Consider the following 112973-nt stretch of genomic DNA (forward strand, 5'->3'; position numbering starts at 1 on the left):
GACGGGCAGGACGTCTCTGACGACCAGGAACGGGAAGAGCGGCGACGAATCCGGCGCCGGCGCAAGCTCCGGCTGAAAGCCGCCCTGCTCGGACGCTCCAGAGGCGGACAGACCAGCAAGATCCATTGTGCCGGCGACCGGAAGTGCCGCCCGCTGGCGTTCATCCTGACCGAGGGACAAGCCGCCGACAGCCCGCAGTTCATCCCCGTGCTGAAGAAGGTCCGGGTTCGGGTGCCGGTCGGGCGTCCCCGCACCCGGCCCGACGCTGTCGCCGGCGACAAGGCCTACTCGTCCCGCGGCAACCGCGCACACCTGCGGAATCGGCGAATCAAGGCGGTCATCCCGGAGAAGAAGGACCAGGCTGCCAACCGGAAGAAGAAGGGCAGCAAGGGCGGTCGGCCCGTCGGCCACGACGCCGAGCTCTACAAGCAACGGAACACCGTCGAGCGCCTGATAAACAAGCTGAAGGCCTGGCGCGGCATCGCCACCCGGTTCGACAAGACCCCCGAGAGCTACCTCGCCGGCCTCAACCTTCGAGCCTCGATGATCTGGATCGACGATCTCCTGCCGACCATTGACTGATCACGACATCACACAGGCCCTAAGAGTGGCTAACACATTACTTGGACGCGCCTGTAGGTGATCACGCAGCAGGCGAGCGCCTCCAGGCCGCATACGATCAGGCCGCCGCCGACCAGCTCGCGTTCCTCGCCCAACGCCAGCCCAAGCAGCAAGCCCGTAACACCTGCACGCTGCGGGCGGCCACCAGTTGGTGGTCGCCCGCAGCGTGTTCTCTCAGTCCTTGAGCGCGGTGTCCAGGTATGCCTGCACTGGCTCGAAGACCCCGTACGGGACGTATTCAGGGATCTCTGCAAGCGCCACCCACGCCAGTGCGTCCAGCTCTCGTGGGTCACCGACAGCAGCGGTGCCGCTGACGATCTTGCAGACCGTGTACGACATCCACCGGCCAGTCTCCGGGTGGACGCGCTCGCCGAGGATCTTGATGGCGGCCACGTTCAGCCCCGCCTCCTCCGCGGTCTCGCGGACAGCCGCTTCCTCGGGAGACTCGCCGGGCTCGATCTTGCCTGCCGGGAACTGCCACGAGAGCTGGCCCTCGCTGACCCGGCGCCGGACCATCAGCACCCGACCCTCTCGGGTCACGATCGCGGCAGCGACACCTGGCCGTCCGTCTGAAGCCGGGAGCATCGGCTACTTTCTCTCCGCCGCTGAGGCCGCCACGGGGCGGAGCAGGTCGAGGACGTGAGTCCAGTTGTACTTGTCGCGGCCCCCGCCGGCCTTGGGCTTGTGGGGGACGTAGTCACCGATCAAGACGCCCATCGACCGGAGCCGGGCCAGGCTCTCCGCGTACGCGGGGTGGGCGGCCTGGGCGGAGTTGACGTAGGGCTGGACGGCCACGGGGATGCCGAGACCGTAGGCGTCGCAAAGGATGCCGAGTGCGAGGGTGTCGGAGATGCCGGCGGCCCACTTGTTGATGGTGTTGAACGTAGCCGGGGCGACCGCGATGGCGTCGGCCGGCGGCAGCGGTTGGGGGATGCTGGGGGTGCGCCAGGCGGAGCGGATCGGGTAGCCGGTCTGGGCTTCGATGGCTTCCTGATCTATGAATCCGAGCCCGCTCGGGGTCGCGATCACGCCGACTCCCCAGCCCTCGACATGGGCAGCGGTGATCAGCTCGCCCACTCCGTCGGCGATGCCCGACGCGCAGACGACGACGTAGAGGAACGGCTCGCGGTGCTCGGTCAAACCTGGACTCCCAACTCCTGGCAGAAACGGCGAAGTTCCGGGACGGCGCCGCGCCGGTCGCGAGCAGCCATGTCACCGGCCAGCTCAAGCACGCTGGGCCGTCGGCGGATGTCCTCCGAGGCACAGCTCTCCGCGATCCTGAGCGCTTTGTATCCCTCGGCCAGTCTGCCCTGCTGGCTGTAGGCCCGTGCAGCCTCCACCCACAGTGCCGCCCGGCGCTCGGGGACCGGGATACGCCTGCGCATCAGCGGCTGGGCGGCTTCTAACGCCGCTCCGGCGTCGCCCAGAACGACCGAGGCGCTCACCGAGTGGAGCGCGACGTTGGTCGGACTGAAGTTTGCCCAGGCTTCGGGGCTGTCGAGGTCGACGTAGCGCGCGACCTCCTGGGCCTCGGTGAGGAACTCGGCGGTCGTGGCGCGGTCGCCGCCGGCGCTTGCGGCCGTCACCCCGCGAAGGAGCATGAGCCCCAGCGCGGCGAGGTACTCGGGCGGGCGCCGGTCGTAGCTGCGGAGAGCTGGTCGGCGGTGTGCCGGATGAGGGTTACGGCGGGCGCGGTGTGCCGGTCGCGCGCGAGGACGTGCGCCTGGACGCGGACGCTGGAGGCCGTCACGACGGGGTCGGCGCTCCGTTCGGCCTCGGCCATGGCACGGCCGACCGCCAGCCAGGCGTTGCCGTGGTCGCCGAGCTTGAGCAGCAGGCTCACCGCGGTCTGGTAGGCCGTCGCGAGGAGGCCGGACAGGACCTGGTCGCCGCCACGGACGGCGTCCTGAGCCTGGCGAAGGTCGGCGATCAACGACGGCAGCGCGCCTTCGAGTTCGGCGTACCGGCAGGTGTAGAAGAGCCTCCGGGCCTGGGAGAGCCGGGCCGCGAGTGCGGCCTGGGGTTGTGGCGCGTGCTCGGCTGGAACAGGTCCAGGCAGCAGCGCCTGGACCAGCTCTATCCCCACGCGGGGACGGGGCGTCGGGGTCGCGAGCGCGGCGACGCTCGCGGCCAGGAAGTTGCGACGGTGCATGTCGTCCGTCCTGCTGTCCGCACTGGCCAGGCGGTCGGCGCCGACGAGGTGGTCCATGCCCTCCGATCAGAAGGCCGCCATCGTCCTGTCCATTCCGGCGGGCGAGATCACCGCTGCCGAGGCCGCCAGGTCCGCGGGAGTCACCGGGCAGGCCATCAGCAACTGGAAGCGCCGCTTCATCGAGGCCGGTTGCGGCGGACTTGAGGCGACCTCGGACCCGCAGGCCAGTCGAGAGGCCGAACTCCGTGAGGAGATCGCCCGGTTGAAGGGTGCTCTGGGCGACTCCTACCTGCAGCTGCAGGCCATCCGCCAGTCGATGCGCCTGCGGCCGGGCCCGCCCGCGCCCCCCTCGGCGGGCGCGGCAGGGGCGAGGCGCACGCGCTCGGCCAGGCGCGTCTCAACGGCGTGGTGCCGGCGCAGCGTTCCGCCTCCGGGGCCTGACGGCCCGGTCCCGGCGCTCCGGTGCCCCCGATGCGGCGCCGGAGCGGTGGCGTTTCCGGCCCGCGCGTCCGGGGTTGCGCCCGAGGTGGGTCCTGGCGGGTCCTGGCGAGTCCTGGCCGACCGGGTTGCTCATCCGATCATCAAAGGTATCTGCTCGGATTCCGCGCCATTCTGGCCGATATTTTTCCTCTTTATTATCCGACAAACCTTGACGCTTGTGAATCTTTTCCAAAATTCCTCGCTTCGCCTTCCAGGCGCCGTTAGTATCGGAACGATTGCTTTCGGTGACCGTTCGGTACCGGACCGCGAAGGGGGTAGCCGTGAGTGGGAAGCTGCGTGCCGTGCTGCGTCGTGTCGCCTACCCGACCCTGCTGGTCACCGTCGTGTCGATATCGGTCGCCGCCCTGCGCTGGCGCTGGGACCTCGGGCGGACCAGCCTGCTCTTCCTGCTCGGCACCATCGGCTGTCTGACGGCCCTGGAACAGTTGATTCCGTACGAACCTGAGTGGCAGCCGACCATCGGCGAATGGGGCTGGTACGGCGTCTACTTCGTCCTGACGATGATCGGCGGGGCGCTGGCGCAGCTGCCGGTGACGGCCGCTGTCGGGTGGTTGGCGCCGCCGCATCCGACGCTGCCGCTCTGGGCGGAGATCCCGGCGGCGCTGCTGCTGGGCTCGCTGGCCAACTACCTGGTGCACCGCTGGAGCCACTCCAACCCGTGGCTCTGGCGGCTGCACGGGGTGCACCACGTGCCCGGGAAGGTCAACGTCGCCAACAACGGCGTCAACCACGTCGTCGACGTGCTGGTCACCCAGGGAACGGTCCAACTCTCCCTCGCGCTGGCGGGTTTCTCGGCGGAGTCGGTGTTCGTGGTCGGTCTCTTCGTGGTCGCCCAGGGCTATTTCGTGCACGCCAACGTCGACGTCCGGCTCGGCGTGCTCAACCATGTCTTCGCCGGCCCGGAGCAGCACCGGCTCCACCACAGCGCCGACCTGGCGGAGGCCGGCCACTTCGGCTCCGACCTCTCCGTCTGGGACCACGCCTTCGGCAGCTTCACCTGGCGGCCCGGCCGCCGGCCGGCCGTGGTGGGGCTGCAGCACCCGTCCGAGTTCCCGCGGACGGCCGAGGTGATCACCAGTCATCTCCAGCCCTGGCGGCGACCGGTGCGCCCGGTCCGGGTCGACGACTCCCCGGTCTGACGGCCCGCCGGTCCTCCCCGCCGGTCCTCCCCGTTGTGCCGGCCCGGGCGGGCTGCCCCGCCGAAGTCCATCCGTCCGTGCTCTCCCCGTTCCCTCGGCCTGCCCGCCCCGGCCCGCCCTCCCCGGCCTGCCCGGAGCCGGGCCACGGCCGCCGTCCCCATGCCCGCGCGGCCCTCCCTCGCCCGTGCCGCGCGCGCGAACGCAGCGACACAAGGACTCGACCATGACGGATTCATGCCTCGCCGCAGCCTCCGGCCCTTCTGATTCCCCGGCCCCCTCCGACACCGCCCGTCCCGCCCGCCCCGGCCGACCCGCTTCCACCGCCCGGAGTGCCCCGGCCGCCCCCGCCGCCCCGGCCGCCGACGGCCCCGAGCGGATCGCGATCATCGGCATCGGCTGCCGGCTGCCGGGCGGGGCCAACGACCACCGGTCCTTCTGGCAGAACCTGGTCGACGGCAAGGACTGCATCACCCCGACCCCACGCAGCCGGTACGACGTGGCCACCCTGGGCAGCCGGGACAAGGCCAGGCCGGGCCGGCTGGTCGGCGGCCGGGGCGGCTACATCGACGGCTTCGACGAGTTCGACCCGGCGTTCTTCGGGATCAGCGGCCGCGAGGCCGACCACATGGACCCGCAGCAGCGCAAGCTGCTGGAGGTGGCCTGGGAGGCGCTGGAGGACGGCGGGCAGAAGCCGGCCGAGCTGGCGGGCCGCGAGGTCGGCGTCTACGTCGGCGCGTTCACGCTGGACTACAAGATCGTGCAGTTCTCGGACCTCTCCTTCGAGACCCTGGCCGCGCACACCGCCACCGGCACGATGATGACGATGGTGTCGAACCGGATCTCGCACTGCTTCGACTTCCGCGGCCCCAGCGTCTCCCTCGACACCGCGTGCAGCTCCTCCCTGGTCGCCGTCCACCTGGCCGCCCAGAGCCTGCTGCGCGGCGAGACCGACCTCGCGCTGGCCGGCGGCACCCTGTTGCACATCGCGCCGCAGTACACGATCGCCGAGACCAAGGGCGGCTTCCTCTCCCCGGAGGGCCGCTCACGCACCTTCGACGCCTCGGCCGACGGCTACGTCCGCGCCGAGGGCGTCGCCGTGGTGGCGCTCAAGCGGCTCTCCGACGCCCTGCGCGACGGTGACCCGGTCCATGCCGTCGTCATCGGGAGCGGGGTCAACCAGGACGGCCGGACCAACGGCATCACCGTGCCCAACCCGGACGCCCAGGTCACTCTGATCGAGCGGGTCTGCGCCGAGGCCGGGATCGCACCCGGCAGCCTCCAGTACGTCGAGGCGCACGGCACCTCCACCCCGGTCGGCGACCCGATCGAGGCGAACGCCCTGGCCCGGGCGCTGGCGATCGGCCGCCGCCCCGGCGACGCCTGCTACGTCGGATCGGTCAAGACCAACATCGGGCACACCGAGTCCGCCTCCGGCCTGGCCGGGCTGATCAAGTCCGCGCTGGCGCTCAAGCACCGGCTGATCCCGCCGCACATCAACCTGGAGACGCTCAACCCGGCGATCGACGCGGCCGCGCTGCCGTACCGGATCCCGACCGAGCCGACCCCGTGGCCCGCGCACCAGGGCCCGGCCAGGGCGGGCGTGAACTCCTTCGGCTTCGGCGGCACCAACGCCCACGTGCTGCTGGAGGCCGCCCCCGAGCCCGAGCCCGAGCCCGCGCCCGAGCCGGAGCCCGTCCCGGCGGGGCGTCGGCCGCCCGGGTACACCGTGCTGCCGCTCACCGCCCGGGACGCCGCCGCCCTGCCCGAGCTGGCCGCCGGCATCCGGGGCGAGCTGGCCGGTGTCCGCGGCGGCGTCCCGGCCCGGCTGGCCGACCTCGGCCACACCCTGGCCCACCGCCGCCAGCACCTCGACGCCCGGCTCTCCGTGGTGCACGACTCCCGCGAGTCGCTGGACGAGGCGCTCTCCGCCTACCTGCGCGGCGAGCCGCACCCCCGGGTGCTGACCGGCCGGCGCCGCGAGGCCCGGCACCGCCGGCTGGCCTGGGTCTTCACCGGCACGGGCCCGCAGTGGTGGGCGATGGGCCGGCAGCTGTTCGAGGCCGAGCCGGTCTACCGGGAGGCCGTCGAGGCCTGCGCCGGGCACCTCGCCGAGCTGACCGGCTGGTCCCTCGTCGAGGAGCTGGCCGCCGACGAGACACACTCCCGGATGGCCGAGACCTGGCTCGCCCAGCCCGCCAACTTCGCCGTCCAGGTCGGCCTGGCGGCGCTCTGGCGCAGCCGCGGCGTCCACCCGGACGCGGTCGTCGGCCACTCCACCGGCGAGGTCGCCGCCTTCTACGAGGCGGGCGTCTACGACCTGGCCGACGCGGTCAGGGTGGTGGTGCACCGGAGCCGCCTCCAGCAGAAGCTGGCGGGCACCGGCGGCATGCTGGCCGTCGCGCTCCCCGAGGCCGAGGCGGTCCGCCGGCTCCGCCCGTACGGCGGCGCGGTCTCGGTGGCCGCGGTCAACAGCCCCGCCTCGCTCACCCTCGCCGGGGATACGACGGTGCTCGCGGAGCTGGCCGCGGCGCTCACCGCCGAGCAGGTCTTCGCCCGCCCGCTGGCCGTCGAAGTGCCGTACCACAGCGCCCGGATGGATCTGATCAAGGACGAGCTGCTGGAGTCGCTGGCCGACCTCAGGGCCCGCCCCGCCCGGGTGCCGCTCTACCTGACCGGCCGGGAGGGCATCGCACACGGCACCGAGCTGGACGCCGCCTACTGGTGGCGCAACGTGCGCGACGGCGTCCGCTTCCAGCAGGCGGTGGAGCGGCTCGACGACGACGGGTTCAGCCTCTTCCTGGAGATCGGGCCGCACCCGGTGCTGGGGCGCGCGATCCAGGAGACGGTGGCGGCCCGGCCCGCCGACGCCGACCGCCCCGAGGTCTGCACGCTGGCCTCGATCCGCCGCCAGGAGGACGAGCAGGCGGCCTTCGCCACCTCGCTGGCCGCCCTGCACAACCTCGGGGTCGAGCTCGACTGGTCGGTGCTCCAGCCCGCCGGGCGGCCCGTCCCGCTGCCGCGCTACCCGTTCAGGCGGGACCGGCACTGGGTCGAACCCCGGTCGGTCGAGCAGGTCCGGCAGGGCCGGCTGGACCACCCGCTGCTCGGCCGCCGCCTCGCCGGTGCCGAGCCGGCCTGGGAGGCCCGCCCGGACGCCGAGGCACTGCCCTACCTGGAGGACCACCGCATCCAGGGCCAGGTGCTCTTCCCTGCCGCCGGCTACCTGGAGATGGCCGTCCAGGCGGTCCGCGCGCTGACCGGCGGCGCCGATGCCGCGCTGGCCGGCATCGAGCTGCGCAAGGCGCTGTTCCTGCCGGACGACGAGAGCCGTGCCGTCCGGTTCACGCTCTCCGCCGAGAACGGCGCCTTCACCGTCACCACCACCGGCCCCGGCGAGGGGCAGGAGCGCACCGTCCACGCCGCCGGCACCGTCCGCCCCGGCCAGCGCCGGCGCCGCCCCGGCCACCGGCTGGACGCCGGCGCCGTCCGCGACCGTGCCGTCCGGCACCTGGCCGGCCCCGACTGCTACACCGCGCTGGCCGGGCTCGGCTACCACTACGGCCCGGCCTTCCAGGGCATCCACGAGGTCTGGATCGGCCCGGGCGAGGCGCTGGCGGCCGTCCGGCCGACGGCGGCGATCGCCGGGCAGGGCGCCGGCCACCAGGTGCACCCGGTGCTGATGGACGCCTTCTTCCAGACCCTGCTGACACCCCAGCTGCTGGTGGAGGCCCAGGCCGGCACCGGGATCAGGCTGCCGTTGGCCATCGACGAGGTCCGGCTGGACGCCGTGGGCGAGCGCCCGCTCTGGGTGCACGCCACCGTCACCCGCGACGGCGGGGACGAGCTGGTCGGCGACATCGCGGTCTACGACGAGGACGGCGTGCCGCTCGGCGGGATCACCGGTTTCCGGGCCGCCGACGTGGAGAAGGCCTCCACCGCCGTCGGCCTCGCCACCATCGACGGCTGGCTCGCCGAGCCCGTCTGGACGGCGCTGCCGGACGGGCCGGACACCTCCGAGCCGCTGTCCGGACACCCCGACCACTGGCTGCTCCTCGCCGACGCCCAGGGCGTCGCCGAGGAGCTCGCCGCCCGGATCGCGGCCCGCGGCGGCGACTGCACCCTCGTCCGCCCGGGCAGCGACTACCGGCCCGCCGGCGACGGACGGCCGGCCACCGTCGACCCCGGCTCCGGTGAGGACCTCCGCCGGCTGCTGTCCGACCGGCGGGCCGCGGGCGCCGCCGACCCGGCCGTCGTCGTCCACCTCTGGAACCTCGACCGGCCCGCGCTGGCCGGGGCGGACCACGCCACCGTGGCCGGGCACACCGGCGCCGGCGCGTACAGCCTGATCGCGCTGGCCGCCCTGCTGCCCGCCGAACTGCCCGACGCCCGGCTGCACATCGTCACCCGCACCGCCCAGGCCACCACGCCCGGCGAGCCGGTCGAGCCGCTCGGCGCCCCCGCCTGGGGCATCGGCCGGGTACTGCGCCACCAGGAGCTGCCCGGCCACCCCGGCAAGCTGGTCGACCTCGGCCCGGCCGGCGACCCCGCCGAGGAGGCGGCCGCGCTGCTGTGCGAGTTCGGGCTCGCCGACGAGGACGAGATCGCCCTGCGGGCCGGTCGACGGCTGACCAGCCGGCTGCGCCCCGCCGAGGGCCTGACCGGGCCGCTGCCGCCCAGCCTGCGCCCGGACGGCGCCTACCTGGTGACGGGCGCCTTCGGGGCGCTCGGCCGGCTGCTCTGCCGCACCCTCGTCCGCCGGGGCGCCCGCCGGCTGATCCTGGTCGGCCGCAGCCCGCTGCCGCCGCGCGAGCAGTGGCGCGGCCTCGACCCGGCGAGCCCGGCCGGCCGCAACACCGCCTTCCTGCGCGAACTGGAGGCGCTCGGCGCCCAGCCCGTCCCGGTGCCGCTGGACGTCACCGACGAGGCGGCGCTGGGCGCCTGGCTCGCCGGGTACCGGGCGCTGGAGTCGCCGCCGATCCGGGGCGTCTTCCACCTGGCCGGGCAGGTCCGCGACACCCTGGTGCCGGACCTGGGCCGCGAGGTGTTCGACGCCGTCCACGGACCCAAGGTGCTGGGCGCCTTCGCCCTGCACCGGCAGCTCGCCGACGAGCCGCTCGACCACTTCGTGCTGTTCGCCTCGATCGCCTCGCTGCTGACCACCGCCGGCCAGACCAACTACGCGGCGGGGAACGCCTTCCTGGACGCGCTGGCGCACCACCGCCGGGCCCTGGGCCTGCCCGCGCTCAGCCTTGACTGGGGCCCGTGGGCCACCGGGATGATCGAGGAGCTCGGCCTGATCGACCACTACCGCAACAGCCGCGGCATGAGCTCGCTCGCGCCCGAGGCCGGGATGGCCGTGCTGGAGCGGGTGCTCGGCCAGGACCGCGCGCAGCTGCTGGTCGCCACCGTGGTCGACTGGCCGGTCTTCCTCTCCTGGTACCCGGCCCCGCCGCCGCTGGTCGCCGAGCTGGCGGCCGCGGCCCGGGCGAGCGCCCCGGCGCCGCAGCACGGCAGCCTGCTGGAGGCGCTGCGGGCGGCCGGGGAGGAGGAGCGCCGGGCGCTGCTCACCGAGCGGTTCACCGCACTGGCCGCCGCCGTGCTGCGGGTGCCCGCCGAGCAGGTCGGACCGGCCACCGGCCTGAGCGGCCTCGGCCTGGACTCGCTGCTCGCGATGGAGCTGCGGGCCCGGCTCAACACCGAGCTCGGCACCGCCCCGCCGGTGGTGGCGCTGCTCTCCAACGCGCCGGTCGCCGAGCTGGTCGACCGGCTGCACGCGGGCCTCGCCGAGCTGATCGAGGAGGACGGCACGGGCGCCGCCGGCGCCGGGGTCGTCCGGTACGAGGACGAGTCGAGCCATCCGCTGACGCAGAACCAGAAGGCGCTCTGGTTCCTCAAGCAGCTCAACCCGGACGGCTTCGCCTACAACATCGGCGGGGCGGTCGAGGTCCGGGTGGAGCTGGAGCCGGAGCTGATGGCCGCCGCCTTCCGGGCGATGGTCGAGCGCCACCCCAGCCTGCGGGCCAACTTCGTGCTCGACGGCGGCCGGGCCGTCCAGCGGGTCGCCGCCGCGGCCGAGCCGGACTTCGGGGTTTTCGACGTCGAGGGACTGGACTGGCCGGAGGTCCACGACCTGATCGTCCGCGAGTACCGCGAGCCGTACGACCTGGAGCGGGACCCGCTGGTGCGGTTCCGGCTGTTCCGGCGCGGCCCGGCCCGCTGGGTGATCATGAAGGCCGTCCACCACATCATCTCGGACGCGATCTCCACCTTCACCTTCATCGAGGAGCTGCTCGCCGTCTACGAGGGGCTGCGGCGGGGCCGGGCGCCCGAGCTGCCCCCGGTCGGCGCCCGCTACCTCGACTTCCTCAACCGGCAGAACGCGTTCCTGGCCGGCCGCGAGGCGCCGCGGATGCTCGACTACTGGCGCTCGCACCTGCCCGCCGAGGTGCCGGTCCTCAGCCTGCCCACCGACAAGCCGCGCCCGGCGGTGCAGACGCACAACGGCGCCTCCGAGTTCTTCGTCCTGGACGAGGAGCTGAGCGCCCGGGTGCACGCGCTGGCCCGCGAGCACAACGTCACCGTCTTCATGGTGCTGCTCAGCGCCTACTACCTCCTGCTGCACGCCTACTCGGGCCAGGACGACATCGTCGTCGGCAGCCCGGTGACCGGCCGCACCGACGAGGAGTTCGCCGGCGTCTACGGCTACTTCGTCAACCCGCTGCCGCTGCACGTCTCGCTGGCCGGCGCGCCGACGGTGGCCGAGCTGCTCGCGCAGGTCCGCACCACCGTGCTGGGCGGCCTGGACAACCAGGAGTACCCGTTCGTGCTGCTGGTGGAGAAGCTCGGGCTCCAGCACGACCCGAGCCGTTCCGCGGTCTTCCAGGCGATGTTCATCCTGCTCCACCACAAGGTGGCCACCGAGAAGTACGGATACCGCCTGGAGTACATCGAACTCCCGGAGGAGGAAGGGCAGTTCGACCTCACGCTGTCCGCCTACGAGGACGAGGCCGAGCGCCGCTTCCACTGCGTCCTCAAGTACAACACCGACCTCTTCCTGCCGGAGACCACGGCCCGCCTCGCCCGGCACTACGTCAACCTGCTGGACGGCCTGACGGCGGCCGCCGCCGACCACCCGGCCACCGGGCTGGAGCTGCTCGGCCGGGAGGAGCGCGCCCTGGTGCTCCGGCGGTGGAGCGGGGCCGAACGGCGGGTCGCGCACGAGGAGCCGGTGCACGAGCTGATCCTGCGGGCCGCCGCCGAGGACCCGTCCGCACCCGCGGTCGCCGCCCCGGCCGAGTCCGGGCCGACCGCGCGGATGGACTACGGCGAGCTGGCCGGGCGCTCCCGGCGGGCGGCCGCCCGGCTGCGGGCGCTCGGGGCGGGGCCGGGCTCGGTGGTGGGGCTCTGCCTGGAGAAGTCGCCGGAGCTGATCACCGCCCTGCTGGCCGTGCTCCGCACCGGTGCGGCCTACCTGCCGCTCGACCCGGGCCACCCCGCCGACCGGCTGGCCTACATGGTGGAGCACGCCGGGGCCGGGCTGCTGATCGGCGACCCGGAGCGGCTCGCCGGGCTGCCCGCGCGGGTCGTCGCACCCTCCGAACTCGACCGGCCGTCCGCGGGGTCCGAGGCGTTCGAGGCGTTCGAGGACGCGCCGGCCGACCTCGACGCCCCCGCGTACGTCATCTACACCTCCGGCTCCACCGGCCGCCCCAAGGCGGTGCGGGTCTCCCACCGCAACCTCGCCTCGGCCTACCAGGCCTGGCGCGGCGAGTACCGGCTGGAGACCGACGCCCGGGTCCACCTCCAGATGGCCGGCACCTCCTTCGACGTCTTCACCGGGGACGTGGTCCGTGCGCTCTGCTCGGGCGCCACCCTGGTGCTGGTCGGCCGGGAGCTGCTGTTCGACACCGCCCGCCTGTACGAGGTGATGCGCACCGAGCGGGTGGACGCCGCGGAGTTCGTCCCGGCGGTGGTCCGCACGGTCGTCGGCCACTGCGAGCGGTCCGGCCTGCGGCTGGACTTCATGCGGCTGCTGGTCGTCGGCTCGGACGTCTGGAAGGTCGAGGAGTACCAGCGGCTGCAGGCGCTCTGCGGCCCGCGGACCAGGCTGGTCAACTCCTACGGCCTGACCGAGGCCACCATCGACAGCGCCTACTTCGAGGGCCCGGCCGACGGGCTGGAGCCCGGCCGGATGGTCCCGATCGGGCGGCCGTTCCCCAACAGCGCCTTCTACCTGCTGGACGAGCAGGGCCGGCCCGTCCCGCCCGGCGTGCCGGGGGAGCTGTGGATCGGCGGCTCCGGGGTGGCGCTCGGCTACGTCGGCGACGAGGAGCAGACCGCCCGGCGCTTCGTCACCCTGCCGGTCGGCGGGGAGGACGGCACCGAGCCGGTCCGGCTCTACCGCACCGGGGACCTCGCCCGCTGGGACACCGGGGGCGGGGTGCACCTGCTCGGCCGGGCGGACTCCCAGATCAAGGTGCGCGGCCACCGGATCGAGCTCGGCGAGATCGAGACCCGGCTCGCCGAATGGCCCGGGGTGGAGCGGGCGGTGGTCACCGTCCGGCCGGACGGGAGCGGCGACAGCGTGCTCTGCGCCTACTGCGTGCCGGCCCCCGGCGAGGCGCTGGACCGCCGGGAGCTCCGCCACCACCTGGCCGGCCACCTGCCGACCTTCATGATCCCCGCCCACTTCACCGAGCTGCCCGCGCTGCCGCTCACCCCCAACGGCAAGGTGGACGTCGCCGCGCTCCCCGCCCCCCGGGCGGACGCCGCCGGGCAGGCCGCCGAACCGCCGGTCACCCTCTACGAGGTCCGGATGGCCGAGCACTGGCGGGCGCTGCTGGGGATCGGGGAGCCCGGCCTCCAGCACGACTTCTTCGAGTGCGGCGGCAGCTCGATCAAGCTGATCGAGCTGATCCACGGGCTGCAGGGAGAGTTCAACATCAGCATCCCGGTGAGCCAACTGTTCAGGGTGACCACCCTGCACGGGATGGCGAAGACGCTGGAGCACATCATCACCGGCCGGATCGAGGGCGCCCAGCCGTACCTCTGGTTCAACCGTGAGCAGCAGCAGACCCTCTTCTGCTTCCCGCCGGCCGGCGGCCACGGCCTGGTCTACCGGCAGTTCGCGGCCCACCTGCCGGAGTACCGGCTGGTCGCCTTCAACTACGTCGCGGGCGACGACAAGGTCGGCCGCTACGCCGACCTGATCGGGACCATCCAGCCGGACGGGCCCTGTGCCCTGCTCGGCTACTCGCTCGGCGGCAACCTCGCCTTCGAGGTGGCCAAGGAGCTGGAGCGGCGCGGCCGGGCGGTGCCCAACGTCGTGATCATGGACTCGCACCGGATCCCGGAGTCCTTCACCCTCGGCGACGAGCACGTCCGGGCCTTCGAGCACGAGCTCGCCGAGCACCTCCAGCGGCACACCGGCTCGGACATCCTCGCCCAGGAGACCCGCGAACAGGCCCGGGACTACCTGCGGTTCTGCAGCCGGACGCCCAACCTCGGGGTGATCACCGCGCTGGTCAGCGTGATCTCCGACGACGCCAAGGTGGCCCTCCACGCGGCCGGGCAGCACGGCGCCTGGCACGGCAGCTCGGCCACCGGGACGGCGGTGTTCCGGGGCTTCGGCACCCATGCCGAGATGCTCGACCACGGGTACATCGAGCGCAACGCCGGGCTGGCCAGGGACATCCTCGCCGGGGGTGCCGTCCATGCGTCCTGAAACCACGGACCCCCGGGCCGCGCAGGCCCCGGCCGGCCGTCCCGAGGCCGCCGGCACCCGGCTGCCGCCCCCCGGCAGCCCCCCACGAGAGGCGGACCTCCCCATGCTCCGGCAGCACCGGCCGCTGGCCTACCCCTTCGAGCCACTCGGCCTCGAACTCCACCCCCGGTACGCCGAGTTGCGTGATCAGCCGCTGGCCAGGATCCGGCTGCCCTACGGCGACGGCGCCTGGCTGGTCACCCGGTACGAGGACGTCCGCACGGTGCTCGCCGACCCGCGCTTCAGCCTCGCCGAGGCGATGGGCCAGGACCAGCCCCGGATGCGGCCGGTCGCCCGCACCGGCGCCGGCCTCTTCTCCACCGAGCCGCCCGAGCACACCCGGCTGCGCTCGCTGGTGGCGCGGGAGTTCAGCGCCCGCCGGGTCGAGCGGCTGCGCGCCCGGGCCGGGGAGCTGGCCGGGGAGCTGGTCGACGCCATGGTCGCGGCCGGTCCGCCGGCCGACCTGGTCGAGGACTTCGCCATCCCGATGCCGACCACCATCATCTGCGAGGTGCTCGGCATCCCCGCCGAGGACCACCGGATGCTCTGGCACTGGGCCGAGACGGTGCTCTCCGCCGTCACCCCCGGCGAGGTGCTCGCCGAGGAGGGCCGGGCGTTCATCGCGTACATGGCCGGGGTGCTGGACCTGCGCGGCCGCGAGCCCGGCGAGGACCTGCTGACGGTGCTCGTCCGGGCCTGCCGCGAGCAGGGCCTGATCACGGAGGAGGAACTGCTCTCGATCGCCTGCGACCTGCTGATCGCCGGCTTCGTCTCCACCACCAACCAGATCGGCAACTTCTTCCACCAACTCCTGGTCAACCCCGAGGAGTTGCACCGCCTCCGGGAGAAGCCCGAGCTGATCCCGAAGGCCGTCGAGGAGCTGATGCGGTACGTCCCGCTGCTCACCGGCTTCAGCCTGCCCCGGTACGCCACGGCCGACGTCGAGCTGGGCGGGGTCGTCGTCCGGGCCGGTGACGCGGTGATGATCGCCACCGCCGCGGCCAACCGCGACCCGGACGTCTTCGAGGAGCCGGAGCGCCTCGTGCTGGACCGGCCGGGCAACCCGCACGTCGGCTTCGGCCACGGCGTGCACTACTGCATCGGCGCCCACCTGGCCCGGCTGGAGCTCCAGGTGGCCATCGGGACGGTGCTGGACCGGCTGCCCGGCCTGCGGCCGGCCGTCCCCGAGGACGAACTGAACTGGAAGGCGGACGCCATGGTCAACGGCCTGCAGGCGCTCCCGGTGGCGTGGTGACGGACCGTCAGGAAATGCCAAGGACGACGAGGAAGGCCAGGGAATTGGCACGGGAAACACCGAAGGGGCGCCGGGAGTCGATGATCATCGTCGGCGGCGGCCTCGGCGGCCTCTCCACCGGCTGCTACGCCCGGATGAACGGGTACCGCACCCAGATCTTCGAGATGCACGAGATCCCCGGGGGCTCCTGCACCGGCTGGGACCGCAGCGACTTCACCTTCGACTGGTGCATCAGCTGGCTGCTCGGCAACGGCCCGGGCAACGAGATGTACCAGATCTGGCTGGAGCTCGGAGCCCTCCAGGGCAAGGAGATGCGGCACTTCGACGCGTTCAACATCGTCCGCGGCCGGGACGGCAGGGCGGTCTACTTCTACTCCGACCCCGACCGGCTGGAGGCCCACCTGCTGGGCATCTCCCCGGCCGACGCGGCCCCGATCCGGGAGTTCTGCAACGGCATCCGCACCTTCCGCAAGGCGCTGGCCGTCTACCCGTTCCTCAAGCCGGTCGGGCTGATGGGCCGGGTCGAGCGCTGGCGGATGCTGGCCTCGTTCCTCCCGTACTTCAGCACCATCCGCAAGTCGATCACCGTGCTGATGACCGACTACGCGCAGCGGTTCCGGGAGCCGCTGCTGCGCGAGGCGTTCAACTTCATCCTCTACGAGAAGCACCCGGCCTTCCCGGTGCTGCCGTTCTACTTCCAGCTCGCCTCGCACGCCAACCGGGCGGCCGGGGTGCCCGAAGGGGGCTCGCTCGCCCTGGCCCGGTCGATCGAGGAGCGCTACCGCAGGCTCGGCGGTGAGATCACCTACAACGCCAAGGCCGAGGAGATCCTGGTCGAGAACGACCGGGCGGTGGGCGTGCGGCTCAGCGACGGCCGGGAGTACCGCGCCGACATCGTGGTCTCCGCCGCCGACGGCCACACCACGGTGATGAAGCTGCTCAAGGGCCGCTACCTGAACGACACCTACCGCAGGCTGTACACCTCGCTGATCGACGAGCCGGGCCAGCTGTCGCCCGGGTACGTCTCCCTCTTCCTGGGCCTGCGCCGGCCCTTCCCGGAGGGGGACCCGTGCACCACCTACCTGCTGGGCGAGCGGGAGACGGACGGGCTGACCGGCATCCGCTGCCCCAGCATGAACGTGCAGTTCCGCACCCGGCACTACCCGGAGCTCGCGCCCCGGGAGTCCACCGTGGTGTTCGCCACCTACTTCTCCGACATCGGCCCCTGGCGGGAGCTGCGCGAGGGCCCCGAGCAGTCCTCCCGGGTGCGGCGCGGCGAGGAACTGCACACCCTGCCGGTCAAGCACGGCCGGGAGTACACCGCGGCCAAGCGGAAGGTCCGGGGCACCATCGTCTCCTTCCTGGACGAGCGTTTCCCCGGCTTCAAGGACGCGGTGGCCGTGGCGGACGTCTCCACCCCGCTCACCCAGGTCCGCTACACCGGCGTCTACGACGGCACCTTCCCGGGCTGGAACCCGTTCGTGGAGGGCAGCGAGACCGTCGAGCAGGAGATCAAGAAGAACGGCCCGGTGCTGCCCGGGCTGGAGAACTTCTACCTCTCAGGGGTCTGGGCCACCATCGGCGGCCTGATCCGGGCGGCCGCCGCAGGCCGGCACGTCATGCAGTTCATCTGCCGGGACGACGGCGTGGAGTTCCACGCGGAGATCGACCCGAGCGCGCCGCCGCCCACCCACCTGATCCTCCCGGTCGGCCGGCCGCCGCAGCAGGCCGGCCCGGTCGGGGAGATCCCGTCCACCAGCACCGCACCGACAGGGGCCCTGGCATGAAGATCGAGAAATGGGTGGTCCGCGAGCACCTCGACGGGGTGCCGGACGTCAACCGGGTCTACCGGAAGGTGGTCGAGGACGTCACGGTCGGCCTGCGACCGGACGAGATGCTCTTCCGGACCAGGTACGTCTCGGTCGACCCGTACCAGAACGGCCTCGCGCTGGAGACGCCGATCGGCCACCACATGGGCGGCGACTCGGTCATGGAGGTCCTGGAGGCCGGGCCCGAGGCCGCCTTCCGGGTCGGCGACCTCGTCCAGGGCTTCGGCGGCTGGCGCAGCCACGTCGTCCACAACGGCGCCGAGGAGGTGTGGAAGACCGGTACCTTCCCGATGGTCTTCCCGGCCTACCGGCGGCTCGACCCGGCCTGGTACGACGAGAAGCTGCCGCTCTCCACGGCGCTCGGCATCATGGGCGCCCCGGGGATGACGGCCTGGGGCACGCTGACCAGGTTCATGACCGTCCGCCCCGGCGACACCGTGGTGATCAGCGGTGCCTCCGGCTCGGTCGGCACCCTGGTGGGCCAGCTGGCCAGGCGTGCGGGCGCCGGCCGGGTGGTCGGCACCACCGCCTCACCCGGCAAGGCCGAGTACCTCAAGGAGCTCGGCTTCGACGAGGTGGTGCTGTACGACCAGGCGGACGACGCCGGGAAGGCCCGCGAGGCGCTGCTGCACGCCGCCCCCGACGGCGTCGACCGCTACTTCGACAACCTGGGCGGGACGGTCACCGACGCGGTGTTCACCATGCTCAACGTGAACAGCCAGGTCGCCGTCTGCTGGCAGTGGGCGACGACGGTGAACGGCGAGCTGACCGGGCCCAGGCTGCTGCCGTACATCATGTTCCCGCGCACCACGATCCGCGGGATCTTCGCCCAGGAGTGGTTCAACGAGCCGGAGCTGGCCGAGATGCACCAGGACCTCGGCGCACTGGTCCGCAGCGGCGAGATCCGCTACCACCAGACCGTGCACAAGGGCTTCGACGCGATCCCGCAGGCCTACCGCAGCCTCTACGTGGACCGGGAGGCGAACCGGGGCAAGGTGCTGGTCGAGGTCTGAACCCGGAAACGAAACGTGGGAGGGGCCCGCAGGCCCCTCCCACCTTCACGTACCCGGCCGGACCGCCCCGCAGGGCTACTCGTCGTCGAGGTCCAGGCCGCCGGCGTCGCTGCCGTCCGGGGTACCGCTGATCGCGTACCCCTGGCGGCGCGCCTCGTAGCAGGCCACCGTCGCGGCGGCCGAGACGTTCAGCGAGCCGACCCGGCCGAGCTGCGGCACGAAGACCACCTGGTCGCAGAGGGCCAGCGCGTCGGGGGTGATCCCGCGGTCCTCGTGGCCCAGCACGAAGGCGACCGCCGGGGTCAGCTCGGCGGCGAACATCGGCACCGCCTCGTCGGCCAGCTCCAGGCCGACCACCTTGTAGCCGTCCGCCTTCGCGGAGGCCACCGCCTCGGCGACGGTGGGGAAGTGCTCCACCTTGAGGTACTTGTCGGTGCCCATCGCGGCCTTCTGCGCACCGGACGAGCGCACCGACGGGGTGTCGCCGGTCAGGTACAGCTTCTCGGCGCCCATCGCGGCGGCGGTCCGGACCACCGAGCCGACGTTGAACGGCGACTGGAGGTTCTCCAGGATCAGCGCGAGCCGGAACTCGTTGCTGCGCCGCCACTGGCGGTGCAGCCGCTTCAGTTCGGTCCCGCGGAGCTGCTTCACGACGTCGTACCTCGTCCACTCTCGGGGCCCGCACCCTCGGGGCGGGGCCGCGCTTCCAGAATCCGGAACCCGTTGACCGAGGTGACCCGGCTGGTCGGGTAGCCCTGGTCGTTCAGCCACTTCTGCAGCGAGTCCGAGCCCAGGTTCTTCTGCACCACCAGGAAGGCCGAGCCGTCCGGGGTGAGCCGGCCGAGCCACTGGTGCAGCAGCCGGCGCAGGGCGGCCTTGCCGACCCGGATCGGCGGGTTGGAGTAGATCGCCGCGAACCGCAGGTCCTCGGGGACGTCCTCCGGAAGGGCCGCCTGCACGTTGCCCAGCCCGAGCGACTCCGCGTTCAGCCGGACCAGCTCCAGCGCGCGGGTGTTCACGTCGACGCCCCAGACCGGGAGCCGCTTGCGCCGGCTCGCCCAGGTCAGGGTGATCGGGCCGTAGCCGCAGCCGACGTCCAGGATCGGGCCGCGGACCCGCGGCGGCGGGGCGTGCTCCAGCAGGACCCGGGTGCCCGGGTCCAGCCGGCTGCGGGAGAAGACCCCGGCGTCGGTGGTCAGTTCCAGGGTGAGGTCCGGCAGGGTCACCGTGATCGGACGGCGCTCGCTGGCGACCTCGGGTGCACCGGTGAAGTAGTGCGAGCCGGACATCATTTCCCCGTCGTTCGTAAGGGCTTCGGGGCCACCGGGTGGGTGTGGGTAAGCCCTGCTGGTACGGCACTGATGGTACCCCTGGCGGCCCGGGCCCCGGATCCCGTGCCGCCGGGGACCGGCCGGGCCGCCGGACCCCGGCAACACGCCGGGAGGCGGGCGGCGCATCGCGTCCGGGCGGCAGCCGACGGATACTTCCAGTACCCGGGGCGGGACCGTGGGAGCCTCCGAGCAGCGAGGACGGATGCCATGCCGCAGAATCACGAGGACTACCTGGACGAGGTCTCCGAGACGGTGGAGCCGGACGACGCGGCCGAGGAGGGCGACGAGTACGACGAGCTGGCCGAGCGCCGCGCCCTCGGCGCCGACCCGGCCACCGAGGTCGCCGACGTCGCGGAGCAGAGCCGGATCGTCCAGCTCGACGAGGACGAGTACCGGGAGTAGCGGCCCGCTGCGCTCGTCCGGGCCGTGCCCGGTTTCGCCCGGACCCGCCGCGCCCGGACCCGCCGCGCCCGGACCCGCCGCGCCCGGACCAGGCTCAGAGGGCGCCGCGCCGCTGGAGCCAGGTGAACGCCGCCCAGCCCGGCAGCACCGGGAGGACCAGGGTCAGCAGGCGGAAGAGCGCGACGGAGGCCAGCGCACCGCCCTCCTCCATCGACGCGGTGTGCTCCATCAGTGTCACCAGCGCGCTGTCCACGGCGCCGGCCCCGCCCGGGGTCGGCGCCGCGTTGCCGACCGCGTTGCCGATCAGGAAGACCACCGCCACCGAGGCGAAGGCCGGCTCCCGCCCGACCGCCCGGGCGCAGCAGTACAGGCACGCCACCAGGCAGAGCGAGACCAGCAGCTGGCCGGCGATGCCCACGGCCAGCCGCTGCGGGCTGCGCAGCAGCTCCAGCAGCCGGGGCAGCACCTCGGAGGTCAGCGGCCGCAGCCGGGCGGTCAGCCAGCGCCGGGCCGGCGGCACGGCCGAGACCCCGGCTAGCAGTACCGCGGCCCCGGCCAGGCCGCCCACGACGGCCGGCAGGGCGTCCAGCTCGGAGCCGCCGGGTTCCAGTCCCAGCAGGTAGACGAAGGCGCCCAGCTGCAACAGGTGCAGCACCAGGCTGAACAGCTGGCCGACGCCGACGCTGGACAGCGCCTGGGCGGTCGGGAGGCCGGCCCGCTGGAGGAAGCGGGTGTTCAGGGCCACCCCGCCGACGCCGCCGGGCGAGACCAGCTTCACGAAGGCGCCGGCGACCTGGGCGAGGACGGCGTGGCGGAAGTCGAGCCGCTCGGGGACGAAGCCGACGAAGCCCATCGCGGCCGTGAAGTGGCTGGCGGTCGCGGCGAGCAGGGCGAGCACCAGCCAGAGCGGGTCGGCGTCGGCGATGGTGGCGACCGGGTTCTGCTCGCTCGCGAACAGCTGGGGCAGCAGCAGCCACCCGGCCGCCACGCCGCCGCAGACGGCCATCAGGGTGCGGGGGCGCAGCCGCTCCAGCTTGACCGCCCGCACCGGCGCCTGCGGCCGGGTCCGGAGGACCTCGGCGCGGATGGCGTCGAGCAGTTCGACGGGCGGCGGCGGGGGAGCGGCGGCCCGGGCCGCCTTGGCTTTGGACGAGGCCTTGGCCAGCGCCCCGGCAGGCGTCCCGGCCGGGGGCGCGGCCGGGGTCGCGGCGGCCCGCTGGGCGGCCGCGGCGCGCCTGAGGGCGGTGCGGGTGGTACGGGCGAGGGCGATGGGCTGGAGCAGCGGGAGGGCCGCGCCGACGGCGTCCGGCCCGAGGACGGTCACCGCGCTGCGTACCGCCCGTTCGGCGCCGGTGCGCAGCGCGAGGGTGGTGAGCAGCTGGGCGATGTCGCACTGCAGGACCAGTTCGCTCGCCGCGATGTCGCCGTCCGCGAGGTCGACCAGGTGCACCGCGCCGGCCTCGTCCACCAGCAGGGCGGAGGGGACCAGCGCGCGGTGCGAGATCTCCCGGCGCTGGAGCAGCGAGAGTTGGGTCCAGGCGTCGGTGAGGAGCGCGTCGGTCAGTTCGTCGTCGGCCAGCTGGTCCAGGGTGCGGCCGGGCAGGCGCTCGTAGGCGACCAGGGCGGTGTCGCGGCCGAGCTCGACGGTGGCGGCGATCCGGCGGGTGCGGACGCCGGCGGCGACGGCCGCGTACGAGACCAGGGCCTCGTGTTCCAGCCCGGTGCGCAGGGAGCGCAGGGCCCGGGGGTGCGGCGCGGTGCGCAGTCGCAGCCGGCGCCAGGCGCGCTGGACCAGCGCGGCGGTGACCGCCTGCCGGTCGAGCAGCTGCACGTCGAGGTCGGGGCGGTCGGCCTCCTGGCGGACCAGGTAGCGGTCGGGGCCGTCCGGGGCGGCGGCGACCGGGCGCAGGCCCGCCTCGCGCAGGCTGTGCAGGAGCAGGGCCGGCCGGGGCCGCGGGTCGGGGGTGCCGACGGCGTAGCGGGTGCCGTGGGCGGCGGTCCAGCCGATCAGCAGGCCGAGCAGCAGCGCGGTCGGGGTGGCGTACCCGGCGGCGAGTCCGGCGAGGCCGGAGACGGTGAGGACGATCCGGGGCATCCGGCGTTCGCGGGCGCCGGAGGCGGTGAGGAAGGCGAGGACGGGGGCGAGGTAGCCGTAGACGGGTTCGGTGTGGGCGGGGCCGCCGCCGGGCAGCCGCTGGGTGAGTGCGTGGAGCAGCGAGGCGGGGGCGGCGCCGTCGACCCAGAGGTCGAGGGCGAGCGAGAGCCCGTAGGCGACGACGGCGGCGAGCAGCCCGTCGGAGAGGTGCTGGAGGGTGCGCCGGCGGTCGGGTGCGGACCCGAGCAGCCGGCGGGCCGCCGAGTACGCCGGGACGAGCAGCAGGGCCGCGGTGGAGAGTCCGCCGGCGATGCCGGCCAGCGGGCGCGGGACCAGCCGGGCGGCCGCGGCGACGTCGGCGGCGATTCCGCCGATGGTGGCGCGGGCGTAGTCGGCGAGCAGCAGGCAGAGGGCGATCGCGGCCAGGCCGGCGAGGCACCGGATCAGCGCGACCGGCTGGCGGATCCGGCCGGTGCCGGCCGCGCCGCGGGCGTCCGCGGTGCCTTCGGTGCCTTCAGTGCCGCGGGGGTCCCTGGCGTCCGCGGTGCCCTCGGCGTGTTCGGGGGCCGCGGTGTCCTCGGTGCCGGAGGCTTCGGCCGGAGCCGGGATGTCCGGTATGTCCGGCGATATGCCAGGGTCGGTCTGCCCGGATATACCGCCCGCCCGGGCACCGCCGGTGTCGCTGTCTGTTCTCCCCGTTACAACCGCCACGGTTGGCATGCTCCCATGGCGCCCGCCCGGCCCGCCGGGGAACCGGGCGGGCGCGCCCGCCCGGCGTCAGGCCTGCCGGGTCGGCAGGGCGACCAGGTGGCGCAGGTTGACGTGCCGCGGGCGGGTGACGGTGTAGCCGATCAGGTCGGCGATGTCGTCGGCGGTCAGCGCGGGGATCGCGGCGAACATCCCGCCGAGCTGCTCGCGCAGCACCGGGTTGTCGATGTGCCCGCCCAGCTCGGTGTCGGTCAGCCCGGGCTCGATCGCGCTGACCCGGACGTCGCGCGGGCCCAGCTCGGTGCGGAGCGCGGCGGAGAGCTGGGTGAGCGCGGCCTTGGTGGCGCCGTAGACGGCGTAGTCGGGGAAGACCACGTGCGAGGCGATCGAGGAGACGTTGACCAGGTCGGCGGTGCGGCCCTCGGCGGCGGCCGCGGTGAGGTCGGGGCTGAAGGCGCGGACGATCCGCAGCGCGCCGGTGAGGTTGGTGTCGATCATCCGGGTCCACTCGTCGACCCGGCCGTCGGCGAGGGGGTTGGGCAGCATCACGCCCGCGTTGTTGACCACGAGGTCGACCGGACCGTACGCGTCGTGGACGGCCTTGGCCGCGGCGTCCACCGAGGCCTGGTCGGTGATGTCGGCGGTGACGGCGAGCGCCCGGCCGCCGGCGGCGGTGATCTCGGCGGCCAGCGCGTCCAGCCGCCCGGTGCGGCGGGCCAGCAGGGCGACGCGGGCGCCGCCGGCAGCGAGCAGGCGGGCGGTGGCCTCGCCCATGCCGCTGGCGGCTCCGGTGACGACGGCGGTGCGGGTGGCGAGGGCGGGGTAGCTCATCGGGTGCTCCTGAGGGGTCCGGGCGGGGCTGACGGGGCTGACAGGGACAACCCTGCGCGCCCGGCGGCCGGCTACCCAGGGCTGCGCCCTTCCTGGGAAAGCGGAGCCTGGGAAAGCGGAGCCTGGGAAAACCGGTACCACCTTGGCGCCGCCGCTCCCGGTCTACGCTGCCGGGCATGGAGAACACCGTGGGGGACTTCCTGCGATCGCGCCGCGCCCGCATCCGGCCCGAGGAGGTGGGCCTGCCCTCGCACGGCCGCCGCCGGGTGCAGGGGCTGCGCCGCGAGGAGGTGGCCCAGCTCGCCGGGGTCAGCGTGGACTACTACATCCGCCTTGAGCAGGGCCGCGGCGGCAGTGCCTCGGACGCGGTGCTGGACGCGGTGGCGCGGGTGCTGGGGCTGGACGACGTGGAGGCCGCGCACCTGCGCTCGCTGACCCGCCCGTCCAGGACGGCCGCCGTGCCGCGCGGCCGGCAGCAGGTGCGGGAGGGCACCCGGCTGCTGCTGGACCTGATGCCCGGCGTGCCGGCCTTCGTGCTCGGCCGCCGGATGGACGTGCTCGCCTGGAACGCCCTCGGCGACGCGGTGCACGGTTTCTCCGCGCGCCCCTCCGGCGAGGCCAACGCGGCCCGGCACGCCTTCCTCGACCCGGCCGCCCGGGAGTTCTACCCGCAGTGGGAGGCGGTGGCCGCCGAGACCGTCGCCTATCTGCGGCTGGACGCCGGCCGGCACCCGGACGACGCCCGGCTCGCCGCGCTGGTCGGCGAACTGTCGGTGCGCAGCGAGGAGTTCCGGCGCCTGTGGGCGGACCACCAGGTGAGGCAGAAGACCCACGGGGTCAAGCTGATCCGCCACCCGCTGGTCGGCGAACTCGACTTCGGTTACGAGACGCTGGCCGTCAACGGCTCCGCCGACCAGCTGCTCGTCGTCTTCACCGCCCGGCCGGGCTCGCCCACCGCGCAGAAGCTGGCCCTGCTGGCGAGCTGGACGGCCGAGGGTGCTCCGGCCGAGAGTGCTCCGGCCGAGGGCGCTCCGGAGCGGGAAGCCCCGGCCGCCGCGGACTGACCCGGGGGCATGTCCGACCTGCGGGGCGTGTCTTGGCAGGTGGGCCCGGGCGGCCGTCACTACCCTGCGTGCATGAGCGCCTGCGAAGACCTCACCGCGGCACCCCTGGACATCGAGCCCCTCCCGCCGACGGACGGCTGCGCCGACTGCGTGGCCCAGGGGCGCCGGGACTGGGTGCACCTGCGGGTCTGCCTGGACTGCGGCCACATCGGCTGCTGCGACTTCTCGCCGCAGCGGCACGCCACCGCGCACTTCCACAACAGTTCCCACCCGGTGATCCGCTCGTACGAGCCGGGGGAGGACTGGCGCTGGTGCTACGTCCACGAGGTCATGGGCTGAGCGGCGTTGCGGGCCGCGTTCTGCGGTGCAGGAACGGGCGAGGTGGCAGGGCGGGCGAGGTGTAGGGCGGCTAAAATCCGGACATAACGCCCGTGCGGCCCTCCCGGCCGACGCCTGTGCGGCCGGTGACCGCCGAAGGGAGGCCGACGATGACCAAGTTGATGCCGAGCAGCACGGCCAAGCTCCGCCGGGGCACCCAGGAGCTGCTGGAGCGCCGGGGCATGGCGATGAACCCCGGGCCGATGCCACCACGCCTGCGCACCAACGCCCCACCCGCGGGCGGCGCCGCGGCCGGCGGCGTCACCTTCCGGCACGGCGGCCGCGACGCCGACGTGGCGGCCATGCACTCCGCCCCGGCGATGCACGCCGAACTGAAGGGCCACCGGCACCGCGGCGCGGAGAAGCACTCCGCGCACTGAACCACTCCGCGCACCGAACCACTGCGCGCCGGAGCACTCCGCGCACCGGGCGGGACGCGGCCGTCGGGGGCGGGGAGCCGAGCACGGGCTCCCCGCCCCCGACGGCTGCCCGGGTGGCGGCCCCGGGATCTCTCGGGGTCGGCTCCGGGCCGCCTGGGGGGCCGTCCCGGATGGCCGCCGCGTCGTACTCCAACAGACTCGTTCCCGGAAAGAGCACGAGCCGCCGGACGAGCCACAGTTGGAGACCAGCCCGATGAACACCACTCAGCGCCACCGTCGTTGGACCACCCTCGCCGTCTCCGGCGCCTTGCTGGCCGGCGTCGCCGCCGGTGCCGCGACACCGGCCCTGGCCGCCGACCGGACGGCGGGCAGCGCGAGTTCGGCCGACGCCGCCGCCCGCCCGGCCGGTCCGCTCGACCGCGAGGCGATGGCGAAGACGCTGGCCGGTCTGCCGGACGACGGCATCACCGGCGCGCTGGTCCGGGTCGACGGCAGGGGCGGCCGGTGGGCCGGTACGGCGGGTGACGTCCCGGCGGACGCCCGGTTCCGGATCGGCAGCATCTCCAAGGTCTTCACCGCCACCGTGGTGCTCCAGCTCGCCGCCGAGCGGAAGCTCGACCTGGACGGCAGCGTCCAGCAGTACCTGCCCGGGCTCCTCCCGGCGTCCTACCCGCCGGTCACCGTCGGCCAGTTGCTCGACCACACCAGTGGTCTGCCGGGCGGCGGCGGTCTCACCTCCGGGGACGGCACCGAGAGTTGGTTCGCCGCGCACAAGGCCGACTCCTGGACGCCCGCCCAGGTGGTCGCGGACGCCGTCAAGCAGCCGATGGGCTTCGCGCCGGGCACCGCGCAGCAGTACAACGGCATCAACACGTTCGTCGCCGGGATGGTGGTCGAGAAGGTCACCGGCCATACCTTCGCCCGGGAGGTACAGACCCGGATCGCCCGCCCGCTCGGCCTGCGTGACACCGTCGTCCCGGACCGCGACGACCTCACCCTGACCGGTCCGCACGCGAAGGTCTCCGTGGACGTCGGCGGCCAGGCGGGCCCCCGGCAGCTGGTGGACGTCACCGAGCAGAGTCCCTGGCCGTGGGCGGAGGGCGGCATGATCTCCTCCGCCGCCGACCTGGACCGGTTCATGACCGCGCTGTTCCGCGGCCGGCTGCTGCCGCCCGCCCAGCAGGCCGAACTGTTCGACGTCCCGGACGTGCCCAACCACCGCAACAAGAACTGCGAGATCGGCCCGACCGCCGGTCACGCCTGCTTCTCCAAGGGCCTGATGAGCGCCACCCTGCCCAACGGCGTCGTGGTCTGGGGCAAGACCGGCTCCCGCCCCGGCTACACCAGCGGTGTCTTCGCCACCAAGGACCTCAGCCGCAAGGTGGTCTACTCGATCAACCCGACCGGCATCTCCGGCGCCGAGTTCCCCCGGATGTGGCAGATCGTGACCACCTCCTTCGGCTCCGGCCAGAAGTACGGCGACCAGCCGGAGTAGGGCCGCTGATGTCGGTGGGCTGCGGTACGTTCGTGCCGATCACTGGTGGGTGCGGCGGACATGGGGGCGTGCGATGGCCGACCTGATGACGGAGGAGCCGGTCGAGCTCCAGCTGGAGCGGTACCGGACGGAGCTGACGGGCTACTGCTACCGCATGCTCGGCTCGGTCTTCGAGGCCGAGGACGCGGTGCAGGAGACGATGATCCGCGCCTGGCGCGGCCACCGGGGCTTCGAGGGCCGGGCCGCGCTGCGGTCCTGGCTGTACCGGATCGCCACCAACGTCTGCCTGGACGCGCTGAACGGCCGCAACGGCCGGGCCCGGCCGATGGACCTGGCCGGGCCGTCCACCGTGGCCACCGCGACCGACGCCCGACTGCCCGAGGTGACGTGGATCGGCCCGGCGCCGGACGGCCGGGTGGTGTCCGAGACGGGGGACCCGGCCGAGGTGGCCGCCCAGCGCGAGTCGGTGCGGCTGGCGTTCGTCGCCGCGCTCCAGCGGCTGGCGCCCCGGCAGCGGGCGGTGCTGATCCTGCGTGAGGTGCTGGGCTGGAAGGCGGCCGAGGTCGCCGAACTGCTGGGCGTCACCGTGGCGTCCGTGAACAGCGCGCTCCAGCGGGCGCGGTCGGTGCTCTCCACGGACGCCGCGGCGGTCCGCCCGGCGTCCGCGCTGGACGAGGACCACCAGGCACTGCTCTCCCGCTACGTCTCGGCCTTCGAGGCGTACGACATGGACGGGCTGGCGGCGCTGCTGCACGAGGACGTCACGCTCAACATGCCGCCGTTCGAGCTGTGGCTGACCGGGCACGCCGACATCCGCGAGTGGATGCTCGGCCCGGGCCACGGCTGCCGGGGCTCGCGGCTGGTCCCGGTGGAGGCCAACGGCAGCCCGGCCTTCGGGCAGTACCGGCCGAGCCCGGCGGGCGGCCACGAGCCGTGGGCGCTGATCGTGCTGGAGGTGTCAGAGGGCCGGATCACCGGGCTCACCAACTTCCTCGACACCGACGTGCTCTTCCCGCTCTTCGGCCTTCCGCCGAGGCTGGACGCCGAGTAGGTCCGGCAGGCCGTCCTGCGCCACCGGCGGCAGGACACCGGCCAGCCCGCTGAACGCGAGCAGCTCCCGCAGGGGGCCGCTCACGTTCTTCAGTTCCACCCGGACGCCGTGCCGGGCGGCGGCGAGCCGCAGCCGGGCGAGGGCGTCCACGACGGCCAGGTCGGCGCCGGGAAGTGCGGCGAGGTCGCAGGTCAGCCGTTGGTCCTGCGACAGGGTCAGGGGTGTCTCCAGGTTGGTGTTCACGGAGGTTGGACCGGAGCGTCGGGTGTGGCTCATCGGTCCGTCGGAAGAATTCGGCGGAGAGCCGTCCGAGCAGCTCGCCGTGTCGAAGAGGACCCCCGGGCGGGTGTGCCGCGTACGGTGCCGGCCCGTGCCGGCCGGCACCGGCACCTACTGCACCGGACCGCGCCGCGCCGTGCTCCGGCATGGGTGGCAGAGTGGGCGGCAGTTGCCCCTGCGCCGGAGGAGGACCGCCCGTGTCGGCAGAGCCGTCGAAGCCCGAGCCGTCGAAGCCCGAGTCGTTGAAGTCCGAGCCGTTGAAGTCCGAGCCGTCGGGGCCCGAGCCGTTGAAGTCCAGGGAGGAGTGGCTGGCGTCCCTGCCGCGGGTCTACGCGGCCGCCGGGTGCGTGCTGCGGGACGCGTCGGGCCGGATCCTGATCGTGAAGGCCGGCTACCGGGAGCACTGGCAGTTCCCGGGCGGCACGATCGACCTCGGGGAGGGGCCCGCCGAGTGCGCCGCGCGGGAGCTGACCGAGGAGACCGGGCTGGTCCGGCCGGCCGGCGACCTGCTGGCGGTCTCCTGGACCCACCCCTCCGCCGAACTCGACCACCCGGCCGGGCACTTCCTCTTCGACTTCGGCACCGTCCCGGACGGCACCCCCGTGACCGTCCCGGCCGGTGAGCTGGACGACTACCGCTGGGCCGGCGACGAGGAGGCGCTCGAACTCCTCGGTCCGGCAAGGTCCCTGCGGCTGCGGGCGGCGATGGAGGCGGCCGCCGACGGGCGGGTTCGGATCGTCACCACCCACGTGTCCGGCTTCTGACGCCGCCCGGGCCCCCGGGGTGCCGGGGGCCCGGGTGATGCGCTCATTCCTGCGTGTCGGCGCGTGCCGCGATGTACGCCGCGACGGCCTCCGCGGTGAAGGTCTCCGCCTCGGCCTTGTCCACGCCGAGGTCGGTGAGCGGGCCCGCACCGTTCGCCTGCTCCAGCAGTGCGAGCAGGATGTGTTCGGTGCCGACGTAGTTGTGCCCGAGCTTGAGCGCCTCGCGGAAGGTCAGCTCCAGCACCTTCTTGCCCTCGGCGTCGTACGGGATCAGCCCGGGCGTCTCGTCGGCCGCGGCGGGCAGCGTGGCGGTGACCGCCTCCCGGACGGCCTCCGGGGTGATGCCCTGGGCGGCCAGGGCCTTGACGGCCAGGCCCTCCGGTTCGGCGAGCAGGCCGAGCAGGATGTGCCCGGTGCCGATCTCGGCGTTGCCGGCCCGTCGGGCCTCCTCCTGCGACTCCATCACCACGTGCCGTGCCCGGGGGGTGAAGCGGCTGAAGCCCTGGCTGGGGTCGAGGTCGGCGGGCGTGCCCGGGTCCTTGGGGACGAACCGCTTCTGGGCGGCCTGCTTGCTGACGCCCATGCTGCGGCCGATGTCGGTCCAGGACGCGCCGGAACGGCGGGCCTGGTCGACGAAGTGGCCGATCAGGTGGTCGGCGAGCTCGCCGAGGTGGTCGGCGGCGATGACCGCGTCGGAGAGCTGGTCGAGCGCGTCGCTGTGGACCTTCTTGATCGCGTCGATCAGGTCGTCGAGGCGCAGCGGAGTGGTCTTGGGAACAACGGGATTCTCCATGCGTCAACCGTAGGTTGTCGACCCGAGGATCGTCAACCATCGGTTGACGATGTTCCGAGTTGTGGCGATCGGTTGTCCGGGCGCCCGGCGGGCCTGTCGTTCAGATGGTCAGCTTGAACCCGTCGTGACTGCGCGCGAAGCCGAGCGAGGCGTAGAAGCGGTGAGCCTCGGTGCGGCGCTTGTTGCTGGTCAGCTGGACCAGCGTGCAGCCGCGGTCACGGGCCCGCCCGACGGCCCGGGTCAGCAGCTCGCGCCCGAGGCCGGCGCCCCGGCGGTCGGCGCGCACCCGGACGGCCTCGATCAGCGCGCGCTCCTCGCCGTGCCGGCCGAGCCCGGGGATGTAGGTGAGCTGGAGGCAGCCGAGCACCGTGCCGTCGCCCTCGTCCAGGACCATCAGCTCGTTGCGGGAGTCCGCGTCCACGTCGGCGAAGGCGCGGGCGTAGGCTTCGTCGACCCGTACGGTGGCGGGGTCGGTCACCCGGTCCTCGTCGGCGAGCAGGGCGATGACGGCGGGCAGGTCCTGGCGGGTGGCGGTACGGAAGATCACGCCCGGAGTCTGCCAGAGGCGGTCCGGCAGGGGTGGTCCGGCAGGGGTGCCGGCGGGGTTGCGAGGAGGGACGTGCGGATACTCACCGCGCCGGAGGCCGAGGTGCCCGGCGAACTCAAGCTCCAGGTGGCCGCGTTGCAGGACCAGGCCTGGCCCGGCCCGCCGGTGCCGTCCACCGCGCTGGTGCACGACCCGGCGCTGCGGCCGGTGTCGATGCTGCTGCTGGACGGCGACCGTGTGGTGGCCGCGCTCGACGTGCTCTCCAAGGAACTGGACCACGCCGGGCGGACGTTCGCGGCGAGCGGGCTGAGCGCCGTGGTCACCGACCGGGCGCGGCGTGGCCGCGGGTACGGGCGGAGGCTGGTGGCGGCCGCCCGCGCCGCCGTCGTGCAGGGCGGCGCGGACCTCGGCCTGTTCACCTGCGACCGCGGCCTCCGCGGCTTCTACGAGGGTGCGGGCTGGGAGCTGCTGCCGGGCGCGGTGCTGGTCGGGGGGACGGCCGAGGAGCCGTTCCCCAGTGATCAGGACGGCTTCGACAAGGTCACCATGGCCGGCTTCTTCACCGACCGTGCCGCCCGGCACCGGCCGGACTTCGAGGGCCGACGGATAGCGCTGCACCCGGGTGACATCGACCGGCTCTGGTGATCGGCGCGCGGCCCGTGATCGGCGTGCGGCCCGTGATCGGCGTGCGGCCCGTGATCGGCGCGCGGCCCGTGGCCCGTGGCCGGCGGTTCGTCCGGCGATCGGCGGTGCGTCCGGCGACCGGCCGCGTACCGGGCGGTCCGCTACGCGCCGGGTGGCCCGCTACGCGTCCAGCAGCCGGGCGCGGACGGCGGCGAGGTCGGCCGGGTCGACACCGGCGGCGAGCAGGTAGCCGGCCGGGTCGAAGCCGTCGAGCGTGGCGTACAGGGCGGCCTCGGCGGTGGTGCCGGCCTCGGAGAGCACCGCGTCGATCCGCAGGTGCTGGTCGGGCAGGCCGAGCATCCCGTACAGCGGGCGGACGTTGGGGGCACTGAGCAGGTAGTCGGCGACGATCTCGGACGGCTCGGCACCCGCGAGGGCGAGCAGCAGCAGGGCGGCGAGGCCGGTGCGGTCACGGCCGGCGCCGCAGTGCACGACCAGTCCGCCGGGCCGGGCGCCGGCGATCGTGGTGACCAGTTCGGCGGCGGCGTGCGCGCAGTGGTCCAGGTAGGGGCGGAGGGCGAGCGGGGTGCCGTCCAGCCTTCCGTACGTCTCCCACCAGGCGGGGCCGGCCAGTTCGTCCAGCGGGACGCGGATCAGCTCGACGCCCTCGGGGAGGGGGAGGAGGGGCTTGTACTCCTCGATGTTGCGCAGGTCGACGACGGTGCGTATGCCGTGGTCGAGGAGGGTGTCCCAGCCCTCGGCGGTGAGGCGGTCCAGGTTGTCGGCCCGGACGATCGCGCGGTGGGCGGTCCGGCCGCCGTCGGTGGTGCGGATTCCGCCGAGGTCGCGGACGTTGAGGCAGCCGTCCCAGACCAGCGTGCGGTCGTCGGTGGTGGTCAGCGCGTGCGTCCGGCTCATCAGGTCCCCGTCTCTCACCGGGGGTCCGTTACCCCCTCGTTATCAGAGGACTATCGGGGCGGTCGGATGGTTCCTCGGTTGTGTGACCTGGCGTCAGCAGCGCTCCGGCCGGCGATCAGCAGACGGTCGGCTCGGCGGCCTCGGCGCGCACCAGCTTCTCCATCGGCTCGGCGGCGGTCTGACCGAGCACCGAGCCGACGACGATCGCGCCCACCAGGAGGACGGTGGAGAGCCAGGCCATCGTCGACACCGGGAGGGTGAAGGCGCCGACCACGCGGGCCGTGCACTCGGCCAGCAGGGCGACGCCCCAGATCCCCGAGAGGAGGCGCTCGTAGCGGCGGAACGAGGCGGAGCGGGCCGCCCGGCCCTCGGCCAGCCGCTGCCAGGCGGCGGAACGGGCCCGGTCGCCCCTGGTCAGGAAGGGCATCACCATCGGCGACATCAGCGGCCGGCCGATCAGCGCGGAGACGAGGATCGCCAGCGCGAGGCTGCCGCTGAGCGCGCCGTCCTTGGCGAGCATCAGCCGGGCGTCGCCGGTGACGGTGGTGAGTGCCAGGCCGACGACGTTGACGCCGAGCATCATCGACGCCCACAGGTTGAGCCTGCGCTCGCGGAGCAGGCCGGCGACGGTCCGGACGGCCGGGATCGCGCCGCTCCAGGCGAGGGCGGCGAACTCGCTCATGCCGAACGCGGAGTGCAGCAGGTAGTAGCCGGCCAGTGGGGCGGCGACGTCCAGGGCGAGCGGGCGGAGGCCGGCGGCGAGCGGGTTCCGGGCCTTGGCGGTGGCCGTGTCGTCCGTGGCCGTGCCGTCGGTGCTCTTGGCGACGGCGACGGCGACGGCGACGGTGGCGGTGACGGTGGCGGGGGCGCTGAGGGTCTGGCTCACGGTGGGTTCCTCCCCGGACTGGCTGCTCGGCCTGCGGGCCGTTGCCCGCGTCGTGCCTCCATTTTTCCGGGCCGACCCTCCGTCAGAGCAGTGTCGTCCGTGGCGGGATCCGCATGACAGTTGTCACAGTGCGCGCCATGACGGGCCCGCCGACCTGCACCTTCACCCGTCGGCCCGCGCCTTCATTCGTCGGGTCCGCGTCTACACCCGCCGTCCCGCGTCTTCACCCGCCGGCCGGGGTGTGACCAGCCGGTGCGGGCTGGGCGGCACCTCCCCCCCCGGACGTCCTCGCCGACGGGCAGCGCCTCCCGCCGGCTTCCGGGGACGACTCCCGCCCGCTCCCCGGAACCGGCCCGCCTCGCTCCCCGGGACGGTGCCGCCCGGGCCGCCGGGCCCCGCGCCGGGCCTCCCGCGACCCGGGCGACGCGTAACCGCTCGCCCGGATGGCGCATGATGTGGCGGGTGCAGAGTGCAGAGCGCCCCGGAGCGGGCACCGACAGCCCCGTCGGCCGGCCCGGACCGCCACCGACGTCGGGCCCCCCGGCCGGTCCCCCGTCCGTCCCACCCCCGGGGGCCGCCCCCGCCGACCTGTCGGCCGCGGTCCGGGCCGCGCAGGACGGGGACGAGGAGGCGTTCCGGCTGCTGTTCCGGAGTGTGCAGCCGGGCCTGCTCCGCTACCTCCGGGTGCTGGTCGGCGGCCGCCCCGAGGACGCCCAGGACGCCGAGGACATCGCCTCCGAGGCCTGGCTGCAGATCGCCCGCGACCTGCGCACCTTCTCCGGGGACGGGGACGGCTTCCGCGGCTGGGCGGCCACCATCGCCCGTAACCGCGCGCTCGACCACCTGCGGGCCCGCCGCCGCCGCCCGGTCGCCGACCTGCCGTTCGAGTACCTGTCCGAGCTGGCCGCCGGGGACGACACGGCCGGCGCGGCGCTGGCCTCCGTCGGTACGGCGGACGCGCTGGCCCTGATCTCCCGGCTGCCCCGCGACCAGGCCGAGGCGGTGCTGCTGCGGGTGGTGATGGAGCTGGACGCGGAGAGCGCCGCGCGGGTGCTCGGCAAGAAGTCGGGCAGCGTGCGGATGGCCGCGCACCGGGGACTGCGCCGACTGGCCAAGGTGCTGGAGCAGTCCTTCACGGCGGGTGCGGGGATCCCGGCCCAGTCGCTTGCCGGGCCGTCCGGGCAGCCGGTCCGGCAGGCGGCTGGGCGCGGGGCGGGGCCGGTGGCCGGGCCCGCCGCCGGGCCGGTCGAGAGGGGCGGGAAAAAAAATTCTGCGCAGGGTGTGACAGAACGCCGGGCCGCGACGCTGAAGGACATGAGATGAGCACCAACCGATCCCGTCGGATCGACCGCGACACGGCCGAGCAGCTGCTCGGCGGTGCTGTGGGCGGACCGTCGGCCGGGCAGGACGCCTCGCTCACCGGACCGGAGGCCGGCACCGGGGCACTCGCCCACGTGCTGGCCGCCGCAGCCGCCCCGGCGGTGGCGGGCGAACTGGCCGGGGAGGAGGCCGCCCTGGCCGCGTTCCGGGAGGCCCGTCTCGCGCCTGCTCCCGCTGTACCCGCCGCACCCGCACCCGTCCGGAGACGATCGATGGCAACCGCCGCCCTGGCCAGGGCCTTCAGCACGAAGGCCGTTGCCGTCGTGCTCGGGGCCACGGCGCTCGGTGGTGTGGCGGTCGCGGCCGGCACGGGCAACCTGCCGTCCGCGCTCGGCGGCTCCGGCGGGCCGGACCGCCCGCCGGTGGGCCCGGCCGTCGTCGACACGTCCTCCGTTCCGGGGACGGGGTCCGGCACGGGCGGCGCCTCGAAGGGCCGGCACCCCGCCGACGGCTCGTCGGCCTCCGGCCCGTCCACCGGTGGTCCCGCCTCCGGTGCCCCTTCCGCCGGCGGCGCGTCCGCCGGGGCGGGGAAGCCGTCGGTGCCCGGCGCCTCGCCCTCCGGGGACACCCGGGGCGGGCAGGCCGAGGCGGCGATGGTCGCCCTCTGCCGGGGGTTCGCCGACCGGGCGGGCAAGGGCGAGCGCCCGCGCCTGCTGGTCGCGGACCCGCAGTTCGGCGCGCTGGTCGCGGCGGCCGGCGGTCCGGACAAGGTGGAGGACTACTGCGGGGAGGCACTCCGGCGGGCGGGCGACGACGACCGCAAGGGCGCCACCCCGCAGCCCCGCAGCAGCAACGACGGCGACAACACCGGTGGTAACACCGGCGGCGGTGCCGACAACACCGGCGGCAACGACGGCGGCAACGGGAAGGGCGCCGGTACCGGCGGAAAGGGCGGTGCAAGCACCCCGGCACTGCCCGCCGTACCGACGCTCCCCGGCGTCAGCCCGAAGCCGGACCGCACCGACAAGCCGGCCGACGCCTCACCCAAGAGGTAACCCCAGAACTCCGGATGGGCGGCGAGCGAATCCCCCCGGGCCCGTCGCCCATCCGGACCGAACCACCCGCTCCGCCCGGCAGTACCCGCTCCACCCGGCAGTACCGCAGTACCAGCACCACCCGCAGACTCCGGGTGGCCGGTCGGCTCCCCCGTGCCCACCGTCCGCCCGGCCGGCCCCGGCCGGACCGGCAGGCGCACCCCGGACGCGCCACCGGCCCGGCCAGGACCGGGATCCGTGCGGCCCGCCCGCCCGCAGTCGGGCGGGCCGCACCCCGCACGACCAGACCAGACCTGGACCCGACCGTGACCGTCACCTGGTACGACCACGAGCCGGCGGCCGGGGATCCGCTGCCCGGTTCCCCGGCCGCCTTTCCTTCCGAAGAGGCCGCCGACGCCACCGTCCCTCCGGTGTTCGTGGACTCCTCCGGCCGCCGCCAGCGGCGGGTACGCAGGCTCGGCCTGCTGCTCGCCGTGCCGGCCGCCGGCTACCTGGCGCTGCTGGCCAGCACCCTGCTCGGCGGCCCGACCGTCAGCGCGCCGTTCCTGCCGCTGCCGCCCGGGCCGAGCGCCGCCGCGCCCGCACCGGCCGACCCGGAGCCCACCGTGGGACCGACGATCACCGGCTCGCCCGGGCCGGACAGTGTGCAGCCCGGGACGGCGCGGCCGGCGGCGGCCGACCACCGCGCCGGTGCCCCGGCCTCGGCCACCCCGCGGCCGTCCGCGCCCGCGTCGGCCCCGTCGGCCGGACCGTCCGCGCCGCCGGCCGCCCCGTCGGCCAACGCCGGGGGCAACGGGAACGGGAACGGCAACGGCAACGGCGGGTCCAATGCGACCGCCACCCCCGGCCACGGCCGCCCGACCGACGCACCCGGCAACTCCGGCAACGGGGGCGGCAAGCCCGGCAAGGCCACCCCGACGCCCTGACACCGACGCCCTGACGCCGACGCCCTGACGCCGACGCGCCGGACCCTACGCGCCGGACCCTACGCGCCGGAACCCGCCGTCCCCCGGCCCCGATGCCCGTGCCACCCGCCGTCCCCCGCCCCCGGCCCTCCCGAAAGCGCCCCCGTGAGCACCTCCCGCCGCCGAAGAACCGCCCGCCCGGCCCCGCGCGCCCGCCGCGGCCGCCGCGGCGTCGTCCGCCAGGGACCGCTGCGCACCCACTGGCTGCTGCTGACCGCCCTGCTGCTCACCCTCGCCGCCGCCCTGCTGATCCAGGGCTACACCCAGCACCTCTTCGACCACCGCCCCGACCAGGACGCCCGCCCGGCCGGCGCGGCGACCGTCCCCGAGGCGGTCCGCACCGGCGGCCCGGTGATCGACGCGGCCGGCCCGCAGCCCCGCAGCGCGGGTCCGAAGCCCGGCACGGTCGCGCTGACCTTCGACGACGGCCCGGACCCGCGTTGGACCCCGGAGGTCCTGGACACCCTGCGCCGCAACGGCGTGCACGCCACCTTCTTCGTGGTCGGCACCCAGGCCGCCGCCCACCCCGACCTGGTCCGCCGGATCGTCGCCGAGGGCCACCAGCTCGGCGTGCACACCTTCACCCACACCGACCTCGGCACCCAGCCCGCGTGGCGCCGCTCGCTGGAGCTGCGCGAGACCCAGCTGACGCTGGCCGGAGCGGCCGGGGTGACCACCTCGCTGCTGCGCCCGCCCTACTCGTCCACCGCCGACGCCCTGGACGACCCGGCCTGGTCCGCCGTCCAGCAGGCCGGCCGCGAGGGCTACCTCACCGTGCTCACCACCCGGGACAGCGAGGACTGGCGCCGCCCGGGCATCGAGTCCATCGTGAACACGGTCATCGGCGAGCCCGGCAACCGGCAGGGCCAGATCGTGCTGATGCACGACGCGGGCGGCGACCGCATGCAGACCGTCGCCGCCCTGGACGGCCTGCTGCCCCAGATGAAGGGGATCGGCTTCCGCTTCACCACCGTCAGCGAGGCGGTCGGCCTGCCCGACCCGGTCCGCCCGGCCACCGGGACCGAGCACTGGCAGGGCCTCGCCCTGATCCAGGTGCTGCGGACCGGCGACGGGACGCTGACCGTGCTGGGCTGGCTGCTCTACGCGGCGGGCGCGGTCAGCGTGGTGCGCGCGGTCGTCGTCCTGGTCGCCGCCCGCCGGCACCGGAAGCTGCGCCGGCGCCGGTCGTGGGGCCCGCCGGTCACCGAGCCGGTCAGCGTGATCGTGCCCGCGTACAACGAGTCGGCCGGCATCGAGGCCGCCGTCCGCTCGCTGCTCGCCTCCGACCACCCGGTCGAGGTCATCGTGGTGGACGACGGCTCCACCGACGGCACCGCCGACCTGGTCGAGTTCCTGCACCTGCCCTACGTCCGGGTGATCCGGCAGGCCAACGCGGGCAAGCCGGCCGCCCTCAACACCGGCATCGCCGCCGCCCGCGCCGAGCTGCTGGTGATGGTCGACGGCGACACCGTCTTCGAGCCGGACGCCGTCCGGATGCTCGTGCAGCCCTTCGCCGACCCGGCGGTGGGCGCCGTCTCCGGCAACGCCAAGGTGGTGAACCGCGGCGGGCTGCTCGGCCGCTGGCAGCACATCGAGTACGTGGTCGGCTTCAACCTGGACCGCCGGCTCTTCGACCTGGGCGAGTGCATGCCCACCGTCCCGGGCGCGGTCGGTGCCTTCCGCCGTTCGGCCGTGCTCGCGGCCGGCGGCGTCGGCGACGAGACCCTCGCCGAGGACACCGACCTCACGATGGCCCTCTGCCGGGACGGCTGGCGGGTCGTGTACGAGGAACGCGCGAAGGCCTGGACGGAGGCGCCGGCCTCGCTCTCGGCCCTGTGGCGGCAGCGCTACCGCTGGTGCTACGGCACCCTCCAGGCGATGTGGAAGCACCGCGGCGCGCTGCGCCAGGGCGGGCAGGCGGGCAAGCTGGGCCGGCGCGGCCTCGGGTACCTGCTGCTGTTCCAGGTGCTGCTGCCGCTGCTCGCCCCGGTGGTGGACGTCTTCGCGCTCTACGGGCTGGCCTTCCTCGACCCGGTGCGGGTCCTCGGTCTCTGGCTGGCGTTCCTGCTGGTCCAGCTGCTGATGGGCGTCTACGCGTTCCGGCTGGACGGCGAGCGGCTCGGTCCGCTGTGGAGCCTGCCCCTGCAGCAGTTCGTGTACCGGCAGTTGATGTACCTGGTGGTGATCCAGGCGGTGTTCACCGCGCTGGCCGGGTCCCGGCTGCGCTGGCAGCGGATGCAGCGGTACGGCAGCCTGCGGGTGCCGGTCCAGGACGACCCGGCGGCCGTACGTCCGGAACCGGTGGGGGTCGGCGGCTATCGTGCACAGGTGCACGAGGCGGTCCGGGACCCCGGGCAGGGCACGTGAGGGGAGCTCCAGATGATCGGACGGGCGCTTAACGGGCGTTACGAACTCGTCGAGATGCTCGGCGTCGGCGGCATGGCCACCGTCTGGCGGGGCGTGGACCACGTGCTGGGCCGCCAGGTGGCCGTCAAGGTCCTCAACGGGGGCCTCGCCGACGACCCGCGCTTCGCCGAGCGGTTCAGCCGTGAGGCGCAGCACGCCGCGATGCTGGTGCACCCGAGGATCGTCATGGTCTTCGACTCCGGTGTGGACCAGGGGTCGCCGTACATCGTCATGGAGCTGGTGAACGGGCGCTCGCTGGCCGCCCTGCTCGCCCAGCAGCCGGGCCTGCCGGTGGAGCGGGCGGTCGGCATCGCGGCGGCCGTGTGCGAGGCGCTGGCCGTCGCGCACGGCGCCGGCCTGGTGCACCGCGACATCAAGCCCGGCAACATCATGATCACGGACGACGGCGGGGTGAAGGTCGTCGACTTCGGCATCGCCCGGGCCGGCTCCTCCAGCAACCTCACCCAGACCGCCTCGGTGCTCGGCACGGCGGCGTACCTCTCGCCGGAGCAGGCCACGGCGTCCGCGCTGGACGGGCGCACCGACCTGTACGCGGTCGGCTGCGTGCTGACCGAGATGCTCACCGGCGCCACCCCGTTCACCGCCGAGTCGCCGGTGGCGATCGCGTACAAGCACGTCGGCGAGCAGCCGCTGCCGCCGTCGGCGAGACGGGCCGGGGTGCCGGCCGCGCTGGACGCGGTGGTGCTGCGGCTGCTCGCCAAGAACCCGGCCGACCGGCCGGCGGACGCGGCGGCGGCGCGGGCCGAGCTGCTCTCCTGCATCCCGGGACTGGTCGTCGGCGACCCGACGGGCGAGCTCCTCGGCGTCGCCTCGGCCGGTCAGGCCACCCAGGTGCTGCCGCCCGTGCCCGTCCAGGCGGCGCACGTCCATGCCTCGCCCGCCACCTCGGTGATGGCGCCCGTCCCGCCCGCGCCGCCCGGCTACGACGCGCCCGGCTACGCCCCGCAGGCTTTCGACGAGCCCGTCCGGGAGAGCCGCCGCAAGCCGCTGGTCTTCGGCGCGCTCGGCCTGGTGGGGGTCGCGGGCGCCGCGATGTTGGCGCTCACCGCCTTCGACGACCCGGCCACCCCGGCCGCCGCCCCCTCCGTCACCAAGCCCGCCCAGACCACCCCGGCGGCCCCGGCGCCCACCCCCACCGCGACCACCGCCGCGCCCACCGGCCCGGCCGCGATCCCCACGCCGTCGGCCACCGTGGCCCCGCCGCGCGGCCAGGTCGGGGCCGTGGCCATCCAGCTTCTCGCCCTCCGCCAGTCCGTCGCCCAGGCCCAGGTCACCAAGGAGCGCGACCGTCAGCTCGACCTGCTGCGCACCCTCGACGACGCGTCCGCCCGCCTCAACGAGGGTCGGCCGGACGACGCCGCACAGGAGTTGAAGAACGCTCAGAAGACCGTCCGGGACATGGCCAAGAAGCACGCCGTCGACGCCGCGACGTCCGCGAACTGGAACACCCGCCTCAGCATCATGATCGTGTCCCTCAACGCCTCGGACCACGACCAGAACGACTGAGCGGCCCCGCCCGCCCTCGCCGGGGAGCAGGAGGCCGGCCGGTCCGGCTTCCTGCTCCCCGGCCAGGTGCGGCCCGCCCCCGGCCGTGCGCACCGCCCGCTCAGCCGGCGGCCCGGCTGGTGGCCTCCCAGGCGGCCCAGTCGGCCTTGCGCCGGTCGGCGGACTGCTGGGCGACGTCGTACATGGCGCTGCCGAGGACGAGCCGCAGGGGCGGCTGCTCGCTCTCGACGAGGGCGAGGACGGCCTTGGCGGCGTCGGCCGGGTCGGCGTCCTCGGCGTCGCCCCACATCTCGGCGAGGGCGGTGTGCAGCGGCTCGTACGCCTCGTGGCGGGGCTGGACGCGCATGGTGGTGTAGAGGTCGGTGGTGTAGCCGCCGGGCTCGACGATGGTGACCTTGATGCCGAACGGCGCGACCTCCTGCGCGAGCGCCTCGGTCATGCCCTCCAGCGCCCACTTGCTCGCGCTGTACAGCCCGGTGGTGGCGAAGCCGATGACGCCGCCGACGCTGGAGATCTGGATGATGTGGCCGCTCCGCCGGGCGCGCAGGTGGGGGAGGACCGCCTGGGTGACCCAGAGCGCCCCGAAGAAGTTGGTTTCGAGTTGGGCCCGGGCGTCCTCCTCGGTGAACTCCTCGACGGTGCCGCTGGTCATGAGGCCGGCGTTGTTGACGACGACGTCGATGCGGCCGAAGGCGGCGGCGGCCTTGTCGACGGTGGCCGCGACGGCTTCGCGGTCGGTGACGTCGAGGGGGAGGACGACGATCCGGCCGGGGTGTTCGGCGGCGGTCGGGTCGAGGAGTGCGGTGCGGCGGGCGGTGGCCACGACCCGGTCGCCCGCGGCGAGCGCGGCGCGGGTGAAGGCGAGGCCGAGGCCGCTGGACGCGCCGGTGACGAACCAGACGCGGTCGTTGGTGTTTCGGGTCATCGCGATGGCCTCTCGGTCTCTGCCCACTAACTGAACGAGACGGTTCGTCTCGCGAGCTCCACTATGAACCTTGCGGGAGCGATCGTCAAGACGAGACGGTTCGTCTCGTTCGATCCTCTCGTTCGGCCCCCTGTTAGCGTCGTGACCGGCTCTGACGATCACGGGAGGGGAGCGGACGTGCAGGAAGTGACGCGTCACCAGGTGGGCGAGGAGCGCATCGCCGCGGCTCTGGAGGACATCAGGCGCCGGGCCTTCGGCCGCTGGCACGGGCTGCGCTACGACAGCCTGTCCCTGAAGCGGATGCGGGAGATGGGCGCGGAACTCCTCGACCACGCCGCCGCGTGCACCCTGGAGGACCCCGCGCTCGACGCCGCCCCCGCGCGGCTGGCCCTGCGGACCGCGGCGGAGTGCAGCCTCGGGGTGCTGAGTCTCGGGGCCTTCCCCGAGGGCGACTTCGAGGTCGTCCTCCCGCTCGTCGACCAGCGGCTCTCCAGCGAGAACTTCGCCTTCGGGGACGCCGTGGACGAGGCGCCCACCGCACGGACCTGGGTGGACGCGTTCGCGATGGCCGTGATCACCGGCCTGCTCCGGGAGCCGGCGCGGCTGGTCGGCCCGCTGCTCAAGGAGGACTACGCGCCCGCGATCCGCGACGGGGTGCCGTACTCGCGCCTGGAGTCGGTCTCCGAAGCGGCCGACCTCGCCGAGATGGACGCCCTCTGTGCGTACCTGCCCGACCTGGCGGACACCTGGCCCCGGTCGCGGATCGCGTCCGACCCCCTGGTCAGGCCGGACGCCGACGCGCGTGCGGAGGCGGCCCGGCGGCTGGACGCGGCCGGTGCGCTCACCCCCGACCAGCGGCTGCTGCGCGTCCTCCTCGACGACGACCGGCCTGCCTTCGAGCAGGCCCTGGCCGACCGCCTCCGCCGGCACCGCGAGGAGGCGGGCCCCGACCCGGAGCCGCGGAGCCTGCTGCCGGTCGGCGCGATCGCGCTGGCCGCCGTCGCCGTCCAGGCGTGCGGCTGGCAGCCGGGCCTGCGCTCCGGCTACCTCCCGGAGGGGCTCCTGCGGCCCTGACGGCCGCCGCGGGCGACGACCCGGTCGAGATCATCCTGTGGCCCGGCGGCTCGGGCCGGGGTTCGTCGTTCAGCAGGCCGGTCCGCCGCCCGCCGCGGGCCCGGTGAGGATGCGCCGGAGCCAGCGGGAACGGGCGTCACGGGCGTCCCGGCTGAGCGCCGCCTGCGGTGCGAAGGAGTCGAAGCCGTGGAACGCACCGGGCCACACGTGCAGTTCGGCCTGGCCGCCGGCCCGCCAGATCGCGTCGGCGTACGCCACGTCCTCGTCCCGGAAGGTCTCCGCCGACCCGACCTCGATGTAGGCCGGGGGTAGCCCGGACAGGTCCGTGGCGCGGGCGGGGGCCGCGTAGGGCGGCAGGTCGGCGGCGCCGTACCGGTCGCCCAGCAGTGCCTGCCACGCGGTGGCGTTGGAGGTGCGGTCCCAGGTGTCGACGCCGGCCATCTGGTGGCTGGAGAAGGTGGTGTTGCGGTCGTCGAGCATCGGGAAGAGGAGCAGCTGCCCGACCGGCGTGGGCCCGCCCCGGTCACGGGTGAGCAGCGCCAGGGCCGCGGCGAGCCCGCCGCCGGCACTCTTGCCGCCGATGACGATGCGGTCCGCGTCGATGCCGAGTTCGGCCGCGTGCTCGGACACCCAGACGAGGCCGGCGTAGCAGTCCTCCAGCGGCCCGGGGTACCGCGTCTGCGGCGCCAGCCGGTACTCCACCGAGACGACCGCCACCTCCAGGGTGAGGGCCACGTCCTGGAGCAGCGGAAGCACGGACCACGCGTTGCCCACGACCATGCCGCCGCCGTGCAGGTAGTACAGCAGCGGCAGCGGCCCGCCGATCCCGGCGGGGCGCGCACTCACGAGCGTCACGTCCGGATCGCCCGCCGCCCCCGGCACCCGCAGCTCCTCCACTTCGAAGCGGCCACCGTCCCGGAGTTCGGAAACCGTCGGCCTGGGCCGGTCGGCGGCGTCCTGCGCCTGCCGGGCTTCGAGGTTCTCGGGTGTGAGCGGCTCCCCGGCCGCGCCGCCCGATGCCGCGAGGATCGCGGCCAGTTCGGGGTCGAAGGGCGGCGTCGCACAGGCCGCCGGGACAGACCCGGACTCCGCCGGTATGTCACTGATACTCATGACAGTCCATCATGCCGCGCACGACGACCGGCCGACCATGGCTGTGCCCGGCTGGTCCGGTCCGCCCTCGCGCCGGTCTATGCGGGAACGTGAATGATCCTTGCCCGGCGGTCGGCTGCTCTCTAGGGTCCTGACCACGAGTCCGCAGCGTGTGTGGAGGAAGAGCAATGGAGCTCACGAGGATCGCGGGCGGTGACCCGGACTGCCGGAACGACGACTGCCCGACCGTCTACACGACCGACCGGGGGACCATCGCGGTGCAGGGCTACACCGTGGACCGGCCGACCCCGGACGGCGAGGCCGTGGTCGAGATCCCCGAGGCTGTTCTGCGGGAGGCGTTCCGTGCTCTTGGCTGGTGAGGCCTGGCGCGCGTTCTTCGATTCGTTCGAGCATGAGGCGTTCCGGCTGGAGGTCCGGAGTTCCTATGCCATGCCGGGCGAGGACGAGGAGTACCGGGACTTCCTGGCCACAGGTGAACTGCGCATCCCCGCTGACGATCCGTGGCTCACACGTGTGCGGCAGTACCGCTCCACGGGGCGTCGGATCGGCCGAGTGCATGTTCTCACCCGACCGTTGTCGGACTACCTGCGGTACGAGTTCGCGGCTTACGCCCACAACGTCGAGGCCGGGGAGGACGTCAGGATTCTCGATCTGACCGGGAAGGAGAACCCAGGCCTTCCGGATCAGGATTTCTGGATGTTCGACGGATCGAAGGTCGTCGGGATGATGTACGGGCCGGATGGTGCGCAGACCGGCCGGGAGCTTCTGGCGAACCCGAACCTCGGCCAGTACCGGTACTGGCGTGATCTGGCCGTCTCGTTGTCGGTTCCGTTCGCGGAGTACAGCGCAGATTGACTCATGATCCCGGTAGAGCCGGAGAGCAGCGTCGAGACCTTGCGTCAGCGCTCAAGGATCTCCGGCGCGCCTCCGGCCTTTCCGGGGAACGTCTGGCCGTCCGGTGCGGGATGAGTCAGAGCAAGATCTCCCGGATCGAGAACGGGAGGGTGCTGCCCTCGGTTGTCGACGTGCAGCAGATTCTCAGTGGTCTCGGCGTCGATGACGACTTGGCGCGCGAGCTCCTGGCGCTGGCCAGTGTGGCGAACGCCGAGTACGAGGACGTCAGGTCATCGGTGCGGCGCGGTCTGCACCTGCGACAGCGTGAGCTCGCCGCTCTTGAGGCCGGCGCCACGCACATCCGCTACTTCCTGCCCGCGATGCCGTCCGGGCTCCTTCAGACGCCCGAGTACATGCGTACGGCGATGAGTCCGCCTGTCGACCCCGCCGACGGGGACGTGTCTCAAGCCATCTCGCTCAAACTCGGACGGCAGGCTGTTCTGTACGACCAGGACAAGAATTTCGACTTCCTGCTGACGGAGTCGGCCGTTCGCTGGCGGTTGTGCGAACCGCTGGTCATGGCGACGCAGCTTGACCGCCTCGTGTCCCTCTCCCACCTGCCGAATGTCACGATCGGGATTGTGCCGCTGTCGGCCCAGGTGGCGGATGCCCCGTTCCACACATTTACGGTTTACGGTGCCAAATTGGTGACCATCGAGCTGTTCACCGGAAGACTGGTGCTCCGCGATCCCAAGGATATTGACCACTACCGGGCCCTCTTCGATTTCTTTCGCGTCGAGTCGGTCGATGGTGATCCCGCCAGGTCCATGCTCGGCCGATGGGCCGACGAATTCCGACGGGCCGCGTAGCGAGATATGCAGTGACGTGAATTCCTCGTGCCATTGCCCGTGTGGTGCCCCTACCTTGGTGCCCGGCCACCAGAGGCGCAGCGACGAGGAGGCACACAGATGAGGCAGGCGTCCGTACCGCCGTGGGGCACGAGCAGGATGCAGCCGTTCGCGGCGGCCGTCGCCGTTCCGGTGTTCACGCCGGTGATCGATCCGCGGACGCAGGTCGTCGTGATCGTGGACGGGGAGGGCCGTACGGTCGAGTTGGGGGGTCACGGCACCAGTACCAGCGGGTTGACGCCCACCATGACCAGTCCCGGTGACGGGTCCGGGCCGGGTGGGGCGACCGATGCCGACTCCACGGAGTCCTACGACCAGGACCAGAGCTCCGGCTGATGGCCGACGGTGGCGGGTCGGTGCTGGTGCTGACCAACTCCCTTGATGTGACTGCGGATGTGGTGCTGCGCGTGCTGGCCGGGCGTGGTGTTCCGGTGGTGCGGTTCGATCCCGGCGCGGACCTCCACTCGGGTGCCTCGCTGACCGCCGCGTACGGTGCGGGCGGTCAGCGAGGCGTCCTGAGCACTCCGAGCCGGGCGCTGGACCTCAACCGGGTGCGGTCGGTCTGGGTTCGCCGGGCCTCTCCGTACGAAGGTCCTCCCCAACTGGGAGCGCAGGAACGACGGTTCGCGGCCGCCCAGTGCCTGTGGGGTGCGGGAGGAGTCCTCGCCTCGCTCCCGGGTGCGCACTACGTCAACCATCCGTGGGCCAACCGGGCGGCCGAGTACAAGCCGGCGCAGCTCGCGGTGGCCCGACGGCACGGGTTGTCGGTGCCGGACACGCTGGTCACCAACGAGCTGCGTGCCGCGCGGGAGTTCGCGGCGGGTCAGGCCGGCGGCGTGGTCTACAAGCCGTTGTGGAACACCGCGTACGAGGTGGACGGCCTGCCGCACCAGGTGTGGGTGCGGCAGGTGCGGGCCGGTGAGCTGACCGCGGGGGTGGAGGTCTGTCCGCACATGTTCCAGGCCAAGGTGGACAAGGCTTTCGACGTGCGGCTGACGGTTGTCGGCGGCCGGTTGTTCGCGATCCGGATCGACAGTCCGGATCTCGACTGGCGCCGTCGGCAGGATCTCATGGAGTGCACGCCGGTTGCGGTTCCCGGGCAGGTCGCGGGTGCTGTTGTGGGCTTCCTCGGTGAACTCGGGCTGGTGTACGGCGCGTTCGACTTCGCGGTGTCCCGGGCCGGTGAGTGGTACTTCCTGGAGTGCAATCCCAACGGGCAGTGGGCCTGGCAGCCGCCCGAGACCACCGGTGCGATCGCCCAGGCGATCGCCGACCAGTTGCAGAGAGGTCCCGACCTGTGAGCCCGTCCGCAGAACTCCGTGCCGCCCTGGTCGACCGGCTGGTTCAGGACGGCACGCTGGCCGATCCCGTGTGGCGCAGGGCGGCGCAGGCCGTCCCGCGTGAGGTGTTCGTCGGCTCCTACTTCGAGCCGGTGCCGGGGAGCGCACCGACCGCCTACCGGCCGGTGCGCCGGGGTGAACCCGGCTGGCTGGAGGGGGTTTACGAGGACCGGACGCTGATCACCCAGCTCGACGGCGTGGTCGGCCCGGGTGATGTGGGCGGGGAGCCGGTCGCGGGCTCCCCGTCCTCCTCGTCCACCCTCCCGTCGCTGGTGCTGCGGATGTGGCAGCAACTCGGCAGCGCGCCGGGTCACCGCGTGCTGGAGATCGGCACCGGGACGGGGTACTCGACGGCTCTGGGCGCTCACCGGTTCGGGGACGCCAACCTGACGAGCATCGAGTACGACCCGGTGGTGGCCGGGGCAGCCGCGGTCGCGCTCAAGGAGGCGGGCTATGCGCCTCGGCTGGTCATCGGGGACGGCCTGCGCGGGGATCCGGGCGGGGGAGTGTACGACCGGCTGATCGCCACGTGTTCGGTCCGGTACGTCCCGGTGTCCTGGCTGCACCAGGTGAGGCCGGGCGGCCGGATCCTGGTCACGCTCTGTGGCTGGAGCTACGCGTCCGGGCTCGCGCTGCTGACCGTCACCGGGCCGGGCAGCGCGACCGGCCGGTTCCTGCCGGGGTTCACCAGCTTCATGATCGCCCGCCCGCACGACCGCCCGCCCCGGCCGGCCCTCGCCCTGCTACCGGGGGAGGAGCGGGTGAGCAGGATCGATCCGGCGGTCATCGGTACGTGGACGGGTGGGTGGGTCGCCCAGCTCGCGGCGCCGTCGGCGGAGCGGATGGGGGCGGGCGGTGAGCAGGTCCTCGTGGACGTGGCCACGGGTTCGCAGGCCCGGACGACGCCCGGCCCGGACGGTGGTTGGCCCGTGAGCCAGCGCGGGCCGCTCCGGCTCTGGGACCAGGTCGAGCGGGCCGTCGAGGCGTGGCAGAAGGCCGGCGCGCCGCATCAGGAGGGGTTCGGGATCACGGTCTCGGGCGCGGGGCAGCGGGTGTGGATCGGATCCGAGGACGGCCAGGGCTGGGACCTGCCGATCTGAGGGGGAGGGCCGCGGACACGGCCCGGCGCCGGCGCGGTTGACGGCGCACGGCGTACCACGCCGGGCAGAGGCCGGGGATCAGGTCGACGCCGACGACGGCGACCGGCATGACGGTGGAGAGGGTGCGCGCGTGGTCGTAGGCCTTGTGGGAGCCCTCCGGAGCCCGGACGGCCATCCGGTGAATGCGTCAGTACGTGGCCGTGGCGGTCACGGGTCTGTCCGGGCGAAGCCGACAGGCGCGCCGCAGCGGTCATGAAGCGTCCAGCTCGAAGCTCTCCACCACCAACACCAGCTCCTCCACGGCGACCTCCGTGGCCGTGTCGCTGAGTGACGGCGCCGAGTACTGCTTGGGCCAGGCGTTGGTGAACTTCCACCGCAACGACGGGTTGCCCGCCTCGTCGTTGAGCACGATGTGGCCGGTGCGGCGGATCACGGTGCCCTCCAGTACGGATCGCCGCCAGTCCCACAGCTCACGGTTGGTGGTGAAGCCGCGCTTGAGCGTGATGTCACCGAACTTCTTCAGCCCCGGGAGCTTGATGACGGCAAAGTCCATGTTGCCCTCGCGGTACTCGATCACGTCCTGCTCGGTGTTGGCCCCGCTGCACTCGGAGAAGCCGTGCGAGCCCGACAGCCCGTCGACGATCAGAGTGAAATTGAACGCGGCGAATGGATTGACTTGCTGTCCCGTGGTCATGGCCGTTCCTCCTCCGTACCTCGCCAGTGGCCTTCCGACCATGCCACGAGCTTGAGGACTGATCGGCTCTCCCCCTGGATCTCCACCCGTACAGGTGACAGCTGCGACCGATCGCCGCATCCCTGGCACTCTCACTGGTGCTCCGCATGCGGTGTTGCCTCATCGCCGACCTCGTCCGGAGGTCCGAGGCGGACGCTCCGCCGTTTCCCGGTTGCCGGGTACCTCGCGGCCGGGGGAGTCCGTTCACAGCGGACGAGAAGTCAGAAGGCGGAGCACCCACGCCTTTCCATGCTCAACATATAGCGCACGGGGGGCCTTGCGGCAAGGCCCCCGCGGTGCCGCAGAATCTCCGACCGAGGCCGAAATCCAAGGAAAGTCGGAGTTGCTGAATGCGTGTTTTGCTGGTGGCGTACGGGTCGCGCGGGGACATCGAGCCGATGGTCGGCCTCGCGGTGCAGTTGCAGGCGCTCGGCGCCGAGGTGCAGGTGTGCGCGCCGCCGGACTTCGCGGAGCTGCTGGACGGGTTCGGCCTCCCGCTGGCCCCGATCGGCCCGTCGGTGCGCGAGATGACGAAGGGCGCGGTGACCGGGGCGAAGCCGGCGCCGCCGGCGAGCATGCCGGAGCGTGCGGCCCGGATGGTCGCCATGACGTACGACGCGGCCTCCTCGGTGGCCGAGGGGGTCGACGTGGTGGTGGCGACGGGCCTGATCCCGGCCGCGGCGGCCGCGCGGTCGGTGGCCGAGAAGCTGGGCGTCCCCTACAAGTTCGTCTCCTACTTCCCGAGTTACCTGCCGTCGCCGCACCACCCGCCGCTCGCGTGGACGAAGCCGCTCCCGGCGGACGTGACCGACAACCGGGTGCTGTGGGAGCTGAACGCGCAGGACATGGACGAGCTGTTCGGCGGAGCGGTCAACACCCACCGCGCGTCGATCGGCCTGCCCCCGGTGGAGAACGTCCGCGACCACGTCTTCACGGGGCAGCCGTGGCTGGCGGCGGACGCGCTCCTGGGCCCGTGGCTTGAGCCGGCGGAGCTCGACGTGGTGCAGACCGGCGCGTGGATCCGGGAGGACGAACGCCCGCTCCCGGCCGGGCTGGAGGCGTTCCTGGAGGCCGGCGAGGCACCGGTCTACGTGGGCTTCGGCAGCATGCCGGTGCGCGATGCGGAGGACGTCGCCGAGGCGGTCGTCGGGGCGGTCCGCGCGCAGGGCCGCCGCGTGCTCCTCGGGAGCGGCTGGGCCGGACTGGCCCTGACCGACGACCGGGACGACTGCTTCGTCGTCGGCGAGGTCAACCAGCAGGCCCTGTTCGGCCGGGTCGCCGCCGTCGTGCACCACGGCGGTGCGGGAACGACGACGACGGCCGCCCGGGCCGGCGTGCCCCAGGTGGTGGTGCCCCAGATGGCCGACCAGCCGTACTGGGCGGGCCGGGTGGCCGACCTGGGCATCGGTGCGGCCCACGACGGCCCGACGCCGACCACCGAGTCCCTCGCGGCCGCGCTGAAGACGGCGCTGGCCCCCGAGGTCCGTGACCGGGCGGTCGCCGTGGCCGGCACGATCCGCACCGACGGCGCGGTGGTGGCGGCAAAGCTGCTGCTCGACGCGGTCGGCTGAGCGGGGCGGCAGGGGGCCGCCCCAGAATCGATTTCCGCTGGTCCCCTCGGCTTCGTCGTGAGAGCCTCGCCCCGGTGGGCACTTACGACGAGGCCGAGGTGGGCGAGCTGCTCCACCGGCGCGGCTGGCGGGCGGCGTTCACCGTCGCGGAGCAGGTGGACGCCTGGGCGTGGCTGGTCGAGACGGTCGAACGCGGCTACGACGACGATGTCGACGAGTACACCAACGACCTCTACTGCCGGAACTGGCTCCACCAGGCGTGGCTGCTGCTGCCCGATCACGTCGTCCAGCTCTGGACGCCGCAGATCAGGGCGTGGGACGACCGCTTCCGAGCAGCGACGATCGCCGACGACGGCCTGGCCCTCGAACCGTTCCACGCAATGCCCCACCCGGACATGTGGTGGTGGCGGCGTCATCCGCGGGTCCTCGCCGGGAGTCTGGGCAGGTCGCTGCGTTCGGCCGGTGCTCGCGGAACCTGCGGACCGGAGGGCCCCGAGTGAGGTCCGGGGTGGCCTCAAGGTGCTCTCTCCCGAGGCGTACTGTGCGTCGAGTGAACGAACTGAGCTTCCGGGGGAAAGACCGGTATCGTCCGTCCTGGTCGCGCCTTGCGGCTGTGGCCTTGCTGTTTGTCATCGAAGGGACCGCTGCCGCCGACAAGCTCGGCCCGGCGCCGACCTGGTGGCTGATCGCCGCAACCGCGGTGCTCGGCGGCGCCGGGTTCCTTGTGACGTTCCGGAGTTGGACCACGGTCGGGGCCGAGGGAATAACCATCTGCTGGGGCATCGGGCGCGGCCGCACCTACCCGTGGAAGGAGATTCGGTGGATCGACGTGCGCGACGGCAGCAACGCGATGGAGACGTCGCGCGCGGTCCGGATGTTCCTGGCAAGCGGGCGGCGCCGCTCACTTCCGGGGCTCATGCACAGCGACACCTACCCGGCCCCCGACTTCGATGAGCAGTTCCATCGGGTCGTCAACTGGTGGGAGCTGAGCACCGACCCGGCCGACCGGGTGCAGCCGCGGAAGCAGTTCCGGGACCGGCTGACGCCGACGGTGGTCGGAATCGTCCTCACGCTCCTCATCACGGTCGTCGTCGGCCTTGTCGTGTTGGCGCAGAGCTAAAGCTTGCCCCGCATCTGCTCGGAGGGAGGTGCGGCGGCCAGATGCAGACGTTGGACACTGCCTCGTGTCAGCAGCATCCCGCTGCTGGTCACGAGGTCATGGGCGGCAGGGCCGATCCTCATGCCGGAGATTCGTCGGCCTTGCGCGTTCTCGACGATGGCCGGCCGGGTCGCCGCTCGCAGGGCCTTCCAGGCAAGGCTGGTCTCCTCGGTCAGGAGCTGGTGTCTCTCAGGCCCGACCTCCTGCTCGAACCAGCGCACCGCGAGACGGCCAGCTTCGAAGACTTCGCCTTCGCCGTCCTGCAGGCGGCGGGAGCACAGGAACTGCACGACGGCCAAGTGGCCGATGTCGGCCCGGGGGGCGACTGCGTCGTCCACCAGGACATCTTCAGGTGCCTGAGCCCCATTCGGCAGAAGCAGAAACGCTTGCCGACCGCCACAGCTCAGGGCCTCACCGAGTTGGCGATGCAGATGCACCTGGTGAAGACCCTTCGGGCCGGGGTGGCTGCACAGCCAGCCGGATCGAGGCAGGGCTTCGCTGATGCGCTGCCCGATGAGTTGCTCGTCTTCGGGCAGCGACCACACATCGGTCGTCTTCGTTCGGGAGCCAGGAGAAGCCACGTGCGCAGCATGGCAGAGGACGAGGACATTTCCTGCGGGGGCGTCCGGACCCCGGCCGCCTGCTTCTGGCCGGGAGGCCCCTGCCAGCCGATGCGAAGATCACGGGATGCCTCGTGTGAGCCGGCCGTAGCCCCGCGGTCCCCTCGCTCCGGTTGAGCGAGGAGCCGTTCGTCAGGTGGTGGGGGTGGCGTGGTGGTCGAACTCGTCGCGCTTGATGCCTTGGAGGAGTGCGGCGAACTTGGTGGGGGTGGTGCGGACGATGACGTCGGCGTCGTCGGACTCGCGGAGGTCGACCATCCCGGGGACACCGCGGACCTCGACGCAGTTGTCACTCGCGGCGGAGTAGCTGGACTTCTGCCATACGGAACCAGTCACGGTTGTTCTCCACTTCTTTCCGGCCACTGGCGCTTTCGGCTCCTCGCTCGGTTGAGCGAGGAGCCGTTCGGTCATGTGGTGGGGGTGGCGTGGCGGTCGAACTCGCCGCTCTTGATGCCTTGGAGGAGTGCGGCGAACTTGGTGGGGGTGGTGCGGACGATGACGTCGGCGTCGTCGGACTCGCGGAGGTCGACCATCCCGGCGACAGCGCGGACCTCGACGCAGTCGTCGTGTGCCGCGGAGTAGCTGGACTTCTGCCACCCGGAGCTAGGCATGTTTGCTTTCCATTTCTTTCTTTACGGATCGGAGGAAGTCGCGGGACTCCTCTTCAGAGAGAGCCGTTGACTCCATCTGAGCGAGGATGGCTCGGAACCTCGCAACATGGGCTGGAGCGTCGAGGAGCTGGCAGCCGAAGCCTGTGTCCGTCTGCACGGTGTCCAAGTCGGGAATCGGACCTTCGGCGTAGGTGAAGTTCTCGATGGGACTCGGCAGGCCGGCGATGTCGAACGGCAGGACGCGAATCGAGATGCCAGAAGACTCGGAGTCCTCGATGAGAGCATCGAGTTGCTCGGCACGGACCTGGGGGCCGCTGAACTGCATCCGCAGTGCTGCTTCATGGATGAAGGCGCAGTACGGCGTTGCTCCGGATCGGACGATACGTTGCCGCTGGATGCGAAAGGCCGTTCTGAGGTCGACCTCGTGCCGGGGCAGGGGCGGATAGGCTTGCGAGAAGACCGCGGAGGCGTAAGCGCCGGTCTGAAGCAGGCCGGGGACGAACGTGATCGTGTAGGTCGAGAGCCTTCGCGCGTGGCCCTCAAGCTCTGCGACTTCGAGGAAGTCCGCCGACAGGGTGTCGCGGTACGCCTCCCACCAGCCGGTCCTGCCTCGTTCCGTGATGATGTCGGCGAGAGCATCGATCAGCAGCTGGTTGACGCACATGCACGCTGCTGCGATCGTCCGCAGGCGCTCCACGCTGATGCCAATCCTCGCTGACTCCATCTGAGTCACCTGGGCCGGGTTCATCCCGACAATGCGGCCGAGCTGAGTGCCACCGAAGCCGGCCTGCTCTCGCATCCGCCGGAGCTCAGCACCAAGCCTGCGCTGGCGGAGTGTTGGGGTGCTGCGTGGAGGCATGGCTTCCTTCCAGAACAAGGACCGGGCCCAAGTCTGCCGCGCTGGCCGCGGGCTGGTCCATCTGGGGCGGGGTTACCACGGTAGAGGGAAAATCCCAGAAGGATGGAAATTTGGATACTGCCGTGCGTTATGGTCGTCCCAGATCGATCCGATGGGTCGTCAGTAACGCCTGTTTCCAGGGCAGTAGGCGCCTGCTGCCCGCGCACCGCAGAGCAGCCACGCGTGGCATTCCCAGCCCCGCCCTGGCCTGGCTCACGGCGACGATTCCGCCGGTGAACGCCTCACTCCACTCCACCCAGCCTCGTCCGGAGGTTCCTCATGTGTGCCTTCAACCCGCCCGACTGGTCCGCCGCCCGCGCCGAGCTGCGGGACGCGCTCGCCGCCGCGTCCTGGCCGCCGGACCTGATCCACGACGCCGAACTCGCCCTGTGCGAGCTGTACGTCAACGCCTGGCGCCACGGCGGCAGCCCGGCGCCCCTGGTCGTCGTCCTGCTGCTGAACCGCACCCTGCGGGTCTCGGTCGCCGACGACAGCCCCGACCTGCCCGAACCGAGCCGGTCCGCCGACCCCTACGCGCTGTCCGGGCGCGGTCTGCACCTCGTCCGCTCGCTCACCCACCGCTTCGGCGCCCAGGCGCGCAAGCACGGTGGCAAGGTGGTTTGGTTCGAGCTGGAGGTGGCCGCGTGACCGGCCCCCGCATCCCGATCTCCCCCGACGACCCCCGCGTGCACGACTACACCGACGCCCACGTCACCGCCCTGCTGCGCGAACTCCACGAACACGGCGCCGGGTTCGGCATCCAGTGGGGCTCCGCCACCACCCACCACAGCACCGTCGACGGCCGGATCCTCGTCAACTTCGGCCACGCCCCCGTCGCCACCCTCCTCAACCTCCTGCAGCTGCTGTCCGACACGGGGAGGGAGCAGCCGTGGAAGTCCTGATCCCGCGGACCGGCCAGGCCGTCCGCACCGGGCGCACCACCGTCCACTACCTCGCCGTCGAACGCGTCCCCGACGCCGCCCTGCAGCTGCGCGCCGCCGTCGACCTCGCCATCCACGCCGCCCCCGGCGAACAGCTCGCCCTGCCCCTCACCCGCGAGCAGGCCGAGGAGCTCCTCCACACCCTCGCCGCCCACCTCGGCCACCGCGTCATCGGCATCCGCCGATGAGAACCGGCACCGCCAGCTTCCTCGTCGGCGCGGCGTTCGCCGCCCTCCTCGCCCTCGCCCTCGCCACCGTCGCCCTCGGCGTCGTCACCGCCCTCAAGGTCAACGGCCAGGCCCACGCCGCCGGGCCGCCGGCCCCGATCACCCGCCACGGCCGCTGGGAACTGCGCCGGCTCCCCGACGGCACCCACGAATACGCCTGGATCGCCCGCCAGGCCGGCCACTACGGCCCCGAGCTCCCCCCACCGCCCACCACCCCCGGCCGCCACCGCAGCACCCCCGGCACCACCCCCGGCCCCACTCGCGGCCGGCACCGCATACCCGGCTGAGCAGCCCACGCGAAGGCCCCCGCCCCCGGGCGGGGGCCTCGCCGGTCCCCGGGCCCTGTTGCAACCCGCCGATCACCGGCCCGGCCGCCAGCACCCCCGGCACCACCCCCGGCCCCACTCGCGGCCGGCACCGCATACCCGGCTGAGCAGCCCACGCGAAGGCCCCCGCCCCCGGGCGGGGGCCTCGCCGGTCCCCGGGCCGGGTTGCAACCCGCCGATCACCGGCCCCCGCACCCCCTCGCCGGGCCGTTCGGAGGGTTCCGAAAAAAGTTCTGGAACCACCTGCAACCCCCGGCGGGGATGCACGTCTATACGGATGAAGGCACGGAGAGCGAGACCGGCAAGGCCGGGGGGCGCTTCCGCTGGACGACAGCGGGCAGCCGGCCGTCTTCACCACACCATCCGCACCATGACCCTGGGGATTCACGTCATGCGCAAGTCCGTTATGCCCTCGATCGCGAAGAACGTCCGCTCGATCTCCGGCCGCCGCCGCCTCGCCACCGTCGCCGCCACCGTCGTCCTCGCCGGCTCCGTCCAGCTGATGACCGCCGAGTCCTCCTGGGCTTGCGGCGACGGTCCGCAGTCGAAGGCCGCCGCCGAGGCCAAGCCCGTCACCCCCGCCGCCGCGCACAAGGGCAACCTTGAGGCCGGATTCCACATGACGCCGGACGGGCAGACCATCACGGCCGGCGGCGGGAAGGTCGAGATCGGCGTCGGGGTCACCAACTTCACCGGCGCGCCCTACGAGAACGTCGCCCCCATGATCGCGCTGTACAACGAGCAGGGCAGCAACCGGCTTGAGGACTTCACGGTCGAGGAGGCCATCCCGGGCGGCGGCTGGAAGAAGCTGACCCTCCGCCACGGCTGCGACCCGGTGATCCACGCGGACACCACCGGCTACAAGCAGAAGAGCCTCGCCGACGGGCGGGCCGCCAACTTCGGCTTCCGCATCTCCGTTTCCGCGAACGCCGCCGCCGACCTCAACGAGCTCCAGATCTTCATCGGCGGCAAGGCCGACGGCTTCCCCATGTCGAAGGGCGAGTCCCACACCTTCAAGGTGGTGCACCCCACCGCCCCGGCCAAGCCCACCACCACCGCCAAGCCGACCGCCACCGCGAAGCCCACGGCCAAGCCCAGCACCAAGCCCGCCCCGGCCAAGCCCGTCGAGGACAAGACCCCCGCCCCGACCGCCACCGCCACCAAGGCCCCCACCGCCACGCCGACCGCCACCCCCTCGGCCCCGTCCAGCGCCCCGGCCACCACCGCGCCGGCCGGCACCCCCGAGCTCGCCCACACCGGTTCCAGCTCCGCCAACGGCTTCCTCGCCGCCTCCGCCGCCGCCCTCGTGGCCCTCGGCGCCGGCGCCCTGATCGCCGTGCGCCGGCTGCGTCCCCAGCGCTAACCGGCACGCACGGAACCCGAAGGGGCCCTTCTTCGCACGGCGGTGCGAAGAAGGGCCCCTTCACCGTTCCCGGACGGACCCTGGGTCAGCCCCCCACCGGACTCCCGGCCGGCTCCCAGCCGTCCACCCGACCGAGCAGTCCACGCGAAGGCCCCCGCCCCGGGCGGGGGCCTCGCCGGTTTCCGAACCCCCTGCACAACCCGCCGGTCACCGGCCTCCCGCGCACCCCTCACCGGGCCTGTCGGCGTACACGGGGTTGTGCTCTCAATCGGGTACACGTGAACGTGCCCGGGTGCCCGTAGGCAGCCGGCGGCAGGGCCAACTAATTGGGGTGACAGGTCCCCGCCCGGTGGGCATGATCGGGCGGTTGTTCCGTCACGTCCGACTCCGGAGGCACGCCACGTCCATTCCACTCGCTCGGGACCTGCCGTGGCCCGCCGTAGACCCTCACCGGAACGCCTTCGACTGGGACGACGGCGAGGCGGCACGGCTGACGGCCCTGATCGTCCCGATGGTGCCGTCCGAGGCCGATCGGGCAGCCGATCCGGACGGGATGGCGGGTTGGCGCTTCGCCGACCGGGTCACCGCGCTGTTGGTGTCCCGGTACGGCCGGTGGGCCTGCGGCTGGGACTATTCGAACCACTTCGGGGGTCCCGTCGAGACCTGGTGCTGCGTCTCGCACTCGGTCGGAGGGGCGAAGGAGACCGCCGAGCGCGTCGTGACCTGCCTGCTTGAGTGGCGTGACTGGCTGGAGGACATCGCCGAGCGGTTCGGACAACTCGAACCGCATCCCCACGCGGACGCCGAGGACCGCAGCTGGCACCTGGAGCGCGCGGTGACCCGCCTGGTCACCGCGGTCGTCAACAGCACCCACGCCGAAGGGGGGTGGTACCGGCTTTGCGAGACGACGCTGACCTGGTTCCTCACCTCCACGGGCCAGGGGCTGGACGAGGCCCGGAAGGCGGTGGAGGCCGCCATCGGCGGGCGGTTCCACAGCCACGTCGCCCCCGCAACGACCCTGGTCGACGCGGTGGGAGAGGACCTGGCGACCAGCCTGACCGGCCGCGGGTTCTACCGTGAGCGATGACGCGCTGGCCACGTGGTGCAAGGTCAGGGAGCATGTCGACTGGTCCTCTGCCGCGAGCGTGAGCCCGACCTTCGTACGCCCGGCCGTGGACGGACTCACTGCATGGTTCGACGGTCCGGTTCGCCGCCGCGACCCGGCCCGCGCCGATCGGTTGCTCGCCGCGATGCGCCTGTCCCGCGCCGCGGCCTCCCAGGGAAAGCCGCTCACCCCGGCCCTGCTCGCCGGTTGGCAGAAGCTGGTCCTCGGCGTGAACGAGGTGCACCTGCGCCAGAGCGATGCCTTCGCCAAGGGCGGCCGGGAACGATACGGGCTCACGTCTCACACCTGGCAGGACTTCGCCGCCTGCCTTCACCAGAGCACCGACTCGTCGCTCCCCCTGCCCGCCCGCGCGGCCAGGGCGTACCTCGACATCGCCTTTTTCCACCCCTACCCGGACGGCAACGCTCGCCTGGCACTGCTGGTCCTCGCCCACGTCCTGGAGAGCGAAGGAGTACGACTGGACGAAGTGGGACCGCTGCAGACCACCCGCTACGCGGACGACCCGGACGGCGCCCTCGACCTGGCAGCTCTGGTCACCGTACTGATCCGCGCCACTCACCGCCGGGCCACCACACGGTGAGAGAGGGATCCTGCCGAAGCTGACAGGTGAGCACGTTCAGCACTATGCGGTTGAGCAGTTATCCGTGTACGCCGCCGGGCCGGTCGGAGGGTTCCGAAAAAAGTTTTGAATCCACCTGCAACCCCCGGCGGGGATGCACGTCTATACGGATGAAGGCACGGAGAGCGAGACCGGCAAACGCAAGGCCGGGGGGCGCTTCCGCTGGACGACAGCGGGCAGCCGGCCGTCTTCACCACACCATCCGCACCATGACCCTGGGGATTCACGTCATGCGCAAGTCCGTTATGCCCTCGATCGCGAAGAACGTCCGCTCGATCTCCGGCCGCCGCCGCCTCGCCACCCTCGCTGCCACCGTCGTCCTCGCCGGCTCCGTCCAGCTGATCACCGCCGAGAGCTCCTGGGCCTGCGGCGACTACCGCCTTGCCGGCGCGCAGGCCGCCGCCAGCGGCCCCGGCGTCACCGAGGTCAACCCCGACGCCGCCTTCGTCTCCGGCAAGTCCAGCGTCGCCGCGGACGGCAAGTGGAACGAGGTCGCCGTCAAGGTCACCAACAAGACCGGCGTCGACGCCCACGGCGTGCAGCCCACCTTCGCCATCCACACCCCCGGCAGCGGCGCCGCCCTGCGCACCTCGGACGTCCACATCCAGTGGCTCGACTACACCAACACCTGGAAGGACCTGGCCTCGGTCCCCGGCTGCTCCAACACCGTCGACGCCGACTTCACCCAGCGCCAGCGCCTGGACAACGGCTCCTCCATCACCTTCAAGTTCCGCTACTCCCTCGCCCCCAGCACCCCCAAGGGCGTCACCAAGATCCAGCTCGTCACCGACGCCTTCCGCCCCGGCGGCGAGGCCAACGGCGCCACCGACATGAAGACCGTCAACGTCACCCGCGCCCAGACCACCCCCGACACCAAGCCCACCGCGAAGCCCACCACCACCGCGAAGCCGACCACCAAGCCCGCCCCGGCCAAGCCCGTCGAGGACAAGACCCCCGCCCCGACCAGCACCGCCACCAAGGCCCCGGCCACCACGCCGACCGCCACCCCCTCGGCCCCCGCCACCACCGCGCCCGCCGGCACCCCCGAGCTCGCCCACACCGGCTCCAGCTCCACCAACGGCTTCCTCGCCGCCACCGCCGCCGCCCTCGTTGCCCTCGGCGCCGGCGCCCTCATCGCCGTGCGCCGGCTGCGTCCCCAGCGCTAACGGAACGCACGGAAACCCGAAGGGGCCCTCCTCCGCACGGCGGTGCGAAGAAGGGCCCCTTCACCGTTCCCGGACGGACTCCGGGTCGTCCACCCGACCGAGCGACTCCCCGGAGCCGCGCAAACTCCTGGCTACGCTGGGGTGATGAGCCACACGCCCACCACCCCGGGAGCCGCCGGTCCGTCCTGGCCCCCCGGCCGCCGTGGCAGCCGGGGGCCGACGCGCGGTCCGGCCCGGCCGACAGCCGCGCCGGAGGACCGGCTCATCGCGCGGTTCCGCGCCCTCCCGGCCGGGAGCGACGACAAGGTCCGGATCGTCGCCGCGCTGGCCGAGGCCGTCACCGCAACCCCCGCCGTCGCCGCCTTCCTCGCCTCCGTCCTCGCCGACCCCGCCGAGGACGGGCCCGCCCGCGTGGAGTGCGCGACCGCCCTCCGCCGCCACTCGCCGGGCGGCCCGGCAGCCCGGCGTGCGGTCGCCGCCGCGCTCCTCGCCGCGCTGGCCGACCCCGACGGCGACCTCCTCCGGCGGCACGCCGCAGCGGCGCTCGGCCCTTACGCCGACGACCCGGCCGTCGAACGGGCCCTGATCGCGGCGGTCACCTGCGACGACGACCCCCTCGTCCGGGGCAACGCGCTCGCCGCCCTCCAGGACGCCGGGCCGTCTCCGGAACGGATCGATGTGCTCACGGCGTTGACGCAGGACGCCACCCTGGGCGGCGAGGCCGCCCGCATCCTCGGAAAGTGGGGAACATGCTGACCATCGGCTCCGTCGTCCTCGGCGTCGACGACGTCCGCCGCGCCGTCGCCTTCTGGACGGCCGCGCTCGACTACGTGCCGCGCGACGCGGTCGACGACGACTGGGTGGTCCTCCTCCCCGCGAACGGGCCCGGCGTGCAGGTGGCGCTCGGCCGCAGCACGTCGCCGGTGCAGGACCACCCGCGCGTCCACCTCGACCTCTACGCGCGCGACGCCGCCGACCAGGCCGCCGAGGTCGAGCGACTGGTCGCCCTCGGCGCCCGGCGCGTCGACTGGGACAGCTACCCGGAGGACCCGGACTTCGTCGTCCTCGCCGACCCCTCCGGCAACCGCTTCTGCGTCATCGACGCCGGCCGGACCTGACGCCGGGGAGGAAGGCCGTCCGCCGGGCCCGCTAAGAGGACATCGCCCGCATCACCCGCCGCGGGATCGAGACCTCCAACCGCCTCGGCCGGCCCCGCTGGGTGATCGAGCGCACTGTCGCCTGGCTCGGCGGCTTCCGCCGGCTCCACCGCCGCTACGAACGCAAGGCCGACCGCTTCGCCGCCTTCGCCGCCTTCGCAGCAGCCATCGTCTGCACCCGCAGACTCTCCGAATGAGATGTTCTCTCAGCCCCCGTTCTGCAGCCGCTGGAGCAGGTCGGCATCGCCCTCCATCCGCAGCGAGCCGGCCGGGATGCGCATGTACATGAGCAGGGCCATCTCACTCGCCGTGCCGTAGATGGCGGCGGTGGGCTTGCTCTCGGCGGCCTCCGCCGCGGTGAGGCGGGTGAAGCGGGAACCGGCGGCGTCCACCGTCTGGCGCCAGGAGCCGGCTTCGGCTGCGTGGTAGTCCATGGTCGCGGGCTCGCCCGGCCACGGGTCCGTGACGGTGCAGACGGTGGCGAGGAACTCCTCGATGGCGTCGGCCGCCTCGGTCGTCGGCAGCTCCTGCGGGTTGCCGGAGGCCAGCTGGGCGTCGTAGGTGTGGATCAGCGACTCCGGGACGCGGCGGCGGGCCACGGCGGCCACCGTGTGCGGCGAGGCCAGCGGCTCCCACCAGGCCCAGCAGCCCCGGTCCGGGCCGGCCTCGCGCAGAGCAGTAAGCAGCTGCTCCGTCGAGTCGGCCAGCCAGGTTATGAGGGCCTCGCGCTCCCTGGGCGCCGCCAGCCCGTCCTTGCTCGGCCGCTCGTCGCCCGGCGCGGTGTTCCGCACGATGTAGGCCCAGAAGCGGTCCCCCTCACTGAGGTGGTTCGCCAGGTCGTACAGCGTCCAGCCCGGGCAGGACGGGACGTCGGCGTCGAGGCTGGGGGCCGCGGCGACGGCGTCGCGGAACGCGGCGGACCGCTCGTCAATCATCCGCAGCAGGGTGGGGAAGTAGAGGTGCTCAGTCACGCAGATCTTGTATCACCCGAACCGGAACTCCCGCACTCGATTTAGGCCCCCCAAATGAGACGTCCTCTAACTGCGCCGGCGGACCCGGCTTTCGAGGCCGCTGCGGACCTGGCGGCTCAGCGCCCCGGCCGCCGCCGCGAGGAAGACGAAGTTGTACGCGATCTGCAGCATCACCACCAGCCGGGGCGCCTGGCCGGACGGGGTGATGTCGCCGTAGCCGACCGTCGCCATCGTGACGACGGTGAAGTAGAGCGAGTCCAACCGGGTGTTGAGCCCGACGAACTCGTCGGGCTGGGCGCCGAGGACGTAGTAGGTGCTGGCGAAGACGGTCAGGACGAGGCAGATCAGGAAGATGATCCACACTCCTGGATGGTGGCCGGTGCCGACCAGGATGTCGATCATCCGGGCCATCAGGAACCAGGTCATGCCGATCAGGACGGCCGCGAAGACCAGCCAGCTGACCACCGGCCGGTCCTCGCCGAAGTACCGCAGCGGCAGGGTGAAGTACGCGATCATCAGCGCGGTGAACGACCCCAGCAGCAGGCACCAGGCCCGCAGGTCGATGCGGTCCCGGGGCGGCGGGGGCTGGTCGTCGGACATCCCGTTCAGCCTCCGGCCCCGCACCGGGCCGCGCCCGCCGGGTTGCTCCGTCCGGGGCGGGCGGCCTCAGCCAGCCAGGTCGTGCTGGATCGCCAGCACGGCCAGCCGGACCCGGTTGGGGCTGCCGGTCTTGGCCATCAGGTTGGAGACATGGGTCTTCACCGTGGTCACGCCCAGGTGCATCCGCTCGGCGATCTCGATGTTCGAGAGCCCGCCGGCGATGTGCCGCAGCACCTCGTGCTCGCGCCCGGTGATGCCGCCCACCGGCTGCCGACGGCCGTCCTCGCCGGTCCAGTCGGACGCGGCGCGGGCGACCACCCGCCGCAGCACGGCCGGGCTGTACGGGCTCTCGCCGGCCGCCGCCCGCCGGACGGCGTCGAGGACGGCGGCGGGCTCGACGTCCTTGGCGAGGAAGCCGCAGGCGCCGGCGGCGAGGGCCGGGTAGAGACGGTCGTCGTCGTCGAAAGTGGTGAGGACGACGATCCGGGCGGAGGGCAGCAGACGGTTCAGCTCCCGGGTGGCGACGATGCCGTCGGTGCCGGGCATGTGGAGGTCCATCAGGACGACGTCGGGGCGCAGCCGCAGGGCCAGCTCGACGGCCTGCGCGCCGTCCGCGGCCTCGCCGGCGACGGCCAGGTCCCCGGTGGACTCGCAGAGCATCCGCACGCCGGCCCGGACGAGCTGCTGGTCGTCGACGATCAGGACGCCGATCACGCGGCACCCCCGTACGCCTTCACGGCCGCCCCCTCGGCGCCGGCCGTCCGAGCGCCCACCGCCACCGGCCCGGCGACCTGGCTGGGAGCGCCCACTGTCCCCGGTCCTGCGGGCGAACCCGGCCCGGGGACCGCCCCCCGCACGGCGAACGCTCCCGGGACGGCCGGTGCGCCCCCGCCGGCCGTCAGCGGCCAGGACGCCGCGAGGCGCCAGCCGCCGGGCACCGGTCCGGCCTCGACCGTCCCGCCGACCAGGGCCACCCGCTCGCGCATGCCGAGCAGCCCGTGGCCGCCGCCGACACCGCCGACACCGCCGGGGGCGGCGTGGTGCTCCCGGGGCAGCTCGTTCTCCAGCTCCAGTCGCACGCGCTCCCCTTCCGTGGTGACCTCCGTCGTGGCCCGCAGCCGGACCCTCGCCCCCGCGCCCGCGTGCCGGGCGACGTTGGCCAGGCCCTCCTGCACCAGCCGCAGCACCGTCAGCCCGCCGATCGCGTCCAGCTCGCCGAGCCGCCCGCCGATGTCGGCGTCGACCCGGAGTCCGGCCCGCCGGGAGCGTTCGACCACCCCGTGGACGGCGGCGGGCAGGTCGGTGGTCTCGGCCAGCAGCGGGGCCAGGTGTTCCGCGTCGGGCTCGCGCAGGGCCGCGAGCAGCCGCCGCAGGTCGGCGAGGGCGGTGGTGGCGCCCGCGTGCACGTCGTCCAGGACGGCGGCCAGCCGCGGGTCGGTGCTGGGCAGGACGTGCCGGGCGACGCCGACCCTCAGCACCGTCGAGGCCAGGTGGTGGGCGACCATGTCGTGCAACTCTCGCGCGATCGCCGCACGTTCGCCCATCCGGGCGCCCCACTCGGCGAGGTCGCGGCTGTGCTCGGCCTCGCGGGCCCGCTCCTGGGCCGTCCTCGCGGCCTGCTCGGCCGACCGGAGGTAGCCGGCGAGCAGCACCGGGACGCCGCCGACCACCGCCGTCCGGTAGAGCGCGCCCGGGACGCGGCAGAGCAGCTCGGACCAGAGCGGCCCGGAGCCCGGCAGCCCCGACCACGGCAGTCCCGACCACGCGAGCCCCGACCAGGCGGCGGCCAGCTGGGCGGCGGCCAGGGCGGCGCCGGCGACGGCGGTCGGCGCGCCCCAGCGGCGCAGGGCCAGTTCGAAGAAGGCGGCGGCCACACCGGCCTTGACCTCGACGTGCACGTGGGCGGCGGCCGGGGCGGCGGTGAGCGCCAGCAGCGTGCACTGCCCGAGCGCGACCGCCAGCGGCCACCGGCCGCCGAACGCGGCCAGGGCCGGTGCGCCGAGGCCGATCGCCCAGCCGCCCGCGCCCAGCTCCGCCGGGTGGCCCATCAGCAGCAGGTACCCGAGCCCGGACGCCACCAGGGCGGGCCGCAGCAGCCGCAGGCCCCACCACCGTGTTCCCGTCATGCTGTCGAGACTAGGGTCGGGCCGGCCCGGGCTGATCGTCCCTCAGGGTGAGAACGGGCCTCCTCCTTCAGGCCGGTCGGCATGGGCCGGTCGGCGAGGGCCGGGCGACGACCCGGCCGGACCCGGCGTCAATGGGCCGGCTGCTGCGCCCCGTCGGGTTCGTCCAGGAACTCCACCACCGCCAGTACGACCAGGAGAACCAGCCCGATGATGAGCAGGACCAGTGGTGTGGGGTAGCTCCAGAGCACGAACGCCACCACCGCGGCCACGACCGAACCCCACATGAGCCAGGACTTCCAGCGGTGGACGAAGCGGCCGACCGCGCCGAGCCGCAGCCCTGCGCCCTCCGCGGCGTGCCGCGTCCCGCCGAGGCCCGCCCGCCACATGCCGCGGACCGCTCCGGCCCGCCGCCCGGCGCCGCTGATCCAGGCGCCGAGCGCCACCAGCAGGCCGAGCACGACCACCACCCGGACGGCCGAGCGCAGGTACCGGACCAGCGTGTCGTACAGCGCTCCGGCGGCCGCCTGGTCCACCCCGTCCGGGAGCTTGTCCAGGTAGATGGCCCGGAAGATCGTCAGTCCGATGCCCAGCACCAGGGCGCCGGCCGCCATGAGCAGCGCCGCGGTGACGGCCGCCCGGCGCCGGCGCACCGCCAGCAGCACGGCGGCGATGGCCAGGAGCACGGTGAGGACGGGCAGCCAGAAGCCGATCAGGTCGAGCAGCCGGAAGGCGGTGCGGACCTTGGGGATGGCGTCCGACTTCACCAGCGTGAAGTCGGTGTGGATCTCGGGGATCTTCGCCGCGACCGTCAGCCCGTTGTCCACCAGCCGGGTCTTCACCTGGTCGATCACCGGGGCGAGGTCGAGCACCACGGTGTTGTTCTTGATCTGGACCGCGCCGCCGCCCTCGCCGGTGAGCATCTTGTCGATCGCCGCGTGGGCCTGCCGGTTGACGGTGATCCAGATGGTGGCGAACGCGTCGCTCTGCACCAGCCGTTCGACCTGCCCGTGCACGAAGCCGGTGATCCCGCTGGTGAGCGGTCCGCTGAGCTTGGAGATCAGGGCGTCCAGCTTGGGCCGGTCCTCCGGGGCGATGTCCGACAGCAGGGACTCGACCGGGATCTGCTTCATGATCTCGTCCGTCACCCGGTTGGTGATGGCCGACTGGATGGCAGGGTCCTTGGCGAGCGGCGCCATCATGGCGACGTAGCGGTCGGTGTCGGTGATCGTGGACTTGGTCCAGGAGGCGACCAGGCTCAGCGGCGTCAGGATGAAGACGACCAGCACCAGCAGGATCGCGAAGGCGGAGCGGACCCGGTGGTGGGCGGGTGGTCGCGTCTTCAGTTCCGCTGCCAGCCGGGCGTCGTGGGCCTCCACGGCGGCGAGGCGGGCGCGCAGCTCGGCCAACTGGTCGGCGTGCGGCTGCTCGGCAGGCGGCTGTGCTGCGGGCGGCTGGCCGGCGCCGGGGGACGGCTGTGCTGCGGGCGGCTGCTCGGTGGGGGGCTGGCCGGATCCCGGGGGCGGCTGCGCGGCCGGCGGCTGCTCGGCGCCCGGGGAAGGCTGGCCGGCGCCGGAGGGAGGCTGAGTGGCCGGCGGCTGGTCGGAGGGGCCTGCTGACGGTTGGTCGTGGGGCCCGGGCCGGCCGGGCGGCCCGGCCGGTTGGTCGGGGGGCTCGGTCGGTTGGTCCGGGTCGTTGATCGGCATCCCGCACTCCGTTTCTCCGGTCGATGCAAACCAGGAGATAACGGATCAAAACCGACAGCCAGTCGAGACTGCTGCGGTCGGCCCAGGACACGACGAAGCCCCCGCCGTTCGGGGCGGGGGCTTCGTCAGGAGTGCGGGAGGCTCAGGCCGTGGTGGACCGGGGGGTCTCGGTGGCCTTGGCGATGTTGGTCGGCGTGACGGCCGGGCGGGCCTGCTCGGCGGCCGGCTGCTGCGGGGCCGCGGTGCTCTGCGCCGTGCCCTGGGCGGCCGCGTCGGCGGGGACGTCGTCCTCGCGCAGGGCCTTGGTCTCCGCCTTCAGGATGCGCATGGACTTGCCGAGGCCGCGCGCCATCTCCGGCAGCTTCTTCGAACCGAACAGCAGGACAACAACAGCCAGCACCACCAGGAGGTGCCAGGGCTCAAGACCGTTCCGCAGCATCCCTGGCCACCGGTCCCTTCTCTTCTAGAGTCACAGGAGGGCAAAGCGCCCGACCTGGCCAGTATGCCTGGCCGCGGCGGCGAACGTATACACCGGCCGGGAAACGCTGGTCAAAAACCAGATGTTGCGCGGACGACCCTCCGAAAGTGGTCTAGACCACTAAGGGTATGGATCGCCGGCCCCGGGTCGCCCGGGGTCTCAGCCGGAGTACCCGATGATCAGACCACAGAACACGGCGGCGACCACCGCCACCCCCACCGACAGCACCAGCAGGACATGCGTCCGCGGCAGCGGCGCCCCCGCCCGCATCGCCTCCTCCACCCTCGCCCATCTCCGGTACGCCGTCACCCCGAGCAGCGCGCCGCCGAGCGCGCAGACCACGGCCAGCGCGATCCGCAGCGGCCCGGGGGCGACGTCGGGGGTGAGCTGGTCCACGGCGATCCCGCCCGCGAGCAGGCCGAGCGCGGTGCGGATCCAGGCGAGGAAGGTCCGCTCGTTGGCCAGCGTGAAGCGGTAGTCCGGCTCGTCGCCGCCACCACCCTGCCCGCCCTGCCCGCCCTGCCCGTCCTGCCACCCGTCCGGGTCGGGCTCCGGGTCGGGCTCCGGTTCCAACGGCGGCATCGGCCCTCCAGCTCCGCCCGGCGTTGCCGTCGACCCTAGGCGCGGACGCCCCGCCGCGCAGCCCGGGAGCCCGCCCGGCGCCGTCGCCCGGCCCCGTCACCCGGCCCCGGCCGGAATCCGGATGCGGCGCAGGGCCTTCGTCCGCGACACTGCCGCGATGACCACCGACACGCGCCGCACCGCCCAGGAACTCGCCCTCCGGCACGTCGCCGCCCTCGCCTCCGGGCCGGCGCTCGACCCCGGCCTGCGCGTCACCCTCAACTTCCACCCCGACCGGGTCTCCGACGGCCGGCCGATCCTGGAGGCGCTCGCCGACGACGGGGTCTACCGCTCCCAGTTCGTCACCGGCACCAGCAACGGCGGCCTCACCGCCCACCCCGGCGGCGACCGCTGGCACTGGGAGAGCCGCATCTTCGGCGGCGCCTACGACACCGCACCCGCCGAGGAACGCCCGGTGTACGGGGCGCTCAACTTCCGCCGCAAGCCGCTCGGCGGGGCACCGCGCTTCGGCTCGGCCCACTTCCGGCTGGCCGGGCCGGCCCTCGCCCGCGTCACCTTCTGCTACCCCGACAGCTTCCTCGAACCGTCCGACTTCGGCGTCGCCGACCGGAACGGCCTCGTCCCGCTCGCCGAGGCCGACGACGCCGACGCCCTCGACGACTACATCGAGGCCCAGGTGCACGGCGAGGTCCGGCTCGACCGCGACGTCGAGGCGCTCGTCCTCGACCCGAGCCACCGCGGCACCGCCGTCGAGGAACAGGCCCGGCGGCTGCCCTGCCCGGTCGAGTGGCACCCCGGGGTCCGACTGAGCACGGACGAGCTGCGCCGCCACCCTGACTACCGCGGCCCCGAGTACGTCGCCCTCGGCCTCGCCGTCGCCGAGGACGGCCACCTCGACCCGCGCATCCTCGGCGACGCCGTCCGCACCGGCCGGTACGACCCGCAGGACCTCAAGAAGGTCTGGCACTGCCTCGCCCGTTTCGGCTCGGCCGCTCCGACCGGCTGACGGCCGCCGGCGGCTCCCGGCCGGCTCCGACCGGCTTCGGCCGGAGCCGGTGAGCGTCAGTCCCGGCGGGCCAGCAGGTAGCCGCGGCGGGTCTGCGCCTCCTCCGGGTACGCCTCCCGCTCCAGGCGCGCCCCGACGATGAAGCCGGCCTCCGCCAACAGGCCGGCGACGGTTTCGAGCTCCAGGAAGTGGAAGTCCACGTCCACCTGGTGCCCCCACCACTCGTCCAGCCGGCGGACCTCGGTGCCGAGGTGGAACGCGACCAGCAGGGTGCCGGACGGCTGGAGCACCCGCCGCATCTCGGCGAACGCGGGCAGCAGCTCGGCCGGTTCGAGGTGGATCACCGAGTAGAGGGCGACCGCGGCGGCGAACTCCCCGTCCGCCGCGGGCAGCCGCAGCAGGTCCCCCTCGCGGAACTCCGCCCCCGGGTGCTCGCGCCGCGCCAGCTCCACCATCACCGGTGACAGGTCGACCCCCACCACCTTCGCCCCGCGCCCCGCCAGCCACCCCGCCACGTGCCCCGGCCCGCACCCCAGATCCGCCACCACCCCGCCGGCGGCCGCCTCCTCCACCACCCCGAGCAGCGCCCGGTCCACCACCTTGAACGCCAGCTCGCCCCCCACCCGCTCCTGGTACTCCTCCGCGACGACGTCATAACTCGCCCGCACCCGGCCGTGGTCAGCACTGTTCGACATACGGGCAGCCTGCCGGACGCCGGGCCCGCCCGCAGCCTTTCTGCTCCACGGCCACCCCGGGCGTAGTCCCCGCGGACGTGCGAGAGCCCCCATCCCGGGACGGCAGGCGGCCGGGGTGGGGGCTCTTGATGACGCGCGGGGCGGGGCGGGGTCAGGCGGCGGGCTCGGCGGTGCGGGCCGGGAGGTGGGACATCAGGCGGTAGGCGAGGAGGGCGGCGCCGACCGCGAAGACCAGGCCGACCACGGCGGCGACGTGCAGGCCCTCGGTGAAGGCGGCGCGGGCGGTGTCGAGCAGTTCGGTGCCGACCCGGCCGGGCAGGCCCGCGGCGACGGTGACCGCACCGCCGAGGGTGTCCTGTGCGGTGTGGGCGGCCTCGCCGTCGAGGCCGGCCGGCAGGGCGCCGTCGAGCCGGAAGCGGTATACGGCGGCGCCGGTCGCGCCGAGCAGGGCGATGCCGAGGGAGCTGCCGAGTTCGACGGCGGTCTCGGAGGTGGCGGAGGCGGCGCCGGCCCGCTCGGCCGGGGCGGCGGAGACCACCATCTCGGCGGTGAGGGTCATGGTGCCGACGGTGCCGGCGGCCAGCACGCCCGCCGCGGTGAGGATGAGGGCGAGCGGGGAGTCCGCGCCGACCTGGGTCATCATCGCGAAGCCGGCCGCGCCGATCAGGAAGCCGCCGGCCATCATCACCGCGGGCCGGACCTTCCCGGCGAGCGCGGAGCTGAGGCCGACCGCGGCGCCGACGCCCACGCTGGGGACGAGCGACCAGAGCGAGGCGGTCAGCGGGCTCATGCCCTTGACCAGCTGGAGGTACTGCGAGGTGAAGAGGGTGAAGCCCATCATCGCGAACATGGCGATGGAGTTGACGCTGATCGCCCCGCTGAAGGCGCGGATCTTGAACAGGCTCAGGTCGAGCAGCGGGTTGGCGGCGGTGCGCTGGCGCCGGACGAAGGCGGCGGCGAACAGCAGGCCGGCCGGGACGGCCAGCGCGGGGAGCAGGCTCCAGCCGTCGACGGCGAGGGTCTTGATGCCGTAGACCAGCGGCAGGATCGAGGCCAGCGAGAGGCCGGCACCGGGCAGGTCGAAGCGGCCGCGCTGCGGGGAGCGGTACTCGGGCAGCAGCAGCGGGGCGGTGACCAGGAGCAGCGCCATGACCGGGATGGCGATCAGGAAGACCGAGCCCCACCAGAAGTGGTCCAGCAGGAGCCCGCCGACGACGGGCCCGAGGGTGGCACCGGTGGTGAGGACGCCGCCCCAGGCGCTGAGGGCGATCTGCCGCTGCCGGGCGTCGTGGAACATGTTGCGGATCAGCGCGAGCGTCGAGGGCATCACCGTCGCCCCGGCGGCGCCCAGCACGGCGCGGGCGGCTATCAGCTGGCCCGCGCCGTCGGCGTAGGCGGCCAGCAGGGAGGCGCCGATGAAGCCGGCGGCGCCGGTCATCAGCAGTCGGCGGCGGCCGATCCGGTCGCCCAGCGAGCCCATCGTGATCAGCAGGCCGGCCAGCAGGAACGAGTACATGTCCATGATCCACAGCTGCTCGGTGCCGCTCGGCGCCAGCGTGGTGGAGATGTACGGGACGGCGAAGAAGAGCACGCCCATGTCCATGGTCAGGACGAGGGTCGGGAGCAGGAGGACGGCCAGGCCGATCCATGTGCGACGGCCTGCGCGGCCGGTGGTTGCGGTCATGGGGAAGACAGTAGAGGCGCCTCGCACGTTTGTCTAGAACGAGCGTCTGACTCATGTGTCTGGCTCATGTGTCCAAATCAACGTGCAAGACGAACGTGCAAGACATGTGTCTGGATTGACCGTAACATTGGGACCATGGGAAATCGTGAAGACCTGCTCGCCGGCGCCAAGCGCTGCCTGCTGGACAAGGGTTACGGGCGGACCACCGCCCGGGACATCGCCAACGCCTCCGGCGTCAGCCTGGCCGCCATCGGCTATCACTTCGGCTCCAAGGAGTCGCTGCTCGACGCGGCGCTGATCGAGGCCATGGGGGAGTGGGGCAGCACCCTGGGTGCCGTCGTGGAGCGGGCCTACGCCCTCTCCGAGGACCCCGAGGAGCGGTTCGTCGCGGTCTGGGACGGCGTGAAGGAGACCTTCGCCGAGCACCGCGGCCTCTGGACCGCGCAGTTCGAGGCGATGCTCCAGACCGAGCGGGCACCCCAGCTCCAGGAGGCGCTCGCCAGTGCGCAGAAGGAGGGCCGGCTCGGTCTCTCGGCCCTCTTCCAAGGGCTCGAAGAGGTGCCGGACAGCGAGGAGGAGCTCGCCCGCGGCATGTTCTACCAGGCGCTGCTCGTCGGCCTGGTCGGCCAGTGGCTGGCCGCGCCCGAGCTGTCGCCGACCGGGCGGGACTTCCTGCGCGGCCTGCGGCTGGTCGACGACACCCTGGTGAAGCCGGCGGTGTCGTAACCGCCGGTGCCGTGACCGGTGCCGTGACCGCCGGTACGTAGCCACCGGTGCCGGTGCTGGTGCCGGTGCCGCCGGTGCCGGTGCCGTTCGGGCCGTGCGGTGATTCCGCACGCCCGGACCGGCGGGCGGTGGCCCGTGCGCCGGGCCCGTGCGCGGGGCCTACACGGTCACCGCGGTCAGCAGCACCACCGAGTCGACGTGGGCCAGCAGTCCGTGCCGTTCCTGCGGCACCGGGTGCAGCTGGCCCGCCGACAGCTCCTGGAGACGGCCGGCGATGGTCAGCGAGACCCGGCCGTGCAGCACCTGGAGGGAGGCGGCGACCGGCGCGTTGTGCTCGTCCAGCGAGGTGCCCGCGGTCAGCGCGATCACGGTCTGCCGCAGCACGCCGTCGTGCAGCACCAGGTGCGAGCTGCGCCCGTGCGGGCTCTCGGCCGCCCGGGCCGCGTGCTCCACGGCGACTTGTTCGAGATCGACCATCGCGCGTCCTCCAGGGCGGCCGGCCGGGGCCCTCGCGGCAGCCCCTCCGGCCCAGCGTCGCGGACGCGGTCGGCTCCCGCACCCGGAGGGGTCCCGCGTGCGGAGGAGTTCGGCGTGCGAGGGCCGCCGAGTGCACCGATGGTGGATGCATGGCGACCAACGAGAGTTTCTTCAACGGATTCCAGCTCAACCGCCCGCTGCTGGCCGGCGGCGCCGTGCTCACGGGCATCGGCGCGGTGCTCAGCGTGGCCGGGACGGTGATGGTGTGCGCGGCACTGGCCACGGCCGGCCGCAACTGGATGCGGAGCATGGACACCCCGCCGTCGGCCCTGGCCCAGAAGGCCATCCACGACGCGAAGGTGGCCTCGGCGGCGGGGTGGGAGGCATGGCGCTCCGAGCACGCCGCGTCCCCCAACTGACCGGCCGGCGGCGGGCCGCCGTGGGGGCGGCCCGCCGCCGCCGACACCCATAGACGACGCCCGGACCATCGAACGACGCCCGTACCCTCGAACGACGCCCGTACCCTCGAACGACGTCCGGGGTTGAGGGCCTGTTCGAGGACGGGCCCTCTACAGGCCGAGCGACTTGGCGATGATGCTGCGCATCACCTCGCTGGTGCCGCCGTAGATCCGGAACACCCGGTTGTCGGTGTAGAGGCGGGCGATCGGGTACTCCAGGATGTAGCCGTAGCCGCCGTGCAGCTGAAGGCACTTGTCGATCACGCCGGACGCCGACTCGGTACAGAAGAGCTTCGCCGCGGCCGCGTCCGCGACGGTCAGCCCGCCGTGCTGGTAGAGCTCCAGCGCGCGGTCGACCATCGACTGCTGGGCCACCACCTGGGCCTCGCAGTCGGCCAGCGTGAACTTGGTGTTCTGGAACTCGGCCACCGTCTTGCCGAAGACCTTGCGGTCCTTGACGTACTGGACGGCGAACCGGACCGCCGCCGCCGAGGCCGCGTACGCGCCGACCGCGATCGCCAGCCGCTCCTGCACCAGGTTGTGGGTCAGGTAGGAGAAGGCCCTGCCCTCCTCGCCCAGCAGGTTCTCCACCGGCACCCTGACGTCGCTGAACGCCAGCTCGGCCGTGTCCGAGGTGCGCAGGCCGATCTTCTGCAGCTTGCGGCCGACCGTGTAGCCCTCGGAGGCCGTGTCCACGCAGAGGATCGAGAGGCCGGCCCGGCGGTTCTCCGGGTCGTGGGGGGATGTCCGGCAGATCACCAGGACGAGGTCCGCGAGCACCCCGCCGGTGATGAAGGTCTTGGCGCCGTTGAGGACGTAGTGCGTGCCGTCCTCGGAGAGCCTGGCGGTGGTGGTGATGCCCGCGAGGTCGGAACCCGCGCCGGGCTCGGTCATCGCGATGGCCGTCATGATGTCGCCGGAGACGAAACCGGGCAGCCACCGCTGCTTCTGCTCCTCGGTGGCGTACTCCAGCAGGTACGGCAGCACCAGGCCGGTGTGCACGCCGGAGGAGCCGAAGCTGACGCCCGCGCGGGCGGTCTCCTCGGCGACGACCGCCTGGTACTTGAACCCGCTCTCGCCGGCGCCGCCGTACTCCTCCGGCACCTCGATGCCGTAGATGCCGAGCGCGCCGAGTTGGCGGTAGAAGTCGCGCGGCGGGTGGCCGTCGGCCTCCCAGCTCTCGTAGACGGGCACGACCTCGTTGGCGATGAAGTCCCGGATGGTCTCCCGGAAGGCCTCGTGGTCCTCGGTGAACACGGTGCGGCGCACGACGGCGCTCCCTTCGGTGGTACCAGGTGATCGCTCCACAAGTTATTCCCGGGTAGCTTCGGCTGTCCAGGGTGGGAAGACCGTGATTCTCCCATGATCAATGCTGGTATTGCGGGCATCGGGGCCGGTGAAGTGAATCCTTGCTAGCCTGTGTACGACGTGAACGACAGCTGGGGCGAGGGGGTGGCGGCATGGTGGTGCGACGGCCGCCCGCGCCGGCCCGGCAGGCGCAGATCCTGGCCGTGGCCGCCGAGCGCTTCCACCGCAGCGGGTACCACCAGGTGTCGATGACGGAGGTCGCCGCCGGGGTGGGCATCACCGCGCCCGCCCTCTACCGGCACTTCCGGGGCAAGCCCGAGCTGCTCGACCGGGTCGTGCGGCTGGGCCTGGGCGAGCTGACCGCGGCGCTCCACGCGGCCGGCTCCACGGAGGCCGTCGGCGCCGCGCTGGCCGCGGTCGCGGTCGGGCACCGGCCGCTCGGCACGCTGATGCAGCGCGACGCCCGGCTGCTGCCGCCGGACCGCCGGGCCGCGCTCCGTGGCGAGCTGCGCGCGGACGCCGCCCTGATGGCCGGGGTGCTCCGCGCCGAGCGGCCCGAACTGCCGCTGGTGGATGCTGAGTTCCTCTGCTGGTCGGCGCTCTCGGTCTGCTCGGGCCTGTCCTACCAGTCGGCCGTGCCGCAGCCGCGCCGGGCCGAGCGGCTGTTGCGCGAGCTGGTGGCGGCGGTGCTCGCGGTGTCGCTGGACGGCGCCGCCCCGGACCCCCGGACGGCCTCCGCCGTCGCCGGGCCGCGGCCGCAACCGCGCCGGGAGGAGCTGCTCGCGGCGGCGGTCCGGCTCTTCCACCGGCACGGGTTCGACAACGTCAGCACCGACCAACTCGGCGCCGAGGTCGGCATTTCGGGGCCCAGCGTGTACCGCCACTTCGACAGCAAGCAGCAGCTGCTGGCCGCCTCGCTGGTGCGCAGCCGGGAGCGGCTCTGGCACGAGGTGGCGGGGGCGATCGACGCGGCGGCCGGGCCGGCGGCGGCGCTGGAGGCCGGGCTGGCCGCGTACGTGGGGTTCGCCCGGCACAACGGCGACTACCTGGGCGCGATGCTGAGCGAGACCGAGCGGCTGGCCGCACCGGACCGGCGGGCCGCGGTGGACTTCCGGCGGGACTTCCTGCGGACCTGGGTCGACCTGCTCCGCCGGGTGTGCCCGGAGTGCGACGCGGCGGAGGCCCGGATCCGGGTTCACGCGCTGTTCGCCCTGGTCAACGACGGTGTGCGGAACCGCCCGTACAGCGAGCGGCCGGACCTCGGCGACTGCCTGCGGCGGCTGGGCCGGGCTGTCCTGGGCGTGCCCGCGCAGACGTGAGCGGGGGTGCCCGCCCCCGCGTACGGGGGGCGGGCACCCGGGCCCGGCCGCGCCGGGCGATGCGCGGGGGGCGTTCCGGGGGCTTCCGGGTACTCGCGCTCCCGGGTGCTCGTGCTCCCGTGAGCTCCCCGGGTGCTCCTAGGAGAAGACGTGCGGGTACACCTTGGCGGCGAGGTTGCCGTTGCCCTGCAGGGCGCCGATGTCGCCGCCGTTGCCGGTGACGGCGAGGCCGTTGTTCTGGTTGGCGGCACCCGAACCGGTGGCCGTCTGCTGGGTGTTGACCACGTTGCCGACCACGTTGCCGATCACGTTGTTGGAGCCGGTGTTGCTCACGACGCTGCTGTTGGAGTGGTGGTCGGCGCCGGCGCCGTTGTCGGCGTGCGCGGTGGCGGCACCGACGCCGACGAGGAGGAAGGCCCCGAGGGCGGTGACGGCGGCGGCTGCGCGGATACGGGACACGTTGGTCTCCCTGAAGGGTGGTGTGCGAAAAATGGCGCTTCCCGGAGTGGCCGCTCCGTGGCGCCGTTGCCTGACGTCGCACGACCAGCATTCATCAGCGCCGTGGACGAACTCCACCGAACGGGTGGCAATTCGCCCGATGGTGTCATGGAGGCGGCAGGTCCGAAGCGTCCGGAGGAGGCGCACCGGGTTACGCAAACCGGGCCAGATCCGCCCGTATGCAGCGGAGTTGGCACACCCGGAGGGAGTAGGCCGGGCCCGCCGGGCGGCCCTCGCGGTCAATGCCGGGTTGACCGGCCCCTGGTCACCAGAAAGAAATGGTCGCCGGATAGTCGCACTGGCACACTGGGGACCCATGTCTGAAGGTCTCCCGCCCGACCCCGTGCCCGCCGAGGATCTGCGTACGACCGAGGTCGATCTCGGCGGACTGGTGAACGTCCTCGCCACCCACCTCTACTCCACCCCGCTGGTCGCCCTGCGCGAACTCGTCCAGAACGCCCACGACTCGCACACCCGGCGCCTGCTGGAGGACCCGGACGGCGACCACCGGCCGCTGATCCGGGTGCGGGCCGACGCGGACCGGCGCACCGTCAGCATCGAGGACACCGGCGCCGGCCTCACCGAGCCGGAGATCCACGCCTACCTCGCCACCGTCGGCACCGGCTACACCCGGATGCTGCGCGAACTGACCGGCAACGAGGAGCTGATCGGCGCCTTCGGCCTCGGCTTCCTCTCCGCCTTCTCGGTCGCCGGCCAGGTCACCGTCACCACCACCTCGCACCGCGAGCCGCTGCTCGGCCACCGCTACCGCAGCTTCGGCGGCGAGCAGTACAGCGTCGAGCCGGCGGCCCCGCGGCCCGGTGGCGGCACCGTCGTCGAACTGTCGCTGAAGAACGAACACGCCCACCTCGCCGACGAGCACGCGCTGCGCGAGGTGCTCGGCCGGTACTGCGTGCTGCTGCCGATCCCGGTCTACGTCGGCGACGACGAGCAGCCCGTCAACGCCGTCCCGGTGCCCTGGCGCCAGCCCTCCGACGGCGACCAGCACGCCGCCCGGATGCGGTTCGCCACCGCCTTCGGCCGCCGCTTCGAACCGCTCACCGCCTTCCCCGTCCACCCCGCCGGGGGCGACAGCGACGCCGCAGGACTGCTCTGGGTCCAGGACGGCGGCACGTACGGCAGCAGCGACAACCGCGACCTCGCCGTCTACCTCCGCGGCATGCTGCTCGCCGACGACGCCCGCGACCTGCTGCCCGGCTGGGCCGGGTTCATCGGCGGCGTGGTCGAGTCCAGCCGGCTCACCCCCACCGCCAGCCGCGAGGACCTCCAGCGCGACGAGCACTACCGCGCACTCCAGCGGACCCTCACCGACGCCGTCGTCGACGGCCTCTACGAGACCGCCCGGCTGCGGCCCGCCGTCTGGCGGCGCATCCTCGCCCGCCACGGCCAGGACCTGCTCGGCGCCGCGCTCTGCGACGACCGGCTCTTCACCCTGCTCGCCGACGACGTGCCGGTGCCCACCTCGCAGGGCGACCTGACGGCCGGCGCGCTGCGGGCCGCCGGCGGCGGCGCCGTGCACGTCGCGCTCGGCAGCAGTGGCGGCTTCGAGGAGATGCTCTACCGGGCGATGCAGGTGCCGATCGCGCGCGGCGACCGCTACGCCGTGCTGCCGTTCCTGCGCCGCTACGCCCAGCTGCGGGACTGCCGGATCGTCGAACTGGGCAGCGAGCGCGGCAACCGCGAGCTGTTCCGCGACCCGGAGCGCCCGCTGCCCGCCGAGGAGGCCGCCTGGCTGGCCGGCGCCCTGGCCGACCCGGGCGAGCAGCTCGTCCCGGCCCGGTTCGAGCCGGCCGGCCTGCCGCTCGTCCTCGTCCCCGACCGGGAGGCCGAGCTGAAGGCCCGGATCGAGGACGACCAGGCGGACGCCCGGATCCCGTCCGCCGCACTGCGGCTGGCCCGGGCGTTCACCGCCCGCACCGACGGCGAGGTCAAGGCCCGGCTCTACCTCAACCTGGCCAGCCCGGCCGTCCAGGACCTGCTCACCGCCTACCGCGACGGGCACACCGGCAGCGCCACCGCCGCCGGGCTGCTCCGCTCGCTCAAGGTGATCATGGCGGCGGCCTCGGCCGGCGGGGGCGGCGGCGACCTCACCGGGGCACTGGCCGGTATCGGCACCGCGGTCTCCGCCCTGACCGCCGCCGTCCCGGCCGGCCTGCCGGGCGTCCCGGACAGCCCGGGCGGCCTCACGGACGAGGGCTGAGCGGGGCGCGGTCCGGGCCGGCCGGGACGGCCGCCGGCGGACCCGCGAACGGAATGTCAGAGGCCCCGGCCACACTGCCGACCAGCACGGCGCACGACCCGCAAGGGGGAGACGGAAGCGGCATGAGCGAGCGAATCAACGGAAGGCGCACGCCGGGCGGGGCAACCGCCGGACGAAGCGAGGTGGGCGCATGAGCACCGACATCTGGGCCTGGGTACGCGAAACCCACGAGCAACTGGCCGAGGCCGGCCACCGGCGGCTGGCCGACGCCGTCTACGAGCTCCCCGGCCACGCCAACGAGGGGCGCAACGAGCAGCTCGACGCCGTCTACCCGGAGGCCCTGGCCGCCGCCCGGTCGCTCGGCCTGCCCTGGGTCGAGGTCTACCTGCGGCACTGGCGGATGCAGAACCTGCTGAACAAGCGCCACCAGGGCGAGCAGGCCCTGCCCGAGGCGGTCGACCTGCTGGAGTTCGCCCACCGCGAGGAGACCGCCGACTGCCCGCAGTCGGTCTGCGTGGTGCAGGACTTCGCGATCTGCCACGCCCGGGTCGACGGCCCCGGCTACGTGCCCGAGCGGCTCGCCGTGCTGAGCGAGACCCTGGAACGGATCGAACCGTCCCGGGCCTGCTTCGACTGCCTCTCCCGGGAGTACTCCGACGCCCTGGAGGACGACGGCCGCCCGGGCGAGGCGCTCGGCCACCTGGACACCGCCGCCGCCCGGATGCAGGCGGCCGGCCAGCGGCTCTCGCTCCACTTCCACCACGCCCGGGCCGGCACCCTGCACCTGCTCGGCCGCCACGAGGAGGTGCTGACCCTGCTCGACACCTCCGAGCAGGCCGAACGTGCCCGCGGCCGGGAGATCGACGACAGCGACCGGCGCTGGGGCGCCCTCGCGCGGGCCCGCGCGCTCGCCTCCCTCGGCCGCACCGAGGAGGCGCTCGCGCTGCTGCCGGGCCTGGAGGAGGCCGAGCGCCACGCCGACCTGCGGTCCGCCTGGACGGAGACCGTCGAGCTGCTGGTCGCGGCCGGCGCGTGGGAGAACGACGCCGAGCTGGGCGCCGCCGTGGCCGGCTGGGCCGGCTACCTCGACGGCGCCGGATCGCACCGCCCCTGTGTCAACCTGCTGCTCGCCGCCGGGCGGCTCGCCCTGGCCCGCCACGCCCGCACCGTCGCCCTCACCCTGGCCGCCACCGGCGAACGCAAGCTCACCCAGCTGCGCCGCACGGACGGCGTCGCCGAGGAGGTCGCCGCGCTGCGGGCCGCCGCCGAGGCGCTGCCCGTCCCGGCGCTGGCCGTTCCGCCGGCCGGGCTGCTCGCGTACCTCGGCGCGGCGGGCGTGCCCGTCGAGACCGGCGCCGACCTGCTCGCCGCCGCCCTGGACCAGTGCCGGCAGGGGCGGACCGGCCGGGGGCAGGCCGACGCCACCGAGCTGGCGGTGCAGCTGGCCGGGGTGCTGGGCGGCCTCGGCCACGCCCGGGCCGCCGCCGACCTGCTCTGGGAGCAGCTGGACGCCGACCCGGCGCACGAGCAGCTGGGCGGCATGCTCGGCAGCGCCCTGATCGAGGCCCGGGACGAGGACGGCGTGCGCCGCCTGGCCGACCGGCTGGCGTCGACCGGCCCGGCCGGCGGCCACTGGGTCCGGGCCCGCTGGGCCGCCGCCGAGGGCCGCTGGGCCGAGGCGGTCGAGCTCTGCGAGGCGATCCTGGACGCCCACCCGGACCGGATCAACACCCGACGGCTGGCCGCCGCCGCGGCCACCGAGCTGGGCGACCACACGCGTGCGCAGCGGTTCCACCAGGAGATCCTGGTGCACGCGCTGCCCGCCGAGGGCACACCGGAGGAGGAGCGGCACCGCACCGTCCAGGAGCCGGACCTCTGGCACCTGATCACCGCCGCCACCGCCAACCGGGACTGGGTGGTGGTCCGTTCCACCGGCGCCCTGCTCGGCCTGGACTTCGACGAGCCCGAGGGCCCGGTGGACGAGGAGTGGCAGCTGGTGACCGTCCGGGCCACCCGGACCAACGGCGCCACCGTCGACCTCCCGGCCGTCCGGACCGGACCGGCCACCGCCCGCATCCTGCCGGTGCTCGGCGACGACGTGACGCTCAACCACGGCGACGTGGTGGTCTTCGCCCCGGCGCTGCTGGAGGAGCCGCCCGCCGAGGACGCGCCGGAGGAGGAGCGGCGGCGCTGGCGCCCGGTGTTCGCGCTGCTCACCCTGCTCGACCCGGCCGGCTACACCACCTACTGGGTGGACGGCGGCTGGCCCGGCGACGAGGCCTGGGCCGTGCTGCGCGGGGAGCTGCAGGAGGCCGGCTACGCGGTCTGGGCGTACAGCGGGGAGCAGTACAGCATCACCGACCCCGCCGACGACGGCGCCCTCCTGCCCGGTGTCTACGCCGCCGTCGGGGTGCCGCCCACGGCGCACGCCGCCGAGGCCGACGCCCTGCTGCACCGGCTCACCCGCGGCTGGCCGCACCCCCTCGCCTGGCTGGACCTGGCCAAGGCGGCGGGCGCGGACACCGGCCGGCACGAGGAGGTCATCGAGCGGTACGGGCTGTAGCGCGGAAGCGGGCCGGGCCCGGGGCAGGCCCCCTGCGCCGGGCCCGGGCAGACCTCCTGGTTTAGACGTACTTGGCGAATGCTTTACTGTTTCTTTGCCAAGAGTCGACCTCCAGGAGTGTCTGCCCCGTGACCAGCCTCGCCCTCGGCCCGTCCTGGCTCGATCCGACCCAGCTGATCTCCACGTTCGGGCCGATCGGCATCATGGCCATCGTCTTCGCCGAGTCCGGCCTGCTGATCGGCTTCTTCCTCCCCGGGGACTCGCTCCTCTTCACCACCGGCCTGCTGCTGGCCGGCGGCACCTACCTGCACCAGCCGCTCTGGCTGGTCTGCGCGCTGATCGTGGCCGCCGCGGTGGCCGGGGACCAGGTCGGCTACCTCTTCGGCCGCAAGGTCGGGCCGAGCCTGTTCCGGCGCCCCGACTCCCGGCTGTTCAAGCAGGAGAACGTGGAGAAGGCCGCCGCCTTCTTCGACCGGCACGGACCCAAGGCGATCGTGCTGGCCCGCTTCGTGCCGATCGTGCGGACCTTCACCCCGATCGTCGCCGGGGTGAGCAGGATGAACTACCGCACCTTCGTCGTCTTCAACGTCGTCGGCGGCGTCCTCTGGGGCGCCGGCGTCACCGTGCTCGGCTACTACCTCGGCCGGATCCCGTTCGTCCGGGACAACATCGAGGCGATCCTGGTCGGCATCGTGCTGGTCTCGGTGGTACCGGTGGCGGTCGAACTCCTGCGCGCCCGCCGGGCCGGCACGTCCGCCCAGGCCCACCACCGCGCCGGGTAGGCGCCCGGAGGCCCCGGCGCCCGCCGCGACGTACATGTGCGTCCGGCAGTTCGATCAGGCAAGGTGTAACCCGAGATCGAACGGCGGCCCGGTGACCCCGGCGCCACCAGGGGCGGCAAGGAGCGGAAGTGCCTAAGCGGGGCCGACCGGGCGGAGGCAGGCGGGCCAGGGGCGGCAAGGGGGCCCGGCAGGCGCGTCAGACGCGTCCGGCACCGGGATCGCAGCCGCTCCACCCCTCCGACGCGCCACCCACCGAGGGCCTGCTCGGCCACCCCGCCCCGGCCGTCGAGCCGACCACGGTGATCCCGCTCGTCCCGCCCGTCACGGAGACCAAGGGACTGCTGAGCCCGGAGTCCGCCGCCGAACCCGGGCGTGCGCCCGTCGACGCGAAGCCGGGGCCCGCCGACGCGGGGTCCGGCCCGGTGACGGTGCGCCCCGGCCCGGCGACGGTGGAGTCCGGCCCGGCGACGGTGGAGGAGCCCGAGCGACCCGCCCCCGTCCACCGCCGGCGGTCGGTCGCCGAGGACACCCTCACCCCCGAGGAATGGCAGGCGGCCGGCTACACCCCGCCCACCGGCACCGCCGTGCCGGCCCTCCAGCCCGGTGCCCCCGGCGAGGCGCCCTGGCCGGACCGGATGCGCACCCTGCTGCGCACCCCGATGACCGAGCGCCCGGCCTTCGAACGCACCGCGCGCGAGCTGCACCCCTCCGCCGCCCGGAACGTCCCGCGCATCCTCGACCTGACGCTGCGGATCGGCGAACTGCTGCTGGCCAGCGGCGAGGCCGCCGAGGACGTCGAGGCGGCCATGCTCGGCATCGTCCACGCGTACCGGCTGGACCGCTGCGAGCCGCAGGTCACCTTCACCCTGATCGGCATCTCGCACCAGCCCTCGCTGGTCGAGCCGCCGGTCACCGCGGACCGGGTGGTGCGCCGCCGCACCTCCGACTACACCCGGCTGAACGCGGTGTACGAGCTGGTCGCCGACATCACCGCGGAGAAGGTCACCGTCAACGACGCGTACCGCCGCCTCGCCCTGATCCGCCGCAACCGGCACCCGTACCCGGCCTGGCTGCTCGCGCTGAACACCGGGCTGCTGGCCGGCGCGGCGACCTTCCTGGTCGGCGGGCGGATCGACGACAAGGGGTGGCTGGTCTTCGCCAGCGCCTTCATCGCGGCCGTCCTCGGCGACCGGCTGGCCTCGATGATCGCCCGCCGCGGCCTGCCGGAGTTCTACCAGTTCGTGCTGGCCGCGATGCCCGCGGCGGCCTCCGGCATCATCCTCTCCTTCAACGACTGGGACCTGCACGGTTCGGTGGTGATCACCGGTGGGCTGTTCGCGCTGCTGCCCGGGCGGGCCCTGGTGGCCGCCGTCCAGGACGGCCTGACCGGCTTCTACATCACGGCCGCGGCCCGCCTGCTCGAAGTGATCTACCTGGTGGCGGGCATCGTCATCGGCGTCATGCTGATCCTCTACCTCGGGGTCGGCTTCGAGGCCAAGCTCCGGCCGGACGAGAGCCTGGTCGGGGTGAACTACCCGCCGGTGCAGATGATCGCCGCGCTGGTGCTGACGCTGGCCTTCGCGATGCTGCTGCAGACCGACCGCCGCCTGCTCGGCATGGTCACCCTGAACAGCGGCATCGGCTGGTCCAGCTACGGCGTGCTGGTCTACAACGCGCAGGTCTCGCCGATCGTCGCCACCGGCGTGGCGGCCGGCCTGGTCGGCCTCTTCGGCCAGCTGATGGCCCGCTACCGGTACGGCTCCGCGCTGCCGTACGTCACCGCGGCGATCGGTCCGCTGATGCCGGGTTCGGCGCTCTACCTCGGCATGCTCTCCTTCGCCCAGGGCCACTCCGCCGCCGGCATCGTCCAGATCACCCGGGCCGCCGCGATCGCCCTGGCGCTGGCGATCGGGGTGAACCTCGGGGGCGAGATCGCCCGGCTCTTCATGAAGCTGCCGGCCGGCGCCGAACTGCTGCCGGCGCAGCCCGTCGTGCCGCGCCGGGCGGCCAAGCGCACCCGCGGCTTCTGACCGGCGGCGGGCCGGCCCCGGACCCGGCCCGGGCGTACGGACCCGGCGCCCAGCCCCCGGCGTACGGACCCGGCGTGCAGTCCCCGGCGTACGGACCCGGAGTCGGCCGCGGTCACCGGACCGCACGCCGTACTCGTTGGGCACGCCGTACTCGTTGGAGGGGTGTCGGCCGGGGACGGTACGCCGCACCCGCCGGACCGGTGGCGGCCCGGGCCATGTCGCGGCCCGCATGACGCAGGACCAGGAACGAAGGTAAGACGCATGACCACACTGCTGGACGGCTACCGCGAGCACATCGTCGCCGCGCACAAGCAACCGCTGTTCCTGCTGCTGGTCGGGTTCATCACCTCCTTCGTCTTCATCCGGTTCAGCGTGCGGATGATCAGGGCCCAGGTGCGCTGGTGGCCCGGCAACGTCACCCCCGGCGGACTGCACATCCACCACATGGTGTTCGGCCTGGGCTTCCTGCTGGTCGGCGGCATCGGGGTGTTCGCGACCTACGGCGGGCACCCCTGGATCGACGTGTTCGGGCTGCTCTTCGGCATCGGCTGCGGCCTGGTGCTGGACGAGTTCGCGCTGATCCTGCACCTGGACGACGTCTACTGGGGCGAGCAGGGCCGCAAGTCGGTGGACGCGGTGATCTTCGGCATCCTCTTCACCGCACTGCTGCTGGTCGGTTACGTGCCGCTCGGTGTGGTGCCCAGCCAGGAGACCAGGTGGGGGCTGGTCACGGTGATCTCGGTGAACATGCTGGTCTCCATGGTGGCCCTGCTCAAGGGCAAGGTGTGGACCGGCCTGCTCGGCATCATGGTGCCCGGCATCTCCTGGATCGGCGCGATCCGGCTGGCCCGGCCCAGCAGCCCCTGGGCGCGCTGGCGCTACGCGACGCGCCCGCGCCGCCGGGCGCGCGCGATCCGGCGCGAGCGCCGCCTGCACCGGCGTGCGGACATCGCCCGGACCTGGCTCTTCGACCTGATCGCCGGCGCCCCGGACAAGGTCCCGGCCAGCCACCCCGCCGCCCACCGGGTCGCCGAGCGGATGGCCGCCCGGGCCACCGCCCACCTCGACGCGCACGAGGCCCGCGCGCTGGCCCGGCGCTCCGCCCGGCTGGCCGACCGCCGCTCGGCCGCCGCCGCGGGGCCCGGCCCCGACACGGGCGCCGCCGACCACGGGACCCGCGAGCCCGGCACCCGGCGCGGAGCCCAGCAGCGCCGGCGGACCGTCCGGGCGGGGCGCAGCCGCACCTACGCGGTGGGCCCGACCGGCCTGGAGCCGCGGCCCGGCCGCCACCCCCACCTGCGGCCGCACACCCGCCGGATCCACCGGTAGTTCGCATGCCCTTTGCGCCCGGCCGGAGTTGAGGCCCGGTCGGATCATCCGACGGGTCACCCGGCCGGCCGTGCGGGCTTGGAACGGGAAAGCCGCCCGGCTTGAGAACATGGCGATGCGTAAACGATTTGTCATGTGATGGGACGCTTTGCCGGGCCTGTGCAACCAACCGACCACCCGGCGGCGGCCCCTCCCGGACCCTGAGAAGGGATGTCTCGTGGTGCGCAGGCTGCTGCCGACCCTCCTGTTGTCCCTCACCGCCCTGCTCGGGCTGATCCCCGCCGCCGCGGCCCTCCCCGCCGCCGCGGCCCTCCCCGCCGACCCGGACCGGGCCCCGGGCGCCACGGCGGCCGACGAGGCGCACCCCTCCGCCGAGTCCGTCGACCGCGCCCGCGCCGAGGCCGACCGCCGGGCCGCCACGGTCACCGCCGTCGAGGCCGGGCTCACCGCCGCCAAGGCCGAACTCGACCGGACCGGCCGGGTCGCCGAACAGGCCGTGGAGGCCTACAACGGCGCCCAGCTCGCGCTCACCCGCGCCCGCGCCGAGGAGTCCGCCGCGATCGGCCGGGCCGCCTCCGCCGAGGCCGACCGGGCCGGGGCGGCCGAAGACGCCGCCGCGCTGGCCGCCGAAACGTACCGCCAGGGCGCCACCGCCGAACTCTCCGCCATCAACGCCCTGATCGGCGCCCGCGGACCGCGCGAGGCCGGCGACCAGGCCGCCGTGGTCGGCGTGGCCAGCGACCGCACCCGGCAGATCCTCGACGCGGCCACCTCCACCGCCGCCGCCGCGACCCGGGCCTCGGCCGCCGCGCGCGCCGCGACCGAGGCGGCGGAGAAGGCCGCGGCCGAGGTCGGAGCGGCCCGGGACCGGGCGGAGTCACGGCTCGCCGCCCAACAGGACCAGGTGGTCACCACCGGCCGGCGCCGCGAACAGCTCCTCACCGAGCTAGCCGCCGCCCGCCACACCACGGTCGAGCTGGAGCGGCAGCGGCGCGAGGCGCTGGAGGCGATCGCCGCCCGCGAGGCCGAGGCCGCCGCCCGGGCCGCCGCCGAGAAGGCCGCGGCCGAACAGGAGGCGGCGGAGAAGGCCGCCGCGAAGACCGCCGGGGGAGCCACGACCGTACCGCCGCCGGCCGGGCGCCCGTGGTCGGAGGAGGGCGCGGCCGCTGCCGTCGCCTTCGCCCGCTCCAAGATCGGACTGCCGTACATCTGGGGCGGTGAGGGTCCCGACGGCTACGACTGCTCGGGGCTGACCATGATGGCCTGGCGTCAGGGCGGCCGGCAGCTCAACCACTTCGCCGCCGACCAGTACGCCCAGAGCACCCCGATCGGCTACCGCCGGCTCCGCCCCGGCGACCTCGTCTTCTGGACCGACACCGGCCGCGCCGCCGACATCCACCACGTAGGCCTCTACATCGGCGACGACCAGATGATCGAGGCCCCGCGCGCGGGCATGCCGGTCAAGCAGGCCAGCCTCTGGATCATGGGCGCACCGGACTTCTACGCCCGCCCGTGACGGCGCCGGGCCGGCGCGTAGGTTCTCAGACTTTCTTGCGCTTTCTCGCGAACTCTTCGCCTTGATTGCGCGCACGAAAGATGAGCGGGACAGCGCTGTGGTACGGGCCGGTACAGAGCCAACTATCCCCCGACCAGGTCCCGGGCGGTGCCTGCGACGGCTGGGCCGATGCTCGTCGGCAGGTGGCTGATGACGAGTGCGATGGCCTGCTCTGCGGTGTCGGCTTCGCCGATCACCGTTCCCCGGTCGGGACCGCACACTCGGTATCGCCCGTCACGCAGCGGATCGACGAACGGCACTACCCAGGTGAATGGGTATCCGGTGCAGGTGGTGAAGTGAAGGGACCAGTGGCTGGTGAAGGGATAGAGCTGCCTGAGCTTCGGCTCGGCATGAGCGGCTTCCACCAGATCGCGGACCGTGGGGAACGGAATGTCCTCCCGCATCTCCTCCCGCAGGAGGCGCCACTTCACAGTGACAGCGTCAGCAGGGCCGCGTTCGTGGGCCTCGGCGAGTTCACTGAAGGTGACGAACGCGCAGAGACCGCGAAGTTCGTGCAGGGTTGCCCCCGCTCGCCAGGCCGTGGCGGCCTTCGCCACCTCCTGGAGGTCTTGTGTTGCGCCGTGGATGAGCCTGACGCCCTGGCTCCAGCCTTCGATGATGAACCATCGTTCCTGAGAGCCGAGGCGGATCGAGAGTGGCTCACGACCGCCGGCTGGGCCGGGGACTGTCCAGTTGTCATCCGAGTCGTTCCGCTGAACCGGGCCGAGGTCGAGGCCGAGGTCGGCGGCGACCTGTTCCAACGCGGCGGTGAGACCGCCTGCGGCGGCCAGGTCTGGATACAGATCGGGGTTGGGCCCCTTGGGCGGAACGGCGGCATTGTCGGAGGACTCAAGGCTCATCGGGGCAGTCTGACGGCTTCCCGCAGGTTCGGTCATCCGCGAGTTCGTGCGACAGCGGACTGCTGGACGGCGGTGCCCCAGTCGGAGTCAGCGGCAGAGATCCATGATCGTGTCGTCGAAGCCGGGGAACTCCAGGGTCGCTTGCCCGATGACGGCAGTGGGCAGCTGCTGCCGTCAGCTCCGCAAGATCAATGCGACAACCCGCAACAGCCCAGCTCACGCCGAAGCCGAATGAAGATCACGAGTGGAACCTACACCGGCGTGCAGGTTCGCGGATTTCGTGGCCACATCTCACGAGCGATGGCCAAGCGATGGCATATCTGACACGAATCTGAGACTGGCAGGTCAAGCCGCCCACTCGTATGGGTGATTGGGCTCTGATGCTGGTGCCCTGGCAGAAGCCCGCTGACACCGTGGGCTCACGGGGCATCGCTCGCGGGTTCGGGGGTGTGCGGTGGGGGAGATCGCCGCGACGGTGAGAGGAAGCGACCGTCCAAGCCGTGAGACAGCGGGAAGCTGCTCAGCGCCTCGTCTCGTACCTGGTCATGACCACGCCGCCGGGAAACGTCCGCGTCTCCACCAGGTTCAGGTTCACCCAGCTGTCCAGCGCGGTGAAGAACGGCGTGCCGCCGCCCACCAGGACCGGATGGGCGGCGATCACGTACTCGTCGATCAGCCCGGCGCGCATGGCCGCCCCGGCGAGCGTTGCGCCGCCGATGTTCATGGGGCCGCCGTCCTCGGCCTTGAGCCGGGTGATCTCGGCGATCGCGTCGCCGGTGACCAGGCGGGTGTTCCAGTCGACCTCGTCGATCGTCGAGGAGAACACCACCTTCGGCGTGTCCCGCCAGTTCCGCGCGAACTCGATCTCCGCCGGGGTGGCGTCGGGCTGCTGGTCGCCGGTCGGCCAATAGGAGCTCATCGTCTCCCACAGCTTGCGCCCGTACAGCGACAGGCCACTCGCCTGCTCCTGGTCGAGCCACCACTGGAACAGCTCGTCGCTCGGCGGACCGCTCCAGCCGATGTCGTCCCCGGCCGCGGCGATGTAGCCGTCCAGGGTCAGGTTCATGCCGTAGATCAGTTTCCGCATGGCCCAGCCTTCCGTTCGTGGGTGTCCGGTGTATGGACCAGCGTGGCGCGGGAAACTCATCGGTGCGCGATCTGGGCTCGCCGGTAGTCCTCGTGCTCGGGGCTCGGCGTGGTGTACTCGGCCCGCCCGGCGCGTTCCCCGGTCCGGGTTGCCGGAGGGGTGGAGGGGCAGGACTGTCGGAGGGGGTCGGCCGTCGGAGGGCCGGAGTGTCGGAGGCCCGTCGTACGATGGCCGCCCCTGAAAGGAGCCCGGGATGAGGCTGCGCAACGTCGAGCCGGAGGATGTCGGCGCCTACGTCAGGATGCGGTGCGACCCGGTGATGATGGCCGATCTGGGCGGTCCCCTCCCGGTGGAGGGCATCGCGGACAAGGTCCGGCGGGACGCCGAGGCCGCCGCGGCGGACCGGTCGTGGATCAAGATGATCGTCCCGGACGGGGTCGCGCCGGGCGAGGTGGCCGGGTGCGTCATGCTCTGGTCGCAGGAGGAGGACGGCACGGCCTACTCCGAGATCGGCTGGATGGTGCTGCCGGAGTTCCAGGGGCGCGGCCTCGGCAAGGCGGCCGTCCGGACCGTGCTCGACGAGGCGGTCCGGGACGGCCGCTGGGGTGCGGTGCACGCGCATCCGGCCGTCACCAACGGGCCGTCCAACGGGATCTGCCACACCCTCGGGTTCCGGCTGGCCGGCGAGCGGGAGGTCGACTTCGCGGGCCGGCTGCTGCGGGTCAACCACTGGGTGCTCGATCCCGGGCACGGCGCTCCGGGCGGGGCGCCCCGCCCGTGATCACCGGCCCGCGGCAGAGCGGAGCCCCCGGCGCGCGCACCGGCCCGTGAACCGGCCTGTGAGCCCGGTCCGAGCAGCGGCGAATAATCGGATGCCGTCGTCGGAGGCCCGCCGTACCGTGGGCTGATGGGCAACGAAGCGAACGGCGGGACCAGCGATCCTGGTAGTGGCCGAGTCGAGGAGTGGACCGACACGGTCGGTGGGATCGAGATCCGGCCGATCGCCGAAAACGAGGTCGAGGACTGGGACCGGGCGCTCGCCCGGGGGTTCCTCCGCTCGCACGTGGAGAGCGCGGCGGACTACCGCCGGCAGCAGTGGGAGCCCGGGCGGATGCTCGCGGCGGTGGCCGAGGGCCGCTTCGTCGCCACCTACCGGAGCTTCGACGTCGAGCTGACCGTGCCCGGCGGGGCCGTCGTCCAGGCGGACGCGATCACCGCCGTCACCGTGTCGGCCACCCACCGCCGGCGCGGCCTGCTCAGCCGGATGATGACGCGGGACCTCGCGGCCGCCCGCGAGCGCGGCGCGGCCGTCGCCGTCCTGATCGCCGCCGAGTACAACATCTACGGCCGGTTCGGCTTCGGCCCGGCCACCCGCGGCCACGGCTGGAACGTCGACCTCCAGCGCACCCGCGGCCTGCGCGAGGGCCTGCCCACCGTGCCCGGCGGGCGGGTCGAGTTCCTCAGCATGGACGAGCTGCGCAAGGTGGGCGCCGAGCTGCACGACCGCTGGCGGCTCACCCAGCCCGGCGCGCTCGCCCGCGACGAGCTGTGGTGGAAGCGCCACACCGGGGCGGTCTCCGTGCCGGGCTTCGACTGGAAGGAGCCCTTCGCCGCCGTCCACCGGGACGCCGAGGGCAACGTCACCGGCCTGGCCGTCTACCGGGTGGACGACACCTGGGACGGCAGCTACCCGAACTGCACGCTCACCGTCGTCGACTTCCTCGCCCTGGACCGGGGCACCGCCGCCGAGCTGTGGCGGTTCCTGTTCTCGGTCGACTGGGTGCGCAAGGTCGTGATCGAGAACATCGGCCCGGACGACCCGCTGCCGCTGCTGCTCCAGGACCCGCGCGCCGCCACTCCGTACGTGGACAACGCCGACTTCACGTGGCTGCGGGTGCTCGACGTCGAGGCCGCCTTCAACGCCCGGACGTACGGTGCGCCCGGCCGGGTCGTGCTGGAGGTCGAGGGCACCGACGGCCACGTCGCCGGCCGGTGGGCCGTCGAGGTCGCCGCCGACGGTACCGGCCGCTGCACCCGCACCACCGACGAGGCCGACCTCGCGCTGAGCGAGTCGGTGCTCGGCTCGCTCTACCTGGGCGGCGAGACGGTCCCGCGGCTGGCCGCGGCCGGCCTGGTCACCGAGGTGCGGCCGGGCGCCGCGGCCGCGGCCGACCTGCTGCTGCGCACGCCGCTGTCCTCCTGGACCCCGGACAACTTCTGAGCCGGCCCGCCCGAGGTACCGGCACCGGGCCGGCCGTCTCCCCGACGGCCGGCCCGGCTTCGACCGGTTCGGCCTCACGGTCGGGCCTGAAGGTCACATCGGGTGGCTCGATTCCCCGGAGGACCCGGTGTCGCCGCCAGGGCCGATTCCTGCTGGCGGGATCGAGCACCCGGGCGTCTTACGGCCGGGTGCTCCCAATTTCGGGAGTGCCCGGCCGTCGAATTTCCTCCACGGTTCAAGCGCCCTATTTGACGGCGGTTTTCCCGATGGTGGGCAGGATGAAGTCCTGGATGAGGCCCTTGGCGTCGCGGACGATCGGCCGGAACACCCGATAGCGCGAGAGGTTGATCACCCGGGCCGCCATGGGGGTGGACCGGCGGACGAATTCCCGGGTCCGCTCGGTGTCCTCGGTGCGGTCGAAGACCCAGTAGAGGACCACGACCATCAGGTGCAGCCAGAGCACGTCGGGCAGCAGCTCGACCAGCTCGGCGTCCAGCTTGGGGGCCAGCTCGGAGCCCTGCAACACGTCGCGGAACAGCTCCACGGCGGTGGCCCGAGCCGGGTGGGACTCGTTGGAGAACGGGCTCAGGGAGCTGGTCGGGTCGGCGGCCGTGCGGAAGAACTGCGCGGCGAACTCGTGGTACGGCGCGGCCGTGTCGAGCCAGGAGGTCAGCGCGATTTCCAGCCGCTCGGCGAAATCCCGGGTATTGGCCATGCGATTCCTGGCGTCCGTTGCATGGTCGTACGTCATTCGGTCGTAGAATCCTTGAATCAAGAATTCCTTCGCCGAAAAATAATAGTAAGCATTGCCCACCGAGACGCCCGCCTCGGTGGCAATGGCGCGCATGGTGGTCTTCTCGTAGCCGCGTTCCTGGAACAGCCGCATCGCGGTTTCCAGGATCAGGGCCCGGGTCGCCTCGCTCTTGTCCGTCTTCGGTTGGGCCCTCCCGCCGGGGAGCTCCGCCGGAGCCGGGGTGCCGGTCGCGAGGCTGTCGCTGTTGCTCGACTTCTCCACGTCGGCCGACCCTACCGGGCCACGGCCAGGGCGCCCCCGGCCGTGCCCTTGCGTACGTGAATGCTGTCGGGTCCGTTCGTCGCTGCCAGGTCGTCCACGCCCCGAGCCTAGGCCCTGTCGGGACGGTCAGTTCCAGGCGGTGTCGGTGCGGGCGGCACCGGATGCCCCCTCCGCATCCGGTGCCGCCGCCCCGCCCCCGTTCATTTCGAACGCGTTCAAAAGCACGGGCACGACTCTAGGGGCTGGGGTTGAACATGTTCAAGTCGAGGCGTGTGGGAGGCTCGTCACATGAACGCCACCATCCGCCGCGGCACCGCGCACGACGCCGAAGCCGTTGCCGACCTGCACGCCCTCAGCTGGCGCACGGCCTACGTCGGCATCGTCCCGGACCAGGCGCTCGGCGACGGGATGGCGGACGAGCGGCGCGAGCTCTGGGCGCTGCGGCTGACCGCCGACTACGGCGAACCCGCCAACACCCCCGAGCTGCTGATCGCCGATCAGGCCGGTGACGCCGTCGGCTTCGCGTACCTGGTGCCGCAGCTGGACGGGCGGATCCTGCTGGACAACCTGCACGTCCGGCCCGGCCGTACCGGAGGCGGCATCGGCCGCGCACTGCTGGACGCGGCACGGGCGCACGTCGCGCGTTGGCACCCCGGCGCCGACCTCTACCTGGAGGTGCTGCGCGACAACACCGGGGCCGTCGCGTTCTACGAGCGTGAGGGCGGCCGCCGGACGGCGGAGCAGGAGGGCGTCTTCCCGGGCGGGTACGTGCTGCCCGAGTACGAGTACACCTGGTCGTTCACGCCGGCTCCGGGGCCGGCAGGGGCCTGACCCGCCGGGCCCCCGGACTGTCGGCTGCCGACCGCCCGGCCCCGGCCGACCGGCGGGCCTCGGGCCCCTGGCCGACCGGCGGGCTGGGCCTCCGCGGGCGGGTGCTAGGGCGCGTATTCGGTCGTGATCAAGGGGTGACCATGGTGAGGTCTTTGATCCAGATCATCGCGCCCCGAAGGCGGAGGCCGGCGAGGTAGCTGGCGGGGGTCTTGTCGTACCGGGTCGCGATGCCTCGCCAGGCCTTCAGCTTGTTGATCAGGCGCTCGACGGTGTTCCGCTCCTTGTACAGGTCGGCGTCGTGGCTGACGGGTCGGCCGCCCCGGCTGCCCTTCTTCTTCCGGTTGGCGGCCTGGTCCTTCTTCTCCGGGATGACCGCCTTGATGCGGCGACCGCGCAGGTGGGCGCGGTTGCCGCGGGACGAGTAGGCCTTGTCCCCGGCGACCGCGTCGGGTCGGGTGCGGGGACGGCCGACCGGCCCGCGGACCCGTAACTTCTTGAGCACGGGGATGAACTGCGGGCTGTCGGCAGCCTGCCCCTCGGTCAGCACGAACACCAGCGGACGGCACTTCCGGTCGCCGGCGACATGGATCTTGCTCGTCTGCCCGCCCCTGGAGCGTCCGAGCAGGGCGGCCTTCAGTCGCAGCTTGCGCCGCCGCCGGGCGCGTCGTCGTTCTTCGCGTTCCGGATCGACTGCAGTGTCCTGTCCGTCTTGTTCCTCCGGGCCGCCCCTTTTTGTCGGGCCTTCTCCGCCTCGTCGGCGGCCTTTTCCAGGGCCGTCACGGCCTCGGGGGCCAGGTGCATCCCGGCGGCGTCGTGGTGGGCCCGAACGGTGGTGGAATCCACGCTGACCAGCGACAAGTCCACCTCGCCCCGCTTCGCGGCCTCCGCGATCGCGCCCTCCAGCAGGGCTTCGAAGACACCGGCATCCCTCCACTGCCGGAAACGGTTGGAGACGGTCGACCAGGCACCGAACTCCGCCGGCATCTCCCGCCACTGCCCGCCCGTCTTGAAGCGCCAGATCACGCCCTCGAACTGCTGCCGCAGCCGCTCGGGGTACGGGCCGTACTCGCCGATCGGCAGGTACGGCCCGATGAACTCCCACTCTGCATCCGTCAGTTGCACTCGCGTCACGCGACATGATCTACCGGATTAGGCCTCGCTGTGAGGGCGAATCCCGCAGATTGATCACGACCCGATACTCGCCCTAGCCGAAGTCGTAGACCGTCACCGGCACCCCCCGGTCCACCAGCCGGGCCGTCACCAGCGGCTCGACCAGCTCCCAGCGCCCGCCCGCCAGCCCGCAGCCGATCCGGGGCATGTGGACGGAGGCGCCGAGTGCGAGCGCCTGTTCGGCCAGCGCCGTCAGCGCGGTGTCGATCGCCTCGTACCGCACCGGCGCGCCCGTCGAACGACCCGTGCGGATGCCGCGCTGCCCGACCAGGTTGGCCACCCAGACGTACGGCTCGACCTGCACGAACTGCGCGGCGCCCAGGCCGAAGTCGTTCTTCGCGCGCTCCCGGTGCCAGCGCCGGAACGCCGCCTCGGGCTCCGGCCAGCGCCGCGACACCGCCAGGACGAACCCCTTGCCCCAGCCGCCGAGGTCGTTGCAGACGTGCGCGATCACCTTGACGCCCTTCGCCTGCGGTGCGGTGGCGTCGCCGCGGAGGTAGTCGATCGTTGCCATGACCGGACGCTAGCGCGCGGCACCGACAGGCTGTTCGGAATTCCCGCGCACCACGGCGGTGGCGCCCGGCACCCGCAGGTGGCGGCGGCCCGCCAGGGCGATCAGCAGGGCGAGTGCGGCGGCACCGGCGGGCAGCCAGTAGCCGGCGCCGGGCCCGGCGTGCTCGGCGACCGCCCCCGCAAGGGCCGCGCCGGCCGAGATGCCGACCACGATGCCGGACACCGCGACCGCCATGCCCTCGTTCAACTGTCGCTGCGGCAGCAGCTCCTGGATCAGCGTCATGCCGGTGACCATGGTCGGCGCGGTGCCCGTCCCGGCCGCGAACAGCGCGGCGCCGAGCAGCGGCAGCCCCGCCCCGCCCACCCCGGCGGCCAGCGGCAGGAGCAGCAGGACGGCCATCGCCGAGACGCCGAGCAGGAAGCGGGCCCCCGGCGCCCGGCGGGGCCGGAGCAGGCCGAAGACCAGCCCCGCCACGCAGGATCCGCCCGCGACCAGACCCAGCAGCCCGCCCGCCACCGGCTTCTGGCCGAGCGAGTCGGCGTAGGCCACGGTGGTCAGCTCCATCGAGCCGAAGACCACGCCGGTGGCGAGGAAGGTCAGCAGCAGCACCCGCAGCCCTGGCACCCGCAGCGGGGAGCCCTGGCGGGTGCCGGCCGGATGCGCCGCGAGCGGGGGTTCGGTCCGGCGCTGGGCGGCGAAGAGCAGGGCACCGGCCGAGCCGATCACCCCCGCGGTGATCATCCCGGCCTCCGGCGCGACCGTGGTGCAGAGCACCATCGCGAGCACCGGCGCGGTCATGAAGCAGAGTTCGTCCAGCGCCTGTTCGAAGGAGTTGGCGAGGTGCCGGGCGGCCGGGTCGGCCCGGTACAGGTGCGCCCAGCGGGCCCGCGCCATGCCGCCGAGGTTCGGTGCCGCCGCACACGCCGCCCAGCAGGCGTAGAGGGTCCAGTCGGGTGCGCCGGCGCGGACGCAGAGCAGCAGGCCGGCGAACGGCACGGCGTTGTACAGCGTGGCCGGGACGGTGACGCGCGCCTGCCCGTACCGGTCGACCAGGCGGCCGATCAGCGGCATGCCGATCGCCCCGGTGACCAGACCGGCCGCCGAGACGGTGCCCGCCAGCGCGTACGAGCCGCGCCGTTCGGAGAGCAGCACCACCAGCGAGACGCCGGTCATCGACATCGAGAGCCGGGCGAGCAGCCCGGCGAGGGTGAACGCGGCGGTGCCGGGCAGGGCGAAGAGCCGTCGGTAGGAGGCGAGCACGGTACTCCGAAACAGAGGGGGGAGGGTTGCTCCCAGCCTCACGCGACCGCCCCGCGGCGGTCCAACACCTGTTTCGCCGTACTGACAACACGATGTTGTTAATCTGCCGCCATGCCCGCCGACCTGCACCCCCGCCTGCTCCGAGGCTTCGTCGCGACCGCCGAGACCCTGCACTTCGGGCGGGCCGCCGAACGCCTGCACGTCGCGCAGCAGGCGCTCAGCCGGGACGTCCGCGCACTGGAGAGACTGCTCGGCGACGCGCTCTTCACCCGGACCACCCGCAGCGTCGAACTCACGGGGGCCGGGCTGCGGTTGCTGCCGAAGGCGCGGCAACTCCTGGCACTGCACGACGAGATCGTGACGGCCGCCGAGCACCGCCCGCTGCTGCTGGACGTCAACAGCAACGTCACCGGCCCCGATCTGACCTCGGACCGGCTGCTCGGACCGGCCCGCGCCGCCTGGCCGGAGGGCGACATCCTGGCCCGCTACCTCGGCGGTCTCGCGGCCGCGGCCGAGGAACTGCTCGCCCACCGGCTCGACGCGTCGCTCGGCCGCTTCGCCGGCCTGGACGCCCGGGTGCGGGGCCAACTCGCCCAGACGCCGGTACGACTGGAGCGGGTCTCGGTGATGATGGCGGCCGCCCATCCGCTGGCCGGCCGACCGGTGCTGCGCCTCGCGGAGCTGGCCGGGCACCCCGTGGACATCTGCGCCGGCAACCCGGCCACCACCGAATGGGCCGACCTCGGCATCCGGCTGCTGCGCGAGCACGGGCTGAAGGCGGCCGCGCCGTACGTCCCGCCGGTCGGGGTGGACGAGACCGCCCGCTACCTCACCCGGCACGGCGACCCGATGCTGACCACCACCAGCGGGCCGCTGCTCCCGGGCGTGGTGAACGTGCCGCTGGTGGACCCGGTGCCGCTCAGCCTGGTCAGCCTCGTGCACCGCCCGGGCCTGCGGCACCCCGGGCTGACGGCGCTGCGCACGGTGGCCGGCGAACTCGGCGTGCGGGAGGGGTGGTTGCGGCGCCCGGCGGGCAGCTGGCTGCCGGCGGCCGACGCGGTGCTGCTGGAGGCGGGCACGGCGCGGTCGCGGACGTAGTCCGGTCGGGTGTGGCCGGTCCTGGTCGGGGGCGGCGGGTCCGACGGCATGGCCGGTCCCCGGCCCGTCCGGCCTTGGGCGGACGAATACCGTCGGCCCCGGAATTCGGCGGCCGACGGCGGTTGTTCTGCCCGGAGACGTCCCCACCCCTGCCGCTCGGGGGTCGGCAGGGGTGGGGCGTTTGCGGGGCGGTCACCGCGGCGACCGCCGGGATGCAGGGCGGTACAGCGGCCGTGGTCGGCCGGTTCAGGCCGCCTTGACGGCGGAGATGTCGAAGCTGAGCTTGACCTTCTCGCCGATCAGTACGCCACCGGTCTCCAGCGCGGCGTTGTAGGTGAGGCCCCAGTCGGTGCGGTCCAGCACGGCCGAACCCTCGAACCCGACCCGCTCCGCGCCGTACGCGTCGGTGGCGCTGCCGGTGTAGTCGAGGTCCAGCGCGATCGGGCGGGTGGTGCCCTTGATCGTGAGCTCGCCGTTCATCCGGTACGAGTCGCCGCGCAGGCGCTCGGCGGAGATGCTGCGGAAGCGGATCTCCGGGTAGGTGTCGGCGGCGAAGAAGTCGCCGGTGCGGAGGTGCTCGTCGCGCTGGGCCTGGTTGGTGTCGATGCTCGCGACCTTGATCACCAGCTCGGCGCTGGAGTTGCCCGGAGTGTCGCCGTCCAGGTGCAGCTTGCCGTCGTACTCGGTGAAGCGGCCCTTGACGTTGGTCACCATGGCGTGGCGGACCGAGAAGCCGACCTCGCTGTGGGTGGTGTCGATGGCCCAGTCGCCGGTGAGGTGACCCAGGTCCGGGCCGGCGGGGGTTTCGACGGCGGTGGCGACGGTGGTCTTGGTGCGGTTGAAAAGGCCCATGGCTCCTCCTCGGGTTCGAAGCCAGTTGTTTAGGCTTCAACTTGTTGACTCCACTGTAGGCCGGTTTCGTTCAAAGTTCAACCAAGGCGTGCGGCGGGTTTTCGCGGGCCGGTTTTCGCGGGCCGGCCCTCGCCGGCCGGCCCTCGTCCGGTGGTCTTCGTCGGCTGGTCCCGCCGGGCGGACTCCGGGGCCCGGTACGGTCGACACCGGTCCGGCCGCGCGGCTTGACCCTCGACCTGGTCGAGGCCCCAGAGTCCGAGGCATGGAGAGCGACCTGCGCAGCATCGGCGAACTGGCCCGCGACAGCGGCCTCGGCGTCAGCGCGCTGCGCTTCTACGACGGCGCCGACGTCCTCACCCCCGCCTGGGTCGACCCGCAGACCGGCTACCGCTGGTATGCGCCCGGCCAGCTGGCCGACGCGCGGCTGCTCTGCCGGTTGCGGCGGGTGGGCCTTCCGCTGGCCGGCATCCGGGAGGTGCTCGGCGCCGCCCCCGGCGACGGCACCGCCCACCGGGTGCTCGACGCGCACCTGCGGCGGCTGGAGGACGGCCTCGCCGACGCCCGCCGGGAGCTCTCCCTGATCCGCGCGTTGATCGACCAGAGGGAGAATCCCGTGACCACCACCCCCGCCGCGTACGGCTTCACCGTCCCCGCCCGCGAGCTGGCCGCCGCCCTGGACGCGGTCCGCTTCGCGGTCGGCAGCGACCCCGAAGTGCCCGTGCTGTCGGGCGTGTTGTTCGACCTGGACGGCGGGCTGCTGCGACTGGTCGCCACCGACCGGTACCGGATGGCGCTGGCCGAACTGCCGGTGCCGTCGGCGGCCCCGCCGGCGTCGCCGGCTTCTGCGCCGGTGCCGGGCTCCTCGGCCGCGATCGTGCCGACCGCCCTGGTGGACGCCGTCCGTGCACTGCTCGGCTCGGGCGCCGAGGAGGCGGAGCTGACCCTGGGCGGCGGGCGGTTCCGGGTCTCGACCGGCGGTCACCGGATCGAGGGCGCCACCCTCGACCACGACTACCCCGACTACCGTTCGCTGGTCCGGCTCGACCCCGTCCACCGGGTCGGCCTGTCCGCCGCCGAGCTGCGCGGAGCCGTCGAGTCCGGCGACACCCGCAGCCTGCCCTCCGGTCCGCACGGCGCCGCCTGTGAGGTCACCGTGCTCGCCCTCGACGGGGACGGGCGGCTCACCGTCGCCGCCGACGGCACGGAGCCGGCCGCGGGCGACGTCCGGGTGGCGGTCAACCGCGACTTCCTCCTCGACGCCCTCCGGGCCGGCGGCCCCGAGCAGCTCGTCCTCGAAATCGCCGGTCCGATCGCCCCGTTGGCCATCCGCACGGCCGGGCGCGACGGAACGTTCTCGATCCTGATGCCGATCCGGGTCCCCGACCTCGCCTGAGCGTCCGACCGCCTGACCCCCGCGCACCCCGCGCACCACCGCGTCGAACGGCGGCCACCCGTCCGTCTCCGTCTCCGTCTCCGTCTCCGCCGCCCCGCTCCGGCCCGTCCCGCCCCAGCCCGACCCGCCCTGACCCGGCCCGGAAAGCGACCCGCAGCGTCAGCACCCCCCCGGCACCCGACCGCGCGCCGGTGCCGGCACCGACCACGGCCGGTACTCCCCGCCCACCACCTGCCGCCGCACCCACCGGTCGCCTCCCGTCCCCGGACAGTGCGCGGCGCGGGTCCGCCCGACCGGGCCGTTTGCTGCTGCTAGCACCGTGCTTGCATTTGCAAGCACGGTGGTGCAGTCTGTTCGCATGGCCTCATTGAACGTCGGCTCGCTGGGCGAGTACATCCGCGAGCAGCGGCGGAACGCGCAGTACTCGTTGCGGCAGCTGGCCGAGGCCGCCGGCGTGTCCAACCCGTACCTCAGCCAGATCGAGCGAGGGTTGCGGAAGCCGAGCGCGGAGATCCTCCAGCAGATCGCCAAGGCGCTGCGGATCTCGGCGGAGACGCTGTACGTCCAGGCCGGGATCCTGGAGGAACGGCGGGGCGAGGGCCTGGAGCTGCGGGCCTCGATCCTGGCCGATCCGCTGATCAACGAGCAGCAGAAGCAGGCGCTGCTCGCGGTCTACGACGCCTTCCTCAAGGAGAACGCCGCGCGCAAGGACACGGACGCGGTGCCCGACGACCCCGAGGCCGACGGTCCGAAGACCGCCGGCCCGGCAACCTAGACCACGGGAGGACCGGCCATGCCGATCACGGACGAGATCAAGAAGACCCTGAGCGACCCGACCCCGCTCTACGCCCTCGCCGGCGCCGGCGACCTCGCCTACGAGAAGCTGCGGGAGGTCCCGGGCAGGGTCGAGGCGCTGGCCTCGGACCGCAAGGGCACGCAGGAGAAGGCCACCGCCAGGCTCCAGGAGGCGCAGAGCCGGCTGGTGGAGGCGCAGGCGAAGGTCGCGGACACGGTGACCACGCTGCCCGCCGACCTCAAGGTGCTCCAGGACAAGGCGCAGAGCTTCGCGCTCCAGCAGGTCGGCCGCGCCGTCGAGCTGGCGGTGAAGGCCAAGGAGGCGTACGACGAGCTGGCCGAGCGCGGCAAGGGCGTCGTCGACCGGGGCCGTCCCGAAGAGGCCGCGCCGGTGACGGCCGAGCCCGCCGCCGTGAAGCCGCTGGAGGCCGAGCCCGAGTCGGTCGACGCCGAGCTGGTCGAGGACGACGAGCCGACGGCGGAGGCCGCTGCGGAGCCGGCCGGGGAGCCCGCCGCCAAGAAGTCCCCCCGGGCCCGCAAGAGCCCCGAGTAGCCCGGCCGGGTGGTCCCGGACGGGCGGCCGGCGGGCGGCCCGCGGGACGCCGGGGACGGCCGTGGTCCGGTTGAGCCCGGGCCGTCCGGGGCACATCTGGTGACCCCGGGACGTTGACACCGTGGCGGGCCGGTCGCCGTGCCACGATGAGTGGCGGCCGGGACGCCGGAGCCGAGACGCAAGAGGAGAGCGCGATGGGCGGAGTGGCTCAGATCCTGGTCCTGGACTATCTGAACCCGTTCTGGTGGCTGGCCGTCGCCATCCTGGGCTTCAAGCTGTTCGCCCTGGTCGACGCGGCCGTCCGCCCGGAGGACGCGTACCGGGCCGCCGACAAGAAGACCAAGGGGTTCTGGGTGGCGGTCCTGGGGGTCGCGTTCGGGCTGGACCTGCTGTTCGGGGCGAAGTTCCTGACCAGCTTCCTCACCCTGGGGGGCCTCGTCGCGGCGATCGTCTACATGGTCGACGTGCGCCCGGCGATCCGGGAGCTGACCGGCCGGGGCGGCGACCGGGACGACCGGCGCAACATGGGCCCGTACGGCCCCTGGTAGACGACGGGCAGGACGCGGGTGGAACGGAGAGAGCCCCGGCGCGCGGATGGATTTCCGCGCCGGGGCTCTCCGCGTTCGTCGTACCGGGGCCGCTCCGTTCGTCGTACCGGGACCTGCTCCGTTCGTCGCGACCGTGCTCAGCCCAGGATGAGCTGCACCGGATTGCGCTCCAGCAGCAGCACGGCGACGTCGTCCGTCAGCGCACCGCCGTTCAGCTCCTCGACCTCGGCGATCGCGCTGTCCACCAGGCGGCCCCTGGTCAGCCCGGCGGACTGGTGGTCGCCGATGAGGTCCGCCAGCCCGTCCTGGCCGAGGCGGCGCGACCCGGCCCCGACCCGGCCCTCGATCAGGCCGTCGGTGTAGAGCAGCAGCCGCCAGCCGGCCGGGAGCTCGACGCGGTGCGACGGCCAGACGGCCTGGCCGTCGTCGCAGGGCAGCAGGCCGAGCGCGGGGCCGGCGAGGTCGGCGGGCAGCATCACCGGTCTGTGGTCGGTACCGAGCAGCAGCGGCGAGGGGTGTCCGGCGAGGTAGAGCCGGGCGTGTTCGACGGCGCCGAGCGAGTCGAGCCGGCCGGCGGCGTCGCCGGGCTCGATGACGAGCATGCAGAGCGTCGCGAAGATCTCGTCGCTGCGCCGCTCGTGCTCCAGGACGTGCTGAAGGGTGGTCAGCAGGGCCTCGCCGGTGAGGCCGGCGAAGACGAGGGTCCGCCACGCTATACGGAGCGCCACGCCGAGGGCGGCCTCATCCGGGCCGTGGCCGCAGACGTCGCCGATCACGACGTGGACGGTGCCGTCATCGGTGCGCACCGCGTCGTAGAAGTCGCCGCCGAGCAGGGCGCGGCGGCGGCCGGGGCGGTAGCGCCGGGTGAACGAGAGCCCGGCGCCGTCCAGCAGCGGGGTGGGCAGCAGGTGGCGCTGGAGCCGTGCGTTCTCCTGGCCGCGCAGCTCGGCCTCGACCAGCCGGCGCTGGGACTCGTCGGCGCGCTTGCGCTCGACGGCGTACCGCAGGGCGCGGGCGAGCAGCGGACCGTCCGTCTCGTTCTTGATCAGGAAGTCCTGCGCGCCGGCGGCCACCGCGGCGGCGCCCAGCTCGGCGCCGGCGGCGTCGGTGAGCACCACGACGGCGGTGTGCGGGGCCCGGCGGAGCAGCTCGTGCAGGCCCTCCAAGCCGTCCGAGGCGTCCGAGGGGTGCGGCAGGTCGGCGGGGGCCGCGAGGTCGAGCAGGACGCAGCTGAAGTCGGTGCCGCGGGTACGGCCGCGCCGGGGCGAGGCCGGGGCCAGCAGCTCGGCGGCCTGGTCCAGCCCGCGGGCCCAGTGGATCTCGATCGGGGCGCCGCTGTCCGCCACCGCGGCCTTGAGCAGCTGGGCGTCGGAGGCGTCGTCCTCGATCACCAGCAGCCGGAGCAGGCCGGCCTGGAGCGTGGCGGGCGACGGCCGGGAGGCGCCGACGGCGGCGTCCGACCGGGGGTGAGGTATCGGGGGAGGCGCCGTGGCCGGGCCTGCCGACTGGTCGGCGGACAGGTTGCGGGCACGGCCGGAGCGGGCACCGTCGAGGGTGCCCGGCAGGTCGGCGGCACCAGGTGCCCGCCCGTCTCCCGTTGCGGGCATCGGCTGATCCTCCCTTTCCCCGAGTGCGTAACGGTCGGCGTCCGTCCGCAGTGCCCGCCTGGCACCCTGCGTCGGGGAACGTCTCGCGACCATAACGCGATCTCCGGGGAACTCTCTGGCCGACGGGCGGCGTTGTGGCTGGCGCCACGCCGGCGGCGGTGTGGTGAACGGAACACGGCGACGAGCAGGGCCCGTCCGGCAGGCGTCGGAGCGGTCCCGGAAGGACGGACACGGTGGTGACACGGATCACCCTGATCGAGGGTGACATCACGGAACAGCAGGTGGACGCGGTGGTGAACGCCGCCAACTCCTCCCTGCTCGGCGGCGGCGGTGTGGACGGTGCGATCCACCGCAGGGGCGGGCCGCAGATTCTGGAGGAGTGCCGCAGGCTCAGGGCCTCGCACTGGGGCCGGGGTCTGCCCACCGGGCAGGCGGTGGCGACCACGGCAGGGCGGCTGCCGGCCCGCTGGGTGGTGCACACCGTGGGGCCGGTCTACCTGGAGGAGGAGTACGACGTGCGGGCGGAGCAACTGGCCTCCTGCTATCGCGAGTCGCTCCGGGTGGCGGCGGAGCTGGGTGCGCGCACGGTGGCCTTCCCGGCGGTGTCGGCCGGGGTGTTCGGGTGGCCGCTGGAGGACGCGGCCAGGATCGCGCTCGGCACCGTCGCGGCCGAGGTGCCGGGAGTGGCGCGTGAGCTGGAGGAGGTGCGGTTCGTGCTGTTCGGGGTCGAGGCGTACGGGATGTTCGAACAGGTGTGGCGGGCGATGGCGTCGGAGGGGCCGGGGGAGTAGGGGCTGGAGGAGTTGGAGGGACTTCGAGGGACTTCGAGGGACTTCGAGGGGCTGCGAGGGACTGAGAGGGGCGTAGGCCGGGTGCCCCCATGGTGGCGTGACCGGGCGTCAACACGCCAGAGATATTCGATAACTCGTTCGAGTGAATCCCCGGGCTCGCTCAGCAGCGCGGCAGCACTGTTCCGGCAGGGCATGGCAGGGCAGGGGGAGGGCAACCGGCAGGGGACGGCGCGCGAGGCGGCAGGCAGGGCGGCGGCCGCCAGGTGACTACGGGGCGAGCGCCGTCCAGGGAACGGTGACCTCGCCCTGCCGCCACCGCCCGCGTGCGTCCACCAGCGGCCAGTTGCCCGCCAGCGCCGTGCAGGCGGCCACCCAGCGCTGCCGGGCCCCGAACGCCCCGTAGGGCGCCGCCGCCGCCCAGGCGCGGTCGAAGTCGGCGAGGAAGGCGTGCACCGGCCGGCCCGGCACGTTGTGGTGGATCAGCGCCTTGGGCAGCCGCTCGGCCAGGTCGGACGGCTGCCCGAGGCCGCCGAGCCGGGCCGCGAAGGTCACCGTCCGCGGGCCCTCCGGCCCGAGCGCGACCCAGACGTGCCGGCGCCCGATCTCGTCACAGGTCCCCTCCACCAGCAGCCCGTCCGGCGCCAGCCGGGAGCAGAGCCGCTCCCAGACGCCGGCCACCGCCGACTCCTCGTACTGCCGCAGCACGTTGGCGGCCCGGATCAGCTGGGCGGGCGCACCGCCGTCCAGCGGCACCTCGAAGCCGCCGCGCCGGAAGGTGAGCAGCGGCGCCACGGCGTACGGCAGCGCCGCGGTGACCCGCTCCGGCTCGATCTCGATCCCCACCACCCGGACGTCCGGGCGGACCTCCCGCAGCCGCCCGGACAGCTCGACCGCCGTCCAGGGGGCGGCGCCGTACCCGAGGTCGACGGCGACCGGCGGCCGGCCGACGGAGCGCAGCGCGGGGCCGAGCGTGTGGGCGATCCAGCGGTCCATCCGCCGCAGCCGGTTGGTGTTGGTGGTCCCGCGGGTGACGGTCCCCACCGGCCGCCCCGCCCGCCCGCGGGCAGGCGCGGTCACGGAGTCGAAGGAGGCGGCCATGCCCAGAAGCGTACGCGGCCGCCCCCGGGCCCCCTTCCGCCCGCCCCGGGCGAACCCGCGCGCCGCCCCCGCGCCCCGCCCCGCCGAACTGCGCCCCGCCCCGCCAGGCCGCGCTCCGTCACGTCGCACCGTGCTCCGCCCCGCCCCGCCCCGCCAGGCCGCGGCCCGCCCCGCTCCGGCGTGCCCGCGGCCGGGCGCCGCCGCCCGTCCGCCTCGTGCGCCATCTCATGTGCCGGGACGGGAATGCCCGTCGGTGACCTCGTGGTTGGCACACTGGTGGTGATGTGTGCCCGGACGGGGCAGCTCACCGGCGCGCCGCCACCGCGACGCGGCGGTGCGGCGTGGGCGGAAGCGCACACACCGCACAGCAGGCAGCGCAGCAGGCAGGGCTGCGGGAGACAGAGCAGGGCTGCAGAGGCGGGCAGCACAGAGGAGGCTTCAGCCAGGTGATGCAGAACCCCGTCCGTTCGGTACGCCGTGCCCAGCCGACCCCGCCCGTGCGGGGCCGGCTCCAGTCGCTGGTCACGGGTGGCCGGCGCCGCCCGCGCCGGATAGCCATGCTCTCCGTCCACACCTCCCCGCTGCACCAGCCCGGCACCGGGGACGCCGGCGGCATGAACGTCTACATCGTGGAGCTGGCCAAGCGGCTCGCCGCGCTGGACATCGAGGTCGAGGTCTTCACCCGGGCGATCTGCTCGGACGACGCGCCCACCGTCGAGCTGGCCCCGGGCGTCCTGGTCCGGCACGTCACCGCCGGTCCGTACGAGGGGCTGGTCAAGGAGGACCTGCCGGCCCAGCTCTGCGCCTTCACCCACGGCGTGCTCCGGACGGAGGCCGGCCACCGGCCCGGCCACTACGACCTGGTCCACTCGCACTACTGGCTCTCCGGCCAGGTCGGCTGGCTGGCCGCCCAGCGCTGGGGCGTGCCGCTGGTGCACACCATGCACACCATGGCGAAGGTGAAGAACGCCGCGCTGGCCGAGGGGGACACCCCCGAACCGGCCGCCCGCGTGATCGGCGAGACGCAGGTGGTCGAGGCCGCCGACCGGCTGATCGCCAACACCACCGAGGAGGCCGCCGAGCTGGCCCTGCACTACGCGGCCCGCCCCGACCAGCTGGCCGTCGTCCATCCGGGCGTCAACCTGGACGTCTTCCGCCCCGGGGGCCCGGAGGCGCGTGCCGCCGCGCGCGCCCGGCTCGGCCTGCCGCAGGACGCCGCGGTGCTGCTCTTCGCGGGCCGGATACAGCCGCTGAAGGCACCGGACGTGCTGCTCCGCGCGGTCGCGGCGCTGCTGGAGCGGCGGCCGCAGCTGCGCGAGCGGCTGGTGGTGCCGGTGGTCGGCGGCCCGTCCGGCACCGGGCTGGCCAAGCCGGAGAGCCTGCACAAGCTCGCCGCCCAGCTGGGCATCTGCGACGTGGTCCGGTTCCACCCGCCGGTCGGCCAGGCGCTGCTCGCCGAGTGGTACCGAGCGGCGACGGCGCTGGTGATGCCCTCGTACAGCGAGTCCTTCGGGCTGGTCGCGCTGGAGGCGCAGGCCTGCGGCACGCCGGTCGTGGCGGCCGCGGTCGGCGGCCTGCCGGTCGCGGTCCGGGACGGCGTGACCGGCACGCTGGTCCGCGGCCACGACCCGCAGGCCTGGGCCCACGCGCTGGAGCCGTACGTCACGGAGCCGGGCCTGCTCGCCCGGCAGGGGGCGGCGGCGGCCCGGCACGCGGCCGCCTTCGGCTGGGACACGGCCGCGGCGACCACCGCCGAGGTGTACGCCGGCAGCCTGTCCCGCCCGGCCGGCCGCCTCGGGGGCTCCCGCCTCCGCCTGGCCTGAGCATGCCGACGGGCCCGGGCACGCGGCTTCGCCTGGGCACGCCGGTGGGCGCGGCGTCGGTGGCGCCCCGGCCCCAGGGGTGCTGCTGCTGCGCGCCATGGGTACCGCCGAGTAACGTCACTCCCATGGCAATCCGCACCAAGGACGAGGCCCTGACCCTCCTGCGCGCCGCCCTGGACGACGCCGGGGTGGCCTGGGAGCCCGCCGCCGCCGACCCGTACACGCTGGTGGCGACCCTCCCGGGCACCCGGAAGCTGAGCACCACCTGCGCGCTCCGGGCCGGCGACCACACCCTCTCGGTGAACGCCTTCGTGATCCGCCGCCCGGACGAGAACCACGAGGCCGTCTACCGGTGGCTGCTGGAGCGCAACACCCGGCTGTACGGCGTCGCCTACGCGATCGACGCGCTCGGCGACGTCTACCTGTCGGGCCGGCTGCCGCTGGAGGCGCTCACCCCGGACGCCGTCGACCGGCTGCTCGGGACGGTGCTGGACAACGCCGACGAGCCGTTCAACACCCTGCTGGAGTTGGGCTTCGCCTCCGCGATCCGGCGTGAGTGGGAGTGGCGGACCAAGCGCGGGGAGTCCACCCGCAACCTGGCCGTCTTCGCCCACCTCGCGGGCCCGGCCGACGGGCCCGAGGCCCCCGCCGGATAGCCCGCGCCGGACGGCCCGCGCCGGACGGGCCCGACCAGCGGCCCCGTCGAGCGGTCCCGGTTCAGGACCCCGCCGGGGCCGGCTCGGCCTCGGCGTCCGCCTTCCCGAGGGCCACCGGCGCGTTCCCGTTCCCGTTCCCGGTGCGGGTCGCGGCTCCGGCCACACCTGCCGTGGCCGCGCCCGGCCGCCGTCCGAGCACCACGTACCCGGCCGCCGCGACCGTGCCGCAGACCGCGCAGGCGCCCCACATGACGCCGCTGCCGGCCCGCTCCAGCAGCACCCCGCCGACCGCCGGCCCGAGGAACGAGGCGAGTGACCAGGAGAGCGAGTACACGCCCTGGTAGCGGCCGCGGGCATGGGTCGGCGACAGCTCCGAGACCAGGCCCATCATGGTCGGCGCGTTCAGGATCTCGCCGATCGTCCAGACCGCCACGGTGAAGGCGTAGAACCACGCGGACGACCCGGCGAGCGCGGTCAGCCCGAAGCCCCAGCCGATGAACAGCGCGCTGGCGACCAGCAGGCCGGTCCGGTTGCGCCCCTCCATCCACCGGGTGAGCGGGATCTGCAGCAGGACGATCAGCAGGCCGTTGAGGCCGATCACCAGCCCGTACTCGGTGGAGGTGATGCCGGCCCGGCCCATGTCCACGGCGAGCGTGGTGCTGCCCTGCTGGGCGACCAGCGCGAGCAGCAGGTTGAGCGTCACCACCGCCATGAAGCGCGCGTCCCGGAAGACCGTGCCGAGGCCGATCGCGGGCTCGCCCGCCTGCGCGGCCGGGGCGTCCGGCTTGGTCTCGGGGATCCGGACGAAGATCACCAGTGCGCAGACCAGCGTGGAGAGCGCGTCCAGCAGGAAGAGCGTGAGGTAGCCCTGGGTGGCGATCAGGCCGGCCGCGGCTGCCGAGAGGCCGAAGCCGATGTTGATCGCCCAGTAGTTCAGCGAGTAGGCGCGGACCCGGTCCTCGGCGGGCACGATGTCCGCGATGATCGCCGAGGTGGCGGGCCGCGTCGCGTTGTTGCAGAGGCCGACCAGAAAGGCGACGACGGCGATCGCGACCTGCCCGTCGGTGAAGCCGAGGACCGCCGTGAAGAGCGCGGTGCCGAGCTGCGCGGCGACCAGCGTCGGCCGCCGCCCGATCCGGTCGGTCAGCACCCCGGCGCCGACGGCCGCGATCGCCGATCCGAGGCCGAACAGCGAGGCGACCAGGCCCGCGTACGACGCGGAGTAGCCGCGGTCGGTCGTCAGGTAGAGCGCCAGGAAGGTGACGACGAACCCGCCGAGCTTGTTGATCAGGGTGCTCGTCCAGAGCCACCAGAACTGCCGGGGCAACCCGCCCATCGTCTCGCTCGCGGCTTTTCGGACTCGGGCTGAGACGGGCAAATCGGGCATGTGGGGGCTCCCGGGCGGCAGGTGTCCCGCTGGGCGGCGCCGGCCGGCCCGGACAGCGGTCAGGTAAGTGTCACAAGTACAGAGCGCACATTACTCTGAAGGAGAGGTCCGGACCAAGGGGTTTTCGGGGCTCCATTAAGCTGGGGGCCATGGCTGACACGACGTACCGACTCATCCTCCTCCGCCACGGCGAGAGCCAGTGGAACCAGAAGAACCTGTTCACCGGTTGGGTCGACGTCGACCTCAACGAGAAGGGTGAGAAGGAGGCCGCACGTGGTGGCGAGCTCCTCGCCGCCGAGGGCTTTTTCCCCGACGTGGTCCACACCTCGCTGCTGCGCCGCGCGATCCGCACCTCGCAGATCGCCCTGGACAAGGCCGACCGCCACTGGATCCCGGTCAGCCGCAGCTGGCGCCTGAACGAGCGCCACTACGGCGCCCTCCAGGGCAAGGACAAGGCCCAGACCCTGGCCGAGTTCGGCGAGGAGCAGTTCCAGCTCTGGCGCCGCTCGTACGACACCCCGCCGCCGGTGCTGGCCGACGACGCCGAGTACTCGCAGGCCGGTGACGCCCGCTACGCGGACATCCCGAGCGAGCTGCGTCCGCGCACCGAGTGCCTGAAGGACGTCGTCGACCGGATGCTCCCGTACTGGTACGACGCGATCGTCCCGGACCTCGCCGCCGGCAAGACCGTTCTGGTCACCGCCCACGGCAACAGCCTGCGCGCGCTGGTCAAGCACCTCGACGGCATCTCCGACGAGGAGATCGCCGGCCTCAACATCCCGACCGGCATCCCCCTGGTCTACGAGCTGGACGCCGACTTCAAGCCGGTCGCCAAGGGCGGCCGCTACCTCGACGCGGAGGCCGCCGCCGCCGCCATCGAGGCGGTCAAGAACCAGGGCAAGAAGTAGGCCCGAAGGCACTACGGCCCCACTTCCCGCGATGGGCGGGAGTGGGGCCGTTGTCGTTCGGTCGCTCAACTCGGGTGCACGGAAAGGCCGTTCGCCGTCGCATGTGCGATCCGGTAAGTGGTTCAGACCATTGACGGCCGCCGTGGCGGGCTCCTACGGTGTGAGCACCGACCTGGCGCAGACATGCCAGTGATCTCCCCGGATCGCCCGGCCGCCGCACCCCCACGTGCGCACGTCCGTGCCCGGCGCACTCTCCATCCACCCCCACGGAGGAGCACCATGCGCACACGTCATCTCGTCGGAGCGGCGGTGGCCGCGCTCGCGGTACCGCTCACGCTCGTCCTGCCGGCGCAGTCGCACGGCTACATCACGACCCCGCCCAGCCGGGCCGCGCTCTGCGGGGCGGGGACGGTCACCGGTTGCGGTGAGATCGAATGGGAGCCGCAGAGCGTCGAGGGGCCGAAGGGCTTCCCGTCCCGAGGGCCGGCCGACGGCACCATCTGCGCGGGCGGCAACAGCCGGTTCGCCGAGCTGGACGACCCGCGCGGCGGCGGCTGGCCGACCACCAAGGTGACGGCGGGGCAGCAGCTCACCTTCACCTGGAAGTTCACCGCCCGGCACGCCACCACGAACTTCAAGTACTACCTGACCAAGCCCGGCTACGACGCGACCCAGAGGGTCACCCGGGCGAGCCTGGAGCTGACGCCGTTCCTGACCGTCCCGTACAACGGCGCGCAGGTGCCGAGCACGGTCAGCCACAGCACGACCCTGCCCGGAGGCCGCACCGGCCACCAGGTGGTCGTCGCGGTCTGGGAGATCGCCGACACCGGCAACGCCTTCTACTCGTGCACCGACGTCCGCTTCTGACCGGAGGCCGGCTGGCCGGACACTGACTGACCGGACACCGACTGACCCGGCGGCCCGACAGCCCGGGCCGGAGCCCGACCGGAGTGCCCGACCGGGTGCACGGTCGAGGTGCACGACCGTCTTCCACGGCGGCCGTGCACCCCGGAGCTCCGCCGTGCGGGCCTCAGTGGCCGCAGCAGCCGCCGCTGACCCCGCCGCACTGGCAGGGGGCGCCGGACTGGCAGCCGCAGCCGCAGCCCGGACCACAGCCGCAGCCGGCCGCGAGGACGGGCAGCAGCTTCGGGGCGGGCGGCTCGACGGTGTCGCGTGCCGGTGCCGGTCGAGTCGGGTTTGCCTTCATCGCGCTGGACCCTCCTTCTGACGGGCACACTTCGGTGCCCACGGCATCGAGTGAAACCGCCGATCGGAGGGAGCGTCAACGGGCGCGCAGTGGTGGGGCGACGGGGAAGCCGTGCGCCCTCACCACTCCTGCCCGAGGTTTACTCGCCCTAGGGGGTGAGCACCGGCCGGGCCGGGCCGACGGGTGGCCACCCGCCGCCGGTCACCCGCCCCACCCGCCGCCGGCCACCCCGCCGGTCACGCCCCGGCGGCCTCCGCGGCCTCGGTGGCCGCGACGAACTCGTCCACGTGCTCGCCGGTCACCAGGTACACGACGCGCTTGGCCACCGAGACCGCGTGGTCGGCGAAGCGCTCGTAGTAGCGGCCGACCAGGGTGACGTCCACGGCCGTCTCGATGCCGTGGTGCCAGCGGTCGTCGATCAGGTGCGCGAACAGGTCGCGGTGCAGCGCGTCGATCGCGTCGTCGTCCTGCTCCAGCTCCAGCGCCTTGTCGACGTCCTTGGTGGCGATCACCAGGCCCGCCTTGGCCACCAGTCGCTGGGCGAGCTGGCCCATCTCCAGGACGGTCGCGTGCAGGTCGCGCGGGACGGCCGAGTCGGGGTAGCGCAGCCGCGCGACCTTGGCCACGTGCCGGGCGAGGTCGCCGCAGCGCTCCAGGTCGGCGCTCATCCGCAGCGAGGTGACGACGATGCGCAGGTCGGTGGCGACCGGCTGCTGGCGGGCGAGCAGGTCGATCGCCCGGTTCTCCAGCTCGTGGTGCAGGTCGTTGATCTTCCCGTCGGCGGCGATCACGCTCTCCGCCAGCGCCAGGTCCGCGTCGAGGAGCGCGGTGGTGGCCCGGCCCAGGGCCGAGCCGGCCAGGCGGGCCATCTCGACCAGGCTGTCGCTGATCGAGTCGAGTTCCTCGTGGTACGCGTCGCGCATGCTCTCTCCTCAGTAGCTGTGTCGGTGGCGGTGCCGACCGGTCGTCCCGTACGACCGCCGGTACGGCGTTCGGGCGACCGCTGCTGGTGGCGCGAATGGTACGCGCGCACCGGGGCCGGCGGACGGCTGTTCGGTCCGCCACCCCTCCCACACGGGCTGCGTGGCCAACTCTCGGCCGTCCGGGCGACCACGCACGACCCGTGCGGTGAATCGGCAGCTACGTGAAGGTGAATTCTCGGCAACGCGCGGCCGATCCCTTGATCCGACCCTTGGGGAGCGCCCTGGCTGTGCGCTTAGGCTGGCCGCATGGACGTGAACGTGGCCGCCGCCGCTGCCTGCGCCATAGCCGGGCTCGGCGTCGGCCTCACGGCCTCCATCGCCTTCCGTTGGAGCGAGCGCGAACAGGCCAGGAGCAGGCACGGCGGCACCAACGGCAGGAACCGGCAGCAGGCGCTCGGCGCCACCACCCACGAACCCCCGCTTCCCCCGGGGGTCGACACCGTACTCTCCGTGCTCCGCTCCTGCGCGATCGTGCTCGGCGAGGGCGACGAGGTGGTCAAGGCCAGCTCGGCGGCGTACGCCATGGGACTGGTGCGCGGCGGCGCGGTCGCCGTCGACCCGATGCTCGCGCTGGCCCGCTCCACCCGCCGGGACGGCGAGATCCGCCAGGTCGAGCTGGAGGTCCCCCGGCCGGGCACGGCGCGCCCGGGGGAGCCCCTCGCGGTGTCCGTCCGGGTGGCCCCGCTGGGCTCCCGGCTGGTCCTGGTGCTGGTCGAGGACCAGACCGACCGCCGCCGGGTGGAGGCGGTCCGCCGCGACTTCGTCGCCAACGTCAGCCACGAGCTCAAGACCCCGGTCGGCGCGCTCTCGCTGCTCTCCGAGGCGGTCGCCGACGCGTCCGACGACCCGGAGGCGGTCCAGCGCTTCGCGGGCCGGATGCAGATCGAGGCGACCAGGCTGGCCAGCCTGGTCCAGGAGATCATCGACCTCTCCCGGGTCCAGGACGACCGGCTGATGGTCGACCCGGAGCCGGTCGCGGTGGACGAGCTGATCGCCGAGGCGATCGACCGCTGCCGCCAGCAGGCCGCCGCCAAGCAGATCCTGATCGCGGCCGGCGGCATCGCCGGCCTCTACCTGCACGGCAACCGCGGCCAGCTGGCCGCGGCGCTCGGCAACCTGGTGGAGAACGCGGTCAACTACAGCCCGCCGCGCACCCGGGTGGCGATCGCCACCCGGCGCATCTCCAGCGCAGCCGCCCTCGGCGAGGCGGACGGCGAGCTGATCGAGATCTCGGTCACCGACCAGGGCATCGGCATCTCCGAGAAGGACCGCGAGCGGGTGTTCGAACGCTTCTACCGCGTCGACCCGGCCCGCTCCCGCCAGACCGGCGGCACCGGCCTCGGCCTCTCCATCGTCAAGCACGTGGCCGCCTCGCACGGCGGCACCGTCTCGGTGTGGAGCGTCGAAGGCCAGGGCTCCACCTTCACTCTGCGCCTGCCCGCCGGGCAGGCCCCCGCGGCCCACACGCTCCCCGACGGGGAGTCCGCGCAACCCCTGTCAGAAACAACCCCCCAGCTTTCCCCGGAGGCCTGATCGTGACCCGAGTACTGGTGGTCGAGGACGAGGAGTCGTTCAGCGACGCCCTCTCGTACATGCTCCGCAAGGAGGGCTTCGAGGTGGCCATCGCCGCCACCGGCCCCGACGCGCTCGAGCAGTTCGAGCGGAACGGCGCCGACCTCGTCCTGCTCGACCTGATGCTGCCGGGCCTGCCCGGTACCGAGGTCTGCCGCCAGCTCCGGGTGCGTTCCAACGTCCCGGTGATCATGGTCACCGCCAAGGACAGCGAGATCGACAAGGTCGTCGGCCTGGAGATAGGTGCGGACGACTACGTCACCAAGCCGTACTCCACCCGCGAGCTGGTCGCCCGGATCCGCGCGGTGCTGCGCCGCCGCGGCGAGACCGAGGGCCCGGGCGAGGGCGGCGGTCCGGGTGCGCTGGAGGCGGGCCCGGTCCGGATGGACGTCGACCGTCACGTGGTCACGGTGGACGGCGCCAAGGTGGACCTGCCGCTCAAGGAGTTCGACCTGCTGGAGATGCTGCTCCGCAACGCGGGCCGGGTGCTCACCCGGATGCAGCTGATCGACCGGGTCTGGGGTGCGGACTACGTCGGCGACACCAAGACGCTGGACGTCCACGTGAAGCGCCTGCGGGCGAAGATCGAGCCGGACCCGGGCGCGCCGCGCTACCTGGTCACGGTCCGAGGCCTCGGCTACAAGTTCGAGCCGTAAACCCGGGAGCGCCCGGACGTGAGCACGCGAAACGCCCCCTCCGGCCGGAGGGGGCGTTTCCCGTTGCCGGCCCCGGACCGACGCCGGCACCGGATGCCGGTCGGTCCTGGAGGCCGCGGGGTCAGTGGGTCGCGGCGGTCGGCGTCGCGGCGGCGGTGGTGGCGGCGCCGGTCGGCGCGGTACCCGGGGCGGCCGCACCGGTGGCGGGTGCGGGGGCGGTGGCCGCGGCGGGGGCGGTCGGCGAGCCGGCAGCCTTGGACGGGACGGCCGCCGGGCTGGCGGTCGGGCCCCACCCCTTGTACAGGCCCTTGTCCGGGCTCACGGCAGCCTCGGTCTCGACCTTCTCGCCGCTCTTGAAGCCGAACGTGGTGGGCGCGTAGCCGCCGACGACCACGGAGACGGAGGCGACCTTGGCGACCGGGTTGCCCACGCCGCCGAGCAGCACGGCGCCGCCGGCCGGGATGACGATGGAGCCCACCGGGGCGCCCTTGTCGTCGGCGAAGGTGGCGGCGCTGGTGCCCACGGTGACGGACTGCAGCTCGACCGGGGTGGTCCCGGAGTTGCTGACGTTCACCGACACGTTGGCGGGGCCGGTGTAGTCGCCCGAGGCGTCGCCCGCGGTGACGACGACGATGTTGTTCAGCCGGATGTTGGTGCCCAGCGTCGCCTGGGCGTTGTCGGGCTTGATCTCCAGGGTGTCCGGTGTGTTGCCGGCCGCGCAGGACGACAGCGAGGCGATGGCGAGGGCGGCGATGGCGGCGATGCTGCCGACTCGAAGGCTGCGGCTCACGGCGGCGGCTTCTCCTAGGTCACGTGGCGGTTGGTCGGTCTCAGATTATCGACCTTGCTTATGCGCTCCTCACGGGGTGGTCCCCGTGTCGCCCCCGAAGCTGTCCCGGGCGCCCGGACGGCGGCACGTCGCCGTGTGCAGGTCAAAGCTTGACCAAGATCGGATCACGATCCGGAAACGGCCCGATAAACGGTGAAAACTCAAGATCCAATCACGGTTTCGGGAGTGTTGCCGCAGGTTTCGGCGGGCACCGGAACCGCCTCCGACCTGCGGGAAGCCCCCGT

106 protein-coding genes and 3 pseudogenes are annotated in these 112973 nt (G+C 73.5%); 65 read left to right on the forward strand and 44 right to left on the reverse strand.

Annotation, left to right across the window (positions count from 1 at the left end):
• The coding region (locus C2142_RS21115) for an IS5 family transposase (RefSeq protein WP_148644917.1) at positions 1–582 on the forward strand (582 nt) is incomplete at its 5' end.
• 213 nt (positions 583–795) lie between these two features.
• On the opposite strand, the gene C2142_RS21120 is transcribed toward C2142_RS21115, so the two are convergent.
• The 3 genes and pseudogenes from C2142_RS21120 to C2142_RS21130 all read right to left on the reverse strand — a co-directional run.
• Positions 796–1206 (reverse strand): NUDIX hydrolase, encoded by a 411-nt coding sequence (locus C2142_RS21120; RefSeq protein ID WP_148644101.1) that lies wholly within the window; start codon positions 1204–1206, stop codon positions 796–798.
• A gap of 3 nt (positions 1207–1209) precedes the next feature.
• Complete coding sequence (locus C2142_RS21125; RefSeq protein ID WP_148644102.1) at positions 1210–1761, reverse strand: flavoprotein; 552 nt, start codon at positions 1759–1761, stop codon at positions 1210–1212.
• Positions 1758–2794, reverse strand: a pseudogene (locus C2142_RS21130) (transcriptional regulator); the annotation flags it as partial. The pseudogene C2142_RS21130 and the gene C2142_RS21125, both read right to left, overlap by 4 nt.
• A 740-nt stretch (positions 2795–3534) precedes the next feature.
• Between C2142_RS21130 and C2142_RS21135 the strand changes: the two are divergent.
• From C2142_RS21135 to C2142_RS21155, 5 genes are all read left to right on the forward strand, one after another.
• Positions 3535–4413 carry a sterol desaturase family protein gene (locus C2142_RS21135; RefSeq protein ID WP_241002703.1) on the forward strand — a complete coding sequence of 293 codons (879 nt, stop codon included), beginning with the start codon at positions 3535–3537 and terminating at the stop codon, positions 4411–4413.
• Between the two features lie 223 nt (positions 4414–4636).
• Positions 4637–14137, forward strand: coding sequence for a non-ribosomal peptide synthetase/type I polyketide synthase (locus C2142_RS21140; protein WP_148644105.1), 9501 nt, complete (start codon positions 4637–4639; stop codon positions 14135–14137).
• The gene (locus C2142_RS21145) at positions 14127–15431 is read left to right on the forward strand and encodes a cytochrome P450 (protein ID WP_346766389.1); all 1305 of its coding nucleotides are present in this window, start codon (positions 14127–14129) and stop codon (positions 15429–15431) included. The genes C2142_RS21140 and C2142_RS21145 overlap by 11 nt, the downstream gene beginning before the upstream one ends.
• Positions 15432–15511: 80 nt before the next feature.
• A complete protein-coding gene (locus tag C2142_RS21150) occupies positions 15512–17218 on the forward strand; it encodes an NAD(P)/FAD-dependent oxidoreductase (protein ID WP_148644919.1) in 1707 nt (568 codons plus the stop codon).
• Positions 17215–18273 carry an NADP-dependent oxidoreductase gene (locus C2142_RS21155; RefSeq protein ID WP_148644106.1) on the forward strand — a complete coding sequence of 353 codons (1059 nt, stop codon included), beginning with the start codon at positions 17215–17217 and terminating at the stop codon, positions 18271–18273. Before C2142_RS21150 ends, C2142_RS21155 begins: the two co-directional genes overlap by 4 nt.
• 75 nt (positions 18274–18348) lie before the next feature.
• Here the strand turns inward: C2142_RS21155 and C2142_RS21160 are convergent, their stop codons facing one another.
• Positions 18349–18924, reverse strand: coding sequence for a TrmH family RNA methyltransferase (locus C2142_RS21160; protein WP_148644107.1), 576 nt, complete (start codon positions 18922–18924; stop codon positions 18349–18351).
• Positions 18921–19565 (reverse strand): methyltransferase, encoded by a 645-nt coding sequence (locus C2142_RS21165; protein ID WP_206670993.1) that lies wholly within the window; start codon positions 19563–19565, stop codon positions 18921–18923. Before C2142_RS21165 ends, C2142_RS21160 begins: the two co-directional genes overlap by 4 nt.
• 246 nt (positions 19566–19811) lie before the next feature.
• Here C2142_RS21165 and C2142_RS21170 point away from each other — a divergent pair, with 246 nt between their 5' ends.
• Positions 19812–20006 (forward strand): hypothetical protein, encoded by a 195-nt coding sequence (locus C2142_RS21170; RefSeq protein WP_148644108.1) that lies wholly within the window; start codon positions 19812–19814, stop codon positions 20004–20006.
• Between the two features lie 94 nt (positions 20007–20100).
• Here the strand turns inward: C2142_RS21170 and C2142_RS21175 are convergent, their stop codons facing one another.
• A complete protein-coding gene (locus C2142_RS21175) occupies positions 20101–22812 on the reverse strand; it encodes a lysylphosphatidylglycerol synthase transmembrane domain-containing protein (RefSeq protein WP_162002517.1) in 2712 nt (903 codons plus the stop codon).
• Between the two features lie 66 nt (positions 22813–22878).
• Complete coding sequence (locus C2142_RS21180; protein WP_148644110.1) at positions 22879–23640, reverse strand: SDR family oxidoreductase; 762 nt, start codon at positions 23638–23640, stop codon at positions 22879–22881.
• A 176-nt stretch (positions 23641–23816) separates the two neighbouring features.
• Here C2142_RS21180 and C2142_RS21185 point away from each other — a divergent pair, with 176 nt between their 5' ends.
• From C2142_RS21185 to C2142_RS21205, 5 genes are all read left to right on the forward strand, one after another.
• On the forward strand, positions 23817–24704 hold the full coding sequence (locus tag C2142_RS21185) for a helix-turn-helix transcriptional regulator (protein ID WP_148644111.1): 888 nt from the start codon (positions 23817–23819) through the stop codon (positions 24702–24704).
• 72 nt (positions 24705–24776) lie between these two features.
• On the forward strand, positions 24777–25043 hold the full coding sequence (locus C2142_RS21190) for a UBP-type zinc finger domain-containing protein (RefSeq protein WP_148644112.1): 267 nt from the start codon (positions 24777–24779) through the stop codon (positions 25041–25043).
• A 149-nt stretch (positions 25044–25192) separates the two neighbouring features.
• Entirely contained in the window at positions 25193–25462 is a 270-nt protein-coding gene (locus tag C2142_RS21195) for a hypothetical protein (RefSeq protein WP_148644113.1), read from the forward strand.
• Positions 25463–25715: 253 nt separating this feature from the next.
• Complete coding sequence (locus C2142_RS21200) at positions 25716–26957, forward strand: serine hydrolase domain-containing protein (RefSeq protein ID WP_148644114.1); 1242 nt, start codon at positions 25716–25718, stop codon at positions 26955–26957.
• 73 nt (positions 26958–27030) lie between these two features.
• Positions 27031–28008: a sigma-70 family RNA polymerase sigma factor gene (locus C2142_RS21205; protein WP_206670994.1), complete on the forward strand. Its 978-nt coding sequence runs from the start codon at positions 27031–27033 to the stop codon at positions 28006–28008.
• On the opposite strand, the gene C2142_RS21210 is transcribed toward C2142_RS21205, so the two are convergent.
• Positions 27916–28284 carry an STAS domain-containing protein gene (locus C2142_RS21210; protein WP_148644115.1) on the reverse strand — a complete coding sequence of 123 codons (369 nt, stop codon included), beginning with the start codon at positions 28282–28284 and terminating at the stop codon, positions 27916–27918. The two genes, C2142_RS21205 and C2142_RS21210, sit on opposite strands and share 93 nt — an antisense overlap.
• A 200-nt stretch (positions 28285–28484) precedes the next feature.
• Between C2142_RS21210 and C2142_RS21215 the strand changes: the two genes are divergently transcribed.
• Complete coding sequence (locus C2142_RS21215; protein WP_148644116.1) at positions 28485–29051, forward strand: NUDIX hydrolase; 567 nt, start codon at positions 28485–28487, stop codon at positions 29049–29051.
• A 43-nt stretch (positions 29052–29094) separates the two neighbouring features.
• Here the strand turns inward: C2142_RS21215 and C2142_RS21220 are convergent, their stop codons facing one another.
• Together C2142_RS21220 and C2142_RS21225 are read right to left on the reverse strand one after the other, a co-directional pair.
• Positions 29095–29844 carry a Clp protease N-terminal domain-containing protein gene (locus C2142_RS21220; RefSeq protein ID WP_148644117.1) on the reverse strand — a complete coding sequence of 250 codons (750 nt, stop codon included), beginning with the start codon at positions 29842–29844 and terminating at the stop codon, positions 29095–29097.
• A gap of 100 nt (positions 29845–29944) precedes the next feature.
• Positions 29945–30391, reverse strand: a complete 447-nt coding sequence (locus tag C2142_RS21225) for a GNAT family N-acetyltransferase (protein ID WP_148644118.1) — start codon at positions 30389–30391, stop codon at positions 29945–29947.
• A gap of 72 nt (positions 30392–30463) precedes the next feature.
• On the opposite strand from C2142_RS21225, the gene C2142_RS21230 reads away from it, so the two are divergent.
• The gene (locus C2142_RS21230; RefSeq protein ID WP_148644119.1) at positions 30464–31036 is read left to right on the forward strand and encodes a GNAT family N-acetyltransferase; all 573 of its coding nucleotides are present in this window, start codon (positions 30464–30466) and stop codon (positions 31034–31036) included.
• Between the two features lie 159 nt (positions 31037–31195).
• Here C2142_RS21230 and C2142_RS21235 read toward each other — a convergent pair whose 3' ends face one another.
• Positions 31196–31933, reverse strand: a complete 738-nt coding sequence (locus C2142_RS21235; protein WP_148644120.1) for a tyrosine-protein phosphatase — start codon at positions 31931–31933, stop codon at positions 31196–31198.
• A gap of 115 nt (positions 31934–32048) precedes the next feature.
• The gene (locus C2142_RS21240; protein WP_148644121.1) at positions 32049–32819 is read right to left on the reverse strand and encodes a VC0807 family protein; all 771 of its coding nucleotides are present in this window, start codon (positions 32817–32819) and stop codon (positions 32049–32051) included.
• Positions 32820–33272: 453 nt separating this feature from the next.
• Between C2142_RS21240 and C2142_RS21245 the strand changes: the two genes are divergently transcribed.
• The 5 genes from C2142_RS21245 to C2142_RS21265 all read left to right on the forward strand — a co-directional run bounded on the left by C2142_RS21245 (position 33273) and on the right by C2142_RS21265 (position 40092).
• The gene (locus tag C2142_RS21245) at positions 33273–34142 is read left to right on the forward strand and encodes an RNA polymerase sigma factor (protein ID WP_148644922.1); all 870 of its coding nucleotides are present in this window, start codon (positions 33273–33275) and stop codon (positions 34140–34142) included.
• A complete protein-coding gene (locus tag C2142_RS21250) occupies positions 34139–35194 on the forward strand; it encodes a hypothetical protein (RefSeq protein ID WP_148644122.1) in 1056 nt (351 codons plus the stop codon). The genes C2142_RS21245 and C2142_RS21250 overlap by 4 nt, the downstream gene beginning before the upstream one ends.
• A gap of 305 nt (positions 35195–35499) precedes the next feature.
• Complete coding sequence (locus C2142_RS21255) at positions 35500–36120, forward strand: hypothetical protein (protein WP_148644123.1); 621 nt, start codon at positions 35500–35502, stop codon at positions 36118–36120.
• Between the two features lie 144 nt (positions 36121–36264).
• Positions 36265–38526 carry a bifunctional polysaccharide deacetylase/glycosyltransferase family 2 protein gene (locus C2142_RS21260; protein WP_241002704.1) on the forward strand — a complete coding sequence of 754 codons (2262 nt, stop codon included), beginning with the start codon at positions 36265–36267 and terminating at the stop codon, positions 38524–38526.
• 12 nt (positions 38527–38538) lie between these two features.
• The gene (locus C2142_RS21265) at positions 38539–40092 is read left to right on the forward strand and encodes a protein kinase (protein ID WP_148644124.1); all 1554 of its coding nucleotides are present in this window, start codon (positions 38539–38541) and stop codon (positions 40090–40092) included.
• Positions 40093–40192: 100 nt separating this feature from the next.
• Here the strand turns inward: C2142_RS21265 and C2142_RS21270 are convergent, their stop codons facing one another.
• A complete protein-coding gene (locus tag C2142_RS21270; protein ID WP_241002705.1) occupies positions 40193–41044 on the reverse strand; it encodes an SDR family NAD(P)-dependent oxidoreductase in 852 nt (283 codons plus the stop codon).
• A 150-nt stretch (positions 41045–41194) separates the two neighbouring features.
• Between C2142_RS21270 and C2142_RS21275 the strand changes: the two genes are divergently transcribed.
• On the forward strand, positions 41195–42091 hold the full coding sequence (locus C2142_RS21275; RefSeq protein ID WP_148644125.1) for an immunity 49 family protein: 897 nt from the start codon (positions 41195–41197) through the stop codon (positions 42089–42091).
• A gap of 69 nt (positions 42092–42160) precedes the next feature.
• On the opposite strand, the gene C2142_RS21280 is transcribed toward C2142_RS21275, so the two are convergent.
• Entirely contained in the window at positions 42161–43204 is a 1044-nt protein-coding gene (locus C2142_RS21280) for an alpha/beta hydrolase (RefSeq protein ID WP_148644126.1), read from the reverse strand.
• A 167-nt stretch (positions 43205–43371) separates the two neighbouring features.
• Between C2142_RS21280 and C2142_RS21285 the strand changes: the two genes are divergently transcribed.
• The 6 genes from C2142_RS21285 (at position 43372) to tgmC (ending at position 47386) form a co-directional block, all read left to right on the forward strand.
• The gene (locus tag C2142_RS21285; RefSeq protein ID WP_148644127.1) at positions 43372–43563 is read left to right on the forward strand and encodes a hypothetical protein; all 192 of its coding nucleotides are present in this window, start codon (positions 43372–43374) and stop codon (positions 43561–43563) included.
• Positions 43547–44059: a DUF6879 family protein gene (locus C2142_RS21290; protein ID WP_148644128.1), complete on the forward strand. Its 513-nt coding sequence runs from the start codon at positions 43547–43549 to the stop codon at positions 44057–44059. Before C2142_RS21285 ends, C2142_RS21290 begins: the two co-directional genes overlap by 17 nt.
• Positions 44056–44907, forward strand: a complete 852-nt coding sequence (locus tag C2142_RS21295) for a helix-turn-helix transcriptional regulator (RefSeq protein ID WP_148644129.1) — start codon at positions 44056–44058, stop codon at positions 44905–44907. The genes C2142_RS21290 and C2142_RS21295 overlap by 4 nt, the downstream gene beginning before the upstream one ends.
• A 99-nt stretch (positions 44908–45006) precedes the next feature.
• Positions 45007–45282, forward strand: a complete 276-nt coding sequence (gene tgmA, locus C2142_RS21300) for a putative ATP-grasp-modified RiPP (protein WP_148644130.1) — start codon at positions 45007–45009, stop codon at positions 45280–45282.
• On the forward strand, positions 45282–46247 hold the full coding sequence (gene tgmB, locus C2142_RS21305; protein ID WP_148644131.1) for an ATP-grasp ribosomal peptide maturase: 966 nt from the start codon (positions 45282–45284) through the stop codon (positions 46245–46247). The genes tgmA and tgmB overlap by 1 nt, the downstream gene beginning before the upstream one ends.
• On the forward strand, positions 46244–47386 hold the full coding sequence (gene tgmC / locus C2142_RS21310; RefSeq protein ID WP_148644132.1) for an ATP-grasp peptide maturase system methyltransferase: 1143 nt from the start codon (positions 46244–46246) through the stop codon (positions 47384–47386). Before tgmB ends, tgmC begins: the two co-directional genes overlap by 4 nt.
• 250 nt (positions 47387–47636) lie before the next feature.
• Here tgmC and C2142_RS21315 read toward each other — a convergent pair whose 3' ends face one another.
• Complete coding sequence (locus C2142_RS21315) at positions 47637–48080, reverse strand: phage tail protein (protein ID WP_148644133.1); 444 nt, start codon at positions 48078–48080, stop codon at positions 47637–47639.
• 389 nt (positions 48081–48469) lie between these two features.
• On the opposite strand from C2142_RS21315, the gene C2142_RS21320 reads away from it, so the two are divergent.
• From C2142_RS21320 to C2142_RS21330, 3 genes are all read left to right on the forward strand, one after another.
• The gene (locus tag C2142_RS21320) at positions 48470–49690 is read left to right on the forward strand and encodes a glycosyltransferase (RefSeq protein WP_148644134.1); all 1221 of its coding nucleotides are present in this window, start codon (positions 48470–48472) and stop codon (positions 49688–49690) included.
• Positions 49691–49764: 74 nt separating this feature from the next.
• On the forward strand, positions 49765–50190 hold the full coding sequence (locus C2142_RS21325) for a hypothetical protein (protein WP_148644135.1): 426 nt from the start codon (positions 49765–49767) through the stop codon (positions 50188–50190).
• Positions 50191–50240: 50 nt separating this feature from the next.
• Complete coding sequence (locus C2142_RS21330) at positions 50241–50810, forward strand: PH domain-containing protein (protein WP_148644136.1); 570 nt, start codon at positions 50241–50243, stop codon at positions 50808–50810.
• Here C2142_RS21330 and C2142_RS21335 read toward each other — a convergent pair.
• The 4 genes from C2142_RS21335 to C2142_RS21350 form a co-directional block, all read right to left on the reverse strand.
• A complete protein-coding gene (locus C2142_RS21335) occupies positions 50807–51430 on the reverse strand; it encodes a hypothetical protein (protein ID WP_148644137.1) in 624 nt (207 codons plus the stop codon). The two genes, C2142_RS21330 and C2142_RS21335, sit on opposite strands and share 4 nt — an antisense overlap.
• Before the next feature lie 171 nt (positions 51431–51601).
• Positions 51602–51805, reverse strand: coding sequence for a DUF397 domain-containing protein (locus tag C2142_RS21340; protein WP_241002706.1), 204 nt, complete (start codon positions 51803–51805; stop codon positions 51602–51604).
• 71 nt (positions 51806–51876) lie between these two features.
• Positions 51877–52080, reverse strand: coding sequence for a DUF397 domain-containing protein (locus C2142_RS21345; RefSeq protein WP_148644139.1), 204 nt, complete (start codon positions 52078–52080; stop codon positions 51877–51879).
• The gene (locus C2142_RS21350) at positions 52073–52939 is read right to left on the reverse strand and encodes a helix-turn-helix transcriptional regulator (protein ID WP_277347338.1); all 867 of its coding nucleotides are present in this window, start codon (positions 52937–52939) and stop codon (positions 52073–52075) included. Before C2142_RS21350 ends, C2142_RS21345 begins: the two co-directional genes overlap by 8 nt.
• A gap of 318 nt (positions 52940–53257) precedes the next feature.
• Here C2142_RS21350 and C2142_RS21355 point away from each other — a divergent pair, with 318 nt between their 5' ends.
• From C2142_RS21355 to C2142_RS21405, 11 genes and pseudogenes are all read left to right on the forward strand, one after another.
• On the forward strand, positions 53258–53626 hold the full coding sequence (locus tag C2142_RS21355) for an ATP-binding protein (protein ID WP_148644141.1): 369 nt from the start codon (positions 53258–53260) through the stop codon (positions 53624–53626).
• Positions 53623–53880 (forward strand): hypothetical protein, encoded by a 258-nt coding sequence (locus C2142_RS21360; protein ID WP_148644142.1) that lies wholly within the window; start codon positions 53623–53625, stop codon positions 53878–53880. The genes C2142_RS21355 and C2142_RS21360 overlap by 4 nt, the downstream gene beginning before the upstream one ends.
• On the forward strand, positions 53868–54107 hold the full coding sequence (locus C2142_RS21365; protein ID WP_148644143.1) for a hypothetical protein: 240 nt from the start codon (positions 53868–53870) through the stop codon (positions 54105–54107). Before C2142_RS21360 ends, C2142_RS21365 begins: the two co-directional genes overlap by 13 nt.
• The gene (locus tag C2142_RS21370) at positions 54104–54433 is read left to right on the forward strand and encodes a hypothetical protein (protein WP_148644144.1); all 330 of its coding nucleotides are present in this window, start codon (positions 54104–54106) and stop codon (positions 54431–54433) included. Before C2142_RS21365 ends, C2142_RS21370 begins: the two co-directional genes overlap by 4 nt.
• A 409-nt stretch (positions 54434–54842) precedes the next feature.
• Positions 54843–55835, forward strand: a complete 993-nt coding sequence (locus C2142_RS41660) for an LAETG motif-containing sortase-dependent surface protein (protein ID WP_153882802.1) — start codon at positions 54843–54845, stop codon at positions 55833–55835.
• Positions 55836–56388: 553 nt separating this feature from the next.
• The gene (locus tag C2142_RS21380; protein ID WP_241002707.1) at positions 56389–56922 is read left to right on the forward strand and encodes a hypothetical protein; all 534 of its coding nucleotides are present in this window, start codon (positions 56389–56391) and stop codon (positions 56920–56922) included.
• Positions 56912–57541 carry a Fic family protein gene (locus C2142_RS21385; RefSeq protein ID WP_174315672.1) on the forward strand — a complete coding sequence of 210 codons (630 nt, stop codon included), beginning with the start codon at positions 56912–56914 and terminating at the stop codon, positions 57539–57541. The genes C2142_RS21380 and C2142_RS21385 overlap by 11 nt, the downstream gene beginning before the upstream one ends.
• A 248-nt stretch (positions 57542–57789) precedes the next feature.
• Positions 57790–58746 (forward strand): LAETG motif-containing sortase-dependent surface protein, encoded by a 957-nt coding sequence (locus C2142_RS21390; RefSeq protein ID WP_148644145.1) that lies wholly within the window; start codon positions 57790–57792, stop codon positions 58744–58746.
• A 144-nt stretch (positions 58747–58890) separates the two neighbouring features.
• Positions 58891–59502 carry a HEAT repeat domain-containing protein gene (locus C2142_RS21395; RefSeq protein ID WP_148644146.1) on the forward strand — a complete coding sequence of 204 codons (612 nt, stop codon included), beginning with the start codon at positions 58891–58893 and terminating at the stop codon, positions 59500–59502.
• Positions 59496–59864: a VOC family protein gene (locus C2142_RS21400; RefSeq protein WP_148644927.1), complete on the forward strand. Its 369-nt coding sequence runs from the start codon at positions 59496–59498 to the stop codon at positions 59862–59864. The genes C2142_RS21395 and C2142_RS21400 overlap by 7 nt, the downstream gene beginning before the upstream one ends.
• 47 nt (positions 59865–59911) lie before the next feature.
• Positions 59912–60100, forward strand: a pseudogene (locus tag C2142_RS21405) (transposase); the annotation flags it as partial.
• 9 nt (positions 60101–60109) lie between these two features.
• On the opposite strand, the gene C2142_RS21410 reads toward C2142_RS21405, so the two are convergent.
• The 7 genes from C2142_RS21410 to C2142_RS21440 form a co-directional block, all read right to left on the reverse strand.
• Positions 60110–60874, reverse strand: a complete 765-nt coding sequence (locus tag C2142_RS21410; protein ID WP_148644147.1) for a maleylpyruvate isomerase family mycothiol-dependent enzyme — start codon at positions 60872–60874, stop codon at positions 60110–60112.
• Positions 60875–60940: 66 nt separating this feature from the next.
• Positions 60941–61474 (reverse strand): potassium channel family protein, encoded by a 534-nt coding sequence (locus tag C2142_RS21415; protein ID WP_174315673.1) that lies wholly within the window; start codon positions 61472–61474, stop codon positions 60941–60943.
• Positions 61475–61540: 66 nt separating this feature from the next.
• Positions 61541–62188: a response regulator transcription factor gene (locus tag C2142_RS21420; RefSeq protein WP_148644148.1), complete on the reverse strand. Its 648-nt coding sequence runs from the start codon at positions 62186–62188 to the stop codon at positions 61541–61543.
• Positions 62185–63600 (reverse strand): histidine kinase, encoded by a 1416-nt coding sequence (locus C2142_RS21425; protein WP_148644149.1) that lies wholly within the window; start codon positions 63598–63600, stop codon positions 62185–62187. Before C2142_RS21425 ends, C2142_RS21420 begins: the two co-directional genes overlap by 4 nt.
• Positions 63601–63728: 128 nt before the next feature.
• Positions 63729–65006 (reverse strand): hypothetical protein, encoded by a 1278-nt coding sequence (locus C2142_RS21430; protein ID WP_174315718.1) that lies wholly within the window; start codon positions 65004–65006, stop codon positions 63729–63731.
• Positions 65007–65445: 439 nt separating this feature from the next.
• Positions 65446–65742, reverse strand: coding sequence for a Sec-independent protein translocase subunit TatA (gene tatA / locus C2142_RS21435; protein ID WP_148644150.1), 297 nt, complete (start codon positions 65740–65742; stop codon positions 65446–65448).
• A gap of 198 nt (positions 65743–65940) precedes the next feature.
• A complete protein-coding gene (locus tag C2142_RS21440; RefSeq protein WP_148644151.1) occupies positions 65941–66363 on the reverse strand; it encodes a DUF202 domain-containing protein in 423 nt (140 codons plus the stop codon).
• A gap of 157 nt (positions 66364–66520) precedes the next feature.
• Between C2142_RS21440 and C2142_RS21445 the strand changes: the two genes are divergently transcribed.
• Positions 66521–67369, forward strand: a complete 849-nt coding sequence (locus C2142_RS21445; RefSeq protein ID WP_148644152.1) for a DUF3626 domain-containing protein — start codon at positions 66521–66523, stop codon at positions 67367–67369.
• Between the two features lie 56 nt (positions 67370–67425).
• Here C2142_RS21445 and C2142_RS21450 read toward each other — a convergent pair whose 3' ends face one another.
• Both C2142_RS21450 and C2142_RS21455 read right to left on the reverse strand, forming a co-directional pair.
• Complete coding sequence (locus tag C2142_RS21450) at positions 67426–68064, reverse strand: class I SAM-dependent methyltransferase (protein WP_148644153.1); 639 nt, start codon at positions 68062–68064, stop codon at positions 67426–67428.
• Positions 68065–68215: 151 nt separating this feature from the next.
• Positions 68216–69748 carry an MFS transporter gene (locus C2142_RS21455; RefSeq protein ID WP_148644154.1) on the reverse strand — a complete coding sequence of 511 codons (1533 nt, stop codon included), beginning with the start codon at positions 69746–69748 and terminating at the stop codon, positions 68216–68218.
• 135 nt (positions 69749–69883) lie between these two features.
• On the opposite strand from C2142_RS21455, the gene C2142_RS21460 reads away from it, so the two are divergent.
• A complete protein-coding gene (locus C2142_RS21460; RefSeq protein WP_148644155.1) occupies positions 69884–70474 on the forward strand; it encodes a TetR/AcrR family transcriptional regulator in 591 nt (196 codons plus the stop codon).
• A 159-nt stretch (positions 70475–70633) separates the two neighbouring features.
• On the opposite strand, the gene C2142_RS21465 is transcribed toward C2142_RS21460, so the two are convergent.
• Positions 70634–70951 (reverse strand): cupin, encoded by a 318-nt coding sequence (locus tag C2142_RS21465; protein WP_148644156.1) that lies wholly within the window; start codon positions 70949–70951, stop codon positions 70634–70636.
• Positions 70952–71100: 149 nt separating this feature from the next.
• Here C2142_RS21465 and C2142_RS21470 point away from each other — a divergent pair, with 149 nt between their 5' ends.
• The gene (locus tag C2142_RS21470) at positions 71101–71370 is read left to right on the forward strand and encodes a hypothetical protein (protein ID WP_148644157.1); all 270 of its coding nucleotides are present in this window, start codon (positions 71101–71103) and stop codon (positions 71368–71370) included.
• Positions 71371–71520: 150 nt separating this feature from the next.
• Here C2142_RS21470 and C2142_RS21475 read toward each other — a convergent pair whose 3' ends face one another.
• On the reverse strand, positions 71521–72678 hold the full coding sequence (locus C2142_RS21475; protein WP_174315674.1) for an acyl-CoA dehydrogenase family protein: 1158 nt from the start codon (positions 72676–72678) through the stop codon (positions 71521–71523).
• A gap of 191 nt (positions 72679–72869) precedes the next feature.
• On the opposite strand from C2142_RS21475, the gene C2142_RS21480 reads away from it, so the two are divergent.
• Positions 72870–74036 (forward strand): TetR/AcrR family transcriptional regulator, encoded by a 1167-nt coding sequence (locus C2142_RS21480; protein WP_148644158.1) that lies wholly within the window; start codon positions 72870–72872, stop codon positions 74034–74036.
• Positions 74037–74174: 138 nt separating this feature from the next.
• Here C2142_RS21480 and C2142_RS21485 read toward each other — a convergent pair whose 3' ends face one another.
• Positions 74175–74495 (reverse strand): hypothetical protein, encoded by a 321-nt coding sequence (locus C2142_RS21485; protein WP_148644159.1) that lies wholly within the window; start codon positions 74493–74495, stop codon positions 74175–74177.
• A gap of 355 nt (positions 74496–74850) precedes the next feature.
• On the opposite strand from C2142_RS21485, the gene C2142_RS21490 reads away from it, so the two are divergent.
• From C2142_RS21490 to C2142_RS21515, 6 genes are all read left to right on the forward strand, one after another.
• Entirely contained in the window at positions 74851–76755 is a 1905-nt protein-coding gene (locus tag C2142_RS21490; protein ID WP_148644160.1) for an ATP-binding protein, read from the forward strand.
• A 190-nt stretch (positions 76756–76945) separates the two neighbouring features.
• Positions 76946–79318, forward strand: coding sequence for a hypothetical protein (locus tag C2142_RS21495; protein WP_148644161.1), 2373 nt, complete (start codon positions 76946–76948; stop codon positions 79316–79318).
• Between the two features lie 128 nt (positions 79319–79446).
• Positions 79447–80100 (forward strand): VTT domain-containing protein, encoded by a 654-nt coding sequence (locus C2142_RS21500; RefSeq protein WP_148644162.1) that lies wholly within the window; start codon positions 79447–79449, stop codon positions 80098–80100.
• A 128-nt stretch (positions 80101–80228) separates the two neighbouring features.
• Positions 80229–82130, forward strand: a complete 1902-nt coding sequence (locus tag C2142_RS21505; protein WP_241002708.1) for a threonine/serine exporter family protein — start codon at positions 80229–80231, stop codon at positions 82128–82130.
• 261 nt (positions 82131–82391) lie between these two features.
• Positions 82392–83459, forward strand: coding sequence for a hypothetical protein (locus C2142_RS21510; RefSeq protein ID WP_194235797.1), 1068 nt, complete (start codon positions 82392–82394; stop codon positions 83457–83459).
• A 217-nt stretch (positions 83460–83676) separates the two neighbouring features.
• Positions 83677–84975: a C40 family peptidase gene (locus C2142_RS21515; RefSeq protein WP_148644163.1), complete on the forward strand. Its 1299-nt coding sequence runs from the start codon at positions 83677–83679 to the stop codon at positions 84973–84975.
• A 122-nt stretch (positions 84976–85097) separates the two neighbouring features.
• Here C2142_RS21515 and C2142_RS21520 read toward each other — a convergent pair whose 3' ends face one another.
• Together C2142_RS21520 and C2142_RS21525 are read right to left on the reverse strand one after the other, a co-directional pair.
• Positions 85098–85874, reverse strand: a complete 777-nt coding sequence (locus tag C2142_RS21520) for a DUF6193 family natural product biosynthesis protein (RefSeq protein WP_174315675.1) — start codon at positions 85872–85874, stop codon at positions 85098–85100.
• A gap of 520 nt (positions 85875–86394) precedes the next feature.
• Positions 86395–86961: a dihydrofolate reductase family protein gene (locus tag C2142_RS21525; RefSeq protein WP_148644164.1), complete on the reverse strand. Its 567-nt coding sequence runs from the start codon at positions 86959–86961 to the stop codon at positions 86395–86397.
• A gap of 253 nt (positions 86962–87214) precedes the next feature.
• Here C2142_RS21525 and C2142_RS21530 point away from each other — a divergent pair, with 253 nt between their 5' ends.
• Positions 87215–87742 carry a GNAT family N-acetyltransferase gene (locus C2142_RS21530; RefSeq protein ID WP_148644165.1) on the forward strand — a complete coding sequence of 176 codons (528 nt, stop codon included), beginning with the start codon at positions 87215–87217 and terminating at the stop codon, positions 87740–87742.
• Positions 87743–87868: 126 nt separating this feature from the next.
• Complete coding sequence (locus tag C2142_RS21535; protein WP_148644166.1) at positions 87869–89182, forward strand: GNAT family N-acetyltransferase; 1314 nt, start codon at positions 87869–87871, stop codon at positions 89180–89182.
• Positions 89183–89426: 244 nt separating this feature from the next.
• Here C2142_RS21535 and C2142_RS21540 read toward each other — a convergent pair whose 3' ends face one another.
• Positions 89427–90197 (reverse strand): TetR family transcriptional regulator, encoded by a 771-nt coding sequence (locus tag C2142_RS21540; protein WP_148644167.1) that lies wholly within the window; start codon positions 90195–90197, stop codon positions 89427–89429.
• Positions 90198–90485: 288 nt separating this feature from the next.
• Here C2142_RS21540 and C2142_RS21545 point away from each other — a divergent pair, with 288 nt between their 5' ends.
• The gene (locus C2142_RS21545; RefSeq protein ID WP_148644168.1) at positions 90486–91028 is read left to right on the forward strand and encodes a GNAT family N-acetyltransferase; all 543 of its coding nucleotides are present in this window, start codon (positions 90486–90488) and stop codon (positions 91026–91028) included.
• A 127-nt stretch (positions 91029–91155) separates the two neighbouring features.
• On the opposite strand, the pseudogene C2142_RS21550 reads toward C2142_RS21545, so the two are convergent.
• The 3 genes and pseudogenes from C2142_RS21550 to C2142_RS21560 form a co-directional block, all read right to left on the reverse strand.
• Positions 91156–92159: pseudogene (locus C2142_RS21550) on the reverse strand (IS5 family transposase).
• Positions 92160–92232: 73 nt separating this feature from the next.
• Positions 92233–92712 (reverse strand): macro domain-containing protein, encoded by a 480-nt coding sequence (locus C2142_RS21555; RefSeq protein ID WP_148644170.1) that lies wholly within the window; start codon positions 92710–92712, stop codon positions 92233–92235.
• A gap of 9 nt (positions 92713–92721) precedes the next feature.
• Complete coding sequence (locus C2142_RS21560; RefSeq protein WP_241002709.1) at positions 92722–93972, reverse strand: MFS transporter; 1251 nt, start codon at positions 93970–93972, stop codon at positions 92722–92724.
• A gap of 111 nt (positions 93973–94083) precedes the next feature.
• On the opposite strand from C2142_RS21560, the gene C2142_RS21565 reads away from it, so the two are divergent.
• On the forward strand, positions 94084–95070 hold the full coding sequence (locus C2142_RS21565) for a LysR family transcriptional regulator (RefSeq protein ID WP_148644171.1): 987 nt from the start codon (positions 94084–94086) through the stop codon (positions 95068–95070).
• 246 nt (positions 95071–95316) lie between these two features.
• On the opposite strand, the gene C2142_RS21570 is transcribed toward C2142_RS21565, so the two are convergent.
• Positions 95317–95922 carry a YceI family protein gene (locus C2142_RS21570; protein WP_148644172.1) on the reverse strand — a complete coding sequence of 202 codons (606 nt, stop codon included), beginning with the start codon at positions 95920–95922 and terminating at the stop codon, positions 95317–95319.
• A gap of 262 nt (positions 95923–96184) precedes the next feature.
• Here C2142_RS21570 and C2142_RS21575 point away from each other — a divergent pair, with 262 nt between their 5' ends.
• From C2142_RS21575 to C2142_RS21590, 4 genes are all read left to right on the forward strand, one after another.
• The gene (locus C2142_RS21575; protein ID WP_148644173.1) at positions 96185–97315 is read left to right on the forward strand and encodes a MerR family transcriptional regulator; all 1131 of its coding nucleotides are present in this window, start codon (positions 96185–96187) and stop codon (positions 97313–97315) included.
• Between the two features lie 358 nt (positions 97316–97673).
• On the forward strand, positions 97674–98090 hold the full coding sequence (locus C2142_RS21580) for a helix-turn-helix transcriptional regulator (RefSeq protein WP_148644174.1): 417 nt from the start codon (positions 97674–97676) through the stop codon (positions 98088–98090).
• 18 nt (positions 98091–98108) lie between these two features.
• Complete coding sequence (locus C2142_RS21585) at positions 98109–98663, forward strand: hypothetical protein (protein ID WP_148644175.1); 555 nt, start codon at positions 98109–98111, stop codon at positions 98661–98663.
• Between the two features lie 194 nt (positions 98664–98857).
• A complete protein-coding gene (locus C2142_RS21590; protein WP_148644176.1) occupies positions 98858–99211 on the forward strand; it encodes a DUF2516 family protein in 354 nt (117 codons plus the stop codon).
• 137 nt (positions 99212–99348) lie between these two features.
• On the opposite strand, the gene C2142_RS21595 is transcribed toward C2142_RS21590, so the two are convergent.
• Positions 99349–100818: a SpoIIE family protein phosphatase gene (locus C2142_RS21595; protein WP_148644177.1), complete on the reverse strand. Its 1470-nt coding sequence runs from the start codon at positions 100816–100818 to the stop codon at positions 99349–99351.
• Positions 100819–101054: 236 nt separating this feature from the next.
• On the opposite strand from C2142_RS21595, the gene C2142_RS21600 reads away from it, so the two are divergent.
• Complete coding sequence (locus tag C2142_RS21600; protein WP_148644178.1) at positions 101055–101609, forward strand: O-acetyl-ADP-ribose deacetylase; 555 nt, start codon at positions 101055–101057, stop codon at positions 101607–101609.
• A 267-nt stretch (positions 101610–101876) separates the two neighbouring features.
• Here C2142_RS21600 and C2142_RS21605 read toward each other — a convergent pair whose 3' ends face one another.
• Positions 101877–102707, reverse strand: coding sequence for a class I SAM-dependent methyltransferase (locus C2142_RS21605; RefSeq protein WP_148644179.1), 831 nt, complete (start codon positions 102705–102707; stop codon positions 101877–101879).
• Between the two features lie 449 nt (positions 102708–103156).
• Between C2142_RS21605 and mshA the strand changes: the two genes are divergently transcribed.
• Both mshA and C2142_RS21615 read left to right on the forward strand, forming a co-directional pair.
• Positions 103157–104530 carry a D-inositol-3-phosphate glycosyltransferase gene (gene mshA / locus C2142_RS21610; RefSeq protein ID WP_148644933.1) on the forward strand — a complete coding sequence of 458 codons (1374 nt, stop codon included), beginning with the start codon at positions 103157–103159 and terminating at the stop codon, positions 104528–104530.
• Positions 104531–104655: 125 nt separating this feature from the next.
• A complete protein-coding gene (locus tag C2142_RS21615; RefSeq protein WP_148644180.1) occupies positions 104656–105186 on the forward strand; it encodes a YbjN domain-containing protein in 531 nt (176 codons plus the stop codon).
• A 61-nt stretch (positions 105187–105247) separates the two neighbouring features.
• On the opposite strand, the gene C2142_RS21620 is transcribed toward C2142_RS21615, so the two are convergent.
• Positions 105248–106522, reverse strand: a complete 1275-nt coding sequence (locus tag C2142_RS21620) for an MFS transporter (RefSeq protein ID WP_241002710.1) — start codon at positions 106520–106522, stop codon at positions 105248–105250.
• A gap of 200 nt (positions 106523–106722) precedes the next feature.
• On the opposite strand from C2142_RS21620, the gene C2142_RS21625 reads away from it, so the two are divergent.
• Both C2142_RS21625 and C2142_RS21630 read left to right on the forward strand, forming a co-directional pair.
• On the forward strand, positions 106723–107481 hold the full coding sequence (locus C2142_RS21625) for a phosphoglyceromutase (RefSeq protein ID WP_148644182.1): 759 nt from the start codon (positions 106723–106725) through the stop codon (positions 107479–107481).
• Positions 107482–107760: 279 nt separating this feature from the next.
• Positions 107761–108348, forward strand: a complete 588-nt coding sequence (locus tag C2142_RS21630; protein WP_148644183.1) for a lytic polysaccharide monooxygenase — start codon at positions 107761–107763, stop codon at positions 108346–108348.
• 163 nt (positions 108349–108511) lie between these two features.
• Here the strand turns inward: C2142_RS21630 and C2142_RS21635 are convergent, their stop codons facing one another.
• A complete protein-coding gene (locus C2142_RS21635) occupies positions 108512–108688 on the reverse strand; it encodes a hypothetical protein (protein WP_153882804.1) in 177 nt (58 codons plus the stop codon).
• A 236-nt stretch (positions 108689–108924) separates the two neighbouring features.
• On the reverse strand, positions 108925–109611 hold the full coding sequence (phoU, locus tag C2142_RS21640) for a phosphate signaling complex protein PhoU (protein WP_148644184.1): 687 nt from the start codon (positions 109609–109611) through the stop codon (positions 108925–108927).
• A gap of 306 nt (positions 109612–109917) precedes the next feature.
• Here phoU and C2142_RS21645 point away from each other — a divergent pair, with 306 nt between their 5' ends.
• Both C2142_RS21645 and C2142_RS21650 read left to right on the forward strand, forming a co-directional pair.
• Positions 109918–111204 (forward strand): ATP-binding protein, encoded by a 1287-nt coding sequence (locus C2142_RS21645; protein ID WP_241002711.1) that lies wholly within the window; start codon positions 109918–109920, stop codon positions 111202–111204.
• Positions 111205–111206: 2 nt separating this feature from the next.
• Positions 111207–111899: a response regulator transcription factor gene (locus C2142_RS21650; RefSeq protein WP_148644185.1), complete on the forward strand. Its 693-nt coding sequence runs from the start codon at positions 111207–111209 to the stop codon at positions 111897–111899.
• A gap of 121 nt (positions 111900–112020) precedes the next feature.
• Here the strand turns inward: C2142_RS21650 and C2142_RS21655 are convergent, their stop codons facing one another.
• On the reverse strand, positions 112021–112689 hold the full coding sequence (locus C2142_RS21655; RefSeq protein WP_153882805.1) for a DUF461 domain-containing protein: 669 nt from the start codon (positions 112687–112689) through the stop codon (positions 112021–112023).
• Positions 112690–112973: the final 284 nt, after the last annotated feature.

This window comes from Streptomyces sp. CB01881, assembly GCF_002953255.1.
Classification (GTDB): domain Bacteria; phylum Actinomycetota; class Actinomycetes; order Streptomycetales; family Streptomycetaceae; genus Kitasatospora.

Coding starts and splice junctions, on each gene's coding strand:
- C2142_RS21120 (WP_148644101.1), bottom strand. CDS start 1,206: ATGCTCCCGGCTTCAGACGGACGGCCAGGTGTCGCTGCCGCGATCGTG.
- C2142_RS21140 (WP_148644105.1), top strand. CDS start 4,637: ATGACGGATTCATGCCTCGCCGCAGCCTCCGGCCCTTCTGATTCCCCG.
- C2142_RS21145 (WP_346766389.1), top strand. CDS start 14,127: ATGCGTCCTGAAACCACGGACCCCCGGGCCGCGCAGGCCCCGGCCGGC.
- C2142_RS21150 (WP_148644919.1), top strand. CDS start 15,512: ATGATCATCGTCGGCGGCGGCCTCGGCGGCCTCTCCACCGGCTGCTAC.
- C2142_RS21155 (WP_148644106.1), top strand. CDS start 17,215: ATGAAGATCGAGAAATGGGTGGTCCGCGAGCACCTCGACGGGGTGCCG.
- C2142_RS21165 (WP_206670993.1), bottom strand. CDS start 19,565: ATGATGTCCGGCTCGCACTACTTCACCGGTGCACCCGAGGTCGCCAGC.
- C2142_RS21170 (WP_148644108.1), top strand. CDS start 19,812: ATGCCGCAGAATCACGAGGACTACCTGGACGAGGTCTCCGAGACGGTG.
- C2142_RS21180 (WP_148644110.1), bottom strand. CDS start 23,640: ATGAGCTACCCCGCCCTCGCCACCCGCACCGCCGTCGTCACCGGAGCC.
- C2142_RS21185 (WP_148644111.1), top strand. CDS start 23,817: ATGGAGAACACCGTGGGGGACTTCCTGCGATCGCGCCGCGCCCGCATC.
- C2142_RS21190 (WP_148644112.1), top strand. CDS start 24,777: ATGAGCGCCTGCGAAGACCTCACCGCGGCACCCCTGGACATCGAGCCC.
- C2142_RS21195 (WP_148644113.1), top strand. CDS start 25,193: ATGACCAAGTTGATGCCGAGCAGCACGGCCAAGCTCCGCCGGGGCACC.
- C2142_RS21200 (WP_148644114.1), top strand. CDS start 25,716: ATGAACACCACTCAGCGCCACCGTCGTTGGACCACCCTCGCCGTCTCC.
- C2142_RS21205 (WP_206670994.1), top strand. CDS start 27,031: ATGGCCGACCTGATGACGGAGGAGCCGGTCGAGCTCCAGCTGGAGCGG.
- C2142_RS21210 (WP_148644115.1), bottom strand. CDS start 28,284: ATGAGCCACACCCGACGCTCCGGTCCAACCTCCGTGAACACCAACCTG.
- C2142_RS21220 (WP_148644117.1), bottom strand. CDS start 29,844: ATGGAGAATCCCGTTGTTCCCAAGACCACTCCGCTGCGCCTCGACGAC.
- C2142_RS21235 (WP_148644120.1), bottom strand. CDS start 31,933: ATGAGCCGGACGCACGCGCTGACCACCACCGACGACCGCACGCTGGTC.
- C2142_RS21245 (WP_148644922.1), top strand. CDS start 33,273: ATGTGGCGGGTGCAGAGTGCAGAGCGCCCCGGAGCGGGCACCGACAGC.
- C2142_RS21250 (WP_148644122.1), top strand. CDS start 34,139: ATGAGCACCAACCGATCCCGTCGGATCGACCGCGACACGGCCGAGCAG.
- C2142_RS21265 (WP_148644124.1), top strand. CDS start 38,539: ATGATCGGACGGGCGCTTAACGGGCGTTACGAACTCGTCGAGATGCTC.
- C2142_RS21280 (WP_148644126.1), bottom strand. CDS start 43,204: ATGAGTATCAGTGACATACCGGCGGAGTCCGGGTCTGTCCCGGCGGCC.
- C2142_RS21285 (WP_148644127.1), top strand. CDS start 43,372: ATGGAGCTCACGAGGATCGCGGGCGGTGACCCGGACTGCCGGAACGAC.
- tgmA (WP_148644130.1), top strand. CDS start 45,007: ATGAGGCAGGCGTCCGTACCGCCGTGGGGCACGAGCAGGATGCAGCCG.
- tgmB (WP_148644131.1), top strand. CDS start 45,282: ATGGCCGACGGTGGCGGGTCGGTGCTGGTGCTGACCAACTCCCTTGAT.
- C2142_RS21315 (WP_148644133.1), bottom strand. CDS start 48,080: ATGACCACGGGACAGCAAGTCAATCCATTCGCCGCGTTCAATTTCACT.
- C2142_RS21320 (WP_148644134.1), top strand. CDS start 48,470: ATGCGTGTTTTGCTGGTGGCGTACGGGTCGCGCGGGGACATCGAGCCG.
- C2142_RS21345 (WP_148644139.1), bottom strand. CDS start 52,080: ATGCCTAGCTCCGGGTGGCAGAAGTCCAGCTACTCCGCGGCACACGAC.
- C2142_RS21350 (WP_277347338.1), bottom strand. CDS start 52,939: ATGCCTCCACGCAGCACCCCAACACTCCGCCAGCGCAGGCTTGGTGCT.
- C2142_RS21355 (WP_148644141.1), top strand. CDS start 53,258: ATGTGTGCCTTCAACCCGCCCGACTGGTCCGCCGCCCGCGCCGAGCTG.
- C2142_RS21370 (WP_148644144.1), top strand. CDS start 54,104: ATGAGAACCGGCACCGCCAGCTTCCTCGTCGGCGCGGCGTTCGCCGCC.
- C2142_RS41660 (WP_153882802.1), top strand. CDS start 54,843: ATGACCCTGGGGATTCACGTCATGCGCAAGTCCGTTATGCCCTCGATC.
- C2142_RS21380 (WP_241002707.1), top strand. CDS start 56,389: ATGGCGGGTTGGCGCTTCGCCGACCGGGTCACCGCGCTGTTGGTGTCC.
- C2142_RS21390 (WP_148644145.1), top strand. CDS start 57,790: ATGACCCTGGGGATTCACGTCATGCGCAAGTCCGTTATGCCCTCGATC.
- C2142_RS21395 (WP_148644146.1), top strand. CDS start 58,891: ATGAGCCACACGCCCACCACCCCGGGAGCCGCCGGTCCGTCCTGGCCC.
- C2142_RS21400 (WP_148644927.1), top strand. CDS start 59,496: ATGCTGACCATCGGCTCCGTCGTCCTCGGCGTCGACGACGTCCGCCGC.
- C2142_RS21415 (WP_174315673.1), bottom strand. CDS start 61,474: ATGTCCGACGACCAGCCCCCGCCGCCCCGGGACCGCATCGACCTGCGG.
- C2142_RS21425 (WP_148644149.1), bottom strand. CDS start 63,600: ATGACGGGAACACGGTGGTGGGGCCTGCGGCTGCTGCGGCCCGCCCTG.
- tatA (WP_148644150.1), bottom strand. CDS start 65,742: ATGCTGCGGAACGGTCTTGAGCCCTGGCACCTCCTGGTGGTGCTGGCT.
- C2142_RS21440 (WP_148644151.1), bottom strand. CDS start 66,363: ATGCCGCCGTTGGAACCGGAGCCCGACCCGGAGCCCGACCCGGACGGG.
- C2142_RS21445 (WP_148644152.1), top strand. CDS start 66,521: ATGACCACCGACACGCGCCGCACCGCCCAGGAACTCGCCCTCCGGCAC.
- C2142_RS21450 (WP_148644153.1), bottom strand. CDS start 68,064: ATGTCGAACAGTGCTGACCACGGCCGGGTGCGGGCGAGTTATGACGTC.
- C2142_RS21455 (WP_148644154.1), bottom strand. CDS start 69,748: ATGACCGCAACCACCGGCCGCGCAGGCCGTCGCACATGGATCGGCCTG.
- C2142_RS21460 (WP_148644155.1), top strand. CDS start 69,884: ATGGGAAATCGTGAAGACCTGCTCGCCGGCGCCAAGCGCTGCCTGCTG.
- C2142_RS21465 (WP_148644156.1), bottom strand. CDS start 70,951: ATGGTCGATCTCGAACAAGTCGCCGTGGAGCACGCGGCCCGGGCGGCC.
- C2142_RS21470 (WP_148644157.1), top strand. CDS start 71,101: ATGGCGACCAACGAGAGTTTCTTCAACGGATTCCAGCTCAACCGCCCG.
- C2142_RS21480 (WP_148644158.1), top strand. CDS start 72,870: ATGGTGGTGCGACGGCCGCCCGCGCCGGCCCGGCAGGCGCAGATCCTG.
- C2142_RS21490 (WP_148644160.1), top strand. CDS start 74,851: ATGTCTGAAGGTCTCCCGCCCGACCCCGTGCCCGCCGAGGATCTGCGT.
- C2142_RS21495 (WP_148644161.1), top strand. CDS start 76,946: ATGAGCACCGACATCTGGGCCTGGGTACGCGAAACCCACGAGCAACTG.
- C2142_RS21510 (WP_194235797.1), top strand. CDS start 82,392: ATGACCACACTGCTGGACGGCTACCGCGAGCACATCGTCGCCGCGCAC.
- C2142_RS21520 (WP_174315675.1), bottom strand. CDS start 85,874: ATGAGCCTTGAGTCCTCCGACAATGCCGCCGTTCCGCCCAAGGGGCCC.
- C2142_RS21525 (WP_148644164.1), bottom strand. CDS start 86,961: ATGCGGAAACTGATCTACGGCATGAACCTGACCCTGGACGGCTACATC.
- C2142_RS21530 (WP_148644165.1), top strand. CDS start 87,215: ATGAGGCTGCGCAACGTCGAGCCGGAGGATGTCGGCGCCTACGTCAGG.
- C2142_RS21535 (WP_148644166.1), top strand. CDS start 87,869: ATGGGCAACGAAGCGAACGGCGGGACCAGCGATCCTGGTAGTGGCCGA.
- C2142_RS21545 (WP_148644168.1), top strand. CDS start 90,486: ATGAACGCCACCATCCGCCGCGGCACCGCGCACGACGCCGAAGCCGTT.
- C2142_RS21555 (WP_148644170.1), bottom strand. CDS start 92,712: ATGGCAACGATCGACTACCTCCGCGGCGACGCCACCGCACCGCAGGCG.
- C2142_RS21565 (WP_148644171.1), top strand. CDS start 94,084: ATGCCCGCCGACCTGCACCCCCGCCTGCTCCGAGGCTTCGTCGCGACC.
- C2142_RS21570 (WP_148644172.1), bottom strand. CDS start 95,922: ATGGGCCTTTTCAACCGCACCAAGACCACCGTCGCCACCGCCGTCGAA.
- C2142_RS21575 (WP_148644173.1), top strand. CDS start 96,185: ATGGAGAGCGACCTGCGCAGCATCGGCGAACTGGCCCGCGACAGCGGC.
- C2142_RS21580 (WP_148644174.1), top strand. CDS start 97,674: ATGGCCTCATTGAACGTCGGCTCGCTGGGCGAGTACATCCGCGAGCAG.
- C2142_RS21585 (WP_148644175.1), top strand. CDS start 98,109: ATGCCGATCACGGACGAGATCAAGAAGACCCTGAGCGACCCGACCCCG.
- C2142_RS21590 (WP_148644176.1), top strand. CDS start 98,858: ATGGGCGGAGTGGCTCAGATCCTGGTCCTGGACTATCTGAACCCGTTC.
- C2142_RS21595 (WP_148644177.1), bottom strand. CDS start 100,818: ATGCCCGCAACGGGAGACGGGCGGGCACCTGGTGCCGCCGACCTGCCG.
- C2142_RS21605 (WP_148644179.1), bottom strand. CDS start 102,707: ATGGCCGCCTCCTTCGACTCCGTGACCGCGCCTGCCCGCGGGCGGGCG.
- mshA (WP_148644933.1), top strand. CDS start 103,157: ATGCAGAACCCCGTCCGTTCGGTACGCCGTGCCCAGCCGACCCCGCCC.
- C2142_RS21615 (WP_148644180.1), top strand. CDS start 104,656: ATGGCAATCCGCACCAAGGACGAGGCCCTGACCCTCCTGCGCGCCGCC.
- C2142_RS21620 (WP_241002710.1), bottom strand. CDS start 106,522: ATGGGCGGGTTGCCCCGGCAGTTCTGGTGGCTCTGGACGAGCACCCTG.
- C2142_RS21625 (WP_148644182.1), top strand. CDS start 106,723: ATGGCTGACACGACGTACCGACTCATCCTCCTCCGCCACGGCGAGAGC.
- C2142_RS21630 (WP_148644183.1), top strand. CDS start 107,761: ATGCGCACACGTCATCTCGTCGGAGCGGCGGTGGCCGCGCTCGCGGTA.
- C2142_RS21635 (WP_153882804.1), bottom strand. CDS start 108,688: ATGAAGGCAAACCCGACTCGACCGGCACCGGCACGCGACACCGTCGAG.
- phoU (WP_148644184.1), bottom strand. CDS start 109,611: ATGCGCGACGCGTACCACGAGGAACTCGACTCGATCAGCGACAGCCTG.
- C2142_RS21645 (WP_241002711.1), top strand. CDS start 109,918: ATGGACGTGAACGTGGCCGCCGCCGCTGCCTGCGCCATAGCCGGGCTC.